Annotated in this window: 86 protein-coding genes, 1 tRNA gene, 5 pseudogenes and 1 riboswitch (2 of these 93 only partly in view); of the genes and pseudogenes, 30 read left to right on the top strand and 62 right to left on the bottom strand. The window is 45.9% G+C overall.

All coding sequences use genetic code 11. The features are described from left to right. Window positions 1–1236, top strand: partial view of an alpha-mannosidase gene (locus HRE53_RS26105; protein WP_235108542.1) — the final stretch only. The gene continues 1899 nt to the left of window position 1, outside the view; 1236 of the gene's 3135 nt are visible here — the last part of the coding sequence; its start codon lies beyond the left edge, outside the window; the stop codon is at window positions 1234–1236. A gap of 336 nt (window positions 1237–1572) precedes the next feature. Here HRE53_RS26105 and HRE53_RS26100 read toward each other — a convergent pair whose 3' ends face one another. The 8 genes from HRE53_RS26100 to HRE53_RS26070 all read right to left on the bottom strand — a co-directional run bounded on the left by HRE53_RS26100 (window position 1573) and on the right by HRE53_RS26070 (window position 16700). After that, window positions 1573–3744 carry a hypothetical protein gene (locus HRE53_RS26100; RefSeq protein ID WP_235108541.1) on the bottom strand — a complete coding sequence of 724 codons (2172 nt, stop codon included), beginning with the start codon at window positions 3742–3744 and terminating at the stop codon, window positions 1573–1575. Between the two features lie 23 nt (window positions 3745–3767). Continuing rightward, window positions 3768–5072, bottom strand: a complete 1305-nt coding sequence (locus tag HRE53_RS34970) for a DUF6603 domain-containing protein (protein ID WP_315876671.1) — start codon at window positions 5070–5072, stop codon at window positions 3768–3770. Further along, a complete protein-coding gene (locus tag HRE53_RS26095) occupies window positions 4982–8305 on the bottom strand; it encodes a DUF6603 domain-containing protein (RefSeq protein ID WP_235108540.1) in 3324 nt (1107 codons plus the stop codon). The genes HRE53_RS34970 and HRE53_RS26095 overlap by 91 nt, the downstream gene beginning before the upstream one ends. A gap of 59 nt (window positions 8306–8364) precedes the next feature. Then, the gene (locus tag HRE53_RS26090; RefSeq protein ID WP_235108539.1) at window positions 8365–9402 is read right to left on the bottom strand and encodes a hypothetical protein; all 1038 of its coding nucleotides are present in this window, start codon (window positions 9400–9402) and stop codon (window positions 8365–8367) included. 73 nt (window positions 9403–9475) lie between these two features. Then, the gene (locus tag HRE53_RS26085) at window positions 9476–10288 is read right to left on the bottom strand and encodes a CyaA/EF/ExoY family adenylyl cyclase toxin (protein ID WP_235108538.1); all 813 of its coding nucleotides are present in this window, start codon (window positions 10286–10288) and stop codon (window positions 9476–9478) included. Window positions 10289–10562: 274 nt separating this feature from the next. Next, window positions 10563–12275, bottom strand: a complete 1713-nt coding sequence (locus HRE53_RS26080; RefSeq protein WP_235108537.1) for a hypothetical protein — start codon at window positions 12273–12275, stop codon at window positions 10563–10565. 92 nt (window positions 12276–12367) lie between these two features. Then, the gene (locus tag HRE53_RS26075) at window positions 12368–12568 is read right to left on the bottom strand and encodes a hypothetical protein (protein ID WP_235108536.1); all 201 of its coding nucleotides are present in this window, start codon (window positions 12566–12568) and stop codon (window positions 12368–12370) included. A 142-nt stretch (window positions 12569–12710) separates the two neighbouring features. Further along, window positions 12711–16700, bottom strand: coding sequence for a hypothetical protein (locus tag HRE53_RS26070; protein ID WP_235108535.1), 3990 nt, complete (start codon window positions 16698–16700; stop codon window positions 12711–12713). A gap of 348 nt (window positions 16701–17048) precedes the next feature. Here HRE53_RS26070 and HRE53_RS26065 point away from each other — a divergent pair. After that, window positions 17049–17126 (top strand): annotated as a pseudogene (locus tag HRE53_RS26065) (IS6 family transposase); the annotation flags it as partial. 196 nt (window positions 17127–17322) lie between these two features. Here the strand turns inward: HRE53_RS26065 and HRE53_RS26060 are convergent. The 8 genes from HRE53_RS26060 to HRE53_RS26030 form a co-directional block, all read right to left on the bottom strand. Next, on the bottom strand, window positions 17323–17595 hold the full coding sequence (locus HRE53_RS26060; RefSeq protein WP_235108534.1) for a hypothetical protein: 273 nt from the start codon (window positions 17593–17595) through the stop codon (window positions 17323–17325). A 123-nt stretch (window positions 17596–17718) separates the two neighbouring features. Continuing rightward, complete coding sequence (locus HRE53_RS26055; protein WP_235108533.1) at window positions 17719–18021, bottom strand: hypothetical protein; 303 nt, start codon at window positions 18019–18021, stop codon at window positions 17719–17721. Then, the gene (locus HRE53_RS26050; protein WP_235108532.1) at window positions 18008–18766 is read right to left on the bottom strand and encodes a lysozyme; all 759 of its coding nucleotides are present in this window, start codon (window positions 18764–18766) and stop codon (window positions 18008–18010) included. The genes HRE53_RS26055 and HRE53_RS26050 overlap by 14 nt, the downstream gene beginning before the upstream one ends. Continuing rightward, entirely contained in the window at window positions 18766–19131 is a 366-nt protein-coding gene (locus HRE53_RS26045; RefSeq protein ID WP_212664598.1) for a hypothetical protein, read from the bottom strand. Before HRE53_RS26045 ends, HRE53_RS26050 begins: the two co-directional genes overlap by 1 nt. A gap of 1095 nt (window positions 19132–20226) precedes the next feature. Beyond that, window positions 20227–21101 (bottom strand): IS630 family transposase gene (locus tag HRE53_RS26040; protein WP_235108531.1). Its coding sequence is split into 2 segments (ribosomal slippage): window positions 20227–20769 and window positions 20772–21101, totalling 873 coding nucleotides; the frame shifts between segments, so codons are not numbered across the junction. Window positions 21102–21207: 106 nt separating this feature from the next. After that, entirely contained in the window at window positions 21208–21558 is a 351-nt protein-coding gene (locus HRE53_RS34595; RefSeq protein WP_255801022.1) for a sulfotransferase domain-containing protein, read from the bottom strand. A gap of 10 nt (window positions 21559–21568) precedes the next feature. After that, entirely contained in the window at window positions 21569–22036 is a 468-nt protein-coding gene (locus HRE53_RS34590; protein ID WP_255801021.1) for a sulfotransferase domain-containing protein, read from the bottom strand. Window positions 22037–23569: 1533 nt separating this feature from the next. Continuing rightward, the gene (locus tag HRE53_RS26030; RefSeq protein ID WP_235108530.1) at window positions 23570–23728 is read right to left on the bottom strand and encodes a hypothetical protein; all 159 of its coding nucleotides are present in this window, start codon (window positions 23726–23728) and stop codon (window positions 23570–23572) included. 248 nt (window positions 23729–23976) lie between these two features. Here HRE53_RS26030 and HRE53_RS26025 point away from each other — a divergent pair, with 248 nt between their 5' ends. Next, entirely contained in the window at window positions 23977–26058 is a 2082-nt protein-coding gene (locus HRE53_RS26025) for a serine protease (RefSeq protein ID WP_235108529.1), read from the top strand. An 18-nt stretch (window positions 26059–26076) separates the two neighbouring features. After that, on the top strand, window positions 26077–27144 hold the full coding sequence (locus HRE53_RS26020; RefSeq protein ID WP_235108528.1) for a pentapeptide repeat-containing protein: 1068 nt from the start codon (window positions 26077–26079) through the stop codon (window positions 27142–27144). 64 nt (window positions 27145–27208) lie between these two features. Here HRE53_RS26020 and HRE53_RS26015 read toward each other — a convergent pair whose 3' ends face one another. Next, window positions 27209–27592, bottom strand: a complete 384-nt coding sequence (locus HRE53_RS26015) for a ferredoxin (RefSeq protein WP_235108527.1) — start codon at window positions 27590–27592, stop codon at window positions 27209–27211. Between the two features lie 266 nt (window positions 27593–27858). Here HRE53_RS26015 and HRE53_RS26010 point away from each other — a divergent pair, with 266 nt between their 5' ends. After that, complete coding sequence (locus HRE53_RS26010) at window positions 27859–28083, top strand: hypothetical protein (RefSeq protein WP_212665997.1); 225 nt, start codon at window positions 27859–27861, stop codon at window positions 28081–28083. 54 nt (window positions 28084–28137) lie between these two features. On the opposite strand, the gene HRE53_RS26005 is transcribed toward HRE53_RS26010, so the two are convergent. The 7 genes and pseudogenes from HRE53_RS26005 to HRE53_RS25965 all read right to left on the bottom strand — a co-directional run. Next, window positions 28138–28539, bottom strand: a complete 402-nt coding sequence (locus HRE53_RS26005) for a fasciclin domain-containing protein (RefSeq protein ID WP_212665996.1) — start codon at window positions 28537–28539, stop codon at window positions 28138–28140. Window positions 28540–28616: 77 nt separating this feature from the next. Next, on the bottom strand, window positions 28617–29912 hold the full coding sequence (locus HRE53_RS26000) for a CO2 hydration protein (RefSeq protein WP_235108526.1): 1296 nt from the start codon (window positions 29910–29912) through the stop codon (window positions 28617–28619). Window positions 29913–29963: 51 nt separating this feature from the next. Continuing rightward, window positions 29964–31517: an NADH-quinone oxidoreductase subunit M gene (locus HRE53_RS25995; RefSeq protein ID WP_235108525.1), complete on the bottom strand. Its 1554-nt coding sequence runs from the start codon at window positions 31515–31517 to the stop codon at window positions 29964–29966. A 54-nt stretch (window positions 31518–31571) separates the two neighbouring features. Further along, window positions 31572–33412 (bottom strand): annotated as a pseudogene (locus HRE53_RS25990) (NAD(P)H-quinone oxidoreductase subunit F). A 229-nt stretch (window positions 33413–33641) separates the two neighbouring features. After that, window positions 33642–34727, bottom strand: coding sequence for a cell wall metabolism sensor histidine kinase WalK (locus tag HRE53_RS25975; RefSeq protein WP_235108522.1), 1086 nt, complete (start codon window positions 34725–34727; stop codon window positions 33642–33644). Continuing rightward, entirely contained in the window at window positions 34711–35082 is a 372-nt protein-coding gene (locus tag HRE53_RS25970) for a hypothetical protein (protein ID WP_235108521.1), read from the bottom strand. Before HRE53_RS25970 ends, HRE53_RS25975 begins: the two co-directional genes overlap by 17 nt. A 50-nt stretch (window positions 35083–35132) precedes the next feature. Beyond that, window positions 35133–35336: pseudogene (locus tag HRE53_RS25965) on the bottom strand (carbohydrate porin); the annotation flags it as partial. Window positions 35337–35990: 654 nt separating this feature from the next. Here HRE53_RS25965 and HRE53_RS25960 point away from each other — a divergent pair. Together HRE53_RS25960 and HRE53_RS25955 are read left to right on the top strand one after the other, a co-directional pair. Then, entirely contained in the window at window positions 35991–36410 is a 420-nt protein-coding gene (locus tag HRE53_RS25960; protein WP_396133471.1) for a DUF4347 domain-containing protein, read from the top strand. A gap of 82 nt (window positions 36411–36492) precedes the next feature. After that, the gene (locus HRE53_RS25955; RefSeq protein ID WP_235111271.1) at window positions 36493–37728 is read left to right on the top strand and encodes an IS256 family transposase; all 1236 of its coding nucleotides are present in this window, start codon (window positions 36493–36495) and stop codon (window positions 37726–37728) included. Between the two features lie 92 nt (window positions 37729–37820). Here HRE53_RS25955 and HRE53_RS25950 read toward each other — a convergent pair whose 3' ends face one another. From HRE53_RS25950 to HRE53_RS25940, 3 genes are all read right to left on the bottom strand, one after another. Then, window positions 37821–38177 (bottom strand): response regulator transcription factor, encoded by a 357-nt coding sequence (locus HRE53_RS25950; RefSeq protein WP_212665991.1) that lies wholly within the window; start codon window positions 38175–38177, stop codon window positions 37821–37823. Window positions 38178–38305: 128 nt separating this feature from the next. Further along, window positions 38306–38974 carry a response regulator transcription factor gene (locus HRE53_RS25945; RefSeq protein WP_235108518.1) on the bottom strand — a complete coding sequence of 223 codons (669 nt, stop codon included), beginning with the start codon at window positions 38972–38974 and terminating at the stop codon, window positions 38306–38308. Between the two features lie 162 nt (window positions 38975–39136). After that, window positions 39137–39412 carry an acylphosphatase gene (locus HRE53_RS25940; RefSeq protein WP_235108517.1) on the bottom strand — a complete coding sequence of 92 codons (276 nt, stop codon included), beginning with the start codon at window positions 39410–39412 and terminating at the stop codon, window positions 39137–39139. 618 nt (window positions 39413–40030) lie between these two features. Here HRE53_RS25940 and HRE53_RS25935 point away from each other — a divergent pair. Continuing rightward, window positions 40031–40840, top strand: a complete 810-nt coding sequence (locus HRE53_RS25935; protein ID WP_235108516.1) for a WecB/TagA/CpsF family glycosyltransferase — start codon at window positions 40031–40033, stop codon at window positions 40838–40840. A 66-nt stretch (window positions 40841–40906) separates the two neighbouring features. Here the strand turns inward: HRE53_RS25935 and HRE53_RS25930 are convergent, their stop codons facing one another. Together HRE53_RS25930 and HRE53_RS25925 are read right to left on the bottom strand one after the other, a co-directional pair. Beyond that, window positions 40907–41095, bottom strand: coding sequence for a CPXCG motif-containing cysteine-rich protein (locus tag HRE53_RS25930; protein ID WP_212665988.1), 189 nt, complete (start codon window positions 41093–41095; stop codon window positions 40907–40909). Between the two features lie 105 nt (window positions 41096–41200). Next, window positions 41201–41422: a DUF2949 domain-containing protein gene (locus HRE53_RS25925; protein WP_212665987.1), complete on the bottom strand. Its 222-nt coding sequence runs from the start codon at window positions 41420–41422 to the stop codon at window positions 41201–41203. 881 nt (window positions 41423–42303) lie between these two features. Between HRE53_RS25925 and HRE53_RS25920 the strand changes: the two genes are divergently transcribed. Genes HRE53_RS25920 through HRE53_RS25910 form a run of 3 tightly spaced genes read left to right on the top strand, consistent with a single transcriptional unit; the run spans window position 42304 to window position 45050 of the window. After that, window positions 42304–43011: a cysteine dioxygenase family protein gene (locus HRE53_RS25920; RefSeq protein WP_235108515.1), complete on the top strand. Its 708-nt coding sequence runs from the start codon at window positions 42304–42306 to the stop codon at window positions 43009–43011. A 52-nt stretch (window positions 43012–43063) separates the two neighbouring features. After that, entirely contained in the window at window positions 43064–44017 is a 954-nt protein-coding gene (locus tag HRE53_RS25915) for a DMT family transporter (protein WP_235108514.1), read from the top strand. Window positions 44018–44039: 22 nt separating this feature from the next. Continuing rightward, window positions 44040–45050 carry a RimK family alpha-L-glutamate ligase gene (locus HRE53_RS25910; protein ID WP_235108513.1) on the top strand — a complete coding sequence of 337 codons (1011 nt, stop codon included), beginning with the start codon at window positions 44040–44042 and terminating at the stop codon, window positions 45048–45050. A gap of 2 nt (window positions 45051–45052) precedes the next feature. Here the strand turns inward: HRE53_RS25910 and HRE53_RS25905 are convergent, their stop codons facing one another. Together HRE53_RS25905 and HRE53_RS25900 are read right to left on the bottom strand one after the other, a co-directional pair. Further along, window positions 45053–45874: a DUF3298 and DUF4163 domain-containing protein gene (locus HRE53_RS25905; protein ID WP_212665984.1), complete on the bottom strand. Its 822-nt coding sequence runs from the start codon at window positions 45872–45874 to the stop codon at window positions 45053–45055. Between the two features lie 98 nt (window positions 45875–45972). Beyond that, on the bottom strand, window positions 45973–46737 hold the full coding sequence (locus tag HRE53_RS25900) for a hypothetical protein (RefSeq protein WP_212665983.1): 765 nt from the start codon (window positions 46735–46737) through the stop codon (window positions 45973–45975). 507 nt (window positions 46738–47244) lie between these two features. On the opposite strand from HRE53_RS25900, the gene HRE53_RS25895 reads away from it, so the two are divergent. Continuing rightward, window positions 47245–47727, top strand: a complete 483-nt coding sequence (locus HRE53_RS25895) for a Rab family GTPase (protein ID WP_212665982.1) — start codon at window positions 47245–47247, stop codon at window positions 47725–47727. A gap of 7 nt (window positions 47728–47734) precedes the next feature. On the opposite strand, the gene HRE53_RS25890 is transcribed toward HRE53_RS25895, so the two are convergent. The 3 genes from HRE53_RS25890 to HRE53_RS25880 all read right to left on the bottom strand — a co-directional run bounded on the left by HRE53_RS25890 (window position 47735) and on the right by HRE53_RS25880 (window position 51129). Beyond that, window positions 47735–48961 (bottom strand): MBL fold metallo-hydrolase, encoded by a 1227-nt coding sequence (locus HRE53_RS25890; RefSeq protein WP_212665981.1) that lies wholly within the window; start codon window positions 48959–48961, stop codon window positions 47735–47737. 509 nt (window positions 48962–49470) lie between these two features. Further along, the gene (hemE, locus tag HRE53_RS25885) at window positions 49471–50538 is read right to left on the bottom strand and encodes a uroporphyrinogen decarboxylase (RefSeq protein ID WP_235108512.1); all 1068 of its coding nucleotides are present in this window, start codon (window positions 50536–50538) and stop codon (window positions 49471–49473) included. A gap of 117 nt (window positions 50539–50655) precedes the next feature. Then, window positions 50656–51129 (bottom strand): Fur family transcriptional regulator, encoded by a 474-nt coding sequence (locus HRE53_RS25880; protein WP_212665979.1) that lies wholly within the window; start codon window positions 51127–51129, stop codon window positions 50656–50658. A 226-nt stretch (window positions 51130–51355) separates the two neighbouring features. Between HRE53_RS25880 and HRE53_RS25875 the strand changes: the two genes are divergently transcribed. After that, window positions 51356–51841 (top strand): CRR6 family NdhI maturation factor, encoded by a 486-nt coding sequence (locus HRE53_RS25875; RefSeq protein ID WP_235108511.1) that lies wholly within the window; start codon window positions 51356–51358, stop codon window positions 51839–51841. Window positions 51842–51844: 3 nt separating this feature from the next. On the opposite strand, the gene HRE53_RS25870 is transcribed toward HRE53_RS25875, so the two are convergent. The 9 genes from HRE53_RS25870 to HRE53_RS25830 all read right to left on the bottom strand — a co-directional run bounded on the left by HRE53_RS25870 (window position 51845) and on the right by HRE53_RS25830 (window position 64205). Beyond that, window positions 51845–52054 (bottom strand): hypothetical protein, encoded by a 210-nt coding sequence (locus tag HRE53_RS25870; protein WP_212665977.1) that lies wholly within the window; start codon window positions 52052–52054, stop codon window positions 51845–51847. Window positions 52055–52102: 48 nt separating this feature from the next. Beyond that, a complete protein-coding gene (gltD, locus tag HRE53_RS25865) occupies window positions 52103–53587 on the bottom strand; it encodes a glutamate synthase small subunit (protein WP_235108510.1) in 1485 nt (494 codons plus the stop codon). Between the two features lie 509 nt (window positions 53588–54096). Continuing rightward, the gene (locus HRE53_RS25860; protein WP_396133407.1) at window positions 54097–55272 is read right to left on the bottom strand and encodes an IS4 family transposase; all 1176 of its coding nucleotides are present in this window, start codon (window positions 55270–55272) and stop codon (window positions 54097–54099) included. A gap of 38 nt (window positions 55273–55310) precedes the next feature. Continuing rightward, window positions 55311–55487 carry a transposase DNA-binding-containing protein gene (locus HRE53_RS25855; protein WP_212661557.1) on the bottom strand — a complete coding sequence of 59 codons (177 nt, stop codon included), beginning with the start codon at window positions 55485–55487 and terminating at the stop codon, window positions 55311–55313. 86 nt (window positions 55488–55573) lie between these two features. Beyond that, window positions 55574–56848 carry an ATP-binding protein gene (locus tag HRE53_RS25850; RefSeq protein ID WP_235108508.1) on the bottom strand — a complete coding sequence of 425 codons (1275 nt, stop codon included), beginning with the start codon at window positions 56846–56848 and terminating at the stop codon, window positions 55574–55576. 172 nt (window positions 56849–57020) lie between these two features. Continuing rightward, window positions 57021–62006: a PAS domain S-box protein gene (locus tag HRE53_RS25845; RefSeq protein WP_235108507.1), complete on the bottom strand. Its 4986-nt coding sequence runs from the start codon at window positions 62004–62006 to the stop codon at window positions 57021–57023. A 142-nt stretch (window positions 62007–62148) separates the two neighbouring features. Continuing rightward, entirely contained in the window at window positions 62149–63021 is an 873-nt protein-coding gene (locus HRE53_RS25840; RefSeq protein WP_255801502.1) for a hybrid sensor histidine kinase/response regulator, read from the bottom strand. 46 nt (window positions 63022–63067) lie between these two features. Next, complete coding sequence (locus tag HRE53_RS34585; RefSeq protein WP_255801501.1) at window positions 63068–63208, bottom strand: hypothetical protein; 141 nt, start codon at window positions 63206–63208, stop codon at window positions 63068–63070. A gap of 22 nt (window positions 63209–63230) precedes the next feature. Continuing rightward, complete coding sequence (locus tag HRE53_RS25830) at window positions 63231–64205, bottom strand: histidine kinase dimerization/phospho-acceptor domain-containing protein (protein ID WP_235108506.1); 975 nt, start codon at window positions 64203–64205, stop codon at window positions 63231–63233. A gap of 765 nt (window positions 64206–64970) precedes the next feature. Here HRE53_RS25830 and HRE53_RS25825 point away from each other — a divergent pair. Continuing rightward, the gene (locus HRE53_RS25825) at window positions 64971–65207 is read left to right on the top strand and encodes a hypothetical protein (RefSeq protein ID WP_235108505.1); all 237 of its coding nucleotides are present in this window, start codon (window positions 64971–64973) and stop codon (window positions 65205–65207) included. Between the two features lie 103 nt (window positions 65208–65310). On the opposite strand, the gene HRE53_RS25820 is transcribed toward HRE53_RS25825, so the two are convergent. Beyond that, window positions 65311–66612: an ABC transporter substrate-binding protein gene (locus HRE53_RS25820; protein ID WP_235108504.1), complete on the bottom strand. Its 1302-nt coding sequence runs from the start codon at window positions 66610–66612 to the stop codon at window positions 65311–65313. 196 nt (window positions 66613–66808) lie between these two features. Between HRE53_RS25820 and HRE53_RS25815 the strand changes: the two genes are divergently transcribed. The 7 genes and pseudogenes from HRE53_RS25815 to HRE53_RS25785 form a co-directional block, all read left to right on the top strand. Continuing rightward, window positions 66809–68074 carry an inorganic phosphate transporter gene (locus tag HRE53_RS25815; RefSeq protein ID WP_235108503.1) on the top strand — a complete coding sequence of 422 codons (1266 nt, stop codon included), beginning with the start codon at window positions 66809–66811 and terminating at the stop codon, window positions 68072–68074. 552 nt (window positions 68075–68626) lie between these two features. Beyond that, window positions 68627–69433, top strand: coding sequence for an SDR family oxidoreductase (locus HRE53_RS25810; protein ID WP_235108502.1), 807 nt, complete (start codon window positions 68627–68629; stop codon window positions 69431–69433). Window positions 69434–69795: 362 nt separating this feature from the next. Further along, window positions 69796–71610: a bifunctional serine/threonine-protein kinase/formylglycine-generating enzyme family protein gene (locus tag HRE53_RS25805; RefSeq protein ID WP_235108501.1), complete on the top strand. Its 1815-nt coding sequence runs from the start codon at window positions 69796–69798 to the stop codon at window positions 71608–71610. Between the two features lie 195 nt (window positions 71611–71805). Next, window positions 71806–76396, top strand: a pseudogene (gltB, locus tag HRE53_RS25800) (glutamate synthase large subunit). A 501-nt stretch (window positions 76397–76897) separates the two neighbouring features. Continuing rightward, window positions 76898–77434, top strand: a complete 537-nt coding sequence (locus HRE53_RS25795) for a helix-turn-helix domain-containing protein (RefSeq protein WP_235108500.1) — start codon at window positions 76898–76900, stop codon at window positions 77432–77434. Window positions 77435–78163: 729 nt separating this feature from the next. Continuing rightward, window positions 78164–78496: a transcriptional regulator gene (locus tag HRE53_RS25790; protein WP_235108499.1), complete on the top strand. Its 333-nt coding sequence runs from the start codon at window positions 78164–78166 to the stop codon at window positions 78494–78496. A gap of 174 nt (window positions 78497–78670) precedes the next feature. Continuing rightward, a pseudogene (locus HRE53_RS25785) lies at window positions 78671–78829 on the top strand (transposase); the annotation flags it as partial. Window positions 78830–78893: 64 nt separating this feature from the next. Here HRE53_RS25785 and HRE53_RS25780 read toward each other — a convergent pair. Then, window positions 78894–80297 carry an alkaline phosphatase gene (locus HRE53_RS25780; RefSeq protein WP_235108498.1) on the bottom strand — a complete coding sequence of 468 codons (1404 nt, stop codon included), beginning with the start codon at window positions 80295–80297 and terminating at the stop codon, window positions 78894–78896. A 424-nt stretch (window positions 80298–80721) separates the two neighbouring features. Here HRE53_RS25780 and HRE53_RS25775 point away from each other — a divergent pair, with 424 nt between their 5' ends. Further along, the gene (locus HRE53_RS25775) at window positions 80722–81063 is read left to right on the top strand and encodes a hypothetical protein (protein ID WP_235108497.1); all 342 of its coding nucleotides are present in this window, start codon (window positions 80722–80724) and stop codon (window positions 81061–81063) included. 4 nt (window positions 81064–81067) lie between these two features. Here the strand turns inward: HRE53_RS25775 and HRE53_RS25770 are convergent, their stop codons facing one another. The 3 genes from HRE53_RS25770 to HRE53_RS25760 form a co-directional block, all read right to left on the bottom strand. After that, a complete protein-coding gene (locus HRE53_RS25770; protein ID WP_235108496.1) occupies window positions 81068–81292 on the bottom strand; it encodes a hypothetical protein in 225 nt (74 codons plus the stop codon). 313 nt (window positions 81293–81605) lie between these two features. Next, the gene (gene gcvP, locus HRE53_RS25765) at window positions 81606–84572 is read right to left on the bottom strand and encodes an aminomethyl-transferring glycine dehydrogenase (RefSeq protein WP_235108495.1); all 2967 of its coding nucleotides are present in this window, start codon (window positions 84570–84572) and stop codon (window positions 81606–81608) included. A gap of 219 nt (window positions 84573–84791) precedes the next feature. Then, window positions 84792–84865: transfer RNA gene (locus HRE53_RS25760), tRNA-Arg, on the bottom strand. Window positions 84866–85122: 257 nt separating this feature from the next. Between HRE53_RS25760 and HRE53_RS25755 the strand changes: the two genes are divergently transcribed. Further along, window positions 85123–85980, top strand: a complete 858-nt coding sequence (locus HRE53_RS25755) for an alpha/beta hydrolase (protein ID WP_235108494.1) — start codon at window positions 85123–85125, stop codon at window positions 85978–85980. Between the two features lie 52 nt (window positions 85981–86032). On the opposite strand, the gene HRE53_RS25750 is transcribed toward HRE53_RS25755, so the two are convergent. Continuing rightward, window positions 86033–86926 (bottom strand): aspartoacylase, encoded by an 894-nt coding sequence (locus tag HRE53_RS25750; protein ID WP_235108493.1) that lies wholly within the window; start codon window positions 86924–86926, stop codon window positions 86033–86035. Window positions 86927–87342: 416 nt separating this feature from the next. Between HRE53_RS25750 and HRE53_RS25745 the strand changes: the two genes are divergently transcribed. The 4 genes from HRE53_RS25745 (at window position 87343) to HRE53_RS25730 (ending at window position 91388) form a co-directional block, all read left to right on the top strand. After that, on the top strand, window positions 87343–88476 hold the full coding sequence (locus HRE53_RS25745; RefSeq protein ID WP_235108492.1) for a GGDEF domain-containing protein: 1134 nt from the start codon (window positions 87343–87345) through the stop codon (window positions 88474–88476). A 418-nt stretch (window positions 88477–88894) separates the two neighbouring features. Next, on the top strand, window positions 88895–89452 hold the full coding sequence (locus HRE53_RS25740; protein WP_235108491.1) for a type II secretion system protein J: 558 nt from the start codon (window positions 88895–88897) through the stop codon (window positions 89450–89452). A gap of 38 nt (window positions 89453–89490) precedes the next feature. Further along, entirely contained in the window at window positions 89491–90336 is an 846-nt protein-coding gene (locus tag HRE53_RS25735; RefSeq protein WP_255801011.1) for a Tfp pilus assembly protein FimT/FimU, read from the top strand. After that, window positions 90333–91388: a PilW family protein gene (locus tag HRE53_RS25730; protein WP_235108490.1), complete on the top strand. Its 1056-nt coding sequence runs from the start codon at window positions 90333–90335 to the stop codon at window positions 91386–91388. Before HRE53_RS25735 ends, HRE53_RS25730 begins: the two co-directional genes overlap by 4 nt. Window positions 91389–91393: 5 nt before the next feature. Here the strand turns inward: HRE53_RS25730 and cobW are convergent, their stop codons facing one another. From cobW to HRE53_RS25710, 4 genes are all read right to left on the bottom strand, one after another. Further along, entirely contained in the window at window positions 91394–92455 is a 1062-nt protein-coding gene (gene cobW, locus HRE53_RS25725) for a cobalamin biosynthesis protein CobW (protein WP_235108489.1), read from the bottom strand. Between the two features lie 28 nt (window positions 92456–92483). Beyond that, window positions 92484–93146, bottom strand: a complete 663-nt coding sequence (locus tag HRE53_RS25720) for a HupE/UreJ family protein (RefSeq protein ID WP_235108488.1) — start codon at window positions 93144–93146, stop codon at window positions 92484–92486. 18 nt (window positions 93147–93164) lie between these two features. Continuing rightward, window positions 93165–93306: riboswitch (cobalamin riboswitch) on the bottom strand. Between the two features lie 121 nt (window positions 93307–93427). Next, a complete protein-coding gene (gene amt, locus HRE53_RS25715) occupies window positions 93428–98191 on the bottom strand; it encodes an ammonium transporter (protein WP_235108487.1) in 4764 nt (1587 codons plus the stop codon). A 45-nt stretch (window positions 98192–98236) separates the two neighbouring features. Then, window positions 98237–101347 carry a hybrid sensor histidine kinase/response regulator gene (locus HRE53_RS25710; protein ID WP_235108486.1) on the bottom strand — a complete coding sequence of 1037 codons (3111 nt, stop codon included), beginning with the start codon at window positions 101345–101347 and terminating at the stop codon, window positions 98237–98239. 462 nt (window positions 101348–101809) lie between these two features. Between HRE53_RS25710 and HRE53_RS25705 the strand changes: the two genes are divergently transcribed. From HRE53_RS25705 to HRE53_RS35300, 3 genes are all read left to right on the top strand, one after another. Continuing rightward, complete coding sequence (locus HRE53_RS25705) at window positions 101810–103903, top strand: SpoIIE family protein phosphatase (RefSeq protein WP_235108485.1); 2094 nt, start codon at window positions 101810–101812, stop codon at window positions 103901–103903. A gap of 247 nt (window positions 103904–104150) precedes the next feature. Beyond that, on the top strand, window positions 104151–104534 hold the full coding sequence (locus HRE53_RS25700) for a hypothetical protein (RefSeq protein WP_235108484.1): 384 nt from the start codon (window positions 104151–104153) through the stop codon (window positions 104532–104534). A gap of 80 nt (window positions 104535–104614) precedes the next feature. Beyond that, complete coding sequence (locus HRE53_RS35300; RefSeq protein WP_396133406.1) at window positions 104615–104749, top strand: hypothetical protein; 135 nt, start codon at window positions 104615–104617, stop codon at window positions 104747–104749. An 89-nt stretch (window positions 104750–104838) separates the two neighbouring features. On the opposite strand, the gene HRE53_RS25690 is transcribed toward HRE53_RS35300, so the two are convergent. The 9 genes from HRE53_RS25690 to HRE53_RS25655 form a co-directional block, all read right to left on the bottom strand. Continuing rightward, complete coding sequence (locus tag HRE53_RS25690; protein WP_235108483.1) at window positions 104839–107262, bottom strand: sucrose synthase; 2424 nt, start codon at window positions 107260–107262, stop codon at window positions 104839–104841. Between the two features lie 157 nt (window positions 107263–107419). Then, window positions 107420–107773, bottom strand: a complete 354-nt coding sequence (locus HRE53_RS25685) for a DUF1257 domain-containing protein (protein WP_212665953.1) — start codon at window positions 107771–107773, stop codon at window positions 107420–107422. Window positions 107774–107899: 126 nt separating this feature from the next. Continuing rightward, window positions 107900–109405: an AAA family ATPase gene (locus HRE53_RS25680; RefSeq protein WP_212665952.1), complete on the bottom strand. Its 1506-nt coding sequence runs from the start codon at window positions 109403–109405 to the stop codon at window positions 107900–107902. Between the two features lie 86 nt (window positions 109406–109491). After that, complete coding sequence (locus HRE53_RS25675) at window positions 109492–109818, bottom strand: hypothetical protein (protein ID WP_212665951.1); 327 nt, start codon at window positions 109816–109818, stop codon at window positions 109492–109494. A gap of 118 nt (window positions 109819–109936) precedes the next feature. Next, window positions 109937–110635, bottom strand: a complete 699-nt coding sequence (gene surE, locus HRE53_RS25670) for a 5'/3'-nucleotidase SurE (RefSeq protein ID WP_235108482.1) — start codon at window positions 110633–110635, stop codon at window positions 109937–109939. A gap of 51 nt (window positions 110636–110686) precedes the next feature. Continuing rightward, complete coding sequence (locus HRE53_RS25665; protein WP_235108481.1) at window positions 110687–111571, bottom strand: diguanylate cyclase; 885 nt, start codon at window positions 111569–111571, stop codon at window positions 110687–110689. A gap of 271 nt (window positions 111572–111842) precedes the next feature. Beyond that, on the bottom strand, window positions 111843–113561 hold the full coding sequence (gene ggt, locus HRE53_RS25660; RefSeq protein ID WP_235108480.1) for a gamma-glutamyltransferase: 1719 nt from the start codon (window positions 113559–113561) through the stop codon (window positions 111843–111845). 146 nt (window positions 113562–113707) lie between these two features. Then, window positions 113708–114073, bottom strand: a complete 366-nt coding sequence (locus tag HRE53_RS35295) for an NACHT C-terminal helical domain 2-containing protein (protein WP_396133405.1) — start codon at window positions 114071–114073, stop codon at window positions 113708–113710. After that, window positions 114000–115343: the 3' portion of an NACHT domain-containing NTPase gene (locus HRE53_RS25655; RefSeq protein ID WP_235111260.1), read on the bottom strand. It continues 219 nt past the right edge of the window; only the last 1344 of its 1563 coding nucleotides appear in the window; the start codon falls outside the window, past its right edge; it ends in the stop codon at window positions 114000–114002. Before HRE53_RS25655 ends, HRE53_RS35295 begins: the two co-directional genes overlap by 74 nt.

The following is a 115343-nucleotide window of genomic DNA, read 5'->3' as shown; positions in this document are numbered from 1 at the left end:
CCCGCCCCGCAGAAACAATGGCAGATTTCCACAATCGAAGGAGAAATACTGCCTAGTCAGCGCCATCCCGACAAACCGAATTTCCTCTGTTTTAGGGCTAACGCACCTATAATTGGTTACCAGCAGTATTGGTTAACGCCCCTAGAGATTGCCCCAACCGATCAACTCGACATTACACCTAAAAATTGGACCTTAGAAAATAACTATTTACAGGTGCAAGTTGACGAGCACACTGGCGAGCTAACCCAAATCTTTGACAAAGTAGCTCAGCGACAGGTGCTGTCTAGTCCAGGTAATCAACTCCAGTTTTTTACCGACAAGGGCCAATATTGGGATGCTTGGAATATTGATCCTGACTACGAAAACAAAAGGCTTCCTGGAGCAACCCTGCAATCTATTGAATGGGTCAGCCAAGGCCCCCTACAGCAACGAGTACGGGTGAAGCATCAGTTTGGTCAATCTCAGTTTTGCCAGGATTACGTGCTGGAGATAGATTCGCCACTGCTTAAAGTTGAAACAACTGTGGATTGGCAGGAAAGCCAAGTGCTCGTTAAAACGGCCTTTCCCCTGACAATCTCATCCGACTTTGCGGCCTACGAAATCCCCTGTGGTGCGATTCAACGGCCCACGTTACCTAATTCTCAACTGGATGCTAAAGAGCAGGCGAAGTGGGAAGTCCCTGCTTTGCAATGGGCTGATTTAACAGATACGAATGAACCTGCTTATGGTGTCAGCATCTTGAATGACTGTAAGTATGGTTACGATGCTCAGCCGAGCCAACTCAGGTTGACCCTATTACGCAGTCCAAATTGGCCGGATCCAGGTTGCGATCGCGGCCATCACCAATTCACCTATGCCATCTATCCCCATTCAGGATCCTGGCAGACTGCCCGAACAACCCACAAGGGGTATGAACTCAATCGCCCCCTCCGCGCATTAACATCATCTGAACCCAGAACTCACGGACTCCCCCCCCAGAAGCAGTTCTTCACCCTTGGGCCAGATAATTTAGTGCTGATGGCTTTGAAAATATCAGAGGATGACCCCAATCAATGGATCTTGCGGTGCTACGAATGCCATGGTCAATACGCCACAACGGCGATCAGTAACAATCTGCAACTCAAATTGAGCCAGCCCGTTGATTTATTAGAAAAAGAAACCAATCAGGAAAGCCCTAGGGAGATTCAACCCTGGAAAATTCAAACATGGATATATGGCAGTTGCCCTAGTGAGTAGGCCGTCACACTAGCAACTGATTTCGGGTTTTTATCCAGTTGACCTGAAATATTGACCATTTTTGTCCTTTTCAATGGGCAGCTCTTTCCACTGACATCCCGTATGTAGAAACTTCAAAATGTAGTTGAAAATGACATCTGCACTCCTAATCGAACGTCAAACTAAAGGCTGGAACTATTTTAGCCTGTGTCGATGGAAAGCTATACAGGAAAAAGGTTTTAGATAATTCTAGTCATGAAATAAAACCCGAAACGAGTTGTTCGTTTTGAGGTGCATTGAGCACTGCTCCCAGGAGTATTTGAGGGCAAGTTTAACTGCCTTGGGCAAAATTAAAGCCTAGGCGCTTGCCGCCATCGAAAATCTTACTTTTTCTATCCCTTGAATCATCTGTAAGGAAAATTGAGCGGCTGTAAAATCATCGACTGACTGCGCCTGTTCTTCTAATTTAGTTTTCATCCCATTTGCCAAATTCGTAATATTGATAACGCTTTTCTGGTTAATCATCGGGAGTTGCTGATCTTCTGCGGGAATGAGATGAATATTCCAGTCACTTTGTTCTAAGCCCTCTAGTGTTCTTAACTCTCGCCATACGTTTCCGATCGCATCATGATTGACGCCAAAATTCAGTCCTTCTGGTTTTAGGGAGATATCGACAGTACCAATAACGCCATCAAACAAACAGATAAAAACGTCCTCAGAGAGGCGATCTCGCCGTAATATGGTTAATTTCTGAGTCTCATTCATGGGGTTATCCCCCACAATGGACGCGGCGGAGCCCTCTATTTGTAAATCAGGCCAACCCGATACGACGTCTGAGCGGATTAAGCAACCACTGATGCGTTTGGGCTCACCCGCTAGCGGATTATGATCGCTATCCTGTTGGGCATCAGCATCTTGGACTCGACCAATACTAAAGGCACCATCCAGCAGCGATTCTACCCAAAACCAATCTAAAGAGAAGAACCGGATCGACTCGGTCGGCAGCATCTGTTCATCGGGGACTAAGTAGTTAAAGGGCACACCCTGGAGCAATCCGAGTCGCTCAAACCAGGGTTTGATATCGCCCGGAAGCTCAAGGTCTACAGATGTATTCTCACTTTCAGAAAAGAGATGAGGGTAGAGTGCCTGTTGATTATCTTTGGCTAGCTTTTGGGCATTGGCTCGTTTCCAGTTAAACAGGCGGGTGGCGAATTGTTTATCTTGGAGGGCTAATAGTTGACCCAGTTGCCAGGCGGCGGCGTAGGAAATATCAAATAACCCCGTGTTCGGATTGTAGGCAATCAATTGATCGGCATTGCGAATCGCCAGTTGCGATAAGTGGAGTGAGGTCGGGTTTTCTCCGGGCAGGAGAGGGCTATGATACCAAGAAAAGGTTTTTCCGCCCTGTCGAAGATAGTGAGGAAAAGCACGATAGCCTTTGGCTAGATAGGGGGCTACTTCGGGACTATTTTGGGCTGGGAGTCTTAGGGTGTCTTTGCTGAGATTTTTGAGCAATCCGGCAAAATTATGTTCGGGGTTAGTGCAGGCAAAGCTCCAACTTTTTAGCGTCACAAGACGGATATACTCGTCATCGGTGGCATTTTGATCATCAAATTTGCCGTTGGCATATCGGTTTTCTAAGGAAACTAAATAGGCCGTGCTTATTCCATCTGGCTTAGGAAGCCGATTGCTAATTACCACCGATAGGGGTTCAGTGCTCTCGGCGTCGCCGGTCACGTGACGGACATGGGCTAAGTATTCTAGATCCTCGGCTGTGGGCAATAGCTCTGACAGCAGCTTTTTGGGGACATCAATAACGGTGACGTTGTCGTCAACTTTTTGGCTAATTTCTAGGTCTACGCCAGGCCATTTGATCGGGCCGATTGAGGATTGCTGTAATTTACCCAGAGGAATCAGTTTTGTCTTTTCGGATTGAGCTAGAATGACCTCAACTTGCGTTTCCAGTCCTGCAAAATCTCCCGTGAGTTGATCGGACTGGCGACGGCTCGGCTCCAGGATCATAGCTTCATCATCGATCGCCTGAATCCAGCCAATCCTTGCTGATAAAAGATGCTGCCATAATTGGTCTTTTTGATCAGCGGTTAGCTCAATGTTCTGGGAATCGTAGAGTGGCGTTGCTAAAATCTTGTCTTTCTGAATCGTGCGTAGGAGTGATTCTCCCTCGTGAATCAGAATCAAGGCTAACCAAGGCGCTTTTTGGTTATCGGGTTGCGCTAACCTTTCCCACGGTAGCGTGCTACTTTTGAGGGCAATATGCGGCAGGATATGGGAGTGATCGCCAGAGCTTCCGGCTGGCGGAAAAACCGCATGAATATCAGGTTGGGGTAACGTAAAGCGATTGCCTTGCACCACAAAGGTCAGATGTGAGCTAAAGGCATCATTGTCCTTCGCAACTTTGACCGTTTGCTTCACTGAAACTTTGTATTGGCCAGGCTCTAACGCAGTCTGATGGCTTTGAATAAACTGGATTTGTCCCTGGGCGGTTGGGTCGGTAACTTTAGTGCTCATTGTTCAAATTCGCGATGAATGGACTAAACGGTTTCAAGCTGTGGCGCGATAATAAAGGCTCGCTCTCTTCCTTGGGCGGTTTCAAAGTCTGTTAAATCCATCTCGGCAATATCGACATCCGATATTCCCAAGCTTTGTAGCAATTGAGTTCTGGCAGTTTTGACCGCTTCAGAGGTGATGGTTTTACCGATCGCTTGTTCTCTGATGTCCTCATCCCCCTCTTCACTGCTTGAAAACACTGAACCTGACTGCCATTGATAGGCATTTGCAACAGATTCGGTGTCGTAGGCGATATTCTTGCGATCAATCGATTGCGTGACGCCAGGCTGGGGTGGATTTGCGGGTTGAATGGTATACCCAGACAAAACATTGCTGATCAATCCTTCCCGAGTCGGGTCAGTGGTATTAGATTCTCCCCACAAGCCAGCCGGAATGTTTTTCGCGATCGGAACACATTCTAAGCCGCTTTCCTGGGGAACCTCGCTCCCGTCTGCTGCGATTTTTGCGAGGGATATACGGTATTTCGATTCTGTAAATTCCTGGTTATTGACATCCATTGAGGCAATGCCAAAGGTCGTCGTTTGAGGCGTTGTCCCAGATGCAGTCTGCGTTTTAATGGCCACTTTGTCAGGCTCAATCTTTTTAATCGGAATCACAGAGCTGGCCGTCAACGCAAAGTCTTTGGGATTAACGATAAAGCGTTCTGCGTCTCCTTCGCCGATCTGGTGGAGTAGGCCACGTTCAACCGTAAGGGTGCATACGTCTTGATCCGACGGTAAGAAAGATTGCTTAAACTCGGTCCAGTTAAGTGCCGGTGGTTTCTGCTGAGAACGATTGCCAAAGCGAACGGTAAAGGAAACGATTCTAAGACGAACTCTGGCTTTGCCGGAGAATTTGGGTCCCCAAATGTGCAAATCGGCACCGACTTGGATTGAAATTTTTCTGGTCCGCCTGAAAATGCGGAAGCTGTAGGAGGCACCGATACTAACGCCCATCCGCGCATCATAAAAATAGGGCTGCCAAGAGACAATAAAATGGGCGTAGGAAACAAACCACGCTTTAATTCTGCCCGATTTCCAATTGGCTTCTAAGCGTCCACCAGCCATAATCGCGGAGGCGGTGAGCGCAAAGTAAAGACTGCCTTTGACACTTAAGTTTTTGCTAATGCGCCAATTGAGTGCCAGGGGATCGACTCTGGGATAGTGTTCTGGGACCTGGAAACGGGGATGATAACCGCCTACGGTGAGAACAAAGTCTCCTGCATAGGGGCCGGAGAACCAAGTGTAGAAAGCGAAGCCACCGCTGAGTCGGCAATCACGGTCAAACAGATAGGAGTCAGGCAGGATTTTGCCTTCAACCTGAAGAATGCCTTCGGCGGGGGGCAAATCGAGCCACGATGGCAAATCGAACTTGGGCGAGGGGGGGGGGATGCTTTTATTAGGGGGAGTGGGGGTGAAATAAGGGTGGAAATGCCGAATAAGTCAAGGATGAATTGATCGCCGAAACTAACAACGAGCAGGACGAAGGATTCAATAATCTTGAAAGAGGTGAACTTGATGCCCACCGCCAGCAGAATGCGCCCAACTTTAGGCGGGATGGAGGGGCGGAGATCTTGCTGGATAGCGATTAATCCGGCGGGATCGGCAGGGGTACGGCTGATAGCAGCGCGAACGAGGGGGAACTGAGGAATTTCGTCGAGGGTGGGTGGGATCAGCTGGCGATTGTAAGCGAACCCGAGGGCGAGTCCGGTAATGAAAAAGAAAGGAGGACCCCCGAGGGGTTTATTGAGGATGCCATAGATAAAGAGGGAGGGGTGGCCGTTGAATTTAGTGTAAGAACCGAGGGCCGCGATGGAGAAGGTTGCGGTTTTGATGAGGATGGCACCAGAGTATTCGTCTCTGCCGTCAATGGTCGTTCTGAGTAAGGCCCCTGCAATGGAAAGGGTTCCTTTGCTTTCGTAACTAACGCCGAGGCCCTGGAGCTGGAATTTGGGCTGGAATTTTTTGAGGGGGGAGCCGATGGATAAGCCGTCTAGGGTTAGGTTGAGTCCGGCCATGGCGATCGCAGCATCTAGGCGAAACCAAAGGACATCGTCTTGATATTGGACGCCGATCCTCGCAAAGTACAGCGGCCCAACCTTTTTATTGAGGGCATACCATTGGGTGCCGTCGGTAGCTGGCTCGACGGTGGTGGACTCGATGGTGGTGGACTCGATACTGGTGGGTTCGACTGTGACAGGCGCGGCGGGCGTGACAGCCGCGGCGGACTCGATAGTAGACGGCGGTGGACTGTCGGCGGTGATCGGTAGGGTAAGAACTTGACGGATGTCGCCGAGTTGCAGGTTGGCACTGACCGTCATGCCTTTTTTGATCGCCGGGATGGATGGTTTTGAAGGGGGACTATAGGGGATGGGCGTTATGTCATCGGGAAGGAGGGTGTTGAAATCGTCAACCGTTTCGGGCGTCAGGTTCTGGGAGGCGAGCAGAAATTGTAAATCATCAATGCCGAGGGTTTTATCGGAGGGAAGATCTTTCCCGACTAGGGGCAGCTGTGTGAAATTGATTGTGGAACTGAGGTTGAGACCAAAGAAGACCTGCGATTTACCCTGGGCTTTACTGTAGATAAATAGCGCGTCTCGGAGAGTGATTTCTAGCGTATTAGGGACATAAGCGGCAATGTCGTCAGAAATACCTTCGATAAGACGCTTAACTTTAAGGGCCTCTCTATTGGGATTGTTATAGGCAGCGAGGAGGGTTTTAGCCGTTTTGTCTTGGCTGAAGAGCAGGTTGAATTGTAGGTCCCCGACGGTGATGTAGCCGCCAAACTGTTTGAGAAAAGATTTATCTTCTTGGCGAGTAATGTCAATGGTGACGGTAATATCCACGGCTTGACCGTCAACCAAAAACTGGGATTCAGCTGTAAAGGTAAAATCTTTGGTCTCACTGTTAAAAGAGACAGCTAGATTTTGAATCGTGAGGTCTTCTATGCCTGCGGGTAAGGGAATGTCACCAAAGATATTGCCTAAGTCTTCGGCCAAAGTGGGTTGTCCGTCTTCAGTCTGTTGGGCCGCTGGGCCAATCGGGATGGCTTGCCCTTGTCCAGTGCTGCCGTTGAATTGCCACGCATCCCCGTCGTAATCAGCTTCCAGGTTGAGGGCTATGCCTGCGATCTCAAATTCGGCAGCGATTTCACAACTGTAGGCCCCTTGTCCATAAACCTTGAAGCGCAGCGCATTCAACTCCACATTGCTGATAATTTCCCAGGTTCCAGAAATATCAACCCGCGCAGCGAACGCCTCACTATCCAGATTGAATTCAGTACTCAACTCGTTAATGGTCAGGTCGGGGATGCCATCGGACGGCGCGCCTAAATCGGCTACGAAATCGGCAATTTTGACTGGTGTTTGGGTGTCCAGACCTAAATAAAATTGTTTACTGGGATAATAGCCGCCACCGAGGAGCGTAATTTGACTGTCTTTGCCCAGAGTGGCCTGAGCATCAATAGACGCCGTGACTATCCTGGCATCCAAGGGCTCATCAACAGAAAAGTTAAATAACAGTCCGTTAAGGGTCAATACATTGTCAATCAGGGTCCAATTTTCCAGATCAAGGGTAAAGCTGACCTGTTCAAGGCTTTTTTCACGCTTAGAAAACTGGAGGTCTAATGTGATGCTGCCCTGGGATTGCAGAGACGGTAAATCGGCAAGATCAGATTCGTCAACAAAGGGAAGGGAGTTGTGAGTGTAGGTTCCGGTGGCGGTGATTAGATCGTCATCGCGGGGAAAATCAATGTTAATGTCGATGCCTTGCTGACCATCATTGAGATCCAGTGTTCCGATTAGACGAATCTGCGAATCGTTCGGTGAGAAATAGAGTGGCGAGGATAGCTCAATAAAGGCATCTTTCAAGGTGCCAGGCCCAAATTGAAAGCCCTCTGGCCCTATAGTCAGTAGCAGGGTGAGGATAGGGAATTCGTCTGGGAGGGTGACCTGAGATTGAATCAGAAACTCAGATAGATCGATGCCAATAAAATCAATCAGAGACTCTAGTCCGGGAAGATCAGGGAGGAGTCCACCCCATAGATTTAGGCCATTCTCCGTCGGCAATGTTGGATTGTTTCGGCTAGACCATTCCTGCCAAAATTGCAGTTTATTGACTTCAGCTTGCAAGGTCGGCTCATCTAAGGGCGAAGCCGAATAGATATAGAACCAGAGTGGATCTTGGAGGGTGATAAAACGCAGGAAAAAAGTGTCTGCTGAGTCGCCTGTTTCGGATTCTCCCGGCATCAGGGGAAAACAAGTGCCAAAGTTCCAGTCTTCAATCGGCTGAGCGCAGAGGATCATTAAAGATTGATCGGCCTTGCTGAACACCTCTATCTGACAGGCAACGTTCAGCAGCGTACCTTTGCCTCGATGAATTTGCGGATCGGTTTCATCTTGTTCTGGTTTTTCAAGTTCGATACTTCGCGTCCAGAAATATTGTTGCAGGTCATCCAGGCAAGCCTCGCTGAGATTGGCTTGATTGAAAACTATGGATGTTGCTGTCGTTGCGTCTGTTGTCATGGGAGGTGCCTTCCCTTGCTTACATTGAGAGGTTGCTTAAACTTGCAAATAGATTGAGACTATTCAGGTATCTTGATCTCTAAAGGTGAGATCAGATCTTTGCGCTCAGCGACATCAGGAGATTGTTGATACGCAGCAAGCTCAAGGAAATTTTCAGCCACGCCTTGAAAAGCTCTGGATGCTGCATTTCGCTCTAGAGCAGTTGCTGTAGCTGGAGTCGGAGCCAGTATTTCTCTTAATAGCGACTCTATAGACTGTTGTGAGACATCACCCAAATCATCAATCTCTTTTTCCCGAGCTTTAAGATATCGTCTTGGTTTGTCTGGTAAAGTTACGTTCCCTGTTTTCTCAGTTATGGCAAGCTTGCCAGCAGCTAAGCACATCCAGTGCATAAACCATCCATCGTGTAGGAAAACGTAGAATTGCCTTCTTAGCAGTTGAACTAGCGAAAGAAACTCAACGTGGTTCTCCACTACAAACGCAGTACTTTTTAATATGCCTTCTTCTTTTATTAAACCGTCCTTTATTAATCTTGATTCCTCCTGCTTTAAATCATTCCATAGAGGTTTCGATTTGGGCATGAAGAAAGCGATCGGGTACTCTATCTCATCCACTCCTGGTCGCCCACCTTCATCACTATGAAAAGCCCGATTGGGAAATTGCCCTTTATCTTTCGCATTCTTACCCAGGTACGTCGCCCGGATTAAAGAGTTGAGCGTCTGAGCTGCGAGAGAAACGAGATCATTTATGTTGCCAAGTTCACGATCCTCTTTCCCATCGAGTTCTTTGTAGGTGCCAATAAATTCAATAAATACGTTTCTAGATTTAGTGATCTCTACCGCATTTTCCTTCGCTTCAACGGGTAAAAAAAGACGCTGGATTTTATCGGATTCTGATGGTTTAGACGCGCGCTCCGAAATACGAGTGGTCATCTCAAATGAGGCATTGGGCGTAAATGGCCAGACTGCAAACAAGTCGTAGTCGCCTGATACGGCGTTTTTATACAGGTTTGCTTCGTCTCTGTATGCCAGGTACGGACTCTGAATGCCATTAATAGGATAAAACTTTTCCAAGGGTTGAGTGCCGCTAGGCGACATTACAATTGTCGATTGAATTAGATTGTCTAATAAGGATTTTAAGCTTTTATTGATTTCGTCGGGATCGCCTAGATTATCTGGATTTTTTTATACTGTTTGAATCTATGGATTTTTCAATACTTTGGTTGTATTTAGTGACATTATCTAAGCTGGTATGAACAGGGTTAGGAGGGACAAAGAAACTGTCTGATCTTTCTTTTAGATAATTGAAGTAATATTTGTCTTCAACTTCATGAATGTAAATATTCCTATGATAGACATTCCATAGCTTAGAATTATCGGTTCTTTTCTTGATTAAGTATTCGACTGCAACTGTTTTATTTTTGTCCTGGGCGATACCGACAACTAAACCATTGTCAATCTGATGATAATCTACACCTTCTTTCCCAAGAAAATCTTCACTATTAGTGAGTTCATTTTTTCGTTTGTCCGATATCGAAAGTGGGAGAAAAAGAGAGTCGGCAACTTTATCTTGCTCCCTTTCCCTTTTTCGTATTTCTTCTAGCCATTTCAAAGAATTTAGATGTTCCTTAAGGTTGTAATCCATCTTGCTAGCACCCGACTTATTCAATGCGGGCAGTTGACAGACAAACCCCGCCATTGGTCCCCAGTTACAGGATTTCCCATGAACATAAAAAGGCTTGAGATTATAGCCTTCATCGATTAGCGTCGTGCAGGCTTTACCCGGTACTCGGCTCCAGATCACACAGTTCAGCTCATCTGCAGCCTTTTGAAATGCCTTTGAAACCTTTGTCGGAAAACCTTCCTTAAGTAGTTCACTGTAGCCAGCCTTAACAGCTTTTGTAGTAGGCAGTGGAAACTTTTTTTTGGATGTTAAGAATTGAATCGGTGCTGTTACTATTTTGAATTTATTTTTTGTCAGCATTATCTTGTTCTCTCGAAGTTTAGTAGTAATCTTGGATGAGCAGGTAATGATCAGCATTCGATCCTCATTTCAGACAGGCGATCGCATCTTCTATTCATCACCTATCTCTTCTTTAAACAGAAACGGGTAAACCTGCGATCGCATTTCGAATTCCATCACTTCTGATTCGCTTGCAGTGAAGAGTAAATAAGAGCGAAATATAGTGCGATCGTCTTTATGTTGTCATTACTTATGACTGACAAATATTGAAACAAATAAAGTGCGATCGCCGTTATTATTTGATCAAGCTGACTACCTCAACCCAATCTTTTCGAATAGCCAGAACGTTAACTTCCCAACTACTTTCTACTATTCCAAGACTATTTGCCCTAATCCACCAAATCCCATTTTTTACAAAGGTGTAAACCATTTGCCCTCTGGCATTCTCTGAAGCAGTTGGCCTAAATCCAGCAATAATGACAATCCAGTCTTGGCTTGAAAACTTTGTATTTATTTGGGCGTTATCTGCCCCTTTAAATCGCTTAAGTTGAAACGGTTTTGACCCAAGTTCGATGTCACCCTGTATTTCCAGATTACCTGAGATTTTTGTATTTCCCGCTACCTGTAAATCTCCCTGTAACTTGTCTATCGTAAATGAATCAACCTGTAGATTCCCCTCAATTTTGGTATCTCCCTCAACCCTCAAACCCTCTAGTCCTGGAGAGGGTTTCACATGGAGCTTAGCTTGCGGTTCATCCGTGCCAATTCCTATGCAACCCACCTTGCCCGCAGGATCTTCCCGATAGACCAGCGGCCCTTTATGAATGGGAACCGTGATATATCCATCCCAATACCCTGGAATATTTTCAAAGTGAACATATAGATTGGCATAGCCCGATTTCAAGATCGTTTTGAGATTCGTGATCTTGAGTCTGAGCAGCTCTTGACGACCTGAAACTTGCCATCCCTTTTGGCAGATGTAACTCCATTGGGGGCTGATCCCCTGGGTCTCCTTGCCGCCAAATCCCCAATTTTCTTGATTAGATTCAACCGAAATCCTGACCTCATCCGCATCATTGGTATTCAGCAAGGCCCAATCTTGGGGCGCATCAGATTCCGTCGCTGCCACATCAAAGGTAATCGTAAACTTAGTCGCCTGATCTAAGGTCCCTTCATTTGCGCCGCGACACTTTAAGATGCCTTCTGTGCGCTTGCTATTATCCGGTTTGACGATAATGGAATTTGCGATTTGGGCCTCCGTCGGACTAATTTTTCCGAGCTGAATGTCCTGGAGAGAGAGCACGCTGGTGGAATTTGCGGGAGAACCTACTTTAGTGACACTAGTGTTTTCTAACGTATTTGATACTTCTTGGGGGGATAGATCAATAAAGGGAACACTCATATTGGGAAGACTTTGAATCGTTAGGGTTAATTCATTCTCCTGCCCATCATTGAGAATCGTATTAGACCCTAAAAACCCGACGTATAGCGGAATCTGTTTCTTCCCCCGCTGATTAACAATATTGAGATACTGCAAACGACTGCCGCTGACAGTTTCATTAGACCCTTGATACAACAGTTGGTCGTACTTGATTTCGACCCGCGTTCCTCGCGATCCGCCCTCGGATGCAGCGCTAATATTCTCCAGGGTTAGGGTCATTCTTTCACCCTGAGGAATGACCGTCTTTTCTGCCATGCCAAAATAGAGCGTATTCCCTTTGACCTGCATCGTCCAACCTTCGGCAATCTCCCTTAAGGAAATCGATGAAATATCTACTAACGTTCCGGGTCTAAACGAGACGGCAAAATGATAGGTTTTTCCACTGAGCGCATTTTGAGCAATGGGCTGTAATTCCAGATCTCTGCCAGCGGTATTGACGATCTCAATGCGCAGCGACTGTCTTAGCGCACCATCATCAATGCCAAGGATATTTTGGCCATCTTCATCCTGCAGGAAAATCTGCAAAAGATCGGGACGAGCAGGAGCCTTAGTAAGACCGTTGTTCACTACACTAACCATTGAACGTTCTCCAAATTAAATGATTTGCCCGAAAAGAGCGCAATTAGTTCTTTTGCCACTGGTTCTAATAAAACGGGTGCTTATACAAGCACTTCCGACTTAGCCTGTGTGACCGTTGGCTGATGTTCCTGCCTGCGCATTTCATTCGCCTGCACCTGAGCCTCAGCCTGCGCTTTGACTTTATGAATCAGTTGAAAAACCTCGGTATAGGGAAGTCGGCCCAAGGATTCCAGGATGGTGTTGACTTCTTCCAGGGTTAAATTAATGCTGATTTGTTCCATTGTTGCCTCCTCAAAGAATCGTAAAAAGCAGCGTTATTCGGTTCCTGAATTCGGATGAGCACTTCACTTAACCCAGTCCAGTTTGAAAACGGTAGCTTTTCCTAAGAGAAAACGACCGAATCTGGACTGGGCCAAGGTTTAGTTAGCGTTGGGATGGGCTCAACACTAGCCATCCTTCTCGGATTTCTTGCTCCCTTAAGAAGGTGGCTTGGGAAGAGACTGGATTGATACTGATTTCCTGTAGATCAAAGATCTGATCAATCAAATCATCGAGATTTTCCAATACTCCCGTCAGTACTTCCCGTTTGTCCCTGTCAACAATATTGGCTTTACTCGAAGCAGCGCCATTGCCACCCGAAGGCGGAGATATGAGCCATGCTTGATCTAATAAGCCTTGCCACACAGATTCAGGATCTAGATTTAGGTCAGAGGTCTTCTCAACGAAAGATTGAACAAAATTTGTTTTCTCAATCACTGGCGTTGTCAAAATCTCTGACCAGGTGTCTCTGCCTTTTTGCTCTAGCCAAACCCAGTCATAATCCGGCGCTGTTGGCAGCGGCAGGTGTAGCCGCCCTTGCTGGGTCCGCTCCGTTAAAATAGGTGTCGTTAAGAACGTCACCTTAATATTGGCTAATGCCTCTGCATACTGTTCCGATGGAATCGTAATCACCTTACTGGGCAAAATCCCCGCTGTGGCATGAACGCTCCCTCTCGGATCCACCAACATCGTTAAGTGTTGGGGAGGACTGTTAATGGACTGGATAATATTAATGGGGCCTTCTTCGGGGCCTTCTTCGGGGCCTTCTTCGACGCCTTCAATCTTGTCGGATTCATTCACATCGCTTTGTTGGGCATAGAAAATGTTGTCTTCATACTCATAGCCTCCCGCTGCTACGGGCTGTTCTTTCCAGTAGCCAATGACGCCATCATTGAGCTGTTGGTACTCTCCAATGCGAATGGGAACCTTGACCTCGGTTAAATCATCCGTATCTCTTTCCTCATGCGATCGCATCTGCTGCATATCTTGACGAAATACAGTCCAATCTTGGTTAATGGCCGGAAGTCCTTGTAGCTCTAAGTTGACGGCTGCTCGCACCACTGCGATCGGACGCCCCATCAGTAAGGCCAAACTTTGATTTTGCGCAAAGTTTTCTGGATCGATATGATTCAACGCGTTGTTGAGACACAGATTAAAGTTTTCAACAAACTCAGGGCCTGAGGTAATGATGGTTTGCACCATTTTGTATAAATGGGGATTGGCAATATTGGGAATTTCTTGTCCCTCAATGATTGTCGTCGTCAGGGACGTCTCGCCAGGCACATCATCCCATTCCCCATTGACATTAATTGCTCCCAACGCTTGCCCCGCATTATCGTAAAATGTTAAACCTCCATTCAGGTTATTTGGCAGTATCCAACCACAAATAGGCGTAGTGCTCAGCTCATCCGTGGTTTCTCGGTTATCTCCCTCATTGGCCGATAGCCAACGAAAATTAATCCGGGTGGGTTGCACAAAGCGAGGCGGCAGCTTAATTCGACTATTTTCTGCGGCCTTCATATGCTCTGGCCGAATCACATATTCGTTTGAGTTAACCTGCCAATCGAGATTTCTAACTTGCCCAAACGTATCCACTAACTGCAAATCAATAATTCGCAGTTCCCCTGAGCGAATCGGACTAAAATCATCCAACGGTTGGGGAGCACTTTCAGCTTCATCTTCAACCGCTGCCGCCACCTCGGTTGTAAAGGCCTGGTAATCCGCAAACCCAATCGGGTCTTCAATATCTAGCTGCAGGGTTTGCTTGTGCATCAGCAACGCATCATTAAACCCGCCGATAGACTGAGACAAACAATTTAAGCTTTGTAGCTCCTGATACGCCTTAATCGCGGTATAGATAGGATCCGAAAAAGTCTTATTGGCGTACTGCAACTCAATATCGTCAATTTGCTCGGCTAGTAACTCAATCTTTTGCTGGTCCGGCCCAATGCTTTGCTTTCGATAATAGGTTTCAAGAGTTTTGTGTTTTTGCAAATACGCTTCAATTCGCATCTGCAGGAGTGAATTAGCATAGGGCGTTAAAATGCTAGAACCGCTGTAGATATTAGAATCTTGGTCCGTTTTGATGCGATTCGCCGCCGTATCTGCAGCAACAGCGTAGGTAGATTCGGGTGATAAATCGATATCATTTGCCTGCAGTGTATAATTCCGGGTCAGAAAATTATCACTATATTTACGATTGGCGGACGTTTTATTACCACCTTCAGTCACTGGAAAGACTTCAACCAACCATTCCAGTAGAATGGGATTCCAAGGTTGAGCTGTCCAAATATTAAAGCCGATCCCTTCTTGCTCGCTTTGACGATCGAGTTGGTCAATTGTCTCGAAAACAAGTTTGAAGTCTTCCGCAATTAAATCTTGAATCGTCCGATTAGTAAGCGTTTGGCACTCAAGTAACCCATCCTCACTCAAACGACCATCTTCACCATGCCGTTGACTCGCTGCGACAGCATCCCCTTCCATTAACACAACTGGCTCTTTCGGTTCCCAGTAGCGAGGCCCGCTAACCAATTCCAACTGATAGGTCGGCGGCTGAGACGCTTTTTCTTTTTCTGTCTCGTCTAGAGCATCGTATTCATCTTGAAGGGCTTGATTGTGGGTATCAATCGTCCGCACTACATTGTTGATTAGCCCAGCGAGTTCGGAGGCCAGGGAACTCTCAGAGTCTGATGTCAGAGGCAAGCTGTCTGGATTATCTAAATCTAATTTTCCAGTGGCCTGGGCCTTTTCTAATAGCGGTTCGAGTCCTCGTTGTTGGATATAGTACTTAACTTGATCAATATCAGGATAGTCATCCTGGCTATCTTCTGGGGGATAGGCACAAATCATATACTTGTACCAATCAGAGAAAAGTTGTCTACGTCTAGCGTCCAATTCTGCCAATGCAGCATCATAGAGCTGCTGTTGCTGGTTGAGAGCATTGAGCCCGGCGGCAATATCGGATGGGATATCAAATTTTGTCTGAGAAGATGTGCTTTCTGAAGAAGACGGATCTGAAGAGGATGGCTGTGTTTGTGTTTCTATACGAACTTTCCACAGAAAGTGGCCCGTGACCGCATTGAACCCAGCCTCATGACGAATCTCCTGAAATTTGGGGCCAATATCTAACTGTTGACTTTCTAAGTCGTCGGTAAACTGTAGCGCTTCCAATTGTTCCTCAATCGCCGCTTTCTGAGATTGATCGATAGTCTCAGCCAGATAAGCTGATAAGGCCTCTGTGCCTGTATTTGCAACAGCCAGACGAATATTAGCGGTCTCTAAGGGAGGTTGCCCTGAGTAGTCTTTAGGCGGTTGGAAAGTTAACCGTGAATAACAGACAACCTGAGGGGCTTCACTTGTTGGATTCAAGCTCTCATCCCCCCACTCAAATTTCCACTTGAATTCCTCTTGGATACTGTTCATCAAGGCTTCGAGCGTCAATTCTGCATCTGGAAAGTCCGTCTTGAAGTTGTTCTTGAAATCTTGGATAAATTCGCTCAGATAGTTCTGCTCAGCGTTGCTGTACCAGCCAATCACATCGTATTGCAGACCCTCGGGCAGCGCTGTAGCATCGGCATATTTAGGATCGTGAAAGCCAAATACACTTCGACAATTAGGATAAAAAGCCGCAAACGTGGGTTCACCATACCCGATAGCCGTCAAGCGCTCTAGGTGCTTGGCATCGGCGCTACTTGCTGGTTGCTGTTGCTTCCATTCCTCTAATGTTAGCGTTCGGCCAAGATACCGAAAGCCTGGAAGATAGGAGTTTTCGGAGTCAGCATAAGGATACATGACACTATCCTCCTGAAAACCTGCATCGGGTGGATAAAGATAATCACTTTCAATCACCCAATGTTCTGTATCTTTATCCATCCGCCGAGTGACTAACCAACGATTGGGAACTGCTGGAAAGTTGCCATTCTCAATTTCTTGAGTCAGGGCATCAGGCAAAGACCAATGTAGATGAATGCCCGCTTTTAGAAAAAGGTTCTTATTTTGAAAAGGTTGAGAAACAATAGACTCACTGAGATTAGCAATATCAGGATTAACATCTCGTTGTCCACTGAAATAGGGGAGGCGATTAGGCGCTGTCATTGTTTCTGCAACACCAGTTCCAAATTTGAAATGTAAGGCATCTGCATGTATCGGGACCAATAATACGTTGCTCATGCTTAGGAAAAGTCTCCAAACTATAAAATCCTGGCGGTGTAGAGTATTTTTACCGCCTCTGCACCGTTGTGAAAGACGATGGCAGCCAAACATTGAATCTGTCAGTCCTGAATAGCCAAAATTTAGGAGCCTACACCAGTCTGATAGGCTGATTGCGTGCCATAAGCTAAACTCCGTCTACCTTTCATGAATTACCCGGTTATGTCGAAAAATTGTGTCTGCGCTGAGAACCAGTGGTAATCTGAGAAGCTGTGTTTCTTTTCTCTCCCACCCATGAAAACTGCTAACCTATCTAAATGGCGTCATTATCAAGCTGAGTTCATCCTGCTCAATGTCCGGTGGTATTGCCGCTAAAAGTTCAATCCTGGCTGAAATAAGATGCAAAGCTTGGCTTCTTGGAACACTGTTTTAATCTAGCGATCGGCTACAGTATTTCTCACTCTGTCATCTTTGTCTCTTCTAAGAGAGTAGCTACTGATAGACACTGACAAAAAGGGTGGCACCGGGCTGATCATACAAGGGCACAACTTTGTCTCGTAGATCTTGGTTATGCATTCTGATACAGCCTAGGGTTGCGGAACATAGGTTGCTTCGGTTTCCATGCACCTGGCCATCCGCATCCACTGCCGCCGCCATGGATCATAATCCCTGCCCGACCCAGATTAGCTTCTTGGTTTTCTAGTTCAACCAGATCAAAACTAAACCAGCCATAGGACATGCGATCTCGGGTATAGCCAGCATGGTCACCCGCTTGCTCATAGTCCCGATAGATTTGCCCACATTTGTAGAGACCTGCCGGGGGTATCTCCATGTTTGCCAAAGTAATTGTCCTCAAACTGACCGCGACAGAGACATGATAATTCCCACATCAAAGTACCGTCATAGTCATAGCACTTGATCTTCCCTACGGCATCATTGGCCACTAGATGATAGTCTCCGGGTTTTAAAAGCCATGGGCATCTGGATGAGACTTTGGGCCTTTCATCCCTGCTATAACATGGAGCTGCCGAGGACCAGAAGGTTGGATTGGTGTTGAGATGGTCACCATAGATTCAAAACCTGCCACCGCCGGTGGGTTGGTTTTGAGCCGCTGTTCAATGGGTTCGCAGTCCTGGGCAGTCTGAATTTCCTGGGCAGCGGCGGCACAAGCGGTCGTTGGCACTTCACCACACCAGACTTTAGCTTCGGCATATCGGCGGCGACCTAACCCCACTTCCACATTTTCGCCGGGGTTACGGTACATCATCAGGGTGCCAGGGACCACCTGCCAATCTTTTTTCTTTTAAGTTGCGTGTGATGGTTCTATGGTTGGGGGGGGGGAACCGTAAAAAATCAGCGCCATTGTTATAGGCAAAGCTGGTTAAAGCGGCCCGCTGTTGATGGGTCATGTCGTCCCAGTAAGGGATGGTCGATTGCAACTTGATCCAAAAATCCTTGTGGCAAATGTAATCGTATAATTCATCTGCTTCGGTTTGGGTAATGATGTCTCCCATCTGGATGGCAGAACCATCTTTGTAATAGGTACTGCCCCAGCCAATCGTTACGGGTAGCCCACCACTTCCGGCTCTGGGATCGGGATAAGCTTGAATTCGCCCATCCGCTAATTTCCTTTGACAGCCTTCGTAGAAGTGGTTGAGTTGGGCGACCTCTGGTGGTAGCAAGGGAATCCCTGGAGTCTCTGGTTGGGAGAGGTTAGAAGTGGGGGCGGGCAAGGCAGGGACTTCTGGTTTCTCCCAGGCATCCTCTGGAATATGCCACGATACTGGATTGATATATCGTGTGACACCTGTTTCAATCGTTGGGTAATGGTCATGCCAGGTATAGGGGCCTGCTAAGGTAATCTCCGCCAACTGTGAATTTACGGCAGACACTTTAATGATGCCTAGGATTCCTCCTTCATATACTTTTGCTAATCGATTTAAGGGTTGAAGGTGGGGTTGGTTGGGTAAGGGGGCTAGGAGGGTATTCTTTTTCGCTGTAATAAATGGCATTACCAGCCCTCCTGTAAAACGGCGGTTAATTCTTTTTCAGGGGTTTGAATCTTGATGACTTTAGAGGAAGTTGAAACCACCTCGGTAGATGGCACAGCTACGATTTGAGGGGCTGCTACTTTTGTGGGGGGTGCAGCGGATTGAGGCTGTTTGTCATGCTCTGAAAATTTTTGTAAGCCCTTCATGCCTGCGCCGCCAATCGTCAAGGCCCCAGTTAGGATATATAGGTTTTCTGAAAAAGCTTTTCCTCGCCATTCTCCAGCAGCCAGGGTAATGGCGAGGCCAAGTCCCACTAATACCGATGCGGTGGTCTGCAGCCTTCCTGAGGATTGCTTGCCTTTACTATCTTGGAATATCCCGGACATACCTAATCTCCTTGAAATATTGATCAATTGAGTGCTTTGCTGCCTGTTGAAGCAACCTTCTGATTGGTGCAGATATCCTGGGTAAAACTCAAGACAAGTATCGTTAACTCATTGGGTTAAGTCTGATACTTCTCAGGCTTCTATCTAATGCAATAAATTCTTTTTAGAAGATAAATAGTGAATTATGACTAAAGAGTGGTGTGAACTGATTTCTATCTGAATTAGAACACTCGTTTTAGAGGTATTCAGTGATATATGACCATTTTTAAAGTGATTGTGAACACATTTTTTTTAGTTAGCTATGTTTTAAAAGCTGCAACAGTCTTGAGCAGCTCCATTACCTAAAAATGTTGTGATACACGATGGCACTTTTAATAAATCTTAATCAGTCATGTTGAAATTGTCAGGGGTGGTTAGATAAGTAGATCAAGATTGCCATAATGCACTCTAAGTTTTGCTCTTATTATTAATTAGCTTTGGGTATTTCTTCTAGATCACTAATATATTTGATGAATTTTATCTGAATTCTAGAGTTAGAAGTTGAAGGCCGATATAGATTGAGAGAGTTGAACTCAAATCTAGAAGAAATGATTTATCTTTCTGGAGCTATGATCATGAGCAAATATTTTAATAACTATATTAAATCTGTGGCACTATTTTGTTAAGGCATGATAGGAATATCAAACCTAAATGCATAAAGAATTTGAGAAGTTTTCGCTTTAAAAAACTAGAACACTATATTGGCAATGCGTCTTACGAATTTATCACTCTTTAAGAGAGTAGTGCCCAACACTTACCTCCAGAAATTGGCAATCTTGCTAATTTGGAATAGCTGTACCTTGAGTTCAATGGACTGTGTAGTGTCCCTTCAGAAATAGGGCAGCTTTCTAATTTAAAATTCTTTTATCTTGACAGTAATCAATTGATTAATTTTTTCATCAGAGATCAAAAATCTCCTAAATCTCAATGCACTAGCCTTGCCTAATAGTTTATTGAAATGAAGTTATCGAACGATATAAACGAGAACTTTTATAACTTAAAAGCTATACCTTAACATGAGAAGGAATACTACAACTATAGCAGTCGCCACTCTAATTAGGACGCTAGGTACAACACATGTTCCATTGCTTCTCTAAGTGAACCGAAGTGCTCTAATTGGTGTCTAATTCGACTTTTAATCCAAGCCCACGACCGTTCAATCTTATTCAAATCAGGAGAATAGGGTGGCAAGTACCACACTTCACATCCTGCGGCTTCTACCAGTTGCTCAATTCGCCCTCCCTTATGGAAGGTGGCATTATCAATGACTAACTTCTGCCCCGGTTTGAGCATCGGTATCAAACAAGTCTCAAGCCAAATTTCAAATACGGTGCGATTGCAAGCCCCTTCAATCGTGAACGGGGCCATGAGCTGCTTTCCTCTCAAAGCTGCAATCATATTGACTCGTCCACTTCTGCTACCAGACTTTAAAGCATAGACCCGCTCACCTTTGGGACCATAGCCATAGTCATACTCATCTCGATTGTCCATCCCTGACTCGTCAGCATAGACGATATCGTCTGGGTCTACTGTTGTTAACTTTTGGACGAACTCAGCCCGTTTGTGCTCATCGCGTTGGCGGTAGCCATAGGTCTTTTTTTTCGGGTAAATCCAATATTCTTCAGCGCTCTTGAAATAGTACGCTCACTGATTTTCCCCTCCCACAACTCGGCCATCTGAGCTTGGGTTTTATAGCGATGTTCTTGAGCAAAAGCTCGAAACTTGTCCCAGTCTGTGATTTTGTGGCTATGGCCAAGGTGTTGTCTAGGGATGGGATGAAGATCACCTGTTTCTGCTTTGAGACGTTGCCATAGATTAATGGTGTTACGACTGATATGAAAGGTGTCACTCGCTTCTGAGGGAGGCATGCCATCAAGTTCAATAGCATCGATCACTTTGCAACGTAAATCGTAGCTGTAGATTTTAGGCATCCATTGAAAGACATAACAGTATCTCTAGTTTATTATGTCCTGAATAAAATGGCGCTTGCTATACTTCGAGCTTCTTGTACAATCGACTCTTCAGAACCTTTCGCTATCAAAGAACAGTAGTAAGGCTAGAATTCATTGCAGGCCTCCATTTGGTATTGATCAATTTCTGATATTTATGTAGTTCTGCCACAGTATCTGCTTGTAATTCCATATAGCCATGTCCAACTCCACCTTTTCTTAATTCTAATGATTGAGTGATAGGCTTAAGTTTACGGATAGACTGATTTTCAATTACCTTACCTAGATCAATGTTGTATTGGGAAAAACCACAAAAAGACAAGATTTCTTCAAGTACCTGGCTTGGGTATTGAAATAAGTTTTCATATTCAACTAGCAAGATATTTTTGTACTTGCGGGTCTGTTGGATGTGCTTGACCCAGCCTTCTACAGCATTCAAGCAAAACTCATCAATAGATAGAATCTAGTATCCAAGGAAATTGATTTAAGAGTTTTGGAGATCCAGAAATAAAATGATACCAAGATACTAAAGTGTCGGCTGGATTGCGCAGTAAATAAATGGTTCGATGTCCTTTGGCATCTCTATGTTCATGACTCTTAATGATACGTTGGCTGATGTCTTGATAGTTATGTAAACAACTTGGTTCCAAGCTTTGGGTATAAATAGACGGAATTACAGTTTCAAAAGGAATATCTGGTTCTTTTGAAAGCAGGTTTTTTTGTGACTCTAATATCGAGTTTGCTAAGAGTCTTCTTAACCAAGTATTTCCAGATCTTGGATAAGATAGTAAAACAATATCATTCGTTTTTATAAGCGATCTATTTTTCCTAAGAAGATCATGATTAGGTTGAAGAGCATAAATATTGGAAGGATGAAGGAATCGATCAATTTTATTCAGTATATGGATGACTTTCATGATTTTATCTACTACTAGAAGAAACTACACTTTTATGGTCAAAAAAACAGGAATCATGTGGCATTTCAAAGAAATATCACATTAAAAATAATCGGTATCTGTTACTGAATGAAGCAAAGCTTTTCCCTTTAGACTGCATAGAAGCATAAAAACTCTCATATAAGCGCTATCTAAAAATGCATCTATTTATATCTAAAAAGATGTGTAGCTGACTTCAGAACTGAGAATGACTGACTTTTAACTGAGTTAAGCTTGAAATGAAAAATATAGAATTTTCTTCTGCTTAAGAATTTTATTTGGCCGCAAAAGTAATTTCTTGATAGAATTGTCACTGATTTAGACACTAAAAAGTAGTGATCTAAATCAATTTTTAAATGATTGACCAATCTTCATCATCGAGTTCCAATACAATTGATCTGACAGAACATATCACGGTAGTCAGGTGAGATTATCTCAGCCCCTCTAGTTAAAGGAGGTTCGAAAAAGGTTCTACTGAAGGGAGTTATAAGCCAAGATACTCCCATGAACGAGAAAAAAAAGGCCGTTACTTTCAGAGCTAGCTTGCCAACTGATTTCGGGTTTTAATCCATAGGTAAGATTATCTAAAACCTGGAACGAGCTGACATTAAGGATATTGGTAGCTCGAGAACTACTGCCTTGCAGGTAAAAATGGAGAGATCTCAGAATATAAGAATTACTCTGCAATCGATGAGTGAGTTTAAGAAAGAACCCAATACAACGGAATTGACTTCCCTCTCACGAAATCCAATTCAATCGTCGCCTGAAATAATTTCTAAATATAGCTTTCAGCCTTATAGACCTCTATTTCAGGAGTCGTTGTCATACCCTAGTTTGCCCCGATTCTCAAAAGAAAATCATCCTTGACAACTTAGTTGGGTTTTGTTAGATGTTTTAATAAAGTATAAAGGTTTTATATTATGAATAAAACAACTAAAAATCCTTGGCCTACTTTACCTTTAATTTGGTCGGGCATAGGGATACTAGCTGCAATTTGGATTACTCTCCAGATTGGATAAGGGTTGCTTGTGATCTGAAATTCGCCGGGGTTAAAGGTTAGAAGGTATCCTGTGCCTTTGTGGCAAACAGGTTCAGCAATCACCTCACCAGTTTTAGTTAGCAATGGAGAGTGGATTATTTCTCTCAATATTGGTAATTCAGACCACCTCCCCCGAGCGATAATCTGTTGGTCAGGAAAGTGAGGCAATTCACACGCTTTTTTGGTCCCCAAATCTCAAAGGGTTTGATTGATTGGAAATTGGAGTGAATCTGGTATCTCTCGATCAATAAAGATAACGACTTTATTGATCGAGAGATGACTAGTATCGATTGTCGCAACCGCTCTTAAAACCCTGACAAGAATATACTTGGCGTTCGTGTAATAACTTCACAATAAAAAAGCACGGACTAAAAAGCTTAAAACTCATAGACTTGGGCAATCATGGTGCTCCGTTGCTTGCCCCAATCTCGCACTACCACTTTACTGTGATCTCCTTCGGAAACGATATAGGAAAGCTAGATCACAATTACCCAACCCCAATCCAAACCTTCCTGTTTCCAATGCCGGGGAAGATGTTGGTTGAGTACTTTTGGTAAGCCCATTTGCATCATCATGTGCAGCAATAGCACTACATCATCAACACGCTCAGTCGTAATAGTAAGTTGATCCACCATGACACAGTCCTAGCTTGATGGCTAGACGAGCGCTGAATATCTGCGATTTGATTACGCGAACGTCAAGTTTACAGCGTGATAGGCAATGATTTTCAGTCCAATCCACAAAATCTATAAGAACGAGGTTTGTCTGCAAGACGTTCCTCAATTGGGAGGCTATCATGGCCTTGTAGACTCAGCGAGAAGGGTATGAAGCACTGAGATGCCCCTAGATTGCTGTCGTCATGTAAAGAAGTAGAAACAGGTTTATGAAGCAACATCGAAGGGCAATCTGGGGGGTACTACTATTTAATCTAAACCTACTGGGTCTTCCAGTACTCCTAACGTCAATATCATCCAGTCAAGCCCAAACCGTAACGGGGAACTGCGATGGCCAAAGGCCGGTCGGAGACCATCGCATCCCCGCAGCAGCGCTACCAACAGGCCTATCTAACCCTCCTGAGCCGCAGCCTGCCACAGTCAGAATTGGTCATAATGTCAGCATTGGCTATGGGGTTCGCGTAGAAGGTCAGGTCGTTACCAAAAAACCGGGTCTGCCGCTCCAAGGCCCAGGTAGCCCCATCGTTCCCATCCCTGAAGGTGTATCAAAAAGTTCCATCGCCGCATTTTATCCCGATGCTTGCAAAACGAAAGCCCAGCCCATTGCCCGGCCCCAGATCGACAGACCGACGGGACCCTCTCCAATCGCCCTGGCCACCGGGGATATCGCCCAACGAGCAAAGCAAGTCACCGTTAGCTTAGGGAATGGCATCACTGAGGGATCTGGCGTGATTATCGAGCGCCAAGGCAATACCTATACCCTCTTAACCGCAGCTCACGTCGTGGCTGCAACCGATAGCCCCTATCGGATTACAACAGATGATCAGCAGCAGCATATGGCCATGCAGGTGCGCCCCTTACAGGATATTGATCTGGCAGTCGTAACCTTCCAGAGTGATCGCACCTACAGCGTCAGTTCCCTTGCCAGTGGGCAACCTGCTAGCGAGGGTTTGCCCGTTTTCGTATCGGGATTTCCGATGACGACTGCTGCTATCACTCAACCCGTCTATAACTTTACCGATGGCAAAATTACGGCTCGCAGCAGCCGCAGCTTTGCCGATGGTTATGCCATGATCTACACCAACCGAACCCTCCCTGGCATGAGTGGCGGCGGCGTTTTTAATGGTGATGGTGAACTCGTCGGCATTCACGGGCGAGGGGATGTCGATAGTACCCTAGAAGCTTCAACGCTCAATACCGATATTCGGATTAAAACAGGGTTCAATCTCGGTATTCCCATCGAATCGTTTCTGAAGCAAGCCCAGTCGCTGGGGATGACCTTAAAGGCACATCTGCCTGCCAATGCACCACCTCCATCTCCCGTTGACGACTCTCTCATCAATGCCGCTATTAAGGCCCAGTCAGGTGACTATGCTGGCGCTAGGGCAGTTTTGTCTCAGGCCATTGGCAGTTCACCTCGCGAGGCTCGCCTCTATTTAGCTCGGGCTAATTATGCGATCGCAAGTGGTCAATCCCAAGCTGCTCTTCAAGATTTAGACCGAGTGATCGAATTCGATCCCAAGGCAGAACAGGCCTATTGGCTACGGGGAGCCTATCGGAATGCGAGTCGTGATGCAGCGGGTGCGATCGCAGATTTTAGTCGGGTGATTGAACTGAACCCCAACCGTTTGCAGGCTTACCTGTGGCGGGCCACGCTTTATATGGCCCAGACCGATTATCAATCCGCCATCCAAGACTATTCCGCCATGATTCGGATTGATCCGCAAAATATATTGGCCTTCAGTCAGCGGGGCAGTACCCGCTTTATTCAGGGCGATCAGCAGGGCGCTCTCAAAGATTATGACCAGCTGATCAAGCTCAATCCACAGAATGCCGAAGCCTACGATCGTCGTGCCCATGTACGTCGCTATAGTGGTAACCCCCAAGGTGCGCTCCAGGACTATCGCAGGATGACCACAATCAATCCTCGCAATTCCCGCGCCTATGAGCAGATTGCTTCCCTGAGTCAAGACCAGAATGATATAGAGGGGGCGATTGCGGCCTATGGTCAGCTCCAAACCCTTAAACCGAATGATACGTCGGTCTATCTGAGTCGGGGGCAACTGTACGAGAAACAAAAACGCTATGTTGAGGCCATTGCTGACTATACCAAGATGATTAAGTTACAGCCCTTTCAATCGTCTTGGTTCATCATGCGCGGCAGCGCCAGAGAAAAGGCAGGGCAGCGTGCAGGGGCAAAGGCTGATTATCGTCAGGTTGCCAAGCTTTATCAACAGCAGGGAGATGAGTCCAGTGCAAAAGACTGGCTAGAGAGAGCGAATAAATTGTAGTCAGCAATGAAATGACTCATGAAACACTTGAGATACTTTGTGTCATTTGTTGGTCTTGCTGCTGTGTTGCTTCTGGTATTGAGTTGGTTGGATATTCAACGTATCCGTTCTCAGCTTAAACAGGAAAGGATTAGCCTAAGTCAGAAAAAGGCTGATTTACACTGGGCTCAAGTCGACCAAAATAAGAATAGAGTCGAAGTACTATCTGGTTATTTTCAAACGATACAACTTTTTATAGATCAGGGATTGAAGGAACCATCAGCTCCTCCTAGCCTGATAAAGGAAGCTGAAGAAATAACATTAGAAACACTACCTCAATTGGATGGGAGAGGGAAAGGAGAACTGCTTTTGTTTCTATACAGCGAAAGCCTAATTGGGAAATGTCCATTGCATTCTGCCAAAATGTATTGTCAAATTCCAGGCAGAATTCCAATACTTTCTTTAGTAGGAGCGGATCTGCGCAGGGCAAAACTCAGAGAAATATCACTCAATGGAGCAGACCTTAGAAGAACAGACTTGCGAGGAGTAGATTTTCGGGATAGCGATCTGACCAAAGTTGATTTCAGAAAGGCTAACCTTAGTGGAGCAAATTTAAGCACAGCTGTTCTGTATGGTGCTGATTTGAGTGGGGCTTTCTTAAGAGTGGCGATACTTAAACAAACTCGTTTGGGATGCTATGCCTCATGCAGCGGGACACCAGCTGCATCCTTAAGACAAACTGATCTCCAAGGAGCCGATCTAACAGGTGCGAATCTTGGCTATGTCTCTCTCGAAGGTGGAAACCTTCGAGAGGCATTACTCATTAACGCGAAACTTGCAGGAGCAAAGCTAGAGGAAGCAAGTTTTGTAGACGCCGATCTTGCAGGAGCACATTTGAGCTACTACTGGAAAGGTAGCTGTAGTGATTCGTCCTGGGAAGCTAGAGTAGCAACTGTGAATAACACAGATTTCACCAATGCAAATTTAAGCCGGGCCAATTTGCAAGGGCTGATGATAGATATTTCTTTAGGTATAGAGGGTGCTGAGTTGTCTAACGCCAATCTGGATGCAGCCCAGATCGGCTCTGGTCCTGAAGGTAACTGCTAATTTATAGCCCACAACTGATTTCGGGTTTTTGTATGGTCAACCTGAAAAGAGTTCTGTATAACTTCTAACCCCGAGCAAGCAGGGCAGCATGGGTTGCTTGCATCCATATCAACAAGAACAATAAACTTAGCAAGAAGCTCAAGGCTGTTAGCCATATGCCAATTGGCCTGGGTGGAGAATGGAACATGGGATATAGCTTTTGAGTGACCACCCGTCCTCGCCTGAGATGTTGCTCCGCAATCACAGCTACGTCATAGGGGTGAACGCAGCTGTACCATATCTCTTCAGGTAACATGAACACCATTGGCCCACTCCCACATTGCCCCAAACAACCTGAAGACTCCACGATGATTCCAGAGGGAGTGCTAGCCAGAAACTCAGTCAGTACGTTTGCTGAACCTTGCTGGTGACAGGTCTTATTCTGACAAACTAAAATTTTTGTAGGCATCTAGACAGCTCGTAGCAAGCTCTAAACCACAGGAAAAATACAATACAATGGCCCAGCCATAATATTCAAGGCTTGGAATTGAAATCGCTGCCAAATAATATTAGATTGAATTCTAAATCATCGGCTTCGATTCTAAAAACTCTGATATCGGTAAAAATAACTAATTTATTTCTGGAGCTTAAAATCACTGTTCCGTGATTTCTCTGTTCAATTCCTCATCAATTTATCTGATGATGCTAGTGAACTTACCCTGATAGGCACAGATTATGTTGACTGAAATATTAGCTGAAGCTTTGGCAGTGACTTCCGATAACTTGATCTTGTCAAAAATAATGTTTGATTGTGCGGGTGAAGCAACCGATGAACTCAGCTCAGAAGCCAGACAAAGATTGGGGCTTGTCCAAACCGGGCTCGCATTGGCATTTGAGGGTCTGGAATGTGATGAACTGCAGCACTTGATCCAGCAAGCAGCTATCTATAGCGACTTGTAATGTCATTGCTACGCCCGTTCACAAAAACTGGCTGAAACGTAGTTGCGATCGCAACTACCCCATCAGTAGGACTCGGTCTAACACATGGATCACGCCATTCTCAGCCTCAATATCTGCGGCAATCACCGTGGCATTCTTCACTTCAAAATTCTCAGAAGCACGAATGGGAATAGGCGAACCTTCCACGGATACCACTGACTCCAGCTCTTGTAAATCAGCCTGAGTAAGCTTGCCGGGGACGACATGAAACGTCAAGATTCGGCTCAGTTGAGGAATATTCTGCAACAAGGTATGGATGGTGCCGTCAGGAAGCTGGGCAAATGCATCATTTGTAGGTGCAAAAACAGTAAACGGACCAGGACTTTTCAACGTCTCTACTAGATCTGCTGCCTGGACTGCCGCAACTAGGGTCGAAAAATCATCAGACCCAACTGCAATATCAACAATATCAGCCATTGTAAGAACTCCTTTAACCGCAAATTTCAATGGATTGAGCAGTCAATGACCGCCGAGGGGGATAAGGGCCGCCAGACCTAACGATAGTCTTGGCGTTGAATATCCATTAACCGAGCTTCAGAACGTTTGAACCGATCGAGCTGGGATTCAAAGAAGTCCCGATTGGCCTGCAAATGTTGAGGGTCTTCGTCATCCAGGGGATAGAGCAGCGCTTGGCGGAGGGCCTGAATCACCGCCGAAGTGACGCAATACATGGACCGCTGAAAGGTTACTCCCAGTTGAATCAGGGTATCGTCTTCACCTCGGCAATATTGCTGGTAATAGTCCACTAAATAGGGGGGTAGGAAATGCAGCATATCCTGCATGAGCAGGGTCGGAGGGATGCCAGCAGACCCAATGGGAAACACGTCAGCATAGAGAATGCCGTAGTGAAAGTCTTCTTGATTCTCCGGGACCTGTTTGGCCTGGGCATTGTAGGACTTCGTTCCCCGGAAGGGAGAGGTGCGATAGAACACCGCTTCTACATAGGGAAGAGCCGCTTCATAGAGCCACATAAACCCTTTGGACTTAGGAACAATTTCGTAGCATTCTCCCCGAATATAGACATTGTGATAGATGGGACGACCTGCGATCGCAAAGATGCCATTCACCAAAAAGTCCATGGCTTCGGGGACCGTGGTCAGCTTGCCCTCATCGTAGAGATCCGACATTTCAAAAAAGACGGGAGCCATCACTTCCCAGAACAGACCCAAGTTGGAGTAGTAGGATAACTGCCGAACCTGCTCCACAAACATATCTGGAAAGAGCTTATACAGCCCTAGCATCACCGGGTTGCCTTTGAAGTAAGCTTTGATGGCTCGATCGGCGTTGGCAACGTACTCATCCGTATCCAAGTACGGATCAAACTGACCGCCCATATTGCGATGCCAGAACATGGATCGCATACAGGCTTCCGCGAATTCCATATTGATCCGGTCATGCCACAAGTGATGCAGCAGTTTAGGGAGCTTGCGCTTGATCTCACCCTTCTCCATAAATTCCACTAATTCAGGGTGAGCGGTGGCCTCGCCTCGCCAAATCCGCAAATCTGCATCATCCCCAGCATAGTGATTGTGGAGATCTAGATACTCTTTGGGTAAGAAGTACTTGAACAGGGGCAACGGCTCTAGGAACACCTGTTCGGCGATGTAGAGCAAGTTGCGCCAGTAGAAATCCATGGGGACTGCATAGGCTTTATAAATGCCGATGATCTGCTTCAGATTTTCTGGCGTATCGGGCAACATTGCCCCACCCGCTTCCAGGCGATGAATAATATCAGCGAATTGATGTTGTGATGGGGGCAGTTTAGTGGGTGTCGAGGTCGTGGCACTCATAGGAATTGCGGATAGACGTCTAACAATGAATCAAGGAACAAAGAAGGGGGTTTAACCTACGGAGGAAGAGTTCCCAGCGCTTAGCAAAGTTGGCATAGGTTCAGGGTCAATCTTGACTACAAATGTATTAGGAGTGGGAGTAGATAGATGGATTTCTGCAAGCATGGCTGCAGTTGTGGGTTCACTCCAGCGCACGAGCCACGACGGTTGCAGCCCCAGAACAATAATCAGCAACGTCAGGATGAGGGCTGGAATTCGCTCATTCCATTCCACCTTAGGGTAGTAAGCAATGCTGCTATCTAAGCGCCCAAAACAGGTTCGGTTCAGCAAGATGACAAAATACACTGCCGTTAATCCGGTCCCCACGACGCTCAACAGGGTTTGAATGGGGAAGGCCGCATAGCTGCCTTGGAAGACTAAAAACTCAGCGATAAAGCCCACCAATCCGGGAATTCCTGCACTAGCCATGCCCGCGAGAACAAGGAGAGCACTGACCAGAGGTAACCCTCGCACTGGATTCATGAGCCCATTGAGGACTTCTAAATCTCGCGTCCCCACCTTGGTCTCAATAATACCGACCAAATGGAAGAGCAGCGCCAAGATCAGTCCATGGGCAAACATTTGAGAAATGGCACCGACAACGCTGAGTTCCGTATGGGCGGCGGCGGCCAGGAGGATATAGCCCATATGTCCCACAGAACTATAGGCCACCATCCGTTTGATGTCTTTTTGGGCGATGGCAGCTAACGCACCATACAACACACTCACAATCGCCCAAGTCGCCAACACGGGAGACAAGGTTTGCCAAGCATCGGGAAACAGGGGCATACAGAACCGAAAAATCCCGTAGGTCCCCAATTTAGCCAGCACGCCCCCCAACAAAATAGCAACGGGAGTGGAAGCGGCAACGTAAGTATCGGGAAGCCAGGTATGCAAGGGGACGAGCGGGGTTTTAATGCCAAACCCCAGCAGCAACAGAATCAGTACCGCATATTGAATATTGATGGGCAAATCCTGTCCCAACAAAACCTCATAGGAAAAACTGCTGGCCTCACTAAACCAAATCACCCCTAAGAACCCAGCTAAAATCAGGCCCCCAGAGGTGGCGGTGTAGAGCAAAAACTTGGTGGCAGCACTGCCCTGCTGGGAACTGCCCCAAATGGAAATGAGCAGATAAAAAGGAATCAGCTCAATCTCGTAAAAGAGGAAAAACAGCAGCAAATTCTGGGCCACAAAAGCGCCAGCGACACCGCCGTTGATTAACAAAATCAGGGCATAAAATAGGCGAGGACGCTTGGTTTCGACGCGGCTACTGTAAATAGCAATCCAGCAGAGTAGGCTATTCAGAACGAGGAGGGGCAGAGATAATCCATCTACTCCTAACTGGTAGTCCAATCCTAGATCTGTGAGCCAAGACCGAGTCTCCTGAAATTGAAGAGCATTGTTACTCACATCAAATTGAGCAACTACGGCCAAGGTGAACAGCAAGATTGCCCCTGAGAGGACTAACGCAGCTAGACGAACGTTACGACCTGATATTTGCTGAGGCAGAAGGGCCACAATGATGGCTGCAATACAGGGAAACCAAATAAGTACATTGAGCATGAAATTATTAGGTATGAAAAAGACGGCAGGAGGGCTGGAGCGGAAGAGGATGAGCTATGCGAGAGACCGCAATAGCAGCAAAATAATAATGAAAACCCCTGAAACAATCGTTAGCAAGTAGAGCTGGGTTTGTCCGAAGTTTCCATACTTGAGGACTTCCCCTGTGTTGACGGAGGTACGGGCAATCCAGTTGACCACGCCATCTACAACATGGCGATCTAGCCAGTCAGTAAGGCGAGAAATCCTATCTACCCCCGCAACAATGCTGGATCGATACAGGGTTGGGGTGTACATATCGAAAGCAAAGAAGTCCTGCACTGAGGTCCAGGGCAATCGAATGGGTTTGGAAAACTGGTTACCGATGTAGATATAAGCACCCAGACCACAGCCCACCAGACTAGACGCTGCTAACAAAAAGCCTGCTTCATGATTAAGAACTGACCAGTGGGGGAGGAGTCCCAGCTTTTGCAGAATGATGGGCAAATGTAGGGTTGCTCCAGCCAAGAAAGTGGTCGGTAAGGTGATGGACCATAAATTCTCGGGGGCTCGCACCGTCATGGGCTGGCGCTCTCCCGCAAAGATTAAGCCGAATTCGCGGATAATGCTGAATCCAGTCAAGGCATTGACGAGCAAGATGACTGCCACTAATACCGGATGTTGGACCCACAGACCATCCACTAACTCTAGAAGTGCCCAAAAGGTACCAAAAGGCGGTAAAGCCACTAATCCCACGGTTCCTGCCAGATAACTCAGTCCAGAAATGGGACGACGGCTCCATAAGCCTCCCAGTTGGGTCAGGTCTTGGGTAATGGTGTTGAGAATAATCGACCCCGTACTCATAATCAGCAGAGACATGGACAGGGCATAGGTCAACATCAGCAGCAGCGCGGCATTCAGCTGTTGTGTCCCTACGGCGATAAAAATCAGTCCCATGTAGACACTGGCTGAATAGGATAAAGCTCGCTTGATATCAATTTGTGCGATCGCAATAAACGTACCGCCAATAGCAGTAATGGCTCCGACCACAATCATGGCGGTTAAGGCAATTGGTGCTAAGGCAATCACCGGAGCTAATTTAATCAGCACCCAAGCCCCCCGTAGACACCACCACGGAATTTCGCAGAATTGTCCCTGGAACCGGGCCTTCCATCGCCTCATCTAGCCACAGATGCAGGGGGGAATTGAGCGCATTTACCCATGGGACCTGCCACTAAACCTAGGCCTAGCCAGGTCATCACCGTGGGGCTAACCTCTGCGGTTTGGGCCCAAATTGCTAACTCTCGGTAATCCCAAGTGCCTGCCAAGGGAAAGATGGCTAGCACGCCCATCAAGAGGAATAAGTCCCCAATTCGCTTGGTGAGAAAGGCATCCCGAGCACCCGTAACCACGAGGGATTGGTTAAACCAAGTTCCCACAATTAAATAGGTGGCTAAGGTCAGAATTTCTAGAATGATGTAGCTAAAAAAATAATGAGTTGCAGAGGGCAAGGGAGCACATTCCCGTTTCGAATAGAGCCAGAAGGGCAAAGAAACGAGCCCAACCCCAATCCATCTCTAAATAGCCAATGGCATAAACTTGCGTCAGCAAGTTGAGGCTGGTAATGACAATGCCAGCACCAAGGGTGAGGGAGGAAATTTCTAAGGGGATATTAAGGGTCAGACCCGATACTTCCAACCAAGAGATGTTGATGTATTGAGGGGGTTGGTTCCAAAAAACTGGGGAAGGTCACCACGCCATGCAAAAAAGGCACAGAAGGTCGTGACAATATTGACGTAGCCAGCCGGGCGAGGCCCCGTCCGACGGATGATCGAGGGGGTCCATAGGAGGGAAATCACCATGCCGATCAGAGGATAGCAAGGGATAAACCAAGCTGTTTGCGTTAAAAACTCAAGCACAACTGATTCCAGAACTAAAAGGAAAACTTATATAGACTTAAATCTAAGGTTATATAGAAATAAGTTTATGAATATCAATATAGTAACTTGTAACATAACTTCAAGTAAAATTAATTTTCTTTTTAAAACAGCTGAATTTCACGGCAAAATACAAGCCGTTATGCACAGGATGAATTCATCCCGGCCATTAGCCAGGATGGAGCATTCTGTGCTGAGAAATGGTTTGAAGTTAGGAGACGGTGCCAAACTGAGTAGAGAGGGGCAGGGTAATCGTAAAGGTAGAGCCCTTGCCCAGTTGGCTCTCTAAAGCAATTTTGCCTCGGTGGGCTTTGGTAAATGCTTTGACAATGGCGAGTCCTAAACCTGAACCGTCCGATTGGCGTTTACCTAGCCGGGCAAAGCGATCAAAAATTCGCAGCTGTTCTTCTGGAGACATGCCTGTGCCATTATCTTTGACCCAAAAAATCACTTGGGTCAGGGTTTGCTTACAGCCCAATTCAATCGTGCCGGTGGGGAGAGTGTGCTGGGTAGCGTTTCTGAGTAAATTCAGTAAGGCCCCCGTCAGTCGTTGACGATCCCCCATCATGGAGCCAGCACAGTCTAGCTTTACTTGCCAGTCACGGTCAGCTAGGGCCTGGGCTTTCGTAAATAGATCATGAGCAAATTGCTTGAGATCAATCATTTCGTATTGCAGAAAGTCTGGGCGCTCTGATTTCGTCAAGGCAATCATGTCATTGACTAATCGCCCCATCCGATCTAGCTCATCCAGCACGAGTTCGATGGTTTCTTGCTGCTCTTTTGGGTCATCGTCCATTAATTCTAAGTGACCTCGAACAATCGTGATCGGGGTCCGTAGTTCATGGCCTGCATCATTGACGAAGCGGCGCTGGCTGTTAAAGCTGTCCTGCAGTCGGTCCATCATGGCGTTGAAAATTTGAGCCAAATCTGCCAATTCCCCGGAGCCCTGAGCCGATAGGCGTTGGGTTAGGTCTGATTCATTAATTTGACGAGCTGCGATCGCAAGTTCGCGTACCGGTTTGAGTAACCGTCCCGTGACAAACCATGCCAGACATAGGGAGAGCAACACCACCGCTCCCTCAATCATCACAAAGGTATAAACACTGGCTAAAGCTTCATTCTGTTCCCCCGCCGTTGCATGGGCGAGGACCATAATACCCAGTTGTTCACCATCCACAATTAACGGTTCAGCTTTGTAGAGAACGGTGCCAATCTCAGGCAGGTCCGTCACCCACTCTCCCCGATTAAATTCAACTACATCTTCCCACTGCTGATACAGTTCAGACCCCGGTCGCATCGGCTTGAGTAATCGAGATGGATTGGAACGGTAAAAGTCTCCACCAATAATAAAAAATAAAGAAATTATCGTCTTCAGGGAGTTGATTGGCTAAAAAGTCATCCGCAAAAGATTCAAGATCTTCCAAGGTTTGATTGGGCTGTCGTTCCCAATTCATATAGGCGTCGTGAAATATTTCTTGAGCTTCACTCAAATCATTCCGTACGCGTAGGGACACCTGGTTCGTGATCAACGTTTGATACAGGGGAATGGCCAGTCCTGTAAACACCCCCAACAGCGAAACATACAGCAGCAAAATACGAGTACGGGTTTGCCGGAAGAATCTTGCTACAACCGAGCGTTTTCGCAGTTTCACGAGTGGTCGTTTGGAGTCAATCACAAAAAGTCCTCTTCAAGATCGAGCCATTAGAAACGAAAAAGGGTGCGTAGAGTACCCGCCACAATGGGGGACCAATTCGGTGCTGCTTCTGGATGGGTGATCAAAACGATACCGGGGGTCAGGATAATTTGTTCATTTAACTGAATCTGGTAAAACACTTCCAGATGCCAGGCGGATTGGGATTCCGTAATAACATGAGGGGGACGCCCCATGATCAGTCCCCCCACTGTGCGATCTCGGAATAAATTTTGACCGCCTGTAAATTTTTCCGGGTTAACTTGCCAAGCCTGAGTTTTGGAGGTTTTACAATGGTTTCACTCCACTCAGATTGGAAGGCATCTCTTTTTGTCAAAGTCAAAATTGTACTCAGTGATGACTACGGCAATGTCTTACCAGCAAGTTTCGCCAGAAGAATAAGGGGATAAGCTAGTCTGAACGAGTAACTCGCGCCTTAACTGTACTGAGAACTGCGGAACTAAATGGCCAATAGCAGCAGCTCTGGCTCCCTCAAACCAATGCAGAGTAAGTGAACCCGGAATAATTTACAGGTGGACCATGACTTACCCGAAGTTCTGGAGACTGATTTGATAATCGCATATATGGATCGACTAAGTTCCGGTAAATCAGTGGGGTTGCCAATTCAACACATGACCTGAAATTTCAAAGACATCGACATCTATGATTTTCAGATGAACTACGCAGATTCCTTAAATCACATAGATATTTAATCTATCCAGGGAAAAGAAAAATAACTCAGTTGAAAGCCACCTAGAAGTCCGTCATTCTCGCATCTGAACTTACTCACTGGTCTTGTTTCATAGTAAGTAGTTCGAGTTGACAATATAACAATGCTTCACCCTATAACAACACTAAATTCTCCAACTATTAAAGACAGTCAACTAATAGGGGCTTCTCCTAGTACCATATCCATCGTAGTTGTAGATGCAGAAGTGACTCTATCCCATTATTTACTGGCTAACCCGATTGAAGATGCAGAAGTTCATAATCTCAATGGGCAAGAAGATGGCATTGCACAAATACTATCTCTGCTCAAGCAGTATCAAAATCTTTCAAAGCTCATATTATTTTGCAAGGGAGCGTCCAATCGAATCGATCTGGGTACGACCTTTTTGAATGAGGCAAATCTTTGGATTTATGCTGACACGATTAGAGAATGGCGTAATTTTTTTACGCATGATGCAGAGATTCTAATTCATGGATGTGACCTGGCTACGACTCAAACGGGGCAAGCATTGGTCTCTTGGCTAGCATTTCTGACAAGAGCCTGTGTAAGAGTCGTATGAATCAGGCTAGCTATATTTATAGGAGACTGTCCAGAATTTTGTGTAAGCGGTCTAGAATCCTACAAACAAAGGAGACCGCACCATACCCCGCAAGAAAAAAGAACCGAACCGCGTCGATGACTTGCTTGACGAACTATTAGAAGATTGCCATAGCCCAGAAGATATCCTGGGCGAAACAGGCCTGATGAAGCAGCTCAAAAAGCGTTTAATCGAGCGTGCTCTAGCCGGTGAACTCACCCATCATCTCAAACGCGAAGCCTCAGACAAGGACACTTCCCCCAACAGTCATAACGGCAGTTCAAAGAAGACCGTCCAGTCTGATGATGGCGAATTGGAGCTATCCATTCCCAGAGACCGCAACAGTAGCTTCGCCCCGATGTTGGTGCCGAAGCACCAGCGCCGCATCGCCGGACTCGATGAGAAGATCCTGGCGCTCTATGCCCGAGGCAACAGTACCCGTGACATCAGCGCTCAACTCGAAGAACTTTATGGCGGTGCAAAGATTTCAGCAGCCGTCATCAGCGAGGTTATCGAAAGCGTCAGCGAAGACGTTAAAGCATGGCAGTCAAGGCCCCTTGATGAGGTCTACCCGATTGTCTATCTCGATGCTTTGTACGTGAACATCAAGGTCTCAGGCCGGGTGAGTAAGCGTGCCGTTTACGTGGTGCTCGGTATTGACCGCGAAGGCGATAAACAACTACTCGGCCTGTGGGTCGGTGAAGCCGAAAGCGAAGGGACGAAGTTCTGGTTGAAAGTCCTCACCGATCTTAAAAACAGAGGCTTGAAAGATATGCTGAACGCCTGTTGTGATGGTCTCAAAGGCTTTCCACAAGCGATTGAAGCTGTCTATCCGCTTACGCAGGTGCAGCTATGCATCGTACATCTGATGCGTAATTGCATGAAGTACGTGCCGTGGAAAGACAGAAAAGCCGTTGTCGCTGACCTCAAGCCGATCTACCAAGCGGCTACACTAGCCGAGTCAGAAGCGGCGCTTGATGCCTTTGCTCAAAAGTGGGATGAGGTCTATCCAGCCATCAGTCAGGTGTGGATTCGCCACTGGGAAAATGTGATTCCGATTTTTGACTACCCCATGGAGATTCGCCGGGTCATCTACACCACCAACGCTATTGAGTCCCTCAACTGCTCTCTGCGTAAAGTTATCAAGACGAAGGCGGTCTTCCCTAGCGAAGATGCTGTTTTCAGACTGATGTATCTGGCGATGAACAACATCGCTAAGAAGTGGAACAGGCCGATTAAAAATTGGAGAGCTGCTCTGTCACACTTTGCTATCCTGTTCCCAGAACGCTTTGCCCTTTAAGAAAAAAGCGCTTACACAAAATTATGATCACTCTCAATGAATCAGTGCCTCACTATTTCACTGAGCAAGACAGAAAATAAATTGGCCTATCTTTATGACTCAGCTAGATTTCGCTGGATGATCTCTAATAATTCAGAAAATTGAAACGGCTTACTGATAAAGTCATTCGCTCCAGAGGCCAACGCCAACTCATCTTGGTCAACAAAGGCGGTAATCACAATAATCGGCGCAATGAAACCCTGGCGACGTAAAGTTTGGAGCACAGTCCAACCACTAATGATGGGCAGCCCCAAATCCAATAAAACAATATCAAATGTTGCCAGATTGGCTTGTGCTAACGCCTGCTGACCATCAGTGGCAACTATCGATTGATAGCCATGCTTCAGCAGCCCCTTTTCTACAAAACGGGCTATGCGCTCTTCATCTTCAACTAGGAGAACCCGCTTCATACAAATTAGATATTTTGCGTCAGTGACAATACTCCAGTTAGGCCGAAGCATTACAAAGTGCATCTATATGAAGCTAGCTCAAACAGCGAATGAAAAACATGAGAATGTTCTCATTTGATTCGTTGATTCTATGTCTTTAACCGATACCCAACCCCGCGCACGGTCTCAATGAGCGAGTTGCCTAGCTTTTTACGCAAATAGCCAACATAGACATCAACAATATTTGATCCTGGATCGTAGTCGTATCCCCATACCCGATCCAGAAGTTGCTGGCGACTGAGCACCTGACCCGGATGTCGGAAAAACGTTTCTGCAAGAATAAACTCTCTGGCAGGCAGTTCAATCCACTGATCATCTACTTTTACTTTGCGAGTTCGTAGATCCAGCACCACATTATAAGCAGTTATCACCATAGGTTCTGTAGTGGTTCCACTCGTTACCGTTCTCAACCGGACTCTGACCCTTGCCAATAGTTCTTCAAACCGAAATGGCTTGGTCATGTAATCATCCGCTCCACCTTCAAGACCAGACACTTTATCTTGAATATCATCTCTGGCGGTCAAAATGATGACAGGGAGTACTGACCCCTGGCCGCGTAAATCAGCTAGGATCTCAAGTCCATCTTTACCAGGCAAGCCTAAATCTAGTAGCAGTAGATCAAAATCATCACTCAAAGCCAAAGATAAGGCTGCATGGGCATCTCCCACCGTATTGGTGGTATAACCATGGCTTTTGAGACCTTTTTCAATAAAGGATGCAATTCGAGGTTCATCCTCTGCAATCAGAATGTGGGCCATCGAATAGAAGACCGTTATTTATTAACGACTATGCTGACGATCATAATCATTGATAGAGTTCCTCGACAATGAGGAATATCATTTCTCCTCATAAGTAACACAGGTCAATGACAATTCTTGGCGTCTACATATCACTCACTGATGAATGGCCAGTTGCTATTCTCACAGGATTTCAAACTCTCCAAATTCGCCTATAGGGAGTTCATCAATTTCAACCCCGTCAACCTCTGCTGCAGGAGGTCCCTGTTTAAACCACTCCATCATAATGTCCACTTGCCTGCGTTCTCCTTCTGTCATGGCTTCAACACGCCCATCAGCCAAGTTTCGTACCCACCCAACAAGTCCAAGGGATCGAGCTTTATTTCTTGTACTGTAACGATAGCCTACCCCTTGGACTTTGCCTGAAATCACTGCTCTAAGGCAAATTACATTTGACATTTTGATTAGTAAATTATGAATTCATCGTCAACACAAATCATAGGAAATAGTAGCACTTCAAAATCCAAGTAAATTTTTTCTAGGATTGAATTAAGGAGAATGGCCATTCATTTCAGAAATATAGAGCTTTTCAGATTTTTTTATAAAAATTACACGTGAGCCGTCCTTTTTAGTTCAATCTATCAAAATACCTATAGATCCGATAAAAACCAAATTAGAGCATAAAGCCTCATATTTGACTTTTTATCTCATAAATTTTTCTTATTTTATTTCACTGTCTATGTATATTTAATTTTTGTTAGAATTTTCGTCTACAGTCTATAAATTGAATAAAAAAGAGTGCATATCATATCAGTAGCTGTTGCTACTGGTTTATCCAACAATACAGCCGAAATATAAGTCTTTCGCCAGGAGAAGTAATTGAGAACATTTTGTATTAAGGAAAGATATTCCCGTAATGTCCAAAAGACAAAAGTCAATAAATTTGCTCTAACAGCGTAATATCTTTACTAAACACTGATATATATATGGATTTGTATCGATTTTTATAATTTTCTCTAAAAGAAAAAAAAGTCGATCCGGTTTGAGTCATTTAAATCTCTGTTGGAATCTACTTTAATGCAATCAAAAACATCAGTTCTAGAACAAAATCCTATTGTGAGAGAACCTCCTCGGTTAGACATCATTGGCTCCAAGGTAACGGCAGCCCCATTTGATGTCCTAACGGATGTGATTTTAGATTGGGCAAGGCGACGGCTTAGTAAATATATTTGTGTGGCAAACACACATATGTTGGTAGAAGCTCACCAAAGGCCTAGTTTCGGAGAAATTGTTCAACAAGCTGATGTTGTTACGCCCGATGGCATGCCCTTAGTTTGGATGCTGAGACTGATGGGAGCTAAGAACCAAGATAGAGTGGCTGGACTAGATCTTTTGCAAACCCTTTGCCACAAAGCAGAGAAGGAAGAGGTTAGTGTCTACTTTTTAGGATCGATGGATCTCATTCTCCAAAAAATGAGAAGCCGTTTACAGTCGGAATATCCTGATTTAGTCATCGCCGATATGGAACCTTTACCGTTTAGACCTCTAACCCTAGAAGAGGATAAATCATTAATTCAGCGGGTCAATGGGAGTGGAGCTGGCTTAGTGATGATTGCCCTTGGATGCCCCAAACAGGAATGTTGGATGGCAGCTCATAAAGACCAAATTAACGCAGTCATGATTGGTCTCGGTGGCGCTTTCCCAGTATATGCAGGCATTCAGCACCGAGCAAAAGGCTGGGTAAGACATATGGGGATGGAGTGGTTGTATCGTTTAATCCAAGAACCTAAAAGATTATGGAAACGCTATGCCACATCAATCCCCATGTTCATTTACTTAGCTATCAAACAAATCTGCTATCGCTGTGTCAGTTTCGTATTTGGGTGACCTAATAGGATGGGTTGTATATTTCTAACGAGCTAAAACAAAGGGTAATTACAAGAAAACGGGCGCTTACCCGTTATATTCTGTAGCGATTTGAATGTCTAAGCTTTCTCGGTTTACAGTCACTGACAGTAAGTTGGGACGACAACAGACCTGGCAGTCCTCTACGTAAGACTGTCTAAATCCTGCACTGATATCGATGAACGTGGTGTTAAATTCTCCACAAAAGGCACATTGGTAGTCTGATGTCGTTTCCATGAATCAGATCGGTATCCTCTCAGATGCTTTATTTGTCCTACCTAAGCTTACTGTGGATGGAGAATGAGCAGTGGACCATAAAACGTATAGATTTTCTTGCTTGTGTTAGGCAACTTGCACTTCTAAAGGGTTAGATGCTTCTTGTTCCAGCCATTCGAAAGCGGAGTTGAGTTGATTGATGCTGATCAACCCATGTTGCCAAAGCACCATGTGAAGTTGTCCTCTTGTGGGATCTTGACGGCGAAGAGCAACATTGAGTTCTGCATTCGAAATTGCTAGATCATTTTGGAGGAAATTAATAAATTTTTGCTGAAGTGAAGATGACATGATCACGCAATCCAAGAAAGAAAAGAGTATTAGTTTGATGGAGTTTGAGGAAGTCTCCCTTACTTGCCTCAATCAGCTCGCAACGGTAGCTGGTTAGTAACTATAGTGCCAACCCAGCCAGGATTAGCTAACGGTAGAAATACTGAAGTCTATGGATTTCAAGGTTTTTTCCGTATAACTATGGAGAGAGTTGGGGGGCGCAAACTAGTCCATTTCCGTATATCTGAGGAAAGGGGATTTAATCATTTTCAAACGAACACCCACTTTTTAGATCATTGCTTTTTTTTATTACATCACCAAAAAACAAAATAATTTATATTTTCTAAATGTTTAAGGATTCTCAGCAAGGTTTAAAAAACAGGAGATTTTCGTTTATACATCCACGACAGAATAAGCCATCCAATAATGATGACTGGGCCTTCGATACTCAATAATCCGTTCAGGCTATGCCCTTTGAACAGGAGTTGAAATCATGCTTGAAGATCAATTCTGAGGAGAAATGATGAGACTCCAGATTACCCTGATCATTCATGACACTGTTACCCAGTTTTGAACCTGGCCATGAAAGTGGTTGATATTCAACAAATAAGGACTCCCCATTTGACTCAATCAGTCATCAAGCATCCAATCAGTAGGTTTTGTGGGGCAAGGGTAGATTGTTCGCTGAATTCATGAGTCATAATTCTCAGGAGATTCCTGAATTACTTTAAGATGGCTTAACTTATTTCTCAGGGAACCTTCAGTTCCCAGGCCTACCTTGGCAAATAGGAGGTTTCCTCAACCCTAGTTGACCTAAATGGCAATACAGTTGGGAAAAATCTATTCAATGTAGTCACTCGGTTTGGATGATGTTAGATCAAGTTGAAATACCATCTCTGCGCATGCCTAAAAGCCTGGAGTCTTTGATCCAGCTGATTCGCGAACAATCTCATATAACGCCTCAAATTGCCTGTCAATGTATGCAGGATGCCAATATCCAAGCTGAAGATCTGATGTTATGGGCAGATTTTGACCACCCCTTAGCAGATAGCTATGGTCGGCATTTAGTTTATGACGGGGGGCATTTTGAAATCATGGTGATGTCCTGGGCACCTGGTGACTTCAGTGCCTTCCATGATCACGGTTCAGCACAATGGGGAGCGGTCCAATCTTTTGGTCAAGCCGAACATAGCGTATATCACTTTGAAAATAATCTTCTGACCACTCAAGCCATCATGCCGTTTAACGCTGGAACAGTTATTCCAGTGGATCATGATTTGATTCATCAAATGGGCAACCCTAGCCAGCAGCCTTTGCTTAGTTTGCATATGTATGGCACTGAGTTTCCCCAAGCAGCTATTACAGGTAGTGCCAGAATTTTTGATTTATTTGCGGGCAATATTCAATTCACCGATGGAGGTGTCTTTTTCTGCCTACCAGAGGAACTTATTACCCGCAAAATTGAGGGTCTGAAAGGCGATCACCAAACGACCTTGCGCCACCACCAACAGATGCTGGCCCGGATACAGCGTATGGAGGAGCCTCTTTCTGCTCAACTTCAGCAAGTGGCCCAAGAACTCCGCACCCAGATTCATGACTTACTGGGCTAGTTCGACCTCTGATGTATCCGTTCAACTCAATAAATTGTCAACATCGAACTCTATGTTCAATCCCAAATTCTTGTTGGTGTTGTCTCGGGCGTTGCGATCCCTGGGGACACCCTTGATTGCATTCCTACTCCTTAATGCCCCCGATTTAGCTGGGGATGTGATGCATCCCATTTCCTTCTGTAACGTGCTGTTTTTAGGCAATCTTTGTGCTGCACTGGTGGTGCTCTCTCGATTTGGTTGGAAATCAATTTGGCAAGATTGGCAGCGACTGCACCATCGGGTTCGCCTGGGGCTAGTGATTAATGGCTGTTTGGCAGTGGTCTTGTCTTCGTTGATTTTTCTGGCATTGATGGATACGAGTGTTACCAACACGGTGCTCTTGGGCCGACTTGGACCCGTGATTTATGCCTTGGCAGGAGCGCTTTTTTTTCGACAAAGGATTGCCAAGGCAGAATGGATGGGATTTTTCCTGATCGGGAGTGGTGTTATTGCTCTAGCGCTTCAACAAAACCAGTTTCAGTTCTCCCATGGCGATCTACTGATCATTGCTTCTTCATTTATTTATGCCCTCTCTGCTTTAGTCAGCAAGATATTGTTGTCTAATTCTTCAAGTCTGCGAGTAGTGGTTTTTACCCGGAATGCATTTGCGGCGGTAGTGTTCTTTGCGATCGCAATCAAGTTATTTGGCCCCCATCACTTCATCGACATCTTTTCGGGGCAGCTATGGCTGATCATGTTGATTTATTCCCTGTTCGTCATTGTGATTTCTCAATTTGCCTGGTTTGCCGCTCTCAAACAGCTTGATTCTCAAACGGTAGCCCGGTGGACCATTCTCTCCCCCGTTTTTGGCATAGGCTATGCCTTTATCTTCAATGGAGAACGTCCTTCCCAAGCCCAAGGCATCGCCTTCTTGATCATCATGGCAGGGGTTCTGATTTCTAATGTCAGGAAAAAACAGCCCAAAGGACTCCCCGAAGGTGGAGAAAACAGTTTATCTGCAGCCTAACCCTATAAGAAAAACCCCGACTATGAAACTTCTTTGTATCTGCGATCCATCCCTCTATACATCCCCCTTGCAGGATGTACCGACGACATACCAATATTTTGCCCAGCATGATCAGATTGAACTGTTTCATGCCCCTGCAGAATGGGTGAATGATCCACATCAAGTTCAGGCAGCGGTGGTGCCTCAGTTCCTCACTTATGATCAGTTTTTACAGTTAGATACATTGCCTCGCTCTCGCTATGCACTATCTGAATTTGATTTAGTATTCTGCCGTCGACTAAAGCCTTTTCCTCCTGGTTATCTAGATATTTTGGGTCAGTGGTCCCAGCAAGTGCGGTTTGTGAATGACCCAGTGAGTAAGCAGGAGCAAATGCAGCCTGACTTTCTAGCTAAAATTGCTGGGCCATATATTCCTGATACTTTGATTACAAGTGAGTTCGAGGACGCTTACCGTTTCCTGGAACAGCATCAAACAATTGTGGCGAAACGGTCCAATAGCTGTGGGGGGAGAGGTGTTTTCAAAATTTGGCGAGAAGCGGGCCAATTTTGGGTGGATAATTCCTTGACAGGAACTCGCGATTTTTCCACCTTTGAACGAGTGATGGGGTATTTAATGGGTAACGTCCCTGAGCCCCTACAGCTCGTGCGGTATTTAGAGAATGTCACGGCGGGTGATAAGCGGGTGGTGGTTGTAAATGGTGAAATTTATGGGGCCTATTTACGGCAATCGCGGACGGGCTACTGGGTCAATAACGTCAGCGTGGATGGCGACTGTGCCCTAGCTGAGGTTACGCCAGAAGAACAAGAAGCGATTGCGGGTACCGTGGGAGCATATTGCGATCGCAACCTTCATACCCTGGGATACGACTTTTTGCTAGACAATGACGGCATCTGGAAAATCAGCGAAATCAATGCTGGCAACATTGGTGGCTTTGCTCGCTTGCAAACTTTAACGGGAAAACCCATCTGCGATCGCTTAACGAACTGGATGCTGGACTATGCCCGCAACCTCAAGCCCTCGGAACGAGCTTAAAGTCATGCGTCTTGAAGGAAAGAGGCCTCATCTTTGAGCAGACCTTTCAGTTCTTCATAGGGAATGAGAATCTCAGTTGGACCCATCACATAGGGGCTAATTTCATAAGTGTTAAAAAAGAAGATCAAGCCCTTGCTCCCCAGGGCAAAATTGGTATTCACCTTAAACTGGCCGTTTTCAAACCAAAATCCAACTTGACTCAAACTTGTGTTGGCATCTAGTTCCCTGACTTTTCGAAAATGCTTTTCTGCGATCCTATTCAGCTTTGGAGCATATCCTTCCACCAATAAATCTGACAGCTGAATTTGCTTTCCTGTGCTCGGATCATAGTTCCAATAGGTCCGACTAGAATTGGGATGGGCTCCACCGGTATACCAGTAATGAGAATACTGAAGACTCAATAACTTGGGCCGATTTTGTAGTATTTCTACCGTCTTCTCGTCTGCCCAAACTCCCTGGTGAGGATACTCCCGACTTGCCTTTTCGTAGTCCCGAAGGAACTTAGCCATTGCTACCTCAATGCTTTTTGGGGCATTTTCTGGTGAGGCTGACCGCAGCAAGAACTGTTTAATATTCCTATTAATCGCATCTATGGCAACCGATGAAGATTTAGCTTCAAACCGGGGATAGCTTACCTTGATCTGGGTACAGGGTGTTTTGGGTAATTGGGCACAGCGGCCATCTGTTTCGACCCGTTCATTGACCGTAAAGGGAATTGCATCGCCTTGTTGGGGCAAAACAGGATTGGCAACCCCGTGACTGGCATTGAGAACAGTTACTAGCCCTAAGATCCCACTGACCCAAGCCTTGCTCGGCTTATTCATCGCTCAATTCCCTAAAGTCACCTGTATTGCCACATTAGCCTAGCCGTCTAATGTGCTGCTGTGACTTAGGTCAAGACATTTATAGAATTCGATTATCACTACTCGGATAATATTCGTTTTTGAAAGTCCAAAGATTTTTTGGGATCTGGAATCTGTTGAGCCAAGGCATTAACGAAATCCATCAGCCGCAAATTAGGGTTTTTGGTGAGGGTGCGATCGCAAATCAAGGATGCAATGGGACCAATGATTTCAGCTAACTGCTGTCGACAATAGGCAATTTCAAATTCATCTAAATGAATAGGAAGCGTGGGTGCCGATGAAATAGGTGAAATAAAAGGGTTATTTTGCACCCCATTTGAGGTGGCATAAGGGATGCTGGCAGGGTTGGTTGGGCCGGGAGCAGCTGCCCCATTTTCCATGGGCGGCACGAGAGTGCCAATCGAAGACTGATTAATCAACTCTGTAGGCCGATAGCTCAGTTGTACAACCGTTGCATCGTGGTCAGGTGCTCTTAAGGATGTTCTTAACCGATCCAAATAATGATGAATGTAATGTAGTAAATAGCCAGAAGGAACATCCTGGGATCGAATGAGTAAAAAAATGTCCTGAAGGCACTGGGTAAGGATTAAATAACCTTCGAGAGCTTGAATCGTTACCCAATCGACCGCATTCCAGTGGCATTGCTCACTCACACACCCTGCTAACTGCAACATTGAACCCGCCATAATGCTGGTTGAAGTTTCAGAAAGACCAATGGGCTGGGTCAGGAGCTGTCCTTGCGGAGAAACCATTACCGCGCCTTGAATCTCAGTAGAGGCAGAAACAAAGTCGTCTAGTAATGTCTCAATCGTTACCTTATTCATTCAGTTTTTTAGGTCCATTCAAATCAGAATTTTGGACCTATTTCCCCCTTATAGCTATCTAACTCGTTTTGGAAAAATTTGCAAATGATTAGGTAAAAATTTTCCATTTCATGGCTTCTTTCGTGAACGATCGCAAACCTGCCAGGTATACACCTGAAGGGATATAGAGTATCCGTCACTATCATATAGTTTTATTTTTTTTGTTTTCAAAGTATCTTTATTGTCTAAATTTGCCTCTATAGTATGGCCTTAGATGATGCAGGGCTATTTGTTTTTGGTAGATATAGTATTGAGACTAAAATTTGGCATCTAAATAGTATTGATTTGTAGATTTTAATTATTTTTAGAATCTTCACCTAATAGAAATATTTATAGTAATGTACTGGATTACTGTCAGCTCGCTTTTAGCATTTTAATTAGATGCTTTCTAGCCGAATCGAGTAATGGTATGCTGCCTCAATGACGATATAGTAAAACTATGATCTGAGTGCAGTAGTCTAGACCGAAATGATTAAGCATAAAGTCGTAATGTTGGGAATGTGGGGCGTTGGTAAGACTAGCTTGGTCCAACGTTTTGTCAATAGTATTTATGATGATAGATACCACTCAACCCTTGGAGTTAAGGTAGATAAAAAAGTAATCTTACTGGGCGAAGAACAAGTCACACTTTTGCTATGGGATATTGCAGGAGCAGAAGATCAGTTTTCTGTCCCTCTTCATTATTTACATGGAGCATCAGGATATTTAATTGTGATCGATGGGACACGAAAAGCTTCCCTCGAATGTGCTCTAGAACTTGTAAAAATGGTTGAAGAAAATTTAGGCCAGGTTCCCTATGTACCCATCATCAATAAGTCTGACTTAACTTGGGAGGTTAGCCGAGATGAGGTGGTTTATCACTTGGGTCAAGGAAGACGTGTGTTTGAAAGTAGTGCTAAAACTGGAGACCAAGTTGAAGATGCCTTTCTAGAATTGGCGCGAGCATTGTAAAAGATGCCTAGAGATCAATGATGGTTTCTGCCCTAGCCAGCTCAAAATTTAGCCCTGTCTGTTTACTTTTTCGTTGTAATGTTTCATCGAGCCAATTGCGCTCCGACCAGTCACGGTTTGGATCATGATGGCCAATGTAGGTCTGTTTGACCCGACATCGTGTGGCCATATCCAATACATCTTCAATGCAGCTATGCCCCCAATCTAATCGTGAAACACCATGGGGAGAGCCAACACCTAGGTCTCCGTCATACTCAACTCTTAAAAATTGACCATCCCGATACAAAATATCAGCATCCATGCTGTGTTGGCATAATCGTTCTTCAGCCTCTAAGCTAGCGATTTGTAATGGATGATCGGACTCTTGACCTCGGCGGAGCTCATGATCAGTACAAAAAATAAAGACTTTGCCGCCCCGTTCAACTCGATAGGCTAAGCAAGGGCTGGGGTGAAACACTTCGAAGGGCTGTAGAATCGTCTCACCAAGATGAATGGGATGACCTAGGTCTTGATATTGGTCGACAAATTTGTCTGGGGTATCCGCAGGTGGATCAACCTGAAAATCTCGAATCTCCCAAGAATGAAACTGCGCAGGCATCAATTCATAACTTAGGGGCGTTTGTACCCCTTTGAGCCGATAATCCACCTGGTGAGAAAAGATGCCTAATATTTGATCGAGCGCTTGGAGATATTGGCGATTGGCATAGACATGAATATGGTTACGAGGGTCAAAGCAAACGGCGGCCTGGTCAAATCCTTCAGTATGGTCAAAGTGAGAGTGGCTTCCAAATATATAGAGGTGACGGTTAATTCCTGAGGGATGGTCTGTGGAGAGCAAAGATTGTTCTTTCTCCTCTGTTTCCCACTTCTGCATAATGTCCTTGGCACAAATCCGAAATCCAGTGCCGCAGTCCAAAACGATATCGTATTTATCTGCAGTTTCTATCCGGATACAGGTCGTCCAACCTCCATAAATGCGTGCTTGAGAAAATTCCAAACGGTTTCGATAGGCTGCAAGAGTTGCTTTATTGAGGGGGCCACCCAGTAGTTCTTCTACGGTCGTATTTAAACGACCATCTGGCCCAGCCCGTTTTTGTAGATCTTCAAATACCTGCTTGAGTAAATCTTGATCCGTCAGGGCTTGATAAGCCCTTCGTTCTTGAAAAGAAGGGTAGATTGAGCCACTTCCTTGCACACCATAAAAGTGAATTCTCAGATTTTCAATATCGCTCATGGCCGTAGTTTATCCAGATGGCACTGAGGGTTTGGATGAAAGACTGTTCTTAGTCTGGAGGGTATAGGAAAAGGATGCTAGCAATTTATATTCGGCCCTAACTTATCGAGAGATTATTTCAGATCTCAGTCTTTAAGTCAGGACAGGAGTACAAACTTGCATCCTAATCTAAGACCTCTAGGCTTCAAGAGAGCCCATCAGCATCCACAGAATTTACTTTCATTGTATTGAAACTTACTCAATATTTGGAGAGTACTTTACTCATTTAAGTCCTCTAGAATTTCGAAGATGAATGATTCGCTTCCAGTATTTAAGGTGTGCTTTTGGCCAGGATATAAGCCGTATAGGGTCCTCTCAATTTTTCAACGATTGTTTGTCTGGTAGCCATAGGCATGGTTGGGTAAGTCTGGCTATGACTAAAAAATCAGAGAGCAAGAAAAAATCTTGCTCTCTGGTAGTAGATGGTTAATATCAGCCCGACATCGAGCTTTTTCTAAGATTTTAAGGTTCTAAGCAGGAACAGCTAACAACTGATCAGCTTGCTTAACCGTTTCAAAGAAAAAGGCAGCATTTTCTTCTGGTGTAGTTGGTAGAATGCCATGACCGAGGTTCATGATGTGGCCTTTATTGCCAGCTTTGCGAATCGTATCTAAAATGCGATCGCGAATGAAATCCTGAGACCCAAATAGCACGCCCGGATCCATATTCCCCTGCACATGCAGGTTTGGCCCTAAGCGCCTACGGGCATCTGCCATATCTACGGTCCAATCCACACTAATGATATCTGCACCAGCCTGAGCCATCCGCTCTAGCAAGCCAGCACTACCGCTAGCCAAGAGAATTAAGGGGGTATCCGGGTGAGTTTCTTTCACCTGACGAAAAACCCGTTGTTGGTAGGGAAGAGCAAAGGTTTCAAAGTCAATGGGACTCAGTTGACCGGCCCAAGAATCAAACATTTGAACAACCTGTGCACCACAATCAATTTGGTGACACATATAGGTTGCGATCGCATCCGAGATCTTCTCCAAAAACGCATGAAGAATGGCCGGATCATCAAAAGCCATTCCCTTAATAATGGAGTAATGCTTGGAGCCTTTACCTTCTATCGCATAGGCCGCTAAAGTCCAAGGCGCACCCACAAATCCTAGAACCGTCGATTGATTACCCACTTCTTGCCGCAGGGCAGTTAAAATTTGGCGAATAAACGGTAATGACTCATCCGGTTCCAAAGCATGGAGATGATTCACCTGTTCCATGGTTCGGATCGGATCTTCGATGATCGGTCCCTTACCTTCAGCAACATCCATTTTGATGCCGATTCCAGGCAATGGCGTAACAATATCAGAAAAGAGAATTACCCCATCCGGCTGAAAGGAGCGCCAAGGCTGTAGGGAGATCTCGATCGCCACCTCAGGAATCTCAGAGCGTTCCCGAAAAGAAGGATACTTTTCTCGCAGGTCTCGGTAGGCCTTCATATATCGACCCGCCTGTCGCATCATCCATACGGGGGGACGATCCAATACTTCCCCACGGGCAGCCCGCAAAAGACGTGGGACATCTTGGGTAGATCCAGCCATCTGTACGTTTTACTCCTAACTTAGTCAAAGGCAAGGGAACCCAATTACATCCATCACTTAATCCGAAAGCAATGGGTACCCTACCGCTTCAATCTGCTTGCTGGATCTAGTTTAGGATTAATTGGCTACATTTTTTGGATTTGAGTGGCGGTAAGCAAAGAAGTCTACCCGATAATCTGAAATCGTTACGCCTGCCCGCTCCTCGATTTGAGCAATCAATTCCGGGGGTAATTCAACTTGAATATCAATAATTTGATCGGTATCTAGACAATTAATATGGCTATGAGAATGACTTAAGTTGCCATATAAGCGTCCATCTGATCGCTCCACACATTCAATAATTCCTTGTTGGGACAAAGCCTCTAAATTCTGGTAAACCGATGTATGGCCAATCTCTTTACCCACCTGATTCAACCGATCATAGATTTGTCGAGCAGAGAGATGTTCTTCTCCTTGCCAAAGCAACTCCAAAATAGACCGCCGTTGCCGACTCAGCCGCATGCCCAAACTTTGGCATTGGTCAATCGCCTCTTCTAGGGAAGTGATTGGTTTGGCGGGGGTTTCAGGCTCAACGTCCAACACTCGGTACATCCCAACACTAAACAACGATTTCGAGCTTTAATGGGTCAAGGTAAACCTAAACAAACAAAATTAAGTCAAGCTGGATATCATCTGTGTTTGACAGCCAGTCATACTCAACTCAAGCCAAATAGCACAGACGGAACTGAGCCGCATTGCCATTCTTCTCTATCATACCTAAACCCGAACCGATTCCGTTTTATCGCCCTTTCACACCCCTTTCAAACTGATCCAGACTATGACCGAAACGATTGCCATCAACGCGACTCATATTGACAGCCTAGACTTATCCCCCATCCGTCCTCTTTTGGAAACTTGGCTTACCAAAAACATTTTGGCCCATGAGCAAGAAGTAAAATTTCAAATTGACTATCCCCAACCGGCTGATGCCCAGCAAGAATGGTCCGAGATCCCAGAAGTGCGCTTATGGTTTATTCGCTTAGACAGTCTTTATCCTTGGTTACCGTTACTGCTGGACTGGCGTTCTGGTGAATTAGTCCGCTATGTTGCCATGCTCGTTCCTCACCAGTTCAGCAAAAAAGAAGGCATTCTCTTCAATCCCCAAGCCTTAGATATTTTAATGATGCATAAGGTCTTCGTGATCACCCGCTGGCTCCGATCCTTAGGGCATGATAGTAATGCCAAAGTCATACAAATGGCGGAGATGTTTGGCTATGAGCTGGACAACACCATTTTTGATCTGATCCAAGCTCATCCTGACTAAGGACTAGTAACTATCACCATCGCTAGCAGTTTGCAGCCCTAGCTGACGATTGGCTTGGTTGAGACGCTCTGCAATGGCTTCTCGCCATTGCAAACTTACCTCGGGGTCCGCCAAAATATCTTGAGCCATCTGACGATATCGTGCGCTACTCACTTTATCGACTTGCTCAAGCAAATTGAGATTGTCATAAACGGTTTGTGGAGAAGGTTTCATGTCGTACTAACAGTTGAGGACAGTCATTCTCTAAAGCCAACACTATAACTAGGGCAAATCAGTTTGCCCCATTAGGTAGCGATCGCATTCCCGAGCCGCCCCTCGACCTTCATTAAACGCCCACACCACCAGGCTTTGGCCTCGACGGCAATCTCCCGCTGCAAACACCCCTGGGAGACTAGTCGTATATTGCTCATACTCAGCTTTGACATTACCCCGAGGATCGAGGTCTAAGTCCAAAGAATCTAGCAGTGGCTGTTCTGGCCCTAAAAAGCCCATTGCCAGCAGCACCAGTTGAGCTGGAATTACTTTTTCAGACCCAGGCACGTGAACAGGCGTAAACCGACCTTGCTCATCCTTTTCCCAAGCCACTTGTACGGTGTGGAGGGCTTTTACATGCCCCTGTTCATCCCCTTCAAAGCGGGTCGTCATCGTCAAATAGCCCCTTGGATCATCCCCAAAGATAGCAGCAGCCTCTTCCTGGCCATAATCAAGACGATAAACCTTTGGCCATTCAGGCCAAGGGTTATTAGCAGCTCGCTCCTGAGGTGGTTTGGGCATAATTTCTAGCTGCACTAAACTCTTGCAGTTGTGGCGAATGGAAGTCCCCACACAGTCTGTACCGGTATCTCCACCACCAATGACGACCACATCTTTGCCCTGGGCTGAAATCACCTGGTCATTCAAACTTGGATCCATTACTGCTTTAGTATTGGCCGTCAGAAAATCCATTGCAAAGTGAATGCCCTGCAAATTCCGACCTTCAATAGGCAAATCACGGGGACGAGTAGAACCTGTACATAGAACAACAGCATCAAAATCCTTCAACAAGGAGTCAGCGGTCAGATCTTTGCCAACTTCGGTATTACAAACAAACTTCACCCCTTCTTCTTCTAGTATTTGGATACGGCGCATGACCACCTGCTCTTTCTCCAACTTCATGTTGGGAATGCCATAGGTCAACAAACCGCCAGGTCGATCGGCCCGCTCCAGCACCGTCACCCAATGACCAGCCTTATTGAGCTGGGCGGCAGCACATAATCCTGCAGGCCCTGAACCCACCACAGCAACCTTTTTGCCGGTGCGTTTTTCCGGAGGTTGAGGAGTAATCCACCCCTCTTCCCAGCCTCTATCAACAATGGTCTGCTCAATATTTTTGATGGTTACGGGAGGATTTGTTATCCCCAGTACACAGGAGCCTTCACAAGGTGCTGGGCAGACTCGACCGGTAAATTCTGGAAAATTATTGGTCTTATGGAGTCGATCGAGAGCCTCTCGCCACAGTCCTCGATACACTAAATCATTCCATTCCGGGATCAGATTATTAATAGGGCACCCACTAGCCATATTGCTAATAATCGTCCCGGTATGGCAAAACGGTGTACCACAATCCATACACCTTGCGCCTTGGTCACGGAGACGATCTTCGGGTAAATGCTGATGGAATTCATCCCAATTTTTAATCCGTTCCAGCGGGGGACGATCCGTTGGAATTTCGCGAACGAATTCAATAAAACCAGTAGGTTTACCCATAGTCGTGTCTAAAGTAAATAGTCTTGAGCCAGTAAGCGCCATCGAGATCTTAGCTTTCACCCTTTCACTAACGAATCGGGACGCCAAGATTCTTATTTTTTTCTCCAGACCTCTATAAAGTCAAGGGGATGTGCTGTATTCAATAACTTAATCTCTATTAATTAGATCGAGACATAAGATCACAATTATTCCCTGATCGCCCCTAATAGAAGGAAAATAGGAACGACAAAGCGATCGCATTTCAAGAAGTCCACCCATTCAACCCCCGCACTATCAACCCCAAAAAGTCGATGGTGCATAATTATTGGTAAACCTGTAAGCACTTACGCCACAGACATATGAGCCTTCAGGTAAACACAGTATCATTCAAGATATCTTACCGGTTGCCTTGAAAAAAGTTCTAAAATCTCAAAAAGTAGGTCACGCATATCCTTGGCCAGGGTTGTTTTACGTTACTTCGTAGGGAAATTAGAGCTAATCATTCAGATTTCAAAAGCTGACTTTTCCTGCTAAGTCTCCTGGGTAGCTAACAGCCAGCCTTCAATCAGGTCATTGAGCTTCGCCCACCCTTTCCACAGGACTTGAATTCCAATCGGTGTGTTTCGACGATGCTCCAGATATCCCCCGAGTCGTGCAACTGCTTGAACAGCCCATGCCACCGTTAATGTTTTAGGTACCTTCGGGGTCTTGGCAATGAGAACTTTGATCTGTAAAGGCGTGAGGACATCTTGTGCAGGTAATTGAGGTTGTGTTCGTTCTAAATAAGTCACACGCAACAGCTCTACAGCAGTGATACACAGGAATCCCAATAAGGTTTTCATTCCCTCAGATGCCAACCGATATCGCTCCACCTGAGTGCCCGATTTTAGAACTTTGTGATACTCCTCAACTCGCCAACGGTAGGTGTACCAACGCAAACTGGTTTGGGCCATTTCTACTGTTGTCACGACTTCACTAGTGAGCAACATCCATGACACTGGTTCTTCCCCTTCAGGTGGGGCTACTTCTGTTGCATAGACAGCGTAAACCTGAAGGGGTTGACTGGCAGCTAGTCGGGCTGGTCTTTGAAGTTCAACAAGACAACATCTCACAGCTAACTTAGCCGTGCGCGCACTCCGGCCTTTCGTTTTAGGTAAGTCAATCTCATACTCGAACTGAACACTCTGGGCTTCCAGCTTTTCCCACAGGCGATTAGGATCGTGTTCTAGACAACGATTATGAGAGGCTCTAACCACGAGTCCCGTATTGTCTAGGGTATTGAGTCGTTCAAAGACTTCAGCAATGTCTCCTTCTCGGTCAAAGACATGAATGATACGAGTTGAAGGACCCACAGCTTTCTCCACTGCGTGCAGTGCTTCCACCCAACGATAGGATTCTTTTTCCTCAAATAGACGCTCCCGAGCAGTTTTACGCGCTTTGGTCTGACGTTGCTTCTTTGGTCGGGACGTTTCATTCTTCGGGGGCTTGGGGCGATGCTGACGATTCCACACTTTTTGCCATAACAAACCCAAGGGTTGGCCCTGCTCAGGGTCAACGGCTAAGGCACTATGGAGTAATAATCCATTCCCCCCTCTGCCTTGGGGACCATAGCCTTGGCGCTTCTGCTTGATACCTTCATAGTCGAGGAAGGTGGTGTCGCCAACACTCAAGGTCATCTCTTGCGACGATACGCTACAAGCGGTCATAGAACAATGAGGAGAAAGAATCTTAGCGAAGCTGGTTTTCACATTTGCGAAAACTCGTAAGACCGTTTGAGGGCTTTCCCAGTCTCAAATACGGTCGATAGGGCTTGACCAAATTTCTCGCTCAGAGAACGACCGATACTGAATGCACGGTGATTCAATCGTTGATCACCCAACTCACAGGTTCCAAAATTTTGCTCATAACGCTCTGGACTCATTAGATGCTCCCTGGGTATCACTGCACTTACTTTAACCAAGGCTGAGACTAAGGGCTACAAATACCACCCACTAAGCACTGGAAGACTTAGCAGGAAAAGTCAGATTTCAAAAGCTCTTGAGGCAAAGAGATCAGGAACTTAGTTCCTTTGCCAGCCTGGCTATCCACTTTAATCTTGCCCGAGAAGGACTGAGTAACGAGATTATAGACAATATGTAATCCAAGCCCGGTCCCACCGCGATCACGGGCAGTCGTATAAAAAGGCTCGAAAATCTTGCGTTGTTTCTCTGGCGGAATACCACAACCATCATCACTGTAGGTGAGTTGTAGCCCCTGAAATCCCTTCTGAATATCCATCTGCATAAGCCCTGGTTCAGAAGGTTGATAGGCATGGGTTAGGGAATTAGTGACCAAATTGGTAACAATTTGGGCAAGGAGCCCAGGGTAGCTAGTAATTACAAGGGAATCATCTCCGGTTAAAAGTAATTGATGCTTGCTATTTTTGAGTTGAGGTCTCAAGCTATTGACCACCTCTTGCAAATAAGATTTGACATTAAATTCCCGTTGTTCCTGATGAGATTGGTCAACTGCAACAAGCTTAAAACTACGCACTAGATCTCCAGCTCGATGTAAATTGCTGAGGACTAATTTGGAGCTACTTTTTGCTACGTGGATATAACGGCTAAAGACAGACCGTTTAACTTGTCCTTGTTCCACTGCCTTCAGAAAAGTTTGGGTCTCATCGGCTAAGGTCGAGGCAGCCGTGATACTTGTGCCAATAGGCGTGCTGATCTCATGGGCAACGCCAGCTACTAAATTCCCTAAAGCTGCCATTTTCTCGGACTCTATCAGTTGGCTCTGGGTATTTTTCAATTGGTCGATCGTTTCAGTCAGGGTTTTTTCTGTGGTGATTCGCTGTTCAATCTCAGCTTTCAGCTGATTATTTTGAGTTTGCAATGTTTGATTCAATGCATATAACTGGAGGTGAACTTTAACTCTTGCAAGTAGCTCATCTACGTAAATAGGTTTAGTGACATAGTCAACCGCTCCTACTTCTAAGCCTTTAACTTTGTCATTGTTAGACGTCAGGGCCGTCATAAAGATAACGGGAATTGGTTCTGTTTTGGGATTAGCTTTCAAGCGTCGGCAGGTTTCAAAACCATCAATATCTGGCATCAACACATCTAGGAGGATGATGTTGGGCTGAGCATAGGCAGCCCGTTGTAAACCACTCTCCCCCGAACGCGACACTAAAATAGTGGCACCAAAACTTTCGAGGGCCGATACTGCAACTCCCAGATTATTAGGATTGTCATCAATGATTAATAAGGTGTAGTTGCGAAAATCTATATCGCCAGACATCAGAGACACACCAGATAAAACAAATCATTCAAAGAAATCTGCACTGTCGGAATGCATTAGTTAGAAAATCTTCAGCATCAACTAGGCTTAAGCACATTAATATTGGGCATTAACCAGGAGAAACCTAGACTAATCCTCTAATATAAACCCAGATAAGACAATATTTGTGGAGCTACTCCTGGGGTAAATATTGTCGGAGAAACGTCATGATTTTTTCATCTTCAAAATCCTGAGCTAGAGAGATTAATTGATTAGCAAAGGGCGCTAACTGTTGTTTTGAGGTTACCAGGCTAGAAGCCTCTCGACGCATTTGGGTCATGTTTCCAAGCATGGCTAGTTCATACAGCTGCTGTAAACAGTTTTGATCAGGGACAACAAGCACTGGTAGATCACTATTGTTTGTTGTTGATTGAGCAGTCGCACTCAAAGCAAAATTCCATTCCAACTGTAAATACTCAGCCAGCAGAGTATACAGAGTCATCTCTTCTATAGGTTTAGGGATAAAAGCATTACATCCAGCATCTTGGCTATGTTGTTGATCCACTGCTTGCACACTAGCAGAAATCGCGAAAATAGGAATGTTCTCAAATTCAGGAATTTGCCGTATTTCCTTAATCATTGCCCATCCGTCTTTGTTAGGCATGACTAAATCACTAAGGATAAGCTCTGGTTTACACTCAATCGCTTTTTCTAGGCCTTGTTGCCCATCTTCTGCCAACTCTAGGATAAAGCCAAGAGGTTCTAGCATAGATACCAAAACAGACCGATTGACCGCGCTATCATCAACAATTAGTAGTCGGCGTGGGGGACCAGTATATCCAACAATGGGGCCACCGACTGTCTGCACTGGGACAAGTTGTTCCGAGGATCCAAATGGAACGGAAAACCAAAATATAGAGCCTTTCCCTACGCAACTTTCAACTTGAAGTGTTCCTCCCATCAGTTCAACCAGTTGGCGAGATATGGATAGTCCCAGCCCTGTCCCCTCAGCTCGGCGATGAAGTTCTCCAACTTGCTCAAAGGGGTGAAAAATCTGCTCAATTTGGTCTGGAGAAATTCCAATTCCTGTATCGGCTATGGCGAATTTAAGTATGACTTGCTGGGACGTTCGTTGCTCAATCTCTACAAATAAAGTGACTTGACCTTGATCTGTAAACTTAATGGCATTACTCAACAGATTAAGTAGGATTTGACGTAGGCACTTCTTATCGGCCTGAATTCCTTGAGGAAGAGCGTCAGCCGGCTGATAGACAAACTTGATATTCTTTGCTTGCACCCGCATTTGAGCGAGGTTCACAATACTCTCTAATAGGGATGGCAAATGAATATCTGAGGTATTTAGCTCTAGTTTCCTGGCCTCGATTTTGGCAATATCGAGGATGTCATCAATGAGAGTCAAGAGATGTTCACCACTTTGGTGAATGATATTTAATGCTCGTTGGTGGTGAGGCAAGATATGGTGGTCGCGCTTGAGAATCTGAGCGTACCCCAAAATGCCATTCAGGGGAGTTCGTAATTCGTGACTCATATTAGCAAGAAAGTCACTTTTAGCTCGATTGGCCGCGTCTGCTGTTTCTTTGGCAGCCTGGAGTTCTTTCGTTCTGCAGGCAACCCGATGTTCAAGCTCTTCGTTGACTTGCTTCAATGCCTGTTCAGCTTGTTTGCGATCGCTAATATCTTCGTAAGTCCCTAAAATACCGACCGTGTTATCAAAAGGATCCTTTAAGGGGATTTTGTTGGTGTCAGCCCAAATGGTGTCATTGTGCTCTGGGTTGAAAACCTGCAGTACATGTAGTTCAGGAATACCAGTAGATAATACCAGCTCATCATTTTGTTGGCTGGCAGCAAGATGATGATGGGGATGTGCGAATGCATCATCCGTTTTGCCAATGACCTGCTTGGGAGCCTCCAACCCCATAGCTGCAGCAAAATTTTGGTTACACCCTAAATAAATAGAATCATGGTCTTTCCAATAGATGATCTGGGGAATGTTGTCAATCACGAGGCGAAGCAGCTGTTGAGATTCCCGCAATTGATTTTCAGTCCGTTTGCGATCACTAATATTAGTAGAAACCCCTCCTATGGCATACACTCGGCCCTGAGGATCTAAGACCGGAAATTTATTAGCGATATAAGTGTGACGGCTACCATCCGCATGGGTCACTACTTCTTCTATCGATTGGGGATGACCTGCGGCTATGATACTACAGTCATTTTCTCGCAATTTTTCTGCAATTTTTTTTGAAAAAAAGTCAAAGTCAGTCTTGCCTAAAGACGTTTGGGGATCAATACCGAATAAATCTCCTATAACCCGGTTAAAGATCAGATATCTTCCCTCTAAATCCTTCAAGTAAATTGCCGCAGAAGAGTTGTCAATCACTGCTTGCAGTTGCTTTTGACTTCGCCGGAGAGCATCTTCTGAGACTTGCCGTTCCATTTCGGCCCCCACCCGAGTTGCAAACAACTGGAGTACAAACTCCAAATTACTGGTATCGATGGGTAAGGGCTTTGTGTCGATAATCCCTAAATTGCCTAAGATTTCTCCCTGGGAGTTTTTAATCAGGCAGCTAATATAACTTTCTCCCTGAGGAGATAAGTTTTTTGAGAGAGTAGGAAATTTAGTCGCAAGAGAATTCGGGACACAAAACCATTCATGTCGATAGGTTTCCAAATAAGGAGTGTCGGCTAAATCTAAATCATAAGGGGTGGCAAAACTATCCCCGGTCCACATGGCCAAGACTTGGGATTGAGTCCAGGCATCATCCTTTATTTTGGCGACAAATGCGTAGTTCACCCGAAAGATATCTGCAAGATACTGGACACAAGATTGATAAAAATCTGCACCCGTTTTATCTGCTGTTCCTTTAACGATCGATTCAATTGCATTTTGCTGCTGCTTTCGACGCGAGATATCACTCAAAGTTGTAATCAAAACTGGATTCCGCTTGAGAGCAACCTTTCTAATTCGGATCTCTACGGGCAGAGAGTCTGTCGGATTCTGGAAATTTTTGGCCATGTCTTCAAACTGGAGGCTAATTCCCTGGCTCGCCTGTTGAAAATGCTGCTGAAATAGCTGAAGAGATCCTTCGGAGACCAAATCAGCCAGATTCATCTGCAAGATCTTTTCTCTCGTTAAGCCATGGATATCTAGGGTGCGCTGGTTGACATCAAGCAGCTCTCCCTGGAGAGTATGAATATAAATACCGTCATAAGCGGTATTGAGAATAGTTCGTAAATCTTGTTGAGACTGTCTCAAAGCTAGGGTGCGGTTGCGAACGTGTGCTTCTAGTTCTGAATTAAGCTGCTCCAGCGCTTTAATTCCTTGCAGTCTTTCTAATTCTGCGCCTGCCCTAGCACCAAAGATTTGCAAAATGGAATAAGCAAAATCTCCGTCTGGAATGGGAGAAGAACTTAAGCAACATAAGACTCCGATGGGCTTCCCCTCAGAGTCTTGCAGAATATAACCAATGTAACTCTCGGCTTTCAGGTAGACCAAGTCTGGATCTTCAGGAAAGGTGGCCTGCACCCCCTGTTCACAGCAATAGGCACCATCCCGCAGGGTAATTTCACAAGGGGTATGTGAAACGGGGTAGATCACATTTGGCTGCATTTTGCCATCGGCAAAGAAGGCCAGGGTGGATAGGGCCTCTCCAACTACCTGAGACAGCATCACTTCGGACATATTGAGAGTGGAAGCAATTTCTTGGACCAAGACTTGGAAGAAATCATCCCCTGTGACCTTGGAGGTCCCTTTAAACAAACCTGATAAAGCCAGCTCTGCTCGCTTGCGATCGCTGACATTTCTGATCAAAGCTAAAACTTGCTGCTGTTCAGAGGGGAGTAATCGAGCCTCATAATATTGAGTTACATCATTCCTGGAAAGAGAATACTCAATCTGTTGAATCTGTTGTGACTCTAAGACAGCCGTCAAAGCCGTTAGGAATTGCTTAGAGACCTCTTCAGGCAAAATTGACTGAATTTGCTTCCCCAAAAAGGCTTCAGGCTGATCAAATGGATTGTCTTGATGATGTCCTCCTTTAAAGCCCAATAGTGTTCCATAGCTATTTACACGCAGAAGCAAATCGGGAAACGTATCAAAAATGGCCTGTAACTCAGCATTGGAGCGCAGAATCTCGGATGATATTTCCTGCTGTTGTGACCGACTTTGCTGCTGTTCTAAAGCAAGATCGGCGAGATCAATCGCAATATCAATAAATTTTTGCTCATGTTCTGTAGGGACTCTGGATGTTTTGAAATAAACTGCCATTACCCCGACGACCTGGACTTGACTATCTAAAATAGGAAAGGACCAACAGGACTGAAACCCTTTTTCAATAGCAATTTGTTCTGCTGTTGTTAGGGGTGAATAGGTGGTGAGCTCTGAGATAATAGGTTCCTTCGAAAAGGCAGCTCGGCTAATGGTTCCACCTGTATCTGAAGCTTCAATCCCATCGACTGTATTGATAATCTCTGGTGGTAAATGAGGGGCAACCCCCAGACGGAGATAGTTCCAGGGATCTACTCGAAGAATTGTGCCCTTGCCCCCTAACAAATGGCATTCAAGACTATCTATAATCGTCTCTAGCACTTCTAGGGTAGAGGTGCCAGTGGCGAGTTGTTTGAGAATAGTAGTCTGAGCATCTTGCCAGCTCTCAGCGTAGGCTTGATGCGTCACATCTCGACTCACCATCAGAATTTGATCTGGCTGGGCAAAGGAGAAAGATATTTCAGCAATAAACGCTTCACCTCCTTGGCGTTGGGCGTAAACCTCACCTTGCCAACTCTGTTCTTCAAATAATATTGAAAAGACATCCGTTTCTATTCGTCGGGCTTCTTCTTGGGAATAGAGCACTTGCCAAGGTTTTCCTAGCAATTGTTCTAGTGCTGAATAGCCAAATAGGTGCAAATGCTGAGGATTAACGTAAGTGATACATCCGGATTCGCACAGTGCGATCGCATCCGGTGCAGCATCAAAAATAGAATATTGATGAGCATCTAGGCGGTTGCCGGCAAGGCCTGAATGAGCAGTATCTGAGGGCGCAATTTGTTGTTCTAATTGATGACAATACTCGATTAGATCCTGCTGTAAAGAGCCCGATTCAACCAAAATCTGAGTTAAAGTGCTGAGGAGTTGTTGATGGCCATTTAGATTCATCATCGTTCCCTGGCAGAGCTACTCATCTCAGCATACCCTCCTCTCTTTATCTGCCCTCACTTCCAGAAAATCTGCTTCCCAGATAGAAAAACTGACAAAAAGAGAATAATACGGTTGTATCCATGAAATTCGACCTAATTTAGAGTCATTGTACTGACGATCCAACCAAAGGCTCTATTAACTGAATAATGATATCAAAGCGAAAGTTATCAGATAGGGACAGCAATTGTTTTCGAATCCCCTCATGCCCTGTGGGTAATTCGGCTAACAGGTGGGCCGTGCGATTCGGATCAAGGCTCAAAGCCGCATCATAGAGATGCTGAAGTTGCTCCCTTTCAATAAACTCTAGCTGTTCCGAAGTCAGAGGAGACAACACTTCAGGCTGTAAGGGACCCTCTCCATCATAGAGATATTCAATACCTAAATGAGTGGCCAGTTTCTCAAAAATCTCGGATTCTTGGAACGGCTTGCGCACAAAATCATCAAAGCCTAAGGCCAAAGCTTTTTCTTTATCTTCTTCAAACGCAAAGGCTGTGAGTGCCACAATCACCGGAGTTGGCGCAGAACTATCGGCTTTAATCTGCTCAGTCGTTTCATAACCATCCTGCCCATCCATCCGGATATCCATCCAAATCAGATGAGGATGCCAATCTAGCCACTTTGAAATAGCAGCCTCGCCACTATAGACAGCCTGAGCCTCAAATCCTACTATCCCCAGTAGCTTAGTCAGGAAACTACAATTATCAGGCTGATCATCCACAACTAAAATACGGTAGGTTGGCTGATTAGGAGCCAGACTTGTTACCTTAGCTTTTTCAACTAAGGGTGTCTTCACGCAGGCTTGGGCCTGCTCTACTGGAACAGAAAATTTAAAACAACTTCCTGCACCTAGAGAACTTGTAACCGATAAATCCCCCCCCATCAATGATACAAATTGATGGCTAATCGCTAACCCCAAACCCGTTCCTTCGTCCACGATGCTACGGGCCTGTTCTCCTTGAATAAAGGGGTGAAAAATATGTTCTAACTCTTTCGCCGAAATGCCAGGACCAGAATCTCGGACTTCAAAAATTCAGCCAGTAGTGAGGGGTAAGAGGGAGATGAGGTCCCTCATTCAGCCTTGATGGCTCGACTGCAGTTTGATGAATCCGAAAGGTTATATGTCCTTGTTCAGTAAATTTAATCGCATTGCTCAACAAATTCATCAGAACTTGGCGAAGCTTACCTTCATCCGTGCGCACATAATGGGGGCAAGTCTGATCCCCATTCCAACTGATAATCCAGACCTTTATGTTGGGCTTTTGTTGTCCAAATATCTTTTAATGTTTTCAATAATTCATGAAAACTAAATGTATCAATATTCAGAACCACCTGTCCCGAGTCAATGCGGGATAAATCCAAGACATCATTAATGAGTACTAATAAGTGCTTGCCGCAGCGATTAATGGTTTCTAACTCTTTGGTAAAAGCCTGGAGTTGAGGCTCTCGTGCTAACAGTTGGGTATAGCCCAAAACGGCATTCAGCGGTGTTCGCAACTCATGACTCATATTTCCCAAGAAAACACTTTTTGCCTGATTTGCCTTGACCGCCTGCTGCTTGGCAATGGTTAAAGCCTGGTTTTGAGCAATCAATTCTTGTTGTTGTCGTTCAATTTTTTGGTTAGCCACGATTTGTTGACTGTAAAGGGTGTCTAACTCTTTATTCGTTGCATCTAAAGTCACCAAATCTCGATAGGAGCGCAAGGTTGTAATGACCGTTGTCAGTAACCGTTGTCGCGTGAGATCAATTTTTAAGCGATAGTCATTGATATCGTAATCTCGAATGACATCAAGTTCAGGAGCTTCGCCCGGTTGTCCCGTCCTCAAGATAATTCGGATGATCTGATTATTTAAGGTCGTGCGAACATACTTCACCAACTCTAGCCCAGCTTGGCTGGTTTCCATCACTACATCTAGCAGTAGCAAAGCAACATCAGGATGGTCCTGCAAGACCGTTCGTGCCTCAGTCCCAGAATAGGCAGACAGCAAATTTAACGGCCTATGTTCAAATTCAAAGGAACCACAAGCAAGAATGGTTGCTTCATGAACCTCTGGATCATCATCAACAATCAGAACTTTCCAAGCAGGTAAAACAGAAGTATTTGCTTGCTCAACGCACTCACTGGGATCGTCTTCAATGACAAAGATAGGTGCATCAGGCATGAGACTATCATCTAGATTGTACATTTCCCTGAACCAATCACCTGCACGTTAGTTGGACCATACAGCACCAACACTCTCATGGAAATAAATTAAGGTAGTTAGAACTAGCTTTGGTTTAAAAAGAAGTTCTTCAAACTCACTTGGGGCGAATCTATTATTCCCAATATCTATTTGATTCTACCGTAATCACAAACAAGGTTATGTTTAACATCAACTAAGGCGCAAAGCATTAACTTTATCAACAATTCAACGAGCATTCATCAGGGCTATGCATGTAACTTGATTTTTACCTGAGAAACCCAGCGTTAATCGAGAAAATAATGGATCAATCTAGTCTATCTACCCCGCCATAAAAGGTGTGATTTTTTGGTCTTAGTATCCACTTCTATGAGTAATGCAATGAACCCTGTGGTTAGCCCATAATGGCTTGAGTCACAACGGTCTCTCATACGCTGAGTTCCCAGACTCATCTCAAATCGAAACGACTGAAACGCTCACTTTGGACGAATAATGGGCATCCTAAGTATGGAATGATAAGTGACAGGGCAATATTCGGTATGTTGCTAATTGATCAGGTAGACCTGGAAGCAAGAGGAATTTCATGCCAAGGGGTTTCAGAATTTATTTTTTTTAGATAAATGTTTTCAGAAGGGGCAAACTTTTGAGAACTCTCAACGGGAAAAAGCAATTGCTTCCTGTCGCCAAATGCTAGATGCTGGCTTGATGAGCTTAATCGTAAATTATCAGAGCCATTTCACAATTTGGGTGGAATCTGAGTTGGATGGAGTCGCTCCGTCTTCATCTACCAGTGGGGATTCTTCGACCGCACCGTCACCTCATCCGACTGAAGCAGAAACCAATCCATCAGATTGGAATTATAAGCAAATGATGACCAAGCTCAATGAGCCGATTAATATGAAAACGGTGATGGCCAAATTGAATGAGCCTATTAGCTTTAAGTCAATTTTTTCCAAAGCTGAAAAATCCCAATCCTCAGAGTAAATCAATCAGTTTCAACCACTCAATGTTCTGCACCATAGTGACAAAAGACTCGATCGTCTTCTATCACTATGACTGAAATAAACGGATAGATTTTCAGGAATGATTACTCGGACGGTTGGACCTGGCCGATGACATTGAGCTTGCCATCATCCTTAACGGTCCATACATCATAAACCCCTAAGACATCTCCATTCTCATCAATATCGACGTTCCCACTGGCCCCTTGATAGTTGATCTCTTCACCTTTCTCTAGGAGTTTTAAGGCTTCACAAACATCCGTCGTTTCAGTTCCTGGACCGTTGGCAACATTACGAAGCTTGGCTGCGATCGCATCTCCGGAATTAGACTTGGCGGCCTGGGCTGCCAGTAACACTAGGGCTGTTGCATCCCAACTTTGAGGAACATAGGCGGGTGGGGCTTCGTTCTTCTTTGATTTCCAAAGTTCCGTCAAGGACTCTAGGGCATTCCCATCTGCGCCTGGCACGGTTCCTATCGCTCCAGTGATAATAAACTTGCCATCGCTGGTTTTACCCACTTGAGTCGCAAATTCATCAGACTTGACTCCATCCGTCAGCATCACCTGTACCCCTTCCATCAGGCCCTGTTCGTAAGCCGCTTTCAAAAGTAGGGCTCCAGTTTCTGGATAGAGAATGGCAATCACAGCTTCTGGTTTATTGGCAAAGGCTGCTGCAGCTTCTGTGTCAAAGGTGGTGGCTTTGGGGTCATACCGAGTGGGTTTGGCTTCATTGATCACCGTGCCCCCTAGTTTTTTAAAGGACTTTATAAATTCTTGCTCAAAGCTAACGCCATAGTCGTTATTGATGGAGACAGTAGAAACTTTCTGGAAGCCTTTTTCCTTAGCGAGTTTGGCAAGGGCACGGGCTTGGTAGGTATCGGGAGGTGCAGTTCTCGCCCAATATTGGGTATCACCATTCTTAAAGTCTCCATTTTGAGCACGACCCGTAAATTCGGTACTGGTACTCCCTGGGGAAATGAGGAGAATCTTGTTGCGAACCGCAACATCAACAGCCGCTTGAGAAACACTACTCGCAAAAGATCCCACGACAGCAGTCACTTTTTTAACTTCGACTAAATTGGTCATCGCCTGACTGCCCTTCGTAGGATCAGTCTCATCATCCTCAGACGTCAGTTCAACGGGCTTGCCATTCACACCACCACAGGCATTCACCGTATCTACGAGCAAGGGCACCGCATCAATCATCGGCGCCCCTAACGGAGCTAAGTCTCCTGTCGACGGTAAGAGTGAGCCAATTTTTAAGCCCTCGCCATTGGGGGCATTGCCCCCGACTTGACAGGCACTCAGCAATAAAACAGAAGCTAAAGCGGTAAACCGACGTAGTTGGCGAGGGTTTAAGGCCTGGAACAATGCTTTAGGGTTATTCATGATGTATTCTTTTGATCCTCACCCGGTAGAGTCTTTCCGTTATCAATCGAATGGTATATCGCTGATGACGTTAAGTCTAAATTAAATCAGCAAATTCAATGGGTTTGGGAAAAAGGGATTGATACCTAGGAAGCGGATGAATCCTGAAATCTCTTGAGTTTTTGAGCATCCCCAAGCATCTTCAATAGGTTGGGCCATGGTTTATATTCTCTTCGTGAGTGGGTTGGCATTTTATTTAGCCTGGAATTTAGGGGCCAATGATGTCGCTAACGCCATGGGCACATCGGTGGGATCAAAAGCCATTACCCTCCGGCAGGCTTTGGTGATTGCTGGGATTCTTGAATTTACTGGGGCCATTGTGTTTGGCCGCCAAGTCATCAATACCCTGACCCGTGGGGTCGTGGATGCCCAAGCCTTTGCCAATACACCTCAAACCTTGAGTTTAGGAATGATTTCGGTGCTGATGACCTGTGGGTTATGGCTGCAGATTGCGACTTGGCGAGGCTGGCCCGTGGCCTCTTCCCATGCCACGATTGGGGCGTTAGCAGGATTCAGTATTGTGGCTTTGGGGACATCGGCTGTGCGGTGGTCTATGTTAGGGGTTATTTCCCTTTCCTGGTTGCTGACCCCGGTGGTGAGTGGTGGGATTGCGGCCTTGATTTACCGCCTGATTTCCCAGGGGATTTTGCAATCCTCCGATCCACTGCGCCAGCTGAATGAATGGATTCCCTGGTTGAGTACTGGGTTGGTGAGCATCTTTGGAGTGATTGTCTTACCTCAAGTCACCCATCCCATCCACCAAGTCTTCCAGGCTCGATGGCACTGGAATCTGCCTGAACAAGATCTTGCGATCGCAGTGGGTATTGCTGCAATCCTCACTCTGACCATCTGGAGTTGGCAAAAACTTGCTCAACATCCTCCTTCAGCAGACTCAGCGAGAAACCAGGCAACCGTCGAAAATCAGTTAGCACTCTTTCAAGTCTGTAGTGCTTGCTTTGTCGCCTTTGCCCACGGATCTAACGATGTTGGCAATGCCGTCGCTCCCCTGGTAGTCGTCACAGCTATTTTTACAACTCAGGCAATACCCACTGCCGGAGCAGCGGTTCCATTGTGGATCATGGTTCTGGGTGGACTGGGGATTGTGGCTGGATTAGCCATTTCAGGGCAAAAAGTGATGACCACCGTTGGCGAAGACATTATTCCCCTCCAGCCCAGCAGTGGTTTTTGTGCTGAATTGGCAGCAGCCACGACCATTCTTCTCGCTTCTCGCTGGGGACTGCCTGTCTCTACCACCCATGCCTTAGTGGGTGGAGTAATTGGCATTGGCTTATCGCAACGGGGACAGACGATTCAATGGGCCACTCTGGGGCAAATTGCGGGAGCTTGGGGTCTTACTTTGCCCATTTGTATGGGATTAGGAGCACTTTTGTTCTCTGGATTACAGTTCCTCGCGGGATTGTAGCCTGGATGGCCTCCTCAGAAATGGATGATAAATCTCCGCTATTCTCAGATTCAACGAGAGGCAATATCTCACTTAATCTGTCCCTGAGTGATTGCAGGTACTTCTGCTAGGAATGCTCTCCAGTGGTACTCAATCTGAGAATTATATGTACTTATGTTAATGCAATAAGAATATTATAAAATTTATTGCAGTTAGTTGATTAAGTTGCTAGCTTATGCATATAAAGAATTCGATTTCTTCTTGAATATGTTGAGCAGAATGAAAGGCTTGCAAAATGTAATCTTCAGCACATAATTAATACATTTGCACTCATCTTAAGCTTGAAGCGTTGATTGCAATACTTCAAGTGAGGATGACGATTAGTTTTGCAATTATGCAATATTTTTCTCAGAAAAGATTTTAATTTTTTACTACTTCGTTTTCACAGATTGATTAACAAGCTATTTTCGCCTCAATCCACTCATTGACCTATCCTGTCGAGCGCTTAAGGATATTGCTTCAGTGAAGGGATAAATCTGCCCATTGTCTGACCATTGTGTCGGGAGGTATCCCATGAAAATACAAGGAAAAACCGCACTCATTACAGGTGCATCCCGAGGGATTGGCCGTGCGATCGCACAAGAGTTAGCCCAGCAAGGAATAGAAAAAGTCATCCTTGTGGCCCGTAATCAAGCCCACCTACAGCAAGTCGCCATAGAAATAGAAGCACTGGGCACCCAAGCAGTTGTTCTTCCCCTGGATCTGACTCAGACGGTGGAGGTGAATATTGCCATCGCCCAGACCTGGAAGCAGCATGGTCCCATTCACTTACTGGTGAATTGTGCTGGGGTGGCTCATCAGGCCCCTTTCCTGCAAACCAAGCTCCCCAAAGTGCAGGAAGAGCTTTCTCTCAACTTAATGGGAATTTACACCATGACTCAGGTCCTGGCGCGACGCATGGCCAGTAAGAAGGAAGGACGCATCGTCAATGTTTCTAGTCTTATGGGCAAAATAGGTGCCCCAACCATGGCCACTTACTCCGCTACCAAGTTTGCGATTTTGGGTTTTACCCAGGCTCTGCGCACTGAGCTAGCTGCCCATAATATTAAAGTCACGGCCCTGTTGCCTTCTCTCACAGAAACAGATATGACTCGCAATACCCAACGGTTTCGCTGGGTAGCAGCAATGACCCCCGAGAAAGTGGCTAAGGTCTTAGTCAACAGTCTGGCCAAGGAATCCCCAGAAATTCTGGTGGGCTGGCAAAGTCACTTAGCCGTTTTGGGCAATCGCTTTGCTCCCAGGCTCTTAGAGTGGTGGCTCCAACTCACTGCTCCCCGGTCTGAACAACCCAAGAAATCTATCTGGAGTCGCGGTTACTAATTTTGCAGGTCAGTGGGCAATTGTATTATTGCCCACTGACCAATTTCTGGAATCTGTTGGCCCTTTGCAATCAACTATTTTGGATGCAGTCTTTTTGACCCGTTAATCTACAGAAGCTAAAGCCAATAACCGTATTTACTAAACTGATCCTTGCTCATTTGAGAAACCTCGTTCAAAAGGTCCAAATCAGCTTAAAACTCTCAACATTGGCACATACCAAAATCCAAGAGTGAGCATCAATGTAGGTGATCAATAATCAAATCCTCACAATTCATGATTCGGATTGTAATTTTACGAACATATGTGGAGCATCAACCCTCGGTATTCTGATAGTTGTGGGAAGTTTCGATGGCCCAGATTAGATGGTCTATTGTCTGAATCCAGATTGCCAGAAACCTGTTAATCCCGATCTCGATCAACAGTGCCAATGTTGTGGCAGATCTCTTGATTTACTACGACATCGATACAAGATCCTCAAACCTTTAGGTCAGGGGGGATTTGGCAAAACATATTTAGCCGAAGATATTGATAACTTCAATGAGCTTTGTGTGGTCAAGCAGCTGATTTGTCCGACTCAAGATCAATATATAGAAAAGAAACTACAGCTCTTTTTGCGGGAAGCGCGACAACTTCAGAAGCTGAAACAGAACCCACAAGTTCCAAGTCTTCTCGCTTATTTTGAAGATCATCAACATCCCTATTTAGTTCAAGAATTTGTGGATGGTCAAAATTTGCAAGAGGAGCTAGATCAAGACGGTATTTTTAATGAGAATAAAATCCGTCGTCTACTGCTAGATCTACTCCCTATTCTGCAGGATATTCATAAGCAAAATATCATCCATCGGGATCTCAAACCCGTCAACATCATGCGACGGTATGCTGATCAACATTTAGTCCTCATTGACTTTGGCATTGCCAAACAAGATAGTTTTTCAAAACTTATGCAATCAGGAACTATCCTAGGCACCGAAGGGTTTGCCCCGCTGGAGCAATTTATAGATGGCAAAGTTTGCCCCGCTAGTGACCTATTTAGCTTAGGAGTTTGTTGTTTTAATCTACTCACAGGCATTTATCCGAATCATCTCAAACATCTCCAAGGGTATGCCTGGGTGAATGAATGGCAAAGCCATCTACCCCAACCCGTTAGCCAAGATTTAGCAGCCATTATTGGTAAATTACTGCGGATCAAGATATGCGATCGCTTTGTCTCGGCCGATGAGGTTTTGGCTGCCTTAGCCCCAGCCCAGGGCAGCAACGATTCTCTCACCTCTGTCTCAACCAGCTGGCCCACAGCAATTTCCAACACTATCTCCCCTCGTCATGGGCAAAGTCAGCTGTCTCTCCCTTATTCCACCCTAGAACCATTTAGTTTTGAGGGGCTTGAAGTGGATACCCAGGGGCAAATCATCAATCGCTCCCATTACCTAGGACAGCGTTTCTTAGAAGACCTAGGTAATGACACCCTAGAAATGGTCGCCATTCCAGAAGGGCAGTTCTGGATGGGATCGGCAGACCATGATCCCCAGCGATTTGGGGATGAAGGGCCTCAGCATGTCGTCTCTATTGCCCCGTTTTATCTGGGTAGAGTATTGATCACCCAATCCCAATGGCAACAGATTATGGGCAATAATCCATCCTCATTCAAGGGGGCTAAACGTCCAGTTGAACAAGTGTCCTGGATAGACGTGATGGAATTTTGTCAGCGTCTCTCGGATCGAACCCAGCGGCCCTATCGATTACCCAGTGAAGCTGAATGGGAATATGCTTGCCGCGCTGGGACGACCACTCCTTTCCACTTTGGAGCCAGCATTACATCTGATCTCGCCAATTATGATCGCAATCAAGCCCATGACTCTGGTCCCCAGGGACAATATCGAAAACAGACAACGGAAGTGGGCAGTTTCCCCGCCAATGCGTTTGGGCTATATGACATGGCGGGCAACCTGTGGGAATGGTGTCAAGACACCTGGCATAGCAGCTATCACAATGCCCCTAAGAATGGCAGTGCTTGGGAGGAAGAGGATAGCTCCTATCGGATTTTGCGAGGCGGCGCTTGGATTTACTCCCCTCGGTATTGTCGTTCGGCGGCTCGTTACTATGTTTCCCAGGACTGCAGCAACTTCTATATTGGCTTTCGCGTTGCCCTGTCTGCCCTACACCCTGAGAGTATGACCTAGACGCTAAATTCACGGAACATCAGTCGGATCGCTTTCCTTGAATTTGCATTAAAACCTACTGTTAATTTAGTTTCTTCGTAAGAGAATTTAGATTGACTAAAGTTAAAGCTTATAATGCTGGTCTCAGCCGACTTTCCCTTGGCTGAGGATATGCGGCATAGTCAAGTAACAGTTCGAACCTTCAGATCACCCAATATGAATAGCAATACCACTCCTGCCCCCCAAGGTCTCTACGATCCACAATTTGAGCATGATGCCTGTGGGTTGGGGTTTGTCGTTCATCAGTTGGGTCAAAAATCCCATGACATTATTGAACAGGCCCTGACGATTCTGGTGAATCTAGATCACCGGGGTGCCTGTGGTTGTGAAACCAATACGGGTGATGGTGCGGGCCTGCTGATGCAGATTCCCCATCGTTTTTTCCAGAAAGAAGCCGCCCGATTAGGATTTGAACTGCCAGAACCAGGGCAGTACGGGGTCGGGATGATTTACGCTTCCCCCGATGCCCAAGAGCGTGCAGCCAGTCGACAAACCTTTGAGCAGGTTGCCTCCCAAGAAGGCCATAAGGTTCTGGGTTGGCGAGATGTGCCCACCGATAATTCCTCCTTGGGTAATACCGCCAAGGCCAGCGAGCCATTTATGGAGCAGGTCTTTATCCAATGCAACCCAGCAGTGAAGGATGATTTGGCCTTTGAACGCAAGCTATACGTGCTTCGCAAGCTGTCCCACATTGCGATTCGCACCACGGGCATTGATGGTTATTGGTATATCTCCAGCCTGTCCTCTCGCACCATTGTCTATAAAGGCATGTTGATGCCGATTCAGGTGGGGCAATATTACCCCGACCTCCATGATCCAGAGATGGAATCTGCTTTGGGATTGGTTCACTCTCGATTTAGCACCAACACCTTCCCCAGTTGGGATCGAGCCCACCCCTATCGCTACATTGCCCATAACGGTGAAATCAATACCATGCGGGGCAATATCAATTGGATGTTGGCTCGCCAGTCGATGTTTGAGTCAGAGCTATTTGGCGAGGATATGGCCAAAGTCCAGCCCGTGATTAACGTGGACGGGAGTGACTCCACCATTTTTGACAACACTTTAGAGATGCTGTTCTTGGCGGGACGATCCCTTCCCCATGCCGCCATGATGATGATTCCCGAGCCCTGGACAGCCCATGAGTCCATGAGTGCTGAGAAAAAAGCGTTTTATAAGTACCATTCCTGTCTGATGGAGCCCTGGGATGGCCCTGCATCGATTTCCTTTACGGACGGCACCATGATTGGGGCAGTTCTAGATCGGAATGGTTTGCGGCCCTCTCGCTATTACGTCACCAAAGATAATCTGGTGATTTTGGCCTCGGAAGCAGGTGTATTACCTATAGAGCCAGAACGTGTGGCCAAGAAAGGCCGACTCACCCCCGGACGAATGTTTGTGGTGGATATGGCGCAAGGGCGAATTATTTCCGACCAAGAACTCAAAGACCAGATTATTTCCGAACATCCCTATCAGGAATGGCTGGATCAACAGATGGTGAGTGTCGAGCAGCTACCCGCTGCAGAAGCCGCTCCCGAGTACGATGCCGAGACGGTGCTGCAGCGGCAGATGGCCTTTGGCTATACCTTTGAAGAACTGCGAATGCTGATGGCCCCGATGGCTAATAACGGGGTTGAGGCGATTGGGGCCATGGGGACCGATACCCCCCTCGCGGTGCTATCCAATAAGCCGAAGTTACTTTACAACTACTTCCAGCAACTGTTTGCCCAAGTCACTAATCCCCCGATTGACTCCATTCGGGAAGCGATAATTACCTCTCCTGAAACCACCATTGGCTCCGAGCGCAACTTGCTCAACCCCGAGCCTGAGAGCTGTCATCTCCTAGAACTGAAGACGCCGCTCCTCACCAATGCTGAGTTAGCCAAAATTAAAGCCCTCAACGGCGATCCCTTTAAGTCGGCCACTCTACCCATTTTGTTTGACCCCAATGCTGGGGTTCAGGGCTTAGAAGCGGCCTTGGCTGAAGTGTGTCAGCAGGCAGATAAGGCCATTGCCTCCGGTGCAAGTCTGATCGTATTGAGCGATCGCAACTTGGATCATGACCATGCCCCTATTCCTGCATTGCTTGCCGTCTCAGGTTTACATCACCATTTGATTCGGGAAGGAACCCGGACTCAAGTCGGTCTCGTTCTAGAATCTGGTGAACCTCGCGAAGTCCATCATTATGCGGTTCTGATTGGCTATGGCTGTGGGGCAATTAATCCCTACGTTGCCTTTGAAACCATCCACGACATGATTCACCAGGGACTGATGGTGAATATTGATCCTAAAGCGGCCTGTAAGAACTACATCAAGGCCGCCACCAAAGGCGTGATTAAGGTAGCCTCCAAAATTGGGATTTCTACGATTCAAAGCTATCGCGGTGCCCAGATTTTTGAAGCCATTGGCCTCAACAAATCAGTGGTAGACAAGTACTTTAGCTGGACTGCCTCTCGGATTGAGGGGGCGGACCTCGCCGTCTTGGCGGAAGAAGCGATTCAACGCCATCGCCATGCCTTCCCTGAAAGGGATGTGGAAGTCCATACCCTTGATGTCGGTGGCGAATACCAGTGGCGAAAAGAAGGGGAAGCCCATTTGTTTAGCCCCCAAGTCATCCATACCCTGCAGCAAGCAACCCGTGCGGGTGATTTTGACCTGTTCAAGAAATACTCGGCCCTAGTGAATGAGCAGAATGAACAGCTATTTACCCTGCGAGGTCTGCTGGCATTTAAAGAGCGTCAGCCCATTCCCATTGACGAAGTTGAACCTATTGAAGAAATCACCCGACGGTTTAAGACGGGGGCCATGAGCTATGGCTCAATCTCCAGGGAGGCTCATGAATCCCTAGCCATTGCCATGAATCGAGTCGGTGGCAAGTCCAATACGGGCGAAGGCGGTGAAGACCCTGAACGTTTCACCTGGACCAACGACCAGGGCGATTCCAAAAATAGCGCCATTAAACAAGTGGCTTCTGGTCGCTTCGGCGTCACCAGCCTCTACCTATCCCAGGCCAAAGAAATCCAAATCAAAATGGCTCAGGGTGCCAAGCCGGGAGAAGGAGGGCAACTCCCTGGCCGCAAGGTCTATCCCTGGATTGCCAAGGTGCGCCACTCCACCCCAGGTGTGGGTCTGATTTCACCCCCCACCCCACCATGACATCTACTCGATTGAGGACTTGGCAGAACTGATCCACGACCTTAAGAATGCCAACCGTAGTGCCCGCATCAACGTCAAATTAGTCTCTGAAGTGGGTGTTGGTACCATTGCTGCTGGGGTCGCTAAAGCCCATGCGGATGTGGTCCTTGTTTCTGGCTTTGACGGGGGCACAGGAGCCTCGCCTCAAACGTCTATTAAGCATGCAGGACTGCCTTGGGAGCTGGGAATTGCCGAGACCCATCAAACCTTAGTTCTCAATAATCTGCGCAGCCGTATTGTTGTGGAAACGGATGGTCAACTGAAGACGGGCCGGGATATCGTGATTGCCGCTCTTTTGGGAGCCGAGGAGTTTGGCTTCTCCACTGCACCTTTGGTTAGCCTGGGCTGCATTATGATGCGCGTCTGCCATTTGAATACCTGCCCTGTGGGCGTCGCTACCCAAGATCCACAACTTCGGGATAAATTCACCGGCGACCCAGCCCACACCGTTAACTTTATGCAGTTCATCGCTCAAGAAGTGCGGGAACTGATGGCACAACTGGGCTTCCGGACCCTGAATGAGATGGTGGGCCGTTCGGATGTCTTGGAACCTCGCCGGGCTATTGATCACTGGAAAGCCAAGGGATTAGACTTCTCTAAGATTCTTTATCAGCCTGACGTTTCCGACGATATCGGTCGCTATTGCCAGATTCCTCAAGATCATGGTCTGGAGAAATCGCTAGATATGACGACCTTATTGGATCTATGTCAGCCAGCGATTGAAAAGGGCGAGAAGGTAAAAGCCACCCTGCCGATTAAAAATGTCAATCGGGCTGTGGGTACGATTCTTGGTAATGAAATCACCAAACGTCATTGGGAAGGTCTACCTGAAAACACGGTTCACCTCCATTTTCAAGGCAGTGCGGGGCAAAGCTTTGGTGCCTTTGTACCACCCGGCGTAACCCTAGAGCTAGAGGGTGATGCCAATGACTACTTTGGTAAGGGCCTCAGTGGCGGCAAGATTATTCTCTATCCCTCTAAGGAATCGACGTTTGTAGCGGAAGAGAACATCATTGTCGGTAACGTAGCCTTCTATGGAGCTACTGGCGGTGAAGCCTATATTCGCGGAATTGGTGGAGAGCGATTCTGTGTCAGGAATTCTGGGGTGCGGGCTGTCGTGGAATCCGTGGGCGATCATGCCTGTGAATATATGACTGGAGGCCAGGCTGTCATCCTGGGAACTACAGGCCGTAACTTTGCTGCGGGTATGAGTGGTGGGGTCGCCTATGTCCTCGATGAAGCTGGGGATTTTGCGACACGCTGCAATACGGAAATGGTCGCTCTAGAGTCTTTGGCAGATCCTGAAGATATCAAAGATTTGAAGGAGGCCATTCAGCGCCATGTGGACTATACCCAGAGCGAACAGGGGGCTAGAGTTCTCGCAGATTGGGAAGCCATGTTGCCCAAGTTTGTGAAGGTAATGCCACGGGATTATAAGCGGGTATTGCAGGCGATTCAGAATGCGATCGAGGATGGCTTGAGTGGGGATGATGCTTTGTCTGCTGCCTTTGAGCAAAATGCTAAAGATGTAGCTCGAATCAGTGGTAGTTAATAAGTGATAGCTTGAGAGGGTATTTATGGAAAGTGCTCTGAAATCTGTGCTGAGCAATGAAAATATCGTTTTTGCGTTAGAGTAGTATGCACAGAATTGCTATTCATACCCTAAAACCTTTGCTCAAGAGCGTTTAGCTCAGCTTGATATTTGCTTTGTAAATAGCCTCTAAGAATACACAATTAGGATAGTAAAGAACTATCGATTCCCTTTCAAGCTATTGCAAGAAAGCCTGTTGCTAGTGGGAGCATGTCACCTTTACAGATGCACAAAATTTTCAATCAGAAATTTGATGTCTGAAAGCAAGACTAGCAATGATTCCTGGGATAAGTATAAATACTAGATCACACAGGTAACATGCTCCCGTTGCTAGTAGAAACAAGTAAGAGAATGTTCTTTATTCTCTTGTTACCTTGAAGCCTAGATTATTCTATTAGCTTAATCTCAAGAGATATCAATTCCGCTAAATAATAGCAATAGATAGATGTCATTAAGATTTATATGAAGCAACCACATGAATGGACGGAAGAAGACATACTTTCTCTTATTGCTAATAAGATCGAAGAAAGCATAGATTTAGACTATAAAGAATGTAGAGCTTTAGAAAATACACCAAGTAAAAAGAAAGAAATAGGGAAAGATGTTTCAGCCTTTGCAAACTCTGCTGGTGGAACTATCGTTTATGGGATCAAGGAAGAAGGCCACTTACCTACTTCCATAGATGTTGGATTCGATCCAAAGGTCATATCAAAGGAATGGTTAGATCAAGTTATAAACTCTAATATTAAACCTAAGGTTGAAGGCGTTATCATCAACCCAATTGAACTATTAACCACCAAACCTGGGAAATATGTGTACGTTGTTAACATACCCCAAGCTTTGTCAAGGGCACCGCATCAAGCTTCAGATAAAAGGTACTACAAGCGTTATAACTCTACTTCATTAGCTATTGAGGATTATGAAGTAAGAGACTTATTTAGTCGGCAAAGTATTCCTGATTTATTTTTAGAATTTTTTTCTTACAAAAGATCGCTTTGATGAACCTCAAAAGATGAAGGAAAAGTCTCTTAATACAAAAAAATAGTGAGTTTCTAAAGGTTGATTTATTTGTAAATATTGGGAATAGATCAAGTCAACCAGCAGATTGCTCTACTTTAGAAATTATTTTTTCCAGAGCAATGCAAAAATAATAAATAGCCCTTTATTTACAGAAAGAATAAATTATTTTCATTTAAAAGGAAGGTTTGCCCATCAATCCTATAAAGTCTACGATTTTAAGCCGAAACTTAGTCTCACCGCATCATATGCCAATTTTTTTGCTCCTACAATTATACTCTCACAGAAAAGAGTCCGATAAGTATAGAGATTAAGGAAGATACTCCAATTTACTGGAAGATATATTGTCCAAAATGTGAAACAAAGATGGGAGTTTTAGTTGTTGAAAGAGAAGAAAATAAAGCATCTCTAACAGAACTAAGTGTCGAAGAATATCTTAGGCCACTTATTGATGGAGTTAAACGAGAAAATTCAAATTAAGATTTATTTTTTTCTTTGGGCATCTATGTCTAATCAATTTATTTACCGAGAGAACAGGTAAATCAGCATTCTCAAAATCATCAGCATTATGGATTTGCTAAGAATGAACGCGATAATATTACCCAGGATAAGTTAGACGCCTTTATGAAAGCAGCATAAGAGAACCTCTCTCTTGCCGAGGATCAAATAGCCGCATTACTGTGAAACACAGGCCATCACAGGGATGAAGCTATGAGTAAGCCAACGCAATACAACTCAGATGTCTTTGCTGTTATTCACGAATCAATGGAAGCTTTGCATCAAATCGATGCCATCAGCAAAACGACGATGGGTGAGCTTGACGAAACTTGTCTCACGCCCATTCAGCCTATTCCTGAGGATATTCGAGCGTTGCAAGAGCGTGGAAATGCCTCGCAATTTGTGTTTGCCGCTACCTTAATGTTTCCAGCAATCAAGTTTTTGAATGGGAGAGAGGTATCAAAAAAACAAAGTGGTGCTGCCATACACCCAAAGATCGTATATAACGGACATTCCGCAGTTTGGGTTCTGAAAATTAAAAATTAAATCTAGGCTTGTTTTTGAAGTGTAAACACGTACAAATTTAGAGCCAAATCCTCAATTTTTAATAAATCTTTGTGGATATTCTAGATCAAGTGGCTTTTGTTAAGGGTTCAACTTAGGTAAATAGTCATAATTTTCTAAATTATTAAGTTGATAAATCAATTGGCAGAATGTCAGTTTGAGATTTTACCCAAACAGTGAGTTGTAGAGCGTATGTTTGGGTAGCTCAACTGGTATCGCCGCCTGAGCAAAGAGTATGAGCAGTTAGCGAAAATGAGCGAAGCAGCCATCTATACTGTGATAACTCGCGTGATGCTAAGACGATTAACGGCATAAAGATTCACTTTATCATTGGCCTCCAAGGGAGTAGCAACACGATCAGTGGATATTAACCAGTTTTCTATGTAAAAGAATGTACTTTTGTACGAATAGGTTTTAGTTGTTCAGCTTTTCGTGGAAAGACATTGACCTCCACTTTATCAAGATCTACCTTAACCAGAGTGAAATTATCAGAACGATAAGGTTCACTGGCATTAGCCATGTTGTAGGTCGCTAATGCACTTTTTTCCAGCGTTCCCTCTAACTTGAAGGCACTGCTGGTTGGATGAGGATAAGGCCAGAAAAAGGGTGAGGAAACAACACATATGATCTTGAAGTCAGAGTCATCTGGGCTGACTAGCTCTGTGGATAAGGAGGCGTGAATATCTCCCGAAATGCAGACAACTCGCTTGATCTTATGATGAAAAATCCAGTCGAACAGCTCACGTCTTTGCTCCGGGAAACCGGACCATTGATCGTCATTACCTTGTACAGCATCTGGGAACAGCAAAACGGACGTGGCAATGATTTTGACTCGATTGGAACCATCCTTCAGCCAGCACTTGAGCGCCTCCATTTGCTCATCACTCATCATTCTTTGAGTGGCGAGATGGCGTTCAGTACGGGTGTCGGTCATAAAGTAATCACAACATCCATCACTGAATGTGTACCAAAGTCTATCTGGAATGCCAGTAATTCGTTTTTCATGGGCTGGAAATAATGGGCTATGACTCGCTTGATAGGTTAGATAAGCATGAATCGCAGCAGGGTACTTCGTGACATAGTCTTTCGGGGTACTTTGAGCGGGCCAGTTATCCTCAATCTCATGATCATCAAGAGTCATGTAGGTGGGAATTTGGCTCATGACTTGGCGAATATAGGGTTGGGAAAATGCCTGACGATACCGTTTGTAGTACTCGTCTAAGCGAGTATCTGCACCAATAACATTCAGATCATCTGCATAGATTTGATCCCCTAGCATCAGAAATTGGTTGATGGCATGATTTTTCCCTAGTAATTTCGAGATGGTCTGAAATGTCTTATCCCCCCGGGTATCAAATAAGGATCCAAGAAACAGGCGCAATAGATACCGACAGGAACCGAAAATAAACTGTCGAGGAGCTTGGAGATCGGCAGAGGCAGTTGTTACTTCTCCTGTACTGGCTTGAGTCCAATTGATGCGAAGACTGTCGGGAATTTCCGAGTAACTCTGTTCAGAAAAAAACCATCCTATTTGGAAAACATATTGGGTTTCAGGATCTAAATGATCGAATATCGTCACTCCGGTCATGTCAAAATTTGGATTCAGTTTGAAAAACTGCCCTGTCCCAAAAGCTGAATCTTCTAATTTTTTTATCCGGGCAATCCCTAAGCAGCGTTTGCACCCCAACTGGGTCTTTTCAAATTCTCCTCTTCCCCAGAGGTGGACTTCAGTTGTTGTTGTTGCTCCAACTATGGGGCCAATGGTCAGGGGGTTGACGCGCATGGGGGGACCTCAAATCACTGATAAGCAGAAAGAATACACCCAGTTCTATCCCATTTGGGTTGTGTACTGATATGTATTATCTGCCTAGAGTGACAATAGTTCCCATTGCAAAGAAATATTGATGAACTTGAGTCGGCTAGGGTGAGGGATGCAGGGTGCGATCGCAAAATAGTATCCCCAACTAAGCATTGTTAGCAGCAGTCCAAAACCCTATTTGAAAGCCGCTCCCAGCCTTTCCCCCAAATCTTAGTGAGAAGTTATCAAGTCTTTAAGGTTCCCTTTAGGTGGGTAGGCTATCACTATAAGAGTCTGTCTAAATATCTGATGTTAACTGGGGAATCGGGACTACAAAATATTCTTTTTTGAACTAAATATAAATCTTGGTAAACACTCATCTCACCAAGACTATTGAGTTTCTATTTAGATGGTCCTTTCATCTCCTAAGTCAAAATTTTCTGTATTGCCCCAGACTGAAAATCTTGAAAATTATACGGTGATCGTCGAATTACCAAAACTTACAGTTTTATACCGAATTGACTTGGATAAAGTGATTGCCATCGCGACTAATCCTAGTGCTTTGGAGACTCATAATGTATCGGTATTTAAGATGAGTAACTGCCAGATCAATCTGCAACATCGCTGCGGGACTGCTGATGTAGAGCTTGAGTTATTTTGCCGCAATCTTGCTGGCGATTCAAATACATCAATCGATTACTATCCTAATTCTCAAATTAGGCTTTATCAAATCAGAGCGTCTAAAAATTGAGCCTCTAGCCTCTAGCCCACTCTGCTTCTCGCTCAAGGTAGTACAGCGCAATAGGGGTCCAATAGGGAGATGAAGTTGGATGGGCTTGAGGTTGAGAAGCCACTGATGCTAATTGGGCTTGCTGCTCAGAGTTTGAGGAATGCTGAATAACCGGAATCTGAGTATGAATATTGTCTGGCATCATAATCTTCACTATTAACGTCGATATTTCTTGAAATTTTTGCAGCATGAGCAGTATATCTAAACCCAAAGTGCCGATATATCGCTCAAGACCTGCTGCTATCGCAATAGATGATAGTTTCTGCAGCTATTATTAGTGAAATGATCAGGCTTGAATGTGATTGAGGTCAGCCATAATTGTGATTAGCGTTAATGGCTAATCACCTTAATAAATTAATAACTGATTCTCATTCCGAAGTCTGTTAAATGGAATACGGTCAGTTCGTATTGAGTGGGTCGATCCTGCCCCTTATTAATCACTTTTTGGGGAATAAGCGATCAATAAGGGGGAAAAGAGCGAATTCAAGGAAGAAGCCCCCCTGTTATTGCTCAGCGTAGTCTGATAGTGGTGCACAGGAGCAGACCAAGTTGCGATCACCATAGGCATTGTTTATCCGACTGACTGCTGGCCAGAATTTAGATTCCCGAGTCCAGGGAGCAGGATAGGCCGCTTTCTCCCGCGAATAAGGTCGATCCCAGCTATCGGAAATCACCACATCGGCAGGATGGGGGGCATTCTTGAGGACGTTGTTTTGAGTATCTGCTTGCCCTGCTTCAATTTCAGCAATCTCAGCCCGAATGGCAATCATCGCTTCGCAGAATCGGTCCAGTTCAGCCTTGGATTCGCTTTCCGTCGGCTCAATCATAATGGTGCCAGGAACCGGCCAAGACACGGTAGGTGCATGATAGCCGTAGTCCATCAACCGCTTGGCAATATCTTCGACTTCAATCCCGGCTGTCTTCTTTACGCCTCTTAAGTCAAGGATGCATTCATGGGCCACTAACCCCGATTTCCCCTTGTAAAGGACTGGGTAATAGGCTTCTAGACGTTTGGCAATATAGTTCGCATTGAGGATCGCCACCTTGGTTGCCCGAGTTAAACCACTGGCACCCATCAAGGCAATATAAACCCAAGAAATCGGCAGAATGCTGGCACTGCCCCAGGGGGCCGCCGCTACAGCACCAATCCCTGCTTCTCCTCCCATCGACACCACTGGATGTTTAGGAATGAACGGAGCGAGGTGGGCTGCCACCCCAATCGGCCCCATGCCTGGACCACCGCCACCGTGGGGGATACAGAACGTCTTATGTAAATTCAAGTGACAGACATCTGCGCCAATATCTCCAGGACGACAGAGCCCCACCTGGGCATTGAGGTTGGCACCATCCATATAGACTTGCCCTCCACACTCATGGATCAGGTCACAAATCTCTTTAATTGTCTCTTCAAAGACGCCGTGGGTAGAGGGGTAAGTCACCATCAGGGCCGATAGATTGTCGCGATGCTGCTCTGCTTTTTGGCGCAGATCGGTCATATCGATATTGCCCAACTCATCGCAGGCTACGACTACCACTTTCATCCCAGCCATCACCGCACTGGCAGGATTGGTGCCGTGGGCAGAGTCTGGAATTAAGCAGATATTGCGATGGGTTTCTCCTCGACTGGCATGATATTGATGAATCACCAATAAGCCCGTATATTCTCCCTGAGATCCAGCATTGGGTTGGAGAGAGATTCCGGCAAACCCGGTTATCTCTGCCAGCATGGCTTCTAACTGTTGGAAGAGTTCTTTGTAGCCCTGGGCTTGTTCCACTGGAACAAACGGATGGAGCTGACCGAATTCAGGCCAGGTCACGGGCACCATTTCTGAAGTGCCGTTGAGCTTCATGGTGCAGGACCCTAGGGGAATCATCGAGGTAGTCAGGGACAAATCCTTAGCCTGCAGTCGATGGGTATAGCGCAGCAGTTCCGACTCTGAATGGTAGATATTGAAAACAGGTTCGGTCAGATATGGACTCGTGCGCTGATGCAGCTCTGGATAGTCGAAGAGGGCTTCAGCCAGTAAATCTTCTAGGGTAAAGCTGAGATCCTCTGAGGTAAATAAGCTGAGGACATCCCATAGATCCTTTGGGGTGGTGGTTTCGTCAAAAGCAATGCTAGCCGTTTCGGCATCTAGATACCGGAGATTGATGGATTGGGATTGCGATCTCACCCGCAATTCCTCCGCCGACAAAGTCCCTAACTTCACCGTCACGGTATCGAAGTATAGCTCTGAAGTCAGCTCATACCCGAGTTTCTTCAACCCAGTCCCTAACAGACTCGTCAATCCATGCACCCGATCCGCGATTTGTTTTAACCCCTGGGGGCCGTGGTAGACCGCATACATCCCAGCCATCACAGCTAATAAAACTTGAGCCGTACAAATATTGCTCGTCGCCTTATCTCTACGGATATGTTGCTCACGAGTTTGCAACGCCAGTCGAAGTGCTGGCTTATCCTGAACATCATGGGAAATCCCCACGATTCGACCGGGAATTTTGCGCTGATAAGCAGCTCGAGTTGCAAAAAACGCAGCATGGGGACCACCATAACCCAGGGGTACGCCAAACCGTTGGCTATTGCCCACGGCAATATCAGCTCCCCATTCTCCGGGTGGAGTCAGCAATAGCAGGCTGAGCAAATCTGTGGCTACGGTGACTAAGGCTCCAGCCTCATGGGCAGCCTCTACAAACTCTCGATAATCATGAATAGTCCCATCTGTCGCAGGATATTGGAGCAGCGTTCCAAAGGTCGAATGCTCAGCAAAATCATATTGCTGGTGATCACCGATAATCACCTCAATTCCTAAGGGCAATGCCCGAGTCTGAATAATGTCAATGGTTTGTGGATGGCATTGCTCTGAAACAAAAAAGGTTTTAGCCGTCTGCTTCTTCTGCAGGTTGTAGCTCATGGCCATTGCTTCGGCTGCAGCGGTTCCTTCATCCAACAGGGAGGCATTCGCAATTTCCAAACCCGTTAAGTCCATCACCATGGTTTGGTAATTGAGCAGAGCCTCTAGCCGACCCTGGGCAATCTCGGCTTGGTAGGGGGTGTATTGGGTATACCAACCGGGATTCTCAAGAATATTCCGCTGAATCACTGGAGGTGTAATACATCCGGCATACCCCATACCAATATAGGACCGAAAAATTTTATTCTTAGCAGCAATCGTGCGTAATTCCTGGATCAGCTCATGTTCTCCCCGCTCTTGCCCTAACTTTAGAGGCTGCTTGAGACGAATTTGAGCAGGCACTGCAGCATCAATCAACGCCTCCAAATCCTCAACATTCATCGTGTCTAGCATGTGACCGATTTCAGATTCGCTGGGGCCGATGTGGCGATAAGCGAAGGTATCAGATGGTTTCAAGAGTGCTGGTTGTTGTAAGGCCAGCGAATCAAATTTGCTGATATCTCCTGAAGAGGATGAAAGTCCAGCAGAAACGGAAGTCGATGTTGGGGATTGGGTCATAATCAGCAAATATGCCTCAAACAATGAGTCAGTGTAGGACAGGCGTATAAGGAGACGAGATGTTTTAAACACCCTACTCGTTAAATAGGGGTGAAAATTCTATAAGTTTAGCAAAGAGATATGTAGAAGGATGATCATCCTGCACTTTTAAGGGGGGCTAAGCAATCTATTAGCCCACTGTGAACAGAGCAGTATCTGCAGATGACGGGAAAATAGGAACGGGACTGGGCGGATTCGAACCGCCGACCTAGCGCTTAGGAGGCGCTTGCTCTATCCAACTGAGCCACAGCCCCAACTAGAAAAAGACCGATAACATTCTAAGGTGTTAACGGCGATTGTAGAAAGGCCACATCATAATAACAAGATGATCTGTTCCTCCGAATCACATCACAATAGAGAATAAAGTGTTGCTGAAGTCGGTGATTGTATGATTGCTCTCTTAAAAGGAGAGTCCAGCAAGGTTAGGGAACAGGAGGCTTCTATGACGCAAAGGATAACCTAGAAAAAATTTGGGTAACGTAAAGAATAGATATGAGATCAAGGGGCAATCATGAACCATCGCACCGGCAGGTTTAAAGGGGTTGGAGGTCTCAGCCTGTTTTACCAAACCTGGCAGCCTCTAGATCAAATCCGAGCTAACCTTGTGATTGTTCATGGGTTAGGAAGCCATTCGAATACATTTAGTACACTTATCGCCCATCTGGTTGAGTGTGGATATGCAGTTTATAGCTACGATCTGCGAGGACATGGGCAATCGGAAGGGATGCGGGGTTATATTAACCACTGGTCAGAACTCAGAGAAGATTTAAGGGGATTTATCCACTTTGTGACAACAGATTCACCTCACTGTCCGACCTTTATATATGGCCACAGTTTGGGGGCAACGATTGCTCTAGATTATGTTGTTCGCCTGCCCTATGGCATTCAAGGGGTTATTTTAAGTGCGTTGCCTATTGGTAAAGTTGGACTTTCTCCCATTAAATTTTTCATTGGCCGGATTTTGTCTTCTATTTGGCCCAGTTTTGCCCTTAGTACGGGGATTGATGTAGCGGCGGGATCTCGTAACCCTGACATTGTTCAGACCCATGCTCAAGATCCACTACGCCATACCCGGGGTAGAGCCCGGATGTCGACAGAATTTTTCTCTACCTTGGATTGGTTAAATGCCCATGTTGAAGAATTAAGAATTCCAGTGCTGATGCTGCATGGTGCTGCTGATCGAACGATTCCGCCGGATTCTAGCCGTCATTACTTTCAAGGCGTTACCTACCCAGATAAGACCTATATTGAATATCCAAATGCTTACCATGATCTTCATCTAGATCTTGGCTATCAGACAGTTCTAGCGGATGTGGAGCATTGGTTAGAGCAACATGTCGCCCACTCTGCCTTATCAGAAAAAGCCTGAATATCGATCAAGTCTCGACTCTTGCCAAGCCCTGGTATTTTGACGATTTAACTTAATCACGCTGAAGTGGAATGTCTTGTTTTTGAGTTAAACACATGGCAATCCCTTTTTCGTAATAGGCCGCTTCATTGATAAAAATTGGCCATACGGTTGAGCAACCTTTATAGAAAAGGGTTTGGTCATCAAACGTTAAGAACATCGGATCGCCTGGATTCAGTGGCTGATAGTCCCTACCCTGAAGTTGAGGATGAACCATGGCTGTCAACTCTCCACCAGGTGTTTTCGGGAAATCGACGACTTCAAGATGCTGAAATAGAGTAAGAGTTTTGGGTAAAAGGGGTGAGGAGTCCTGATTTATCTGCTCTAGATAGTCAAGGGTTTGGTGAATCAACGTTTCGGTCTCCTTGAATAAGGAGGCTAACAGGATGCCTTGCGGAATAGGGCCCACTTCTATGGCAAAGCCCAGTTGACAAAGTGAGCTGACAAAAGCATTTTCTTGATCCCCTTGGGTCCACCGGTAGATCCGTACGTGAGGATTGTGATGGGTCAGATATGCCGCTAGATGCAGATTAAAGGGATGGCCATTGACCAGGATGAGGGTCATCCCCATATTGGCTGTGGTGGAATGTAGATCTAATAGAAAATTTTCAGAATTCCCTTTAGGCCCCAATTGCTGGTGGAGTACTTTAGCCTGTTTCTCTTCGTGCCTACCCAACAGATTGTTTTCTAAATCTGCTTTGATAAAACACCGATTCAAATCAGTTTCAATGTATCGTCGATTTTCGTTACAGGCTTGGGGATTACCAATCAGACAAGTGGTGGAAAGGTTAGGGCGAACGAGTAAAGATGGATCTTGGTTAAATTTCTTGACTAAATACAATCCTATACGCTCATTACCATGGGTTCCCCCGACAATGACAACCTGTCGAATATGCTTGTTACTCAATAGATTGCCTCAAAAGTATTATATTGTTTTGTGGAGGCCATAATTACCAATCTATCCTACAAAAAAATAGAGGAAAGGTAGTTAAGAATGACAAATATAAGTATGAGGTTTCTAAAATAATTAAAAAACTCTGAAGTCGATTGCCAATATCCGCTTCATAATTTTACCAAGTCCTTATGATTCGGGAATAATAAAATAACCCCTTTTGTATTGTTTGCTCCTTATGCGCATTAGGTCTCCTCGCCAGACCTCCCTCCGCCAGCGTTTAAGCATCGGCTTAGGAACTATGTTAGTCCCCTTTTTATTACTTGCAGGAGGGGCCTTGGTATCTTTCGAGGGGGGCAATAGATAGTTTTGAAAAGCAAGAAAATGTTGGGCTAGAAGAATTATTCCCCTTAGCTAGAATAGAGGGATTATTGCTAGACATTTCTGGGGTCATTAATGTAGAAAGTTTTGTCTCTAAAACAGTTTCCGTTACTGAATTCGAAAAGACTGCTGCTGATATTAACTATAATTTCAAAATTATTTTGACCCGGCCTTCACAATTGCCTGAACGAAATGAATCGATATATCGGATTCAGGAAGAGTGGAATCAATTAGAAGAATTAGGCTTAGAAATCGTAGGATCTAGTATTCAGGCCTCTAAAGCTAATAAATCTACAAAAATATCCAAATTTCAGATAAAACTGCAAAAGATACTCCAAAATGTTCAAGAGCTCAATTATCGACTGATCGCGTTTCAAAATACTGAAAATCTTCGACAAGCGCAATTAGTCCGAGAGCGAGTCAGGCTATTAGTCGCAATCATTTTCCTGTTAGCCCTGACCATAGCGGTTATTTGTGCCTATGCTTTATCTCGATCGATCTTAGTTCCTCTTTATCAGTTACAAGAGGGCGTTAAGCATTTAGCCGACGGCAACTTTAAATATCGAATTAAACTCAAAACCCAAGATGAGTTTTCTCGCCTTGCCAATACTTTTAATGCAATGGCAGGGAGTTTGGAGCAAAGTCAAACGGATTTGGAGCGGTTAGCAACCTTAGATGGTCTGACAGAAGTGTATAACCGCCGGGAATTCAACCGCTGGTTATCGGTAGAATTTGAACGGTCTAGGCGCGACGAACATCCCGTTTCTTTAATCATGGTGGACCTCGATCATTTCAAACAATTAAATGATACCTATGGTCATCAGGCCGGGGACGCAGCATTGTGTTGTGTTGCTCAACTCCTTAGAAAAGAGGTACGTCCGGGAGATATTGTTAGTCGCTATGGGGGAGAAGAGTTTGCCATCATATTGCCCCAATCGTCTGCAGAAGATAGTGTGGCTGTTGCCCATCGCATTCGTCGAGAAATTGCGATTCAACCCATTCGTATTTCTTCGGAAGATCGAATTCATCTGACTGCAAGTTTGGGGTTAGCGACTTTTCCGAGTGATGTGAAGTCTGAAGAGTCACTGTTACGAAAAGCCGATCAAGCCTTGTTTCAAGCGAAGAAACTGGGACGAAATCGGGTTTGCCTGGCAACAGAAGTTTTTCGCTCCAGTTCAGGTTAATTGTCTTTGAGTCGCCCAGTGGTCTCCTAATCAGTCTAGTTAAAACTACGGAGTGAATGAGTATGTAAGAGGGTCCCAGGAAGAATGTAATGGTCTTGGATATCGAATATCAGTATTCCTCCGGTCGAAAAAATAGCTGGCCCAACGAATAATGAGATTGAGGAATAAAGATACACCTCTTTCAAAAGAAAGCGGTGGGTGGGCATATAGGTACCTTGGCCAAGGTTATATCTCACTTTCTTAGCCCTTAAGAGGATGCCCATGACAGTGCTAGGAGTGTTGCGTTCAAGTTGCTAGATAACGTGTGATATTGAGCGGATGTTGAGAATAAATCGATTGATGTCACATCGTTTTGTGAGTGCAAGAATGGATCGCTGATGGGGATATGATGATGCGTCAATGTAGGGCAATAAATTTTATGTATCGGTGGTGGGTGCTGCAATGGGGAGTGATACCAACTCGCTCATCTTGCAAAGCCGTCGATGTTGACCGTCGAGATACTGGTTTCACGTTGATAGAAGTATTGGTGGCAATGATTGTTGCTGCTGTTTTTGTCTCTATGACGATGCAAGCCATTGTTACCTCTGCTGCATTTCGCGTTGTGGCTACTCAATATGACGAAGCAGTGAGTTGGATACAAGAAGACCTAGAAATGGTGGTTAATCAAGCGACCCAGTATGAGGTATTAACACAGCCTTATTCTTCTCGATGCTTAGCAACCTTGAGTAGTAATGGTTTAGCTGCAGGGTTTCTAAACGATACTGTAGCGGGCTTAGGGGGGACCTCTGCCACTATTGGCCCGAGAGCTTTAGGTGGAAAATACTATACGCTGACGCGCACGGCCAATTATGCTAGTTCATCGGACCCTTTTCGATTGTTGAATGTGACTTACCAGGTAACGGCCCAGGGGGAAAGCAAACCGATTGCGATAGTCAATACTGAAGTGATACCCCATGCTGTGTTCAAGTGTCCCTAAATCGTTCTGATATCCGCTTTCATCCCTGAGGTTCGTAGATGCTCCCCAACAACTTGAGACTGCCCCCCTGGAGGTTATCTCCGGTATCTGGATTTACCTTGATAGAAAAGATGGTGATTGTGGCCATCTTGGGTATCGTTGCTAGCATTTCTGCGCCAGGGGTTTGGGGAATGCTGAATCGAGCCAGACTGAAGCAAACCGTTGCTGAAGTTCGGACTGCTCTTAACGAAACCCAACGGGAAGCGATCCGTGGGAACAAAGTTTGTACAGTGACTCTAAATTTTGTAGATGGGAAGGTCACGGGGTCTTGTTTAAAGACGGGGGATCGCAACTTAGCATCTGAAATTTCCATCGCTACGAATTTAACCAATGATGGTTCGAGTCCCCTGACGAGTCAAAAGGGCAGGGTTATTGCTGATAGCCAGATAGTGCAGGGGGTGAGTAATGGTGTTTCCCCTTCTTTGATTGCTTTGTCAGATTTAGCGGAACAAGCCGAGCGAGCCTCTAATGCGGGCATGGTTGTGCAAGTTATTTCACCTTGTCAGCCCTTAAATTCTGGGAAGTGTATGCAAGTTGCTGGTGATTTTGTCGGTGATGAAGATTCACCAGGGACATCTAAGTCAGGGGTTTCCTATGATATTCCCATTCGGTTTGGTGTTCTAGGTAACCCCGACTTCTCGATTGTTAGCAACGGGAATAGCCCGACTGACCCTAGCGGCAAGATTGTGTTCTTTTTTCCTGATGATGCCCAAGGAACGAAGCGTTGTATCGCCATTTCGAATACCTTGGGACTGACCCGAGTAGGGACCTATACCGGTGAAATGACGCCGTTAGCAATTACGACGACTGGACGTTGCATTGCAGAGAAATGGGACCAGCAATGAAGCATTTCCAACACTGGCGAATAGGGCTGTTGGTGCAGCAGACTCCCCTGCAGGATCATCCTCGATTACATGAACAGGGAGTAACCCTGGTAGAACTTCTTGCTGCCACCATCATTACTGGGTTAGTGACCAGCGTGATTGGGTTTGGGGTCGTCACTGCATCCCAAGCCAACAAAAAAACGGAATCTATTGCGGCTCGACGCCATGACTTAAGTAGAGCCTTTGATTTCATTAGTAATGAGATCAGAATGGCAAATCGCATCAATCACACAAACAATGTAGTGGCCTCAAATTCCTCGACTTTGGCAAATGTGGTCACGGATGCAGGATTAGACCTAGCCGATCTGGGGGCCTATGGCACGTTGGTCCTCTATTTGGAAATTCCGATTAATTCGTCAATCCCTCAAGTTTGCCCAGCAGATGGGCCAAATGCTGGATCTTCGCCTCCCCAGCCCGCAAACTATGATCGGGTGGTTTACGATGTGCGAGCTAGTGGACAAGATTGGCTACCCCCAAACTCAATTTTTCGATATGGTCGGATCCCAGAATTGGATGGCAGCATTAATCCCTGTAGTGACCCTATTTCTAGCGATACTTTGGTAGATGCGATCGCAACTGCGAATGATGAGTCTCCCCCTTGCCTAGCACCGGGTGTGTTGGTGGGAGCCATGGGGTTTCAAGCCTGTGTGAAGGGAACACAAGTGGACTTGTTGATGCGCAGCAATATATCGGATGTGGAAATCCACCGTTTGAGTAGTACCGCTACCTCTCGATTGGGTAATATGCAGACGGTCCCAGTCCTGACGGGGACGAGGCCATCAGGTACCGATACGGTTGATTTGTCTTGGACATGGTCTGGTCAAACGGCGCTGACAACCTATGGGGTCCAGCAAGTGGTCGTCACCAATGAGTCGCAAGTTTATAGTGGGAGCAATTCCTCGACCTCAGTTGCTTTGTCTGGCAATAGTGGCGAGCAGCATTGCTACTCTGTGATAGCCACAACTGGGGCCTTGACGAGCCCAGAAAGTAATACGGTGTGTCTCACGAAGTAATGGTCCTACGGTTGAAGAGAAAGTTTTGCAGTGGGTTGGAGAAGGGCATTCTCTATTTCGGATTGTTGAAGATTCTCACCGATAAATACCAACTTTGTTTGGCGAGCTTCTTGAGGTTGCCAAAGACGATCATAAAAAGAATCAAAGCGTTGCCCCACACCATGAATGACGAGGCGCATCGGTTTTTGGGGAACGGCCACAAATCCCTTTATCCGAAAGATCTCATGGGTTTGAACTAATGCTTGCAGTTGGGTCAATAGCTCTTTCGGGTCAAATTCTTGGTCGACTATCACTTGGATGGCATTGATATCATCATCATGATCATGTTCCTCTTCATGATCGTGGTGACTGGGACGAGATTCTAGGTGATCTTCAACCGCCGCATTAAAGCCTAATAATAGGTCGGGGCTGACTTGTCCTGCATGACAAGGTAAAACTTTGACACCGCTGGGAAGTTCTTTACGCAACCAGTGTTGGACTCGTTCTTGATCCTTTTGTTCGACACAATCTCCCTTGGTCAGTAAAACGAGGTCTGCACAGGCCAATTGATCTTCAAAAAGCTCTTCGATGGGGGTTTCGTGATCGAGGCTGTCATCGGCTTGGCGCTGAGACTCAAGAGCGTCTAGATCGCCCACGAGGGTACCGGATGCGATCGCATCACAATCCACTACAGTAATCACCCCGTCTACCGTCGCCCCCGTGCGGATTTCGGGCCAGCGAAAGGCTTGGATAAGGGGTTTAGGCAAGGCCAAACCCGACGTCTCGATCACGATGCAGTCAATTTGATCTCGCCGTTGCAAAAGGGTTTGCATGGTTGGTAAAAACTCTTCCTGAACCGTGCAGCACAGACAACCGTTGGTGAGTTCGAGGATATTGCTGTCCACCTCTTCTTCTTCGTCACAAACCTGACAGGAACGCAATAGATCGCCATCAATACCGACTTCGCCGAATTCATTGACCATGACGGCAATCCGTCGACCTTGATTGTTTTGTAGTAAATTGCGAATTAACGTCGTTTTGCCGGCACCTAGAAATCCGGTGACCACCGTTACGGGAATTTTATGCATGGTATTAAAGATCTCTAAATAACTGAACCTAGCCCAGAAGGACGGTGCTTAAAAAAGCGAGTCCCATCCCTGCGATCGCAAAGCCAGCAAATCTTAATGGCAGGGTAGACTGTTCTGAAGAAGCAGAATTGAGAGCACGTCCACAGCGGTAGGCTAGGGCTGCAATCACCAGTTGAATGACTGAAAAACCAACTAAGTAGGACACCAAAGGCGTCATTTCGGCACCGACAATCGCCTCACCATATGCATAGCCATGAAATAGACCCGCAAAACCAGCCAATCCGGAAGCTAACCAAGGGTGGGGACTTTGTTTAAGAGCCAGCAGGCCACCCATTAAGAAGACCGATGCAGAAATAAAGAATTCAGGAGCGGGTAGGTCCCAACTTTGTAGATGAATTCCCGCTCCCAATAATGCGGTGGTCACAAAGGCAAGGGGAGCCCAAAGTCCTTGACGCAAAATAGCGGCCATTAAGCCAATGGCAATGACAAATACAAGGTGGTCTATACCAACGACTGGGTGACCTAGGCCCGATAAAAAGCCTTCAAGAATATTGGAAGGTGTTTGTCCGCCAAAGGGATGGTGGGCTTGAGCCTCTAGACTGGAACTAAAAACCCCTAAGCTTGCCAGTAAGCTGATGCTGGGGATAAAAAATACTGGTCTTAGGTTTGATCGATTAATCTGTCCTGTCACTCTCTGTGCCTCGCAGAAGTGTTTACCGTATATCTCGGCGGGCGTTCTGACTTACAGAGATGCTCTGCTTACAGCTGCGGGACAGTGTTGGAATTTCACCAAGCTTTCCCCATTACTTTAGTGGCTGCTCCCCACTAAAACCGATGAGGATATCAGCGTATCATGTCTGCTTCAACCTACGGTGATGACTTTATAAACATAAAGCTATTCGTCTTTGAGACGAATAGCTTGAGAGATATGGCTGGAGAAGCGGTTAGAATTTCCAGATAAGAGGGTTGCCATCAGTTGGGGGCTGCATAAGCCACCTGGGGTTGTTTGGCCTGAGCATAATACCGTTCAAAGGCAGTTTGTAACTCATCTACACGAATGGGTTTACTGACATAGTCATGCATTCCTGCTGCCATACACATTTCCCGATCCCCCTGCATAGCATTGGCAGTCAACGCAATAATATAGGGCCGTTCCTCTTCCTTCCACTGTTCTTTAATGCAGCTGGCTGCTGTCAGGCCATCCATTTCGGGCATTTGAACATCCATTAACACGACATCGTAGGACTGGCGATGAAGAGCTTCTAAGACTTCTTCGCCATTGTTGGCTACATCTGCCCGGTAACCCATTTGTTTCAGGATCAGTAGAGCCACTTTTTGATTGACGACAATATCTTCTGCCAACAATATTTGGAGGGACTGATCACTCTGTACTTCCAAATTCACAGGACAAGCTAAAGTGGGTTTAACTTTGATCCGCTGACCTTCAAAGATTTCTGCTAAGGCATCGTATAAGTAGGATTGCTGGATTGGTTTGTTGAGAATGGCAGAAAACTGAATTTCTTGCTTATGTTTAATGATTTCGTCTTGTCCCAAGGAACTGAGCATGACGAGGGGGAGTTGTTTTCCCTGATCGAGTTGTCGAATATGCTTTGCTAATTCGACCCCATCCATTTCGGGCATTTGCATATCCAAGATCGCCAGATCAAACTGGGAGTCACTGTTCAGGAGTGCCAGGGCTTCAGCACCACCGCTAACAGCTTGGATTCCCATGCCCCAGGTTTGGGCTTGTAGGGTCAAAATTCTGCGATTAGTGGGATTGTCGTCCACCACAAGTAGCTGCTTGCCATCGAGTATTTGTTGAGATTGATCGAGGGTATTGTCTCCCTCAGGGGCAACAGGTAGCGCAATAGTAAAGAAAAAGCTAGACCCAACACCAGCTTTGCTCTCGACCCAGATCCGGCCACCCATCATGTGGGAGAGAGATTTACAAATGGCTAATCCGAGTCCTGTACCCCCATATTTTTTGGTAGTTGAAGCATCCACCTGGCTAAAGGATTTGAACAGACGGTTCATCCGATCTTCCGGAATACCAATGCCGGTATCTCTGACTTCGAATTGGATCAAACGACGTTGATTTTGAATATCGGTAATATTTTTCCGTTGGGGTGACGTCTCTTTCGGGTCGGTTTCAGTATCAGTGATGTCCTGAACATAAATCACTACTTCACCCTGCTCCGTAAATTTAACGCCATTGGTGAGTAAATTTACCAAGATTTGGCGTAGCCGGGTAACATCGCCCACGATGTGGTTGGGGGTAGTGGGATCGAATAAATAGGCAAGTTCGAGCTGTTTATCAATGGCTCTGGGGGCCACTAGACGCAGGGATTCTTCAATACAGGCCCGTAGACTAAAGGGCTGTTCTTCAAATTCTAGTTTTCCAGCTTCAATTTTGGAGAAATCTAGGATGTCGTTGATCAGGGTTAACAGGGCATCTCCACTGCTGCGAATGGTTTCAACGAAGTCCCGTTGTTGATTATCTAAGGTTGTATTCAGCAACAGACCCGTCATGCCAATGACCGCGTTCATCGGGGTGCGAATTTCATGACTCATGGTGGCCAAAAATTCGCTTTTGGCGACGTTGGCAGCATCGGCCTCTGTCCGGGCTTGTTTCAATGCTGAATTGTTCTGAGTCAATTTTTGGCGCTGTTGTTGTTCCTGCTCCAGGAGATGACCATGGGCTAGGGCAATACCAACTTGTCCGGCAACGGCTTCTATGAGTTCAATTTCGGCTTGGGTCCAGTCCCGGTTGCGATCGCATTGTTGTAGCACAATCACTCCATTCGCTTTGCGCTGATAGGAGGTGCGAATTGCCAACATGGATTTAACTTGGCCTTGCACAAAAATGTCCGCAACGGTTTGCAGAAGAGGATCGCTGAGTATATTAGCAGAGGCAACCGCGCGATCATGCCGTAGAACTTTGCGGGCATGGGGATTGTTTTCCAGCAAAATGTCGGTCCCCAGCATGGAGGGGGACTCTCCCGTTAGGTATTCTGCAACGATGGGTAAATGGGGTTTGGGTTGCGTGACGTAGGTATGAAGATGACATCGACTGACTTGAAAGGCTTTGCCAAGTTCTTGAACAGTGGCCTTGAAGATTTGTTGGCGGTCTATATTTTTACGGATCTTACGGGTAATTTCTTCTACCAGTTCAGCCCGACGCATTTGTTGCTTTAGGGCTTCAGTGGCTGCTTTGTTTTCTGTAATATCACGAATAGATCCGGCCATGCGGATGGGTTTGCCTTCAATATCCCAGATGGCTTGACCACGACCGGACACCCACAGGTAATAGCCTGCTTTTGTCCGCAGACGATACTCTACTTCGTAAGGAACTAAGTGTTCTAAATGATGCTTGAGAGCCAGAGAGACCTGCTCTTGATCCTCTAGACAAATATGGGCTTTCCAGGTGTCTAAGGTGCAGTCTAACTCATCGGTTTCATAGCCCAACAGTTGACCAAATCGGGGGGCAAGATAAAAGGCTTTGTTAACGATATTCCAATCCCAAAGGACATCTCCTGACCCCTGAACAGCTAATTGAAACCGTTCCTTGCTTTCCTTTAAAGCCGCATCAGTTTGTTGGCGCTCAAAAATTTCTTGTTGCAGCTGGGTGCGCTGGGATTGCTCTTGTTCCAACAGTTGGGCTTGGGCCAGGGCAATGCCGATTTGGTCAGCAACTGCTTCTAATAAGTCGATTTCGGCAGCGGGCCAAGCTCGAAAACAGTCCTCATGGGCATCGGGTTGGGACAGATACGCTTGGCGAGACAATCTGCGATCGCAATGTTGTAGGATAATCGCGCCATTGGGTTTGCCTTGATAGGACGTGCGTACCGCTAACATCGACTTCAAGGTAACCGGCTGAGGATCTGAAATCAGGGCTTCCAGCAATCGATCGGTATAGATATTCGGAGTTACGACAGCTTTATCCTGAGCGAGGACCTGTTGGGCATGGGGATTATCCACCACAGGCATCTCAATGCCGAGAAGTGAATTAGTACCAGGAGCTGTATATTCTGCCACAACAGGAATAGAGGCCTCTCCATCTTCCGTATAGCTATGTAAGTGGCAACGACTGACTTGAAAAACCTGACCAATTTGATCCGCTGCAGCCTGAAAAATTCTTTGGGTATCTAGGTTTTGACGAATAGCCTGGGTGATTTTCTCCAAAAGCTGTGCTCGCTTAACCTGCTGAGCCAGGGCAATTTCTGCTTCTTGCCGCTCTTCAATTTCTTGTCTCAGCTTTTGAGTTTTGGCTTCGACCTCGGCTTCCAGGGTTCGCGAGTAATCTGCTTTCAAGTGAGCAAGCTGCTGCAGTTCTTGATTAGTTTCAACGAGTTTCGCTGTTCGAGCTTCCACTTGTTGCTCTAGGGTGGTTTTCGTATCCAACAATTCGTGATTAGACTTTTCTAACGCATCAATCACTTGGTTATAGCGGTTAGCAATGCGACCGACCTCTGTAAAGGGTTCAACAGGAGCCCGCAAGCTGAAGTCGAGGTCTTCTGCCTGTTGATCCATTACCTGGAACAAATCAAGGACTTCAGATTTGGCATGATGCTCGGCAAAGTTAAGCCCCATCTGTTCATCTTTTGCCAATACCCGCAAGCGCATCAGTCGATCCACCCCTTTTAACAAAAGCCAACTCAAACCGAAGGTCCAAACCCCACATGCGGCTATCCCCAAAAGCTGAACGCCGATTTGGCTACCGCGATTGAGGCCGGTCTCTAGTAAATCTGGGCGACCGTATAGCCCGACCGCTAAGGTGCCCCAAATTCCGCCTCCCAAATGAACCGGTACGGCATCAACTGCATCGTCAATTTGTAGCTGAGTCATCCAATGTTTGACCACCATCATGACGGCTCCACCGATGGCACCGATGATGATAGCTAGGGGTGGGTTGATGACATGGCAACTGGCGGTCACCGACACTAGTCCTGCCAGGGAACCATTAATCATTAACTCAATCTTGGGAATCTTCGTCCGCCACCATCCTAGAGCACCTGCAGTCAGGGTCCCAGCAGCACCGCCGAGCACTGTATTCAGTAAGATGATCGGAACGCGGTCACTGAATTCTAGACCACTCCCGCCATTAAAGCCTAGCCATCCCATCCATAGCAGTAAAGCACCCAAAACGGATAACGGTAAGCTTGACCCCAAAATCTCCTTTGGGGCATCTGTCTTGGAAAATCTCCCTTGTCTAGGCCCAATAATTAAAATAGCTGCTAGGGCAACCCATCCCCCCACACTATGGACGACCGTTGATCCGGCAAAATCAACAAATCCCATCCGTCCTAACCAGCCCTCCACTTGTCCAGCTTCGATACCGTTCCAGACCCAATGCCCAAAGATGGGGTAGATCACACTGGCCATAAAGGCAGTGATCACCAGATAGCCCCCAAACTTAGTGCGCTCCGCCACAGCTCCTGAAACGATGGTGGCTGCAGTGCTGCAAAACATAGTTTGAAAGACAATAAACGCTGCTAGAGCTGCGTCTGTTTCAGGGGAAGCTAGAAATTGATCCGTGCCGATAACAGTGTTGATGGATGCTCCAAACATCAAGCCATAGCCCAAAAACCAGAAGATAAGGGTGGATAGGCTAAAGTCTGCAAAATTTTTAATGGCAACGTTGATATTATTTTTGGAACGCGTAAGTCCAGACTCCAGGCACATAAACCCGGGTTGCATCACAAAGACTAGTGCTGAACAGACAAGTAGCCATAACATAAGCGTTACCTAGTTAAAACTGGGGTTCCCCCTAGCAGGACATTCCTAAACACTGCAGGCAGCCATTTCCGCTTCAAAAGCAATGCGAACGGTCTCGTAGGCTTGAGAAATCTGAGAGACAACGTCTGCCGATCCTGCCGTCGTACCTGAACGCCCGAGGGCTTCTGCCTCGGAACAGAAGCTCGCCAGTTGTTTAGCACCAAGGTTGGCACTGGCTGATTTCAGGGCATGAGCTGCATCACTTAACCCATCTGGATCGGCGTCTTTGACGGCCTGATGCATTTTTTCGACTCGCCCCGGTGCATCTTCCAGATAGGTGTTTAACAAATCAGCAATGAGTAAAGACGCATGTTCCCCAGCTAGCTGGCGGAAACTATCCAATGCTGCGGGGTCAATAATGCTCGGATCCATTGAGGTTTCGGCCATCGTTGGTTGTTCCATGATTACGGTTGTTTCTTGAGACGCAAGAGTAGCTTGTATCTCGGGGAGAGGGGGAATGGAGGTGCTTTGAGGAAACGGTACTGACAGATTCTCTTCTAATTGGGGAATCTGTTCAGTCGCCTGGACCTGCTGGGTTGCTGTACTCCCCACTAAAACGGCAACAGGTTGAGAGCTTTCCGGTGCCATGGGCAAGTCTGGTGGAGTCGGTTCATTGAGGCTGACGGGCTGCAATGGTGCCACAGGAATAGGAGGAGGTGTTTCCTCAGGCTCCTCCATCGGTTGGCACCGACTGAGGACATCCCTTAACTCGTTGACGCGGACGGGTTTGGTGATATAAGCATCCATACCCGCATCCAGACACATTTCTCGATCGCCCTGCATGGCATTGGCGGTCATGGCGATGATGTGAGGACGATCTTCAGGGGACCAGCGTTGGCAAACTTCTCGGGTTGCGGTGAGACCATCCATCTCTGGCATTTGCACATCCATGAGAACAACATCATAGGATTGCCGCTCTAAGGCTTCAATGACTTCTAGACCGTTGTTGGCAACGTCAGCTCGATAGCCCAATTGTTTTAAAATCAACAGGGCCACTTTTTGGTTGACCACCATATCTTCTGCTAAGAGGATGCGCAAGGGATGTTGATCGCCTAGATTGGTGGGTTTTTCTTGAACGTCTGAGGTCTGCTCAACTTTAATCAGAGGGTTGTCTAGCACTTGGGAAAGAACGCTTTGAAGTTGAGCCTGCTGAACAGGCTTGTTTAAAATGGCCGAAAAATTAATGTCGCCAGCCCGGGCTCGGATGTCATCTTGTCCTAAAGAACTTAAGACCACCAGGGGTAATGTTTTACCGTTGGGCTCTTCCCGGATTTTCTGTGCCAAGGTCACCCCGTCCATCTCCGGCATTTGCATATCAAGGACGGCGAGGTCAAAATTTACACCTCGTTGCAGCCACTCTAAGGCTTTAATGCCGGACTTAACCGCACAAGTTAACATTCCCCAAGATTGCGCCTGTAGGGATAAGATCTCCCGATTGGTGGCATTATCATCCACAATCAAGAGCTGTTTGCCCGCTAACTGAATATCTGAGACTGCTTTGGGGCTGACATAGTTCGGAATCTCGGAGGCAGCAATGTTAAAGGAAAAGGTGGACCCGAGACTCACCTCGCTAGTGACCCATATTTTGCCCCCCATCAGTTCGCTGAGCTGCTTACTAATGGCTAAACCAAGGCCAGTCCCCCCAAACTTACGGGTTGTAGAAGCATCAACCTGGGAAAAAGATTTGAATAAATGCTCTAACTTGTCCGGGGGAATACCAATTCCCGTGTCTTTGACATCAAATTGGATTTCATAGGGGGTGGCTTCGGCGATCACTTCCAGGTCTGTATCAGGCCCCATATCTATAGTCTCAATGGGTTTTGAAGACACATAAACGACGACTTCCCCTTCGCCTGTAAACTTAATCGCATTGTTGAGCAGGTTGACTAAAACCTGACGTAGGCGAGTAATATCCCCCAGAATGGCGGTTGGCGTGGGTGGATTAATCAGATAAGCCAGCTCCAGATTTTTACCAGAGGCTTTCGATGCAACGATCAGCAAGGCTTCTTCAATACAGGTCCTGATTTCAAAGGGTTGCTGTTCAAGATCCAGCTTCCCTGCCTCAATTTTGGAGAAATCTAAAATATCGTTGATCAGGGTCAGTAAGGCATCCCCACTACTGCGGATGGTTTCGACAAAATCTTGTTGTTGTGTCTCTAAGGGCGTATTTAAGAGTAAACCAGTCATGCCAATGACTGCATTCATGGGGGTGCGAATTTCATGGCTCATATTGGCCAGAAATTGACTTTTGGCCTGATTGGCTGTCTCTGCTTCATGTTTAGCGGATTGGAGCTCAGAAACCATCTCCTCTAACTCCTGCTGCCGAGTCTCCAACAGGGAAATCATGCTGTCTTTGAGCTGGCCAATATTGAGAGCGGCCCGTTGGAGAACAACATTGAAGGTATCGATGACCTCAGCTAATTCATGGTTGCGATCGCATTCCAGAGAACTCAATTCCACCTGGCTAGGATCGCCAGACATGGCAACTTCAACTTTCCGTAACTCATCTAACAGCTGGTTGAGGGGACTGATAACCGTACGGCTCACAGCCTGTAGGGTAATAATCGTAAACGTAATCCAAATGAGCAGAATGAATCCGGCTAACTGTAGAGAGCTCGTTAGGGCTGCTGCCTGAATCTCTGTCCCGTCCAGCCTTAAAGATAATCGATAACCGGTATTCTCTTGCTGTGGCCAAGTAATATCGTAAGTCGATGACGAGTTGTTCCAAACCCTGGTTATGTCAGGATTAGAAAAATCTGGCAATGTAGGGGAAGTCCCAAACGTGACCCGTTTACTCCCATTTTGGTAGAGGGTGCCACCCATGACGTTTGACCCCTGCATGAGGGTCTCAGCCATATCAACTAGCTGGTCTGGAGAGGACTTCGTGTTAGCGAAACTGGCCAAAGGGGTGATTGCGGTTAAACTTTGAGCTTCCAGTTGGCCTAGTTTGGCTTCTCTAATCCTGAAATAGGCCGGTACTAAAATGACAGCCTCGGCAATGAGGCAGCTTCCTAACCCCATAATGCCAATCTGACGACTCAGGGGAGAACGAAGGGGAGCTAAACATTGTTTCAGACCATCAATCAGGCTAAACTTTGATGGATTCAGCGGCTGCATTTTTTTTCGCTTGATAGATGTTAGTTGAGTATTAAAAAAATATTCTTTTTTTTAATAGTTATTTGATGTAAATGTTTACTGAGAAGGAAGTTGATTTCTAGAAAGACTTTCTTTGGCAAGAGAAAGCTTCTCCATTGCTGCATCATTAGCATGCCCTTATCGCTCCTAGACCGAACAATTTAGGCAGGGGTATCAGCCTTTACACTAAATCTAGCTAGTGCTTTGTCCGCTATCTTAGTCTTGCAAATTGAAGAGGAAAAAAATGCTGATTATGGTAGTTTTATCGATCCTGCTGGAGATGTAATGTTTTGAATGACAGGTGGGCTTACTAGGAGATAAATATTTGAATAGTTAGTCGCTAATTTAGCTCCAGAAAATCTGGCAAAATAGTACCAAAAGCCATGATTTACTCCGAAAAATTGTTCTTCCCCATTCTCTAGTTTTGGTGAGATGAGTCAGACCTTGGAAAAACGTACCCCGCTTATTTTAGTTGTCGATGACGATCGATCAACTCGAATTATTCTTCGCCTGATTTTGGAGCAAGACGGGTGTGAGGTAGTCGATGTTGAAAATGGTCAGCAGTGCCTGAATGCTTATCTCGCCCGCAAGCCTGATATGGTTCTGTTGGATGCCAAAATGCCAGTTATGGATGGATTTACCTGCTGTGCCGAATTGCAGAAGCTGCCCTTAGGTGCATCCACCCCTATTCTGATGATTGCAGGTTTAGATGACCAAGCCTCAGTTGACAAAGCGTTTGCAGCGGGAGCGATGGATTATGTGACAAAACCCATCCATCCCCCTATTCTGCGACGCCGATTGCGTCATTTATTAGAAGCAAGTTGGGCTGAGCAAGTTGTTCGGGATAGTGAAGCTCGCTATCGATCGGTGGTTGATCACTTAAAAGAGGTGATTTTCCAAATCAACCAAGAAGGGAATTTAGCATTTCTCAATCCAGTGTGGTCAGAATTAACGGGCTTTGTACGTGAAGAGGCCATCAACCATAGTTTGGCTGAATATGTCCATCCAGGTGATCGGCACCAGTTCAATCAGTACATTAATCAACTTTTTCACAGACAACAATCGGAATGTCGTTTTGATGTTCGATTTCTCCGCAAAGCGGGTAGCTTTGGCTGGATGGAAGTCTATGCTTGCGCTATTCCTGGGCCAGATGGCAAAATCGTCGGAATTTCTGGTTCCCTTGCAGACATAACAGAACGTAAATATCAAGATCAACGCTTGTCCGTTGAGCGAGCCACCACTCGAGTTTTGGCCGAAGTGGCAACCTTAAGCGAGGCTGTCCCCAATCTATTGCAAGCGATTAGCAAAAGTTTGGGATGGGAATATGGTGAGCTGTGGTTGATGGATGAGACTAACAACACCTTGAAATGTGTGGAAAGTTGGTTTGAACTAGAAGAAAAGATGGGCTCGTTTCAGGTGGCATCTAGCTCTGCTAATTTTGCCCTGGCCTCAGGCCTGATTCAACGCATCTGGACCCATGATGGTCCCCTATGGTTAACCGATAATGCCATTCATGATATTCATGCTAATTCGTTTCCCCAGGCAGGTATGCAAACCGCCTTTAGCTTTCCCATCCTAGAAGGCTATAACCGTTTGGGGGTGATGGTGTTTAGCAAGCGTGAACATCAAGCGATGGATGCTAGCCTATTAAAAATTATGGGGTCTATTGGCACTCAGCTTGGCGAGTTTATTATGCGTAAACGAGCGGAGGAAGAGGTCCAACATCAGCATGCGAAATTGCAGTCTGAGCTGGACCAGGCCGCTGGCTATGTCCAATCCTTAATTCCTCCACCCATGACAGGGCCCGTTTCGATTCAGCATCAATTCATCCCATCCAATCAATTGGGGGGAGATGTCTTTGATTACTATTGGCTAGACTCGGATCATCTCGCCATTTACTTACTAGATGTAGCGGGCCATGGTATCCGTTCCACATTACTCTCTGTTTCTGTGCTTAACGTGGTGCGATCGCAATCCTTGTTGGATACAGATTTCTATCAGCCCAGCTCTGTTCTAGATGGCCTCAATGAAGTCTTTCAAATGAATGAACAAGGGGATGACTACTTCACAATTTGGTATGGAGTATACAACTGTAAGACCCAAAAACTGAAGTATGCCAGTGGTGGTCATCCGGCGGTACTATTGGCTTCTGCCCAGATGCCGATTCAGCCTTTAGAGGTTCGTAGTATTCCCATTGGTATGATGTCAGGGTTTCCCTACGATCAGTTTGAATGCGATATCCAAGCGGGTAGTGCCATCTACCTATTCAGTGATGGCGTCTACGAAATTATGCAACCCAATGGCGAAGTATGGACCTTTGAAGGATTTATGACCGTTGTCTCAGAATACCAACGTCGGCAGTTTGACTCCCTCGATCCGCTTTTTCAGCAGATTCAACATATTGCTGGCAACAAGAGCTTTGAAGACGACTACTCCCTGATGAAAATCTCCTTTGACTCAGTTCAGCCCAAGCAAACCCTGCCACCAATGTCTTATGCAGCCCAGTCTGCTACACCGATGATTGCCAATCCCTACTAAAAAAATTCAGGAACACTTGATATTTTATAGAATTGGGTTAACAGAAATCTGTTTTTTTAGAACTCAGCTTGTTTATGATTTTGAAAAAAATCTATCTAAATAAAAAGATAGACATTAAGCTAGACAACTCAAACAATTCCTGAGACATGATGTTAAACCTGGACTTGACATACTAAGAACTAAGCCTGATTTACACCTTAGTAGTGTCATTTCTACCATGATAAGTACCCAGCTCAATGTAACTCCTTTGTCTCTGAATCGTGAAGGAGCTATCAACCAGCTTCCTTCTATTTTGGCGATGCAGCGGTTTCATGCTTTGAACGATCAAAGAAGTGGGAGCTTTATCCAGAAGATGCAAATATCTTCTACTTCTTTAAAGATGCTCAATCGGATTGTCGAGAAATTTCCAGCCCAGGACATCTATCAAATCGGTAAAGAATTAGGAGAGAGGGAATTTAGAGCATTTTATCTAGCCTTTGCCCCCAAGAATCCTTCCTTGCTCGATTTAGGTTGGAAGACGATTCTAGAGAAGTGGTGGGTTTATGCCTATTTGTCTGAGTACGGTAACGTTAATCTTGAATTAAGCCAAGAACAAAGTGATTATTTTTTTTGTAACGTTTACCAATACTAAGATCCATCGCACAAAAGCGACAAAAAAACAAGCCAGTATGCCCACTGGTTGCTGGCGTTCTAGCAGGATTCTTTAGCAGCTTGTCAGGGTATGAATATGAGGCCATCGAAACTGAATGCCATGAGAAGGGGCATCAAAATTGTACGTTTATTCTAGGGAACAGTGGCCTGGTTAATTCTGAAGCATTTTGGCAAGCAGTCCACGATATTCACTAAGCCATTCACTTGATATTGATGTATAAAAAATATGGTCACAGCAAAATTTTAAGTTAGAAATATTTTGATATCAAAGTTCTACATTTTGTTTAGGAATCCATATGCTTAGCCAATAGCTTTTTCGCCATGGGTTTATACAGTAGATAGAAAATAGTCTCGATATATCGGAGCATATCTTCTCTATTTTCCCTAGAAGTATAGTTCCAAAAACCATATATTTTGGCAAGAGATAGTAAGCGACTGGTGTGGATTTTCCAAGTGTAGGTGGTATAGACTCGCTCGATAGCTTGTTCTGAAATTTGTTGCCAATAGTCTGGATTGGTTTCACATTCCTTTGTGAACTCTAGCAATTTAGCGGCAATTTCTTCTGTATGGGTTGGGTTGATATAAAAACCATCGATACCATCTCGGATAATTTCTAATGGCCCCCCAAAACGTGTGGCAAAGGTAGGAAGTCCAGAAATCATGGCTTCTAAAACCGTTAAGCCAAAAGCTTCAAATAGGGCAGGTTGGACAAAGATACCTTTGTGATCGGCAATGACTCGATAGACTTCACCCGAATCTTGCTTGGGAAAGCGAACCCCTAACCAGCGAATTTTTCCATGTAAGTTGTATTGGTCAATGATTCGGTACAGACGTTCGATTTCGTTAATTTCTTCATGATCGACAGAATCACCCGTTCTCAGTTTTCCTGCTACCAGAATGAGGTTGTAGTGCTCCTGGAGTTGAGGATGCTGGCCAAAGCATTCTGCCAAGCCTGTTAAATTTTTGATCCGATCCAATCGAGCCATGGAAAACAGTGGAGGTTTTTCTGGGTCTTCTAAATAACCAAATACATGTTCAGGGTCTTCAAGGGTAAACAGCAACTCTTCCAGCCGATTTATATCTCCTGGTGTTCTCTCCTGGTGACGTGTGAAAGGGAAATAGACACTTTCATTGACGCCAGGGGGGACAACATTAAATTTAGGACTGAACAATTCTGCCCCATACACAACATGGTACAGATCGGGCATGGTGAAGGAGCGATAGCTTTCATACTGACCAATGGTATCGGGGCGACCTGCAATTTCTTGATAGGTACTGGTGACCACGAAATTCGCCGCATTCATAGCAATGAGATCGGCGGTAAACTGCATGGAAAAGTGATATTGCTCTTCTAGATCTTGCCAATACAGATTACTGAACAAATACTTCGATTTCTCTAGGGCATGGGCGACGTTGCATTGGGTCACTCCTAACCGACGAGATAGGAGAAAGGCGACTAAGTTGCCGTCTGTATAGTTACCAACAATCAAATCTGGCAACCCTCGGAATTCAGCTAGTAATTCCCGTTCCGCATCAATGGCATAGGTTTCTAAGTAGGGCCAAATCTCAAACCGGGAAATCCAGTTCTGGGTGTATTTGGGATTCAGCTCTCGGAAGGGAACTCGCAAAATCCAAACGTTGTCGGTAGCATGAACTTTTTCGAGCCGCTGATTGCAGAGGGTTCCTTCACTATTGGGAATCAATCGAGACAGGATAATAAGTTTGGGCTGAACTTCTAGGGTATCTAGACCTGCGAACTGTAGATCTTCTTGCAGCTGTTTCTCTAGGCTTTTGGCCTGATCGAGGACATAGACGACTTGCCCACCGGTATCGGGCCTGCCCAAAACTCCTTCTTGTCCAAAGTAGCCGTGAATCGAAACCAGCACGATCTTAAAGATCATGGGAATGCGAGAGATAAAGGCTTCTAAAACTTGATCGTCAGGAGAATCGATCAGCTCATCTAGCATTTCCAAGGTTTCTAAAACTCTGGCGGCGGTATTCCCCCAGCCCGGCTCGAATCCTAGTTCTTGAAAGTCAAATCTAAATTCGGGATAGGGCTGTTCTGGAGGTAGCCCACCCACTAAGCCAATGGCTTGTTTTACGCACTCAGACAGCTGTTCTGGATTTTGGATCCTTTGGTTAATGAGGAGTTGAGTGCCGTTGTAAGAATGGAGTTTGAGGAATGAGAAGAGGGAGAATAGCCATTGTTGAGGCCCCTCAAACATCTTGCTAGATAAGTATCGATTGAGATACTGAACGCCTCGACCAATATTCTTGGGATCTCGGATGACGGGAGAATAGTCGTAGAAGGGACGGAAATCGATTTCGAGGATGTCTCCATCTTGGGGATGGTAGTGCCCCACAAACCGATCGCGCAGGTCCAGTAGCTCATCAACCTGGATTTGCTCATAGACCAATTCTCGTGAATCTAAGCGGTAGGCTTCTTCAGAAGCTATTTTGGGACGAATAATCAGATAGAGATTTTCATCCTCGACCAGGATTTCTTGGGTATAGTAAATCAGCTTCTGTAGGCGTGAAGAGAGCTGAAAGGCAGGGGTTTTCTTATATTTCTCGCAGAAGGTGTCAAATACGCTCAGAATGTCGTTGCGGAGTAAATAGCGCTCGGATTGATTATGAACTTCACTGGCAAACTGCCGCAAATCCGTTTTTTCGTCACTATTTAAGACCGCTTGAATCAACTGAGACATAAAGATGCTCCGGACATGGGACCTAGGACTATATTAAGTCTGATGGCAACAGACGTATCAATAGAGTTGTCAGGGGTTACGAATGTTAAACATTGTGGACATAAAAAAGGCTGACCCTGAGGCCAGCCTTTAGGATTTTTGGGAACGCGCAGAGAGATTAGTGATGGAGAACCAACTTAACATTGGCATTCTGGAGCTCAGGTCGCTTAATCTCTGACAATGTTTTAGTGACGGCGTACTTCTGATTGATGGAGTTAATGAGTTCTGTCTGATTATGCTTTTTGGCAACGCCCCATAGATCAGCAATCAGATCAAAGGAGCCATCAGTATTATGGGACCAACCCAAATCATATTCACCGTCTAAAACAGCAACGATGTCTGCCCGAACACGCTGGCCGTTATAGCCCCGTACATCGGCATTCGTTTTAACTTCAATACCGAGATCTTTCAGAGAAGACTTAAGAATTTCAGCTTCAGTGATCTTGGTGCGGAGAGTACTAAAGTGTGACATTGGATGTTCCTCCAGGAATTGAGATAACAACGTTTGGTTGGGATAAACCGCAACGCTGACAGAATTGCGGTTGGATGAACTAGCGTATAGCTAGTGGTTTCTCCTGCTGGGAACAGGAGAAAGCTTTTAGAACTCCAGTCGCTGATATTCTGCGACTGAGGCTGCTGCAGGACGGGCTCTTTGGCGAGCCCACTCCCGTAAAGCCATTACCTGCTCGGTCATTGTTTTGGAGAGAGGCAAGGTGGAGCGGCTGGCAGCAATAATATCAAGTTGGGTAAATTCGCGATTCTGGGCAAAGGCTTCATACATGGCAGCGATGACAACTTGTTCAATTTCAGCTCCCGAAAAGCCCTCGCAAACGTTTGCTAGCTCCTCTAGGTTAAACCGGGAAACGTCTCGACGGCGCTGGGAGAGATGAATATTGAAAATTTGCTGGCGCTCTTGCTGGGTCGGCAGATCGACAAAGAAAATTTCGTCAAATCGACCTTTGCGTAGGAATTCGCCAGGTAGCCGCTCAACCCGGTTAGCGGTGGCCATGACAAAGACTGGAGAGGTCTTTTCCTGCATCCAGGTTAAGAAAGACCCGAAAATTCGACTGGATGTACCGCCATCTGAATCTGCCGATCCGGCACCACCGGCAAAGGCTTTGTCCATCTCATCAATAAATAAGATGGCTGGAGAAATGGACTCAGCGGTTTTAAGGGCGCTTCGCAGGTTAGCCTCTGAACGTCCCACCATGGAGCCATCGTAGACGCGTCCCATATCTAGGCGGAGAAGAGGTAAGCCCCATAATCGCGAAGTGGTTTTGGCAATCAAGGATTTTCCGCATCCAGGAACCCCCAAAATTAACATGCCTTTGGGCTGGGGTAAGCCATATTCCCGTGCCCGTTCCGTAAAGGCTTCCGAACGCTGGGTAAGCCAATGCTTCAGCTCTTCTAAGCCACCGACTGCATCAATGGTTTGATCACATTCGATATAGTCCAGAATGCCGTTCCGGCGAATCAGCTGTTTCTTTTCTGAGAGGACCACTTCAACTTCTGATTCTGTGAGTTGGCCGGTCGTTACTTTGGCTTTGCGGTAAACTTTTTCGGCTTCATCTTTAGTCAATCCTAGGGCTGCTTTCAGCAACTTTTCCCGTGCGGGTGTTCCTAAAGGACGACCGGTCAGGAGTAACTGCCGATCGAGAACGTCTTGCAGTTCTGCCAGGTCAGGAAAGGGATAGTCGAGTACGACCATTTCTTTCTCGAGTTCGAGGGGGACCTGATGGACGGGAGACATCAAGATAATAGTTTTGTGGGTGTTTTTGAAGCTTGCGATCGCATCTCGTAACCATCGCACGACTTCAGCACTATCCAGGAACGGATGCAGATCCTTGAAGATAAAAATGGCATTTTGACGTTCCCCAATCGCTGACTGAATCGCCATCTGGGGGGAAACAGTACTGTGTTGGGTGGAACTGCGGGGTTGCCCATATTCAACAGTCCCCCGAGTCAGGGTCCAGACAAACACTTTCTGTTCCGGTTGCCTTTGAGCAATAGCAGCAATAGCCTCCTCTGCCCGTTCTTCCTCAGGAGTAACGAGGTAGATCAAAGGATATTGAGCTTGGATAAGAATACTTAGCTCTTCTTTCATGACCTTTGTCTTCCAATGCAGGGGGTTGATTACAGAGGATGCATGAAGTTGGACAAACAGCTACAAAGCCCTAAGAGTCTGAATAATCAGACACTCGCTCCCACGAGTTCTTCGGCAGCTGCAGGTTGAACCTTCAGTCCATCATCACTTAACATGGCAGGTTGCTCTTTCAGAGAAACCATCTCACCCGCTCGCAAAACTACAGTCGTAGTACATTCGGGGCAGGCATAGACTTGGTGGGTAGACCCATGAGACGCTTCTGTTTGCTCCACCACCTCAGGATGACCCAGGTAAAAATCAATGGCCCGCTCAGCAATGGCTGACATGGGCTCTGCATCAACGGCACCTCGGATTTTGAGCTGACGATGAAGGTCGGGTGGCAGGTAAAGAGTAACCTTTTGTTTATCTTGCATATGACTTAGTGAATGGATACCCGGGTATAGGATACAGCTTAAAGATTAGACATATTGCTGTCAAGCTGTCAAACCGTTATGACGTCAATATCTTTACATTAGTACATAAAGCTGACTATCACACTTGCATCTGAGTGACGGCAATATTTCCTTGAAAACAGATATCTACATCACTACCCGGCTCATGTTCGCGACCGTGATAATTACCGGAATAGACGAGTCCTGCTGCTTCCTGACGATAGGCAACCGGGAGGGGTTTTCGGGATAAGGGGCAATGAATAATCGCTGGATCGGCAGCCTCTGGAGGGAGATGAGGTAAGTTGACATTCCAAAATGCTTGGTTGGGCAGGGGCTGCTTGAGTAAGTACTCGATAACCTGCTGGGCCCAGCGAGTAGAACGAGACCAATCGATGGGGCGGTCCCGGCGATGATATTGGGAAATGGCAATCCCCGGAATTTGGTGTAACGCGGCTTCGCGAACGGCAGCAACGGTTCCTGATACATAGATGTCCGATCCTAAGTTGCCTCCCTCATTGATGCCGGACAGAACCCAGGTGAGGGTGGGGCAGAGATGCTGAAGCGCCACCCTCACACAATCCACAGGAGTACCTCCAATTCCGTAGCTAAGCAACAGCTTATTCCCCAGCGGTATCTTCCGCTTTTCGATGGCAATGGGGCCTGAGGTCGTCACTTGATGCCCACAACCTGAATGGTGGGTGAGGGGAGCGATGATTAAGAGGGGCTGATCGATGGCCTGTCCTAAGGCTGAGATTCCTGGGGCGTCAATGCCATCGTCGTTGGTAAGAATCCAAGTCATGCCAAAAGGCACATCATAGTATTTCGGCAGACGATATGGGAACGCTTGAAACTATAGGTTGGCGTGATGGGTGGAGCAATTTCGGCCTGATTGTTTGGAATGGTATAAGGCTTGATCGGCCTCATCGATCAGTTCCTTGGCCGTTTTATAGGTGGATTCTTGAGTTGCGATCGCAGTCGCAATCCCCACACTGATCGTAACGTCTTGAATGGGCCAGCCATAGTTATCCACCGCCTGTCGTAACGACTCGGCCACTGTAAAAGACCCCTGCTGGTCACTGTCCGGCAAACACACCACAAATTCTTCCCCACCATAGCGACCGGCCAAGTCGCTTCGGCGTAAGTTGGTTTTGAGGATGCCGGCAATGAGTACGAGGGCTTGGTCACCTGCAGAGTGACCGTAGGTATCATTAAAGGTTTTGAAGTAATCTACATCTAGCAACAAGATGGATAAGGGGCGTTGAGTGCGCGTCGCAAAAGACTGGTACTGCTGAAGTTGGGTGAGAAACCCTCTGCGATTCATCAACTCTGTTAAGGAATCGGTATAGGCCAGTTCGGTGAGGCGAAAATTCTCTTGCAGAATGCCCTCTTGAAATCGTTTGAGGGCCTCACTCTCTCGGGCGATGCCCAAGATGGAGTTTGAGCTGGGGTCAAAGCTAAAGGACCAAGTTAAGTAGGTCTGATTACCATCTGCTTTGCAGTGCAGGGTTTCAAAGCTGGGGATGATCTGATTGATCGTAGATTGGAGGGTCTGCTGGGTTTGCTGTATCCATTCAACATGGACAAAATCAAGAAAAGACCGCCCTTGGACTCGACTGGTATCCCAGCCGAATAGCTGAGTAAATGCATCATTTACTCGGTGGATAGTGTAGTTGGGCTTCAATAGACAGATGATCTCTGGGCAAATATTGAAGAGTTGGTCCAGATTTGGTTCCAAGATAAGTCTCGACTGCAGAGGGACTTGTTGTTCGGTTAATAGGTGAATCTTGATATTCCTGAAAAAAACAGCTTAATTGACTAAATTGCAGAAAAATATAGTGCCAGTCGCTAATTTCATGAGCGACTGAAATGGCTTAAATAGTGAGATGTTGTGGGTTCTATTCTGTCTTAAGATACCCGAAAAGATTGGGCTTGATACGTGCAAACTTTCTATGTATTGAGAGTAAAATTGCACCGTTTGTGATTCTAGTTTTTTGAGACGTACGGTTTTAATAACCTAATGCTGTCCCTTCTCCTCGGGGATCAGCAGCGCCGAACAATTCATCTTGGGGCGTCACTTCAATTAAGTTGGCATTGCCCCATTGAGTTCTCCCTTGAATGTCATGTCCTCGCTGTTTCAGCTCTTCCACAGTTGTTTGAGGAAATTGCACCCATTCTTCCATGCGTAAGGGCAAAGGTCGCCATTGGTGATGAACTTTAGGGGCATGAATCGCCGTGGCTACATCCTGCTCAAAGACCAAAACATTCATGACTAACTGCAATACGGTGGTGATAATCGTGCTGCCCCCGGCGGCCCCAACCACCAGCCTTAATTTCCCTGCTTCCGTCACGATGGTCGGCGTCATGCTGGAGAGGGGTTTTTTGGTGGGTGCGATCGCATTTTGAGTATTGCCAACTAACCCAAAGGCATTGGGGACCCCCGGCGCGGTCGCAAAATCATCCATCTCATTATTTAGAATGATTCCTGTTCCTGGGACGACGACCCCGGCCCCAAATCCTAAATTGAGGGTAAAAGTGAGGCTGACGGCATTGCGATCGCGATCCACTACATTTAAGTGACTGGTATCATTCGACTCTTTTTGCAGCCACTTCAACGTCTGGGAATTCATGGCCTTAACCTGCTCCGCCGGGCGAGCTTGATTAGGATTAATCTCCTGAAAGCGACGCTGGGCATATTGAGGACTGATCAATTCCTGGACTGGAACCTCAACGAAATCAGTATCTCCTAGATATTCAGCGCGATCGGCATAGGCAATTTTCATGGCCTCTACTAAGGCATGTAAATAATCAGGATGATCTGCCTTTGTAGAAAATGGCTGCCCTAAAGTGAGTAGATTTAATATCTGGATCAGATGAACACCCCCCGAAGAAGGGGGAGGCATAGAGCAGACTTGCAGTTGTTGGAACTCACCACATAAGGGCTCTCGCCAAGTAGGGGCATAGGTTTTTAAATCCCAGAGAGAGACGATGCCATCATTTTTCTGCATATCCTTGGCAATCGCTAGGGCGATAGAGCCAGAGTAAAAAGCCTGGGGATCCTGGGCGAGTCGTTTGAGGGTGTTAGCTAAGTCTGTTTGGATGAGGCGACTGCCAACGGCTAACGGTTGACCCTTGGGGAGAAAAATCTTCTGAGCAGCGGGGTTTGCTGCAAGAGCCTTTTGACGCAGGAGGATGATACGGTGAGTGCGATCGCTCACCACAAATCCCTCTTCCGCCAATTTGATTGCAGGATTCAGCAACGTTTGCCAAGGCAATCGACCATATTTTTGGTGAATAGCTTGCAAACCTGCAACGGTGCCAGGAACGGCTACGGCTCGATGACCATCAATACTAGCTCGGGGAATCACCTGCCCCTCTGCATCAAGGTAGAGTCGAGAGTTTGCTTTCAGAGGTGCCCGCTCACGAAAATCTAGGGCAATCATCTGATTGGTTTCCCCGAGTCGCAAAAGTAAGAATCCCCCTCCTCCAATCCCTGCGGAGAAGGGTTCCGCCACTGATATGGCCATCGCTGTGGCCACGGCAGCATCTACAGCATTGCCACCTTGCTTGAGGATCTCTAAACCAACCCGTGTTGCGTCGGGATGGGCAGAGGTGATGAGGCCCGTTCGACCCTGAGTAGAAGGTGGAGCTGCAAGACACGGGCTAACTAAGGTGCTAATGGCAAAACACATGCTAGAGCAAGTAGCCCAAAATTTTAATAGCACCATAGGGGGTATATTGATGGCCGAACGAAGAGATTTTTAAAGCACAATCCAATTAGCCATTAGCTTATCGTGAAATAGGAGTCATTCACTCGACTTGAAAGCCGTTTAGCTCAATGTCAGGGGATAGGCTTTGAGATTTCTACTAGCTATTATTTATTGGCAACTAATATTCTGGATTCAATGCCGTCCCATATTGATTGCGAGTATGATAAAGAAGATCTCTGGCAGTGAATGATAACAATCATGGACTTGAGGTAATTATTCAATAAATTCAAGTCTTTTAAAGAAAAGCTAACCAATTCAAAATTAACTTTAAACGCATCAATCCAAATCTGCTGAGCACGCTTAGCGAATTCCATATTCTCCTCGAAAGGTGCTAATGCACTTGGGATATCACTTTTTAACAACTCAAGGGCTCTAACCAGCTCATTGAAGTCTACATTATTGAATATTTTCGCTTCCTTGAATTTTTTTAGCACTAATAATTGAAATCTTAATTGCACGCAAAAATGCATTTTTATGGGTGCTTTCTATGCCGCAATACATCACTGTGTCGGTCGTTCTATTGCGATCTAATGCTAGGGTTAGCAGCCGTCTATTCGTAAGAGCACCTGTAAGCTCACGGGCTAAGTCATAGGTATAATAAAGTCTTTTTTTGAGGATAGCATCATCAGGGTTTGAGAAGCGGGTAATGGGATAGAGAGGATGTACCCCAGGGAAAAAGAGTCCAATTGCAGTAGCCCTTTTGGCTGCTGACTTAAAATCACCTTCTGTATCTTGAGTACTCAGATCTGCACATTGAAGTAACTTCTGGAGGGGTGGAGAACTGTCTAGATAGCTTCGAGCATGTCTGTCCATGATTTGTAAAATTTTATCTGCCTTACTCATACCTGATAACAACAAGAAAATTTCTTGCCAACGGTCATCCGTTAAATATTGTTCAATCAAGTCTTGCAAAAGAAAATCATCATTTTTGGACTGAGCAAAAATATACTGAGCAGCTAGAAATTCTTGTATGGTTAAGTGCGAAAATGAGTATACAGATTCGACCCGTTCAACCAATAGACCATGTTGTAATTCAATTGATTTCAAGACTTTCTTGCCATCAATTAAAGCAATATCAGGAAGCATTTCACTCAATAGTTCCTCGATTTGCTGGGTTAGCGTTCGTCTTGTGATAAATAATTCATCTCTCTGAAAGGCATCAAAAGCAATTTTTGACAGAATAATCTCTTTGCGTTTTGTTGCCAGTCCTTTATAAATACCTTCTCTCGGAACATCCTTTTCGGCATCCCATTCTTCTAAAAGCACCCATAGAGACTTTTCATACAAAGTGGCTCTGTGCTTCGGGAACTGTCCTTCCCTTTGGAAAACAAGGCAAAGCATGGTGAGCAGTAATGGCGTTCGAGTCAGCTCTTTTGCTGCCGTATTACTATCAGTATTGAGTTGCTCCCAACATTTTCGACCCTGTTGGGGTTGATTATAAAACCATTTCTCTATAAACTGCCTGATCTGATGATCATCAAACTCGGCAATCACAACATCTGTGAAATTGCGGAGGTTATATCTGTATGCTGCAGGTCTACAGGTAATGATGAACCGATTTTGGTGAAATCGATTGGCAAAGTCTTGGATTTTTGAAATCGCCTCGCTCATTTGCTCCATCGGCACTTCATCCAGCCCATCCAGCAATAGCAGCAAATTCCCTTGCACCAGAGCTTTCTCTAAAAAATGTTGCGGTTTAGAAAAACCACAAATTTTGAATTCTTCAATAATTGCTGATTC

Source organism: Acaryochloris sp. 'Moss Beach', from assembly GCF_021497025.1.
Lineage (GTDB): Bacteria > Cyanobacteriota > Cyanobacteriia > Thermosynechococcales > Thermosynechococcaceae > Acaryochloris > Acaryochloris marina_A.
The sequence above is the reverse complement of the archived record's forward strand: the minus strand, read 5'-3'. Positions and strand labels throughout refer to the sequence as shown.

Bases quoted from the DNA above. Each gene is read 5' to 3' on its own strand.
- HRE53_RS26100 (WP_235108541.1), bottom strand. From the start codon at position 3,744: ATGAGCACTAAAGTTACCGACCCAACCGCCCAGGGACAAATCCAGTTT.
- HRE53_RS26095 (WP_235108540.1), bottom strand. From the start codon at position 8,305: ATGACAACAGACGCAACGACAGCAACATCCATAGTTTTCAATCAAGCC.
- HRE53_RS26090 (WP_235108539.1), bottom strand. From the start codon at position 9,402: ATGTCGCCTAGCGGCACTCAACCCTTGGAAAAGTTTTATCCTATTAAT.
- HRE53_RS26085 (WP_235108538.1), bottom strand. From the start codon at position 10,288: ATGCTGACAAAAAATAAATTCAAAATAGTAACAGCACCGATTCAATTC.
- HRE53_RS26075 (WP_235108536.1), bottom strand. From the start codon at position 12,568: ATGGAACAAATCAGCATTAATTTAACCCTGGAAGAAGTCAACACCATC.
- HRE53_RS26070 (WP_235108535.1), bottom strand. From the start codon at position 16,700: ATGACAGCGCCTAATCGCCTCCCCTATTTCAGTGGACAACGAGATGTT.
- HRE53_RS26055 (WP_235108533.1), bottom strand. From the start codon at position 18,021: ATGATGTACCGTAACCCCGGCGAAAATGTGGAAGTGGGGTTAGGTCGC.
- HRE53_RS26050 (WP_235108532.1), bottom strand. From the start codon at position 18,766: ATGCCATTTATTACAGCGAAAAAGAATACCCTCCTAGCCCCCTTACCC.
- HRE53_RS26045 (WP_212664598.1), bottom strand. From the start codon at position 19,131: ATGTCCGGGATATTCCAAGATAGTAAAGGCAAGCAATCCTCAGGAAGG.
- HRE53_RS34590 (WP_255801021.1), bottom strand. From the start codon at position 22,036: ATGAAAGTCATCCATATACTGAATAAAATTGATCGATTCCTTCATCCT.
- HRE53_RS26030 (WP_235108530.1), bottom strand. From the start codon at position 23,728: ATGGTGGATCAACTTACTATTACGACTGAGCGTGTTGATGATGTAGTG.
- HRE53_RS26025 (WP_235108529.1), top strand. From the start codon at position 23,977: ATGAAGCAACATCGAAGGGCAATCTGGGGGGTACTACTATTTAATCTA.
- HRE53_RS26020 (WP_235108528.1), top strand. From the start codon at position 26,077: ATGAAACACTTGAGATACTTTGTGTCATTTGTTGGTCTTGCTGCTGTG.
- HRE53_RS26015 (WP_235108527.1), bottom strand. From the start codon at position 27,592: ATGCCTACAAAAATTTTAGTTTGTCAGAATAAGACCTGTCACCAGCAA.
- HRE53_RS26010 (WP_212665997.1), top strand. From the start codon at position 27,859: ATGTTGACTGAAATATTAGCTGAAGCTTTGGCAGTGACTTCCGATAAC.
- HRE53_RS26005 (WP_212665996.1), bottom strand. From the start codon at position 28,539: ATGGCTGATATTGTTGATATTGCAGTTGGGTCTGATGATTTTTCGACC.
- HRE53_RS26000 (WP_235108526.1), bottom strand. From the start codon at position 29,912: ATGAGTGCCACGACCTCGACACCCACTAAACTGCCCCCATCACAACAT.
- HRE53_RS25995 (WP_235108525.1), bottom strand. From the start codon at position 31,517: ATGCTCAATGTACTTATTTGGTTTCCCTGTATTGCAGCCATCATTGTG.
- HRE53_RS25975 (WP_235108522.1), bottom strand. From the start codon at position 34,727: ATGCGACCGGGGTCTGAACTGTATCAGCAGTGGGAAGATGTAGTTGAA.
- HRE53_RS25950 (WP_212665991.1), bottom strand. From the start codon at position 38,177: ATGAAGCGGGTTCTCCTAGTTGAAGATGAAGAGCGCATAGCCCGTTTT.
- HRE53_RS25945 (WP_235108518.1), bottom strand. From the start codon at position 38,974: ATGGCCCACATTCTGATTGCAGAGGATGAACCTCGAATTGCATCCTTT.
- HRE53_RS25940 (WP_235108517.1), bottom strand. From the start codon at position 39,412: ATGTCAAATGTAATTTGCCTTAGAGCAGTGATTTCAGGCAAAGTCCAA.
- HRE53_RS25935 (WP_235108516.1), top strand. From the start codon at position 40,031: ATGCAATCAAAAACATCAGTTCTAGAACAAAATCCTATTGTGAGAGAA.
- HRE53_RS25930 (WP_212665988.1), bottom strand. From the start codon at position 41,095: ATGGAAACGACATCAGACTACCAATGTGCCTTTTGTGGAGAATTTAAC.
- HRE53_RS25925 (WP_212665987.1), bottom strand. From the start codon at position 41,422: ATGTCATCTTCACTTCAGCAAAAATTTATTAATTTCCTCCAAAATGAT.
- HRE53_RS25920 (WP_235108515.1), top strand. From the start codon at position 42,304: ATGCCTAAAAGCCTGGAGTCTTTGATCCAGCTGATTCGCGAACAATCT.
- HRE53_RS25915 (WP_235108514.1), top strand. From the start codon at position 43,064: ATGTTCAATCCCAAATTCTTGTTGGTGTTGTCTCGGGCGTTGCGATCC.
- HRE53_RS25910 (WP_235108513.1), top strand. From the start codon at position 44,040: ATGAAACTTCTTTGTATCTGCGATCCATCCCTCTATACATCCCCCTTG.
- HRE53_RS25905 (WP_212665984.1), bottom strand. From the start codon at position 45,874: ATGAATAAGCCGAGCAAGGCTTGGGTCAGTGGGATCTTAGGGCTAGTA.
- HRE53_RS25900 (WP_212665983.1), bottom strand. From the start codon at position 46,737: ATGAATAAGGTAACGATTGAGACATTACTAGACGACTTTGTTTCTGCC.
- HRE53_RS25895 (WP_212665982.1), top strand. From the start codon at position 47,245: ATGATTAAGCATAAAGTCGTAATGTTGGGAATGTGGGGCGTTGGTAAG.
- HRE53_RS25890 (WP_212665981.1), bottom strand. From the start codon at position 48,961: ATGAGCGATATTGAAAATCTGAGAATTCACTTTTATGGTGTGCAAGGA.
- hemE (WP_235108512.1), bottom strand. From the start codon at position 50,538: ATGGCTGGATCTACCCAAGATGTCCCACGTCTTTTGCGGGCTGCCCGT.
- HRE53_RS25880 (WP_212665979.1), bottom strand. From the start codon at position 51,129: ATGTACCGAGTGTTGGACGTTGAGCCTGAAACCCCCGCCAAACCAATC.
- HRE53_RS25875 (WP_235108511.1), top strand. From the start codon at position 51,356: ATGACCGAAACGATTGCCATCAACGCGACTCATATTGACAGCCTAGAC.
- HRE53_RS25870 (WP_212665977.1), bottom strand. From the start codon at position 52,054: ATGAAACCTTCTCCACAAACCGTTTATGACAATCTCAATTTGCTTGAG.
- gltD (WP_235108510.1), bottom strand. From the start codon at position 53,587: ATGGGTAAACCTACTGGTTTTATTGAATTCGTTCGCGAAATTCCAACG.
- HRE53_RS25860 (WP_396133407.1), bottom strand. From the start codon at position 55,272: ATGACCGCTTGTAGCGTATCGTCGCAAGAGATGACCTTGAGTGTTGGC.
- HRE53_RS25855 (WP_212661557.1), bottom strand. From the start codon at position 55,487: ATGAGTCCAGAGCGTTATGAGCAAAATTTTGGAACCTGTGAGTTGGGT.
- HRE53_RS25850 (WP_235108508.1), bottom strand. From the start codon at position 56,848: ATGTCTGGCGATATAGATTTTCGCAACTACACCTTATTAATCATTGAT.
- HRE53_RS25845 (WP_235108507.1), bottom strand. From the start codon at position 62,006: ATGATGAATCTAAATGGCCATCAACAACTCCTCAGCACTTTAACTCAG.
- HRE53_RS34585 (WP_255801501.1), bottom strand. From the start codon at position 63,208: ATGAATTTGTTGAGCAATGCGATTAAATTTACTGAACAAGGACATATA.
- HRE53_RS25830 (WP_235108506.1), bottom strand. From the start codon at position 64,205: ATGCCTGATGCACCTATCTTTGTCATTGAAGACGATCCCAGTGAGTGC.
- HRE53_RS25820 (WP_235108504.1), bottom strand. From the start codon at position 66,612: ATGAATAACCCTAAAGCATTGTTCCAGGCCTTAAACCCTCGCCAACTA.
- HRE53_RS25815 (WP_235108503.1), top strand. From the start codon at position 66,809: ATGGTTTATATTCTCTTCGTGAGTGGGTTGGCATTTTATTTAGCCTGG.
- HRE53_RS25810 (WP_235108502.1), top strand. From the start codon at position 68,627: ATGAAAATACAAGGAAAAACCGCACTCATTACAGGTGCATCCCGAGGG.
- HRE53_RS25805 (WP_235108501.1), top strand. From the start codon at position 69,796: ATGGTCTATTGTCTGAATCCAGATTGCCAGAAACCTGTTAATCCCGAT.
- HRE53_RS25795 (WP_235108500.1), top strand. From the start codon at position 76,898: ATGAAGCAACCACATGAATGGACGGAAGAAGACATACTTTCTCTTATT.
- HRE53_RS25790 (WP_235108499.1), top strand. From the start codon at position 78,164: ATGAGTAAGCCAACGCAATACAACTCAGATGTCTTTGCTGTTATTCAC.
- HRE53_RS25780 (WP_235108498.1), bottom strand. From the start codon at position 80,297: ATGCGCGTCAACCCCCTGACCATTGGCCCCATAGTTGGAGCAACAACA.
- HRE53_RS25775 (WP_235108497.1), top strand. From the start codon at position 80,722: ATGGTCCTTTCATCTCCTAAGTCAAAATTTTCTGTATTGCCCCAGACT.
- HRE53_RS25770 (WP_235108496.1), bottom strand. From the start codon at position 81,292: ATGCTGCAAAAATTTCAAGAAATATCGACGTTAATAGTGAAGATTATG.
- gcvP (WP_235108495.1), bottom strand. From the start codon at position 84,572: ATGACCCAATCCCCAACATCGACTTCCGTTTCTGCTGGACTTTCATCC.
- HRE53_RS25755 (WP_235108494.1), top strand. From the start codon at position 85,123: ATGAACCATCGCACCGGCAGGTTTAAAGGGGTTGGAGGTCTCAGCCTG.
- HRE53_RS25740 (WP_235108491.1), top strand. From the start codon at position 88,895: ATGTATCGGTGGTGGGTGCTGCAATGGGGAGTGATACCAACTCGCTCA.
- HRE53_RS25735 (WP_255801011.1), top strand. From the start codon at position 89,491: ATGCTCCCCAACAACTTGAGACTGCCCCCCTGGAGGTTATCTCCGGTA.
- HRE53_RS25730 (WP_235108490.1), top strand. From the start codon at position 90,333: ATGAAGCATTTCCAACACTGGCGAATAGGGCTGTTGGTGCAGCAGACT.
- cobW (WP_235108489.1), bottom strand. From the start codon at position 92,455: ATGCATAAAATTCCCGTAACGGTGGTCACCGGATTTCTAGGTGCCGGC.
- amt (WP_235108487.1), bottom strand. From the start codon at position 98,191: ATGTTATGGCTACTTGTCTGTTCAGCACTAGTCTTTGTGATGCAACCC.
- HRE53_RS25710 (WP_235108486.1), bottom strand. From the start codon at position 101,347: ATGCAGCCGCTGAATCCATCAAAGTTTAGCCTGATTGATGGTCTGAAA.
- HRE53_RS25690 (WP_235108483.1), bottom strand. From the start codon at position 107,262: ATGTCTCAGTTGATTCAAGCGGTCTTAAATAGTGACGAAAAAACGGAT.
- HRE53_RS25685 (WP_212665953.1), bottom strand. From the start codon at position 107,773: ATGTCACACTTTAGTACTCTCCGCACCAAGATCACTGAAGCTGAAATT.
- HRE53_RS25680 (WP_212665952.1), bottom strand. From the start codon at position 109,405: ATGAAAGAAGAGCTAAGTATTCTTATCCAAGCTCAATATCCTTTGATC.
- HRE53_RS25675 (WP_212665951.1), bottom strand. From the start codon at position 109,818: ATGCAAGATAAACAAAAGGTTACTCTTTACCTGCCACCCGACCTTCAT.
- surE (WP_235108482.1), bottom strand. From the start codon at position 110,635: ATGACTTGGATTCTTACCAACGACGATGGCATTGACGCCCCAGGAATC.
- ggt (WP_235108480.1), bottom strand. From the start codon at position 113,561: ATGGTGCTATTAAAATTTTGGGCTACTTGCTCTAGCATGTGTTTTGCC.
- HRE53_RS35295 (WP_396133405.1), bottom strand. From the start codon at position 114,073: ATGCATTTTTGCGTGCAATTAAGATTTCAATTATTAGTGCTAAAAAAA.